This window comes from Marinospirillum insulare DSM 21763, from assembly GCF_000686905.1.
Taxonomy (GTDB): Bacteria; Pseudomonadota; Gammaproteobacteria; order Pseudomonadales; family Halomonadaceae; genus Marinospirillum; species Marinospirillum insulare.
The window spans coordinates 173015-288357 of record NZ_JMLW01000001.1; the positions used below are offsets into that span (position 1 = coordinate 173015).

Here is a 115343-nt window from a genome sequence, read left to right on the forward strand (position 1 = left end):
CGCAAAGATAGTACGGTAGCTCGTGAGTACATTGTAGCCCTACCAAGGGAGTTGGATCCGCTTAAACGACAAGCATTGGCAATTGAATTAGCTGAAGAAATATTTATCCGTTATGGCGTAGCAGTGGATCTTTGTCTTCATGGTGCTAAGAGTAAAAATCCTCATGCACACTTTCTAACAACAACGCGCGAAGCTTGTTCCACTTACTATGAGCTAGGTAATAAAAGTATAGTTGATATATCAAATACAGCCCGAAAAGAAAGGAGTCTCCTAGGCTATAAGCAGCAATTAGATTCACTTAAAAGTTACTGGTGTGAGCTAGTCAATAAAGCATTAGAGCTTAATGGTTTTGATGAAGAAATAACCCATCGAAGTTTTAAAGCTCGAGGTATTCTAAACCGAAAACCACAAATCAAAACTTATGGAAATCCTAAGCGAGTCGCTGTAAACAACATAATAAAAGAATATAACGAGGTAAAAGATGAGCTTGATAGCTTGTATCACGAAATCTATTTAGAAAAACTTGAGCGTGAGAAAGAATACCAGCGTTATTTAGAAGATGTTGAGCCACCAGATCCTGAACCTATAAATTTACCACAGTCCGAGCGCATTACGTTTGTAGATCAGAAGGATGATACCCTTAGTGCCAGTGACCGTTTGATGGCAGAATTTGAAGCTGAATGGGTGGTTGAAGATGCAGCAAATGAAGCAGCGGAAAATACACGAGTACATAACCTTAGCGGCCAAGCAAATAACAGAAATAATGAACCAGGTTTATGAGCTGTTAATGGGCTCTTCGTATTTAAGGGTGCTGTAATTAATTTCTTGGCATAAGCTTTTTACCTCGTCTGCGGTCTGGTTCGTTGTAGGCTGTCACAACTCAATTTAAAAAAACCAATTACATCTTATCTCCATTTTCTGGGTCAGCTTCCTTTCTTTGTTCTCCTTTCCTAAACAATTGCTATTTGATTATGTTTCTTAATCGCGTTAAGCTGCGATCCTTAAATTATTGCTAATCATTCTCATTGCAGTTGGTGGTTATGAAAGGTTTTTCTTTTCCTAGATACAAACTCTCACGCAGTCAGCGTTGGGTTCGTCCGTTACATGCATACAGCTCCATGCTAATGCTATTTATTCTGCTGTTTTTTACTTTAACTGGTATCACGTTAAATAACCGCCAATGGTTGCCTACACCGCAAGCCTCGCAAGAAATGGAATTAGCTTTGGCTGAAAAGTTTGCAGAAATACCCATTGAAACCATTAGTGCAGAAATGCAGGGAAAGGCCATTTGGCAGTGGTTAAAAAAAGATCAGGGTTTATCGGATGGTGAATTAAATGTGGAATGGTATGCCGATGAAGCTTTGCTTTTATTAGATGTAAAGCGCCCGGGTGGCTATACCGCTGTAGAAGTGTTCCCTGCAGAGCAGTTGGTTTGGTATGAAAATCAAAAACTGGGCTGGATGGCCGTAGTGAATGACTTACACATGGGGCGTTATAGCGGTAAGGCTTGGAGCTGGTTTATAGATTTGTCAGCAGTAGTGATGTTGTTTTTTACCTTAACAGGTTTTTGGTTGGTTTTATTTCATCCTAAACGTCGTAGCCGCACTTTATTGCTGAGTGGGTTCGGCACTTTATTAATGGTAGTTCTTTATTTTTGGATGCTGTCATGAGTCAAATAAAAAAAGTAAACAAGCTGGCTGCCTTGTTATTAGTAAGCACTTTAACCAGTGTGTCTTATGTGTCAGCTGCTGAAGTGAGTATCGAAGTTAATTTGCCAGCCAGTGAAGGTTCGATGAATTATCGCCCTTACGTTGCCGTGTGGGTAGAAGATGAAAATGACCAAACCGTAAAAACTGTAGCTGTATGGCGTAAGGAAGCCGATTGGTTAAAAGACATGCGCCGCTGGTGGCGTAAAGCAGGGCGTTATGACCAAGGTGAATTAGACAGCGTAACGGGTGCAACGCGCCGTCCGGGTAAACATCAAGTAATTTGGGATGCGACTAATCAACAAGGCGAGGCAGTGCCTGCAGGTGACTACACCTTAAATATTGAAGCCTCCAGAGAACACGGCAGCCGTAGTTGGGTTCGCCAAACGATTACGCTTGGTGGAAAAAGCCAAAATGATCAAGTTTATACCACTAAGGCTGCTGAAGAATTGGGCAGCATGACCATAAAAGTTACTCAATAAAAAGCATGAGTAGTTATTAATTAAGGAGTTTCACCATGAAAAAACGTCATTGGCTAGGCGCTGCAGCCTTGTCATTAGCTTTGTTAGCACCGAGTGTTCAAGCCCACCCTTTGTGGATGTTGCCCAGCGAATTTAACCTTTCCACTGAAGAATCTTTTTGGATAACGGTGGATGCCACCGCAGCGCATGGCGTGTTTACTTTTGATAAACCGTTGGGGTTAGATAGCGTTAGCATTTATAAACCAAATGGCGACCGTCAACGCATGGGACCTTATTTTAAAGGCAAGCGCCGTAGTGTATTTGATTTAGAAATTGATACTGACGGTACTTATAAAGTGGAATTAAGCACGCCCCAGCGTTATTTCACAACCTATGAAATAGGCTCACGCAATACTAAGCGCCGTATTTTTGCTAACAAGCAAGAAGCTGAAGTTCCTAAAGGCGCTAAAAATGTTAGGACCACCGCAGTGCAAACCCTATCTGCTTTTTATGTAACCCAAGGCGCACCCAGCAACAAGGTACTTGAAGCAACAGGCAAAGGTTTTGAATTGCACCCGTTAACCCACCCCAGCGATGTGGTAGCGAAAGAAAATACACGCTTTAAGTTTACTTTTGATGGTAAGCCCCTAGCTAATTTAGATGTGGAAATTACCCCCCACGGTACGGCATGGCGTGATTCACGTGACCAAATGAATTTAAAAACCGATAAAGAGGGTGTGGTTACTTTTAAACCAACAGTAGCAGGACCGCATTTGTTAATGACCAGTATGCGTAAAGCTATAGATAGCCCTTTGGCTGATACGGCAGGGGTTAATTACCACCTAACTTTTGAAGTTTTATCCCAGTAATCACTTTTGAGCTTATGTAATTAAATAAAGGATTCCCACTATGACTAAACAATTGATTCGTGCAGGCCTAGCGCTTTTGGCTATGGCTTCATTTTCAGCTTGGGCACATTATCCAGTAATGGACTGTAGCCGAGAGGGCGAAAAAATTGCATGTCAGGTGGGTTTTAGCGATGGGACTCTAGCGCAAGGGCAAGAGGTAGTTATCTACTCTTATGACGATGAGGAGCTGGCACGAAGTGCTGCGGACGGTAGCTCCGTAGCTCGCTTCAACTGGCCTAAAGGTGAGTTTTATATTCAATTTGATGCTGGCCACGAAGATCCAGCTGAGTTTGATTATGTCGAATTCTAGCCTTAAAGCTGAAAAGGTAATCATAGAAGTCGTTCGCCCCGATGACGGTCGCCTAGAAAGTGTTTGGGTAACCTTATTTATACTTGGAGTTTTATTGTTGGGTGCATTAGGTATTTGGGCAAGGCAAACGCCTGCCCTACAAGATAACCCGTCGGCCAGTTTAAATACCCTAGAGCGTCAGTTGCTTTTGGAGTTATCCATTGCTGCAGATGAAATTGAGTTTATGCAAAGCTTTTTAGACGGTGAATCATTAACTTTGGAGAGTTTAACTGAGCAGGCATTGTTGCCGGTATTTGCAGGACAAACTTTGCAGGCTTGGCAAGCGATTGATCAAAACTGCTTTTTTTTATTGCAACCTAAAACAACCGCTGCTTTTGCATTGAGCTTGCCAAGGAATGCACCTGCTAGAATTTTTTTTACACCTGAATTAATCGAGTTTCCAGATACTTGTAATCAACTAAGTAGCTGGCTACGAATGGATAATCTCCCATGAAACCTTTTTTTATACGCTTTATTAGCTGCTTAGCTTTAATAGTTTTACCTAGTTTAGTAGCTGCTAAGCCTTTAGTGGTGGGTATTACTTTACATCCTTATTATAGTTATGCCGCACAAGTGGTAGGTGATAGAGCTACAGTCTTGCCTTTAATTGAAAGTGGCTTTAACCCGCATAATTATGAATTGCAGCCAGCAGATATTAAGCGTTTAAGTAGCATGGATGCGCTGGTCTTAAATGCGATAGGGCACGATGAGTTTGCGGTTCATGCCTTAGAAGGTTTGGATTTACCTAACTTAACTGTCATTAATGCCAATAAGGACGTACCACTACTTTCTTCTGGTGGTGGTAATACTAATTATAATCCACACAGTTTTGTGTCGATTGATGCTGCTATACGTCAGGTTTACACCCTTGCTAAAGAGCTAGCAAAGCTAGACCCAGACAACGCCAGCTACTTCCAAAAAAATGCTTTGCGCTATGCCCGCGAATTACGCCAGTTAAAAAACACCTATCGTAACCAATTGCTAGATGTAGACCTAAGCAGGGTGCGCATTGCAAGCACACATAACGCTTATGGCTACTTGTTACAGGAATTTGGTATCGGTGTGGATACGGTGATTGAGCCAGCCCACGGTGTTGAACCTAGCGCTAGTCAATTACAAGCGACCATTCAGCGCATTAACAATGCCAACATTCAGGTTTTGTTTACTGAGTTAGATATGGATAACCGTTATGTTGATGTTATTGAAGAAGCTACCGGGATTCAGATTTACCATTTTTCGCACATGACTTATGGCGAATATGATGCTAACCAAGTGATGCGTGAAATGAAACATAACCTGTCTACACTGGTAGAAGCGCTAGCCCTTGCTGCTAAGGCCAATAGCTAATGGGGCCTGCCATTGAATTAAAAGATGCAAGCCTAACCCTTAATGGTGTTGAGTTACTACCTAAAATCAATGCTTACTTTAACCCTGGTCAGTTACATGCGATTACGGGTGCTAATGGTTCGGGCAAATCATCTTTAATAAAAATAATTTTAGGCTTGGCGGCTCACCAAGGCCAGGTTGAACGCCATTGGCAAGGAGCTGATCAAAGCGCTCAGGCTCAACAAATTGCTTATGTGCCGCAGCAAACGGCCTTTGAGGCTTCTTTACCTATAAGTGTGAAAGAGTTTTTGTTGGCTAGCCTAACTCGGCGACCCTTTTTTGCTTGGCAAAAAAAAGCTGATTTAAACCAAGTGCACGCTTTGCTACAAAGAGTCGGTATGCAAGATAAAGGACATTTACGCTTAGGCGAATTGTCGGGCGGTGAGCGTCAACGCTTATTGTTTGCTCAAGCCTTAGAGCGTAATGCTTTATTTTGGTGCTTAGATGAACCTATGACGGGTTTAGATCAGCAAGCTCAAGAGCTAATTAATAAGGAAATAATGGGTTTGCGTGAGCAGGGAGCAACTCTGTTAGTTATTCATCATGACCCAGACTGGGTTGCCCAATATGCCGACCAAGTTTGGTGTGTGGATAATGGCCTGTATATTCAAGGAGATCAGCCTTAATGGATGCTTTGCGTGAGCTGGTTTTTGGATTGCAGCAAGCAGGTTATCTGCCAGAAATGTTTCGCTATGGCTTTTTAACCAATGCGTTGGTTGCGTCTTTAATTGTAGGGCCGTTGTTGGGTGCTTTAGGGCCTTTAGTGGTAGTTAAGCGCTTAGCCTTTTTTTCTGAGGCAGTAGGGCATGGTGCTTTAACTGGTGTGGCTTTAGGGATTTTGCTAGGTGAACCTGCCACCCAACCTTTGGCAGCTTTGTTTGCTTTTTGTGTGGTATTTGCGGTTTTACTTCACTGGATTAAAAGCCGCACCCAAATTCCTTACGATGCTTTAGTTGGTGTTTTCTTGGCTTTTGCTATCGCTCTGGGTGCTTCCTTGCTTTTATATGTAGCAAAAAAAGTGAACGTACATATTTTAGAAAACGTGCTCTTTGGCTCAATTCTTACCGTAAAAGACCAAGACCTCTTGGTTATGTTTATTCTAGCGCTGGTGTGTATTGTACTGATGGCTTTCAGTGGTAATCGTGCTTTGATTAGCAGCCTAGTGCCTGATTTAGCTAAGGTTCGGGGTATTAAAGTACGTTTTTATGACTATGTTTTTGTATTGCTGATTGCTCTAATTACTGTTGCGTCGGTAAAAATAATTGGCTCTATTTTAGTGGGCGCGTTATTGCTTGTTCCTGCTGCTTCCGCTCGAATGATTAGCCGCACAGGGCGAGAGTTCTTCTGGATATCCATTCTTTTTGCCACGCTTAGCTGTTTACTAGGAATTATATTACCCATGGCAGGTGCGTTACCTATACCTTCAGGTGCAGCGATAGTGCTGGTGGCCTCTAGTGGGTTTGTTATTTCTTTAATTATACGTCGTTGGAGGTCGCTGGTATGAAGTTAAAGTCTAAACTATTGGTGGTTATTGCATCTTTATTGATTCTCACTGCCTGTTCAGTTAATCAGCAAACTGCCACTACCCAGCCCAGTGTTACTACAGCGACCCCTGTCACCCATTTAATTGCTAGCGCTTTATTGGCAGATACCCAGGTAGAAGTTAATTATTTACCACCTAAGCGTTTACCCATTAACCGTATTCCAGCTTGGTTGAATCGAGTAGGAGCTAACGAGTTAACTACTAGTGAGGCAGTATTAACTTTGGAGTCTGTATTACCTGACTTAGCGATTTTTCCCTTGTTGCGCCAAAAAAATATTCGCTTAGTGGCCATAGACTTAGCTAAAGAAATTGCTCCGGGTGGTGCAGGCATCAGCCAGCGTCAAGGAATTAGCGAACCTGAATATTTTTGGTTAGATAGTAACAATCTGCTGTTAATGATTAACATTGCAGCCAAAGATTTAACCCGTTTATGGCCCAACTATGCAGAACAAATAAGTCAAAATCGTCAGCAAACTCTACGCCAAGTACAGCAAATGGCTTTAGTGGTTGATGAGCTTTTATTCACTTACCAAATTAACTCGCTAGCTTTAACCGATGCAAAGCTAATGCCTTTAGCCCAAGCAACAGCCTTGCCTTTAGTTGAATTAGACAATGCAGATTTAGTTATAGCTAGCCGAGCTAACCCTAGCCAAAAAACTTGGGTGGTAGATCCTTTAACCCGCCCTAAAGTAGATAGTTTAGAAGCTTGGTTGGAAGCATTAAAAGTTAGTTTGCAATCCGCCTTAAAAGAATAACATCTTTGCTGAGGTAAACTTGTTCGAGTTGCCAATGCTTAGCTAGCCAGTTAAAACAAACTTCACTAAAAAAACTAATGTGGGTAGGGTCTACTAGGTAACGCCAGGTTTGAAAGGCTACCAAGCTAGTTGGGCGTTGAGTCATAATGCCCAAAACCCCTTGGGGCTTTAAGCAGCTAACTAACTGGCTTATTACTGCTGCGGGTTGGGCTAGGTGTTCAAATACTTCAGTGCTAACAATAAAATCATATTGCTCTTGCAGCTTGGTAGGGTGGTTAGCAAAATAAAGGTCATAGTTAGTGCAGCAAATCCCTGCCTCTTCAAACATCAGCGAGAGTGTTGGTCCAGGGCCGCAGCCAAAATCTAGGCCTTTGATCTTGTCTTTAGGTTTATTTAATAAAGCTAACTGCTGCAACATTGGTTGCTTCATGCGGTCTAAAAATTTCCGATAGCCAAGGTCATTAGGATTGTTTTCATGTTGCTGGTATATAGCTATTTCAGCAAGTTTATCCCAATGAAAGCTAGGTGGCACAAAAATCAGGTCGCAGACTTCGCAACAATGGTACTCACGCCCTAGCAAGGGTTTATGGGTTTGGGTGTGCCATAAGTGAGTTGAGTTTGAGTGGCACAAGGGGCAAGGCAGCACTAAATAATTTCCTGAATTAGATTAGACTGTTCAGTTTACAGGAATAAGCAGGCGTTAGAGGAAAATCCAGCATTATGGCGCGTTCAAAAAATAAGAAGTGGGTGGTTGTTAGTATAATTTTATTGCTGCTAGCCATACTTGCTGTTGCTTGGTGGTATTTGAATAGTAATGAAGACGAAAAGCGCTTGCCTACAGCTAAGGTGATGCGTGGTAATTTACAAGAATTAGTCACCGCAACGGGTACGCTCAATCCTAAAAATTATGTTGATGTGGGTGCGCAAATTTCTGGGCAGCTAGTTCATTTGCATGTGGAAGTTGGAACAGAAGTTGTAGCGGGTCAGTTATTAGCAGAAATTGATGCGCGTGTTTTAGAAGCCAATGTTGCCGCTAGTCGTGCACAATTACGAGCGCAGGCGGCGCAGCTTAAAGACCGTAAAGCTCAGTTAAAATTAGCAGGCCAGCATTTTCAGCGCCAAAAAATGTTGCGTAAAGATGAAGCTGTTACCGAAGAAACCCTGCAACAGGCTGAAGCTAGCTTTATTTCCTCTCAAGCCCAAGTCGAACAGTTAGAAGCACAAATAGAACAAAACCAATCTTCTTTAGCTGCCGATGAAGCTAACCTTGAATACGCACGTATTCTGGCTCCCATAAGCGGTACCGTGGTTTCTATTAATGCGCGTCAAGGGCAAACCTTAAATGCTAATCAGCAAGCTCCCGTTATTTTACAAATTGCCGACCTAACCAAAATGCGTGTAGAAACTCAGGTTTCTGAAGCGGACATTAGTCGTTTGAATGTAGGCATGTCAGCTTATTTTACAACCTTAGGTAGTCGTGGTCAGCGTTGGCAAGGCGAATTGTTGCGTATAGAGCCAACCCCCACAGTTGAAAACAATGTAGTGCTTTATAATGCACCTTTTGATGTAGACAACCCTAGCAATCAACTTTTGCCGCAGATGACTGCTCAGGTGTTTTTTGTAGTAGCAGAAGCAAAAGACACTTTGTTAGTGCCTAGCGCGGCTTTGCAGCCTTTAAATAACAAGCGTTATCAAGCTACCGTTTTACATGATGATGGCCACCAAGAAGTTAGGCAGGTAACCCTAGGGGTTAATGATCGGATTCAAGCTGAAGTAGTAGAAGGTTTAAATGAAGGTGAAACCCTTTTACTGCAAACGGGGGCAGCTTCTAAAAAACCGAGTGCTAGCTCTATGCGGGGAATGATGCGTTAATGGAAAAGCAGGAGCAAAAAGCTACACCTTTAATTCGGCTAGACAATATTACCCGCAGCTTTAGCAACGGCGATCAAACCTTGCAGGTGTTAAAGGGAATTGACCTAACCATTAATGAAGGTGAATTTGTTGCCATAATCGGCAGCTCTGGCTCGGGCAAAACTACCCTAATGAACCTCTTGGGTTGTTTAGATAGACCAAGTTCGGGTGACTATTATTTCCGTGGCCAGCTAGTTAACCAACTAACCAAAGATGAATTAGCCCACCTGCGCCGTGATGCTTTTGGTTTTGTTTTCCAAAGTTATAATTTATTGCCTGGCACGCCGGCTGTTAATAATGTGGAATTACCCGCGATTTATGCAGGGCAACCACCAGCCATACGCCGCACCCGAGCTTTAGAGCTACTAGCCAAATTAGGTTTAAGTGACCGAACCGACCATTTACCAGGGCAGTTATCGGGTGGTCAACAACAGCGGGTTTCTATTGCTAGGGCTTTAATGAATGGTGGGCAAATCATTCTAGCCGATGAACCCACCGGCGCGTTAGATAGTAAAAGTGGTATAGAAGTTATGCAGCTTTTAAAAGAGCTATCAGCTCAAGGGCATACTTTATTGCTGATTACCCATGACCCTGAAGTTGCTGCCCATGCTGACCGTATCATTGAAATTCGTGATGGCGAAATTGTTAGTGATCAAAAATCTGCAGCAGTAGACAATCCTAAAGCCCGTTTACCTTTACCCGAAGCAGCAAAAGAACAACCTCTTATTGATATTTGGGAATCCACTAAAGCCGCCTTTACAGCCCTGCATCGCAACCTATTCCGTACTCTTTTAACTCTATTAGGCATAGTGATAGGTGTAGCCTCGGTGATTGCTATGTTGGCCATTGGTGATGGTGCCAAAAACGAAATTGTTGAGCGTATTAGCTCTTTAGGTAGCAACTTATTATTAGTGCGCCCGGGTGCGCCTAACCAACGGGGCCGCTGGAGCATTGCCACGCTAGTGCCAGAAGATGTGCAAGCAATCAATTTAGAAGTACCTAATTTAATTGCTGCCATTCCAGAGTTAACGGGGACTAAAACTATTCGTTACGGTAACCGAGATAAAAGCACTGGCATGAATGCAACCTCGGCCTCTTTTCCTTTAGTTAGGCAATGGCCAGTTGCTGAAGGTGTGTTTTTTAGCCAAGAAGATGAAGACCTCTATGCCACGGTTGCGGTGCTAGGTAAAAGCGTAGCAGATGATTTATTTGGTAAGCAATCGCCCTTGGGTGAGTACGTTATGGCTGGCGGTACTTTGTTGCAGGTGATAGGGGTTATGAGTGAGCGCGGTGCTTCGCCTATGGGGCAGGACCAAGATGATGTGGTGTTTATACCCTATACCACTGGCAGCTTACGTATTTTTGGGCAGCGTTTTTTACGTAACGTAACCGTAGCGGTAGACGATGTTAGCCAAATGGACTTAACCCAAGATAAAATTTTTGAATTAATGTTAGCCCGCCACGGTGTTGAAGATTTTCAAATTCGTAATATGGCTTCTTTAATAGATAATGTCACCGCTACGCAAAATACCTTCACGCTTTTATTAGGCTCAGTTGCGGCTATTTCATTACTGGTGGGTGGTGTGGGGGTTATGAATATTATGCTGGTGTCGGTGAATGAACGCACCCGAGAAATAGGTATACGTTTGGCGACAGGTGCACGCACACGTAATATTTTGCAACAGTTCTTAATTGAAGCTTTAACCATTTCAGCTTTTGGTGGTGTGTTAGGTGTAGTTATAGGTTTAAGTACCGCTTGGTTAGTGGGTTATTTAGGTACGGCAGTTTACTTTTCAGTTTTTCCTGTGGTGTTAGCTTTTAGCTGTGCTTTTGCTACAGGGCTTATTTTTGGATTTCTACCCGCACGCAAAGCGGCGCATTTAGATCCTGTTAAAGCTTTGTCTTCGGAGTAGCGGTAATGCTGTTTTGGTTTATAAAAAAAATACGCATTCTATTTATCTTCAGCTTAAGTCTGGGGTTGTTAGTTGGCTGTGGATATAACCCCAAGCATGAAACCCTACCCGTAGAATTAAGTGAAGAATGGCAGGCGGCAGAAGAAGCAACCCTAGAATATACCGCAGCTAATAGTGATTGGTGGCGCTCGTTTCAATCCCCTGATCTCAATAAGTTAATTGCTAGAGCTTTAGAAAACAGCCCAGATTTACAAATGGCTCAACAGCGAATTTTGCAGGCAGAAGCCCAGTTGGGCGTTACCCGTGCCAATGCTTTGCCACATTTAGATGCTAGTTTGGGCGGGTCTTTAGGCTCTAGTAAAAAGAGTGGCGAATCTGCAAGCTCTAGCAAGTCATCTAACCTAGGTTTAAGCACCAGCTACGAAATAGACTTATGGGGTCGGGTTGCCGCTGAGCGTGCAGCCAGTGAAGCCACCCTAGCCAGTAAAGTGTATGACTGGCACGCCACCCGTTTAACCTTAACAGCAGCAGTAGCCAGTGGTTGGTTTAACTGGTTAGTCGCGGATGGCCAACAGCGCAATGCTGTTTGGTATTTGCAAGCGGCTGAGCAGCAATTAGCATTTATTGAAGCAGGTTATAAACGTGGCAGCGCTACACGGGTTGAACTTGCCAGACAGCGCAAGCAGGTGCTAACTAGACAAGCCAATTTAAAAAAGTTAACTCACCAAAAGCTACAAGCTAACCATGCTTTAGCCTTGCTCTTGGGTGAATCTCCGCAGCAATTTAAACCGCCTGAAGCTCAGCTAATGAGGTTAACTATTCCACGCCCCAACCCAGGCTTACCTACTGATATTTTAAGTCGTAGACCAGATTTAGCCCGCGAAGAAGCACAACTAAAAGCAGTAGAAGCTAATGTGGAAGTGGCTAGAAAAGCCATTTATCCCAGCCTTAATTTGAATGCCTCGGCTAGGTTAGCCAGTGACAATTTTAGCTTTAGCGACCCAACGCAAAACCTTAGTTTAGGTGCCAACCTGGTACAAAGTATTTTTGATTTTGGTAAACGTCGCCGCCAAATAGAATTAAGCGAAGCGAGGCAACAAGAAATGTTATTAAGCTATTATAAAACTGTTTTAACCGCTTTAGCTGAAGTGGAAGATGCTCTTAGTAATGAACAGCTAACCCGGGAACTAGAAATTCAGCAACAAAAACTGATAGAAGAAAACCGTTTAATTGCGACTAATACTGAACGCCTATACAAGGCAGGTGCAGAAAAGCTAACCAACCTGCTAGATGCCCAACTAGATGAATTAAAAGCTGAAGACCAGTTGCTAGAGCTTTATCAAAACCGCCTAAATGCCAGCTTAAGTTTGTATAAGGTGTTAGGTGGTGGTTGGAAAGCAGAAATAAACTAGCAGCGTTTTCAAATATCAATAAGAATAATTAGCGTTAAGCTGGACAAGCATTAGTGAGAAAGATTAGCATTACGCTAATGGGTCAGCCAGCCAAAAAAAGTTCCTTAATTTTTTAAAAATATGTGAATCTCTTATCTAGCCAGCCAGCCTAAAAATTTAATAAAGTTTTTGACTGGAGACTACAAAAAATGGCGCACCTTCCAAGAAGACCCAACTTCTTAATAATACCACTTAACGCAGCAATTGCTGTTTGCTTACTTGCCGGCTCTACTTCGCTTTATGCTGAAGAAGAACAAAAAATGGATACCCTGGTTGTAACCGCGGCAGGTTATGAACAAAAATTAACCGATGCACCGGCGAGTGTGACGGTTATTACCGCCGAAGAACTACGTTCACGTCCTTACACCAACCTGTTAGATGCCATGCGCGATGTAGAAGGCATTGACTTGGGTACGGGTCAAGATAAAAGTGGTCAAGGCAGTATCTCCATGCGAGGTTTAGGCAGTGACTACACCTTGGTATTAATTGACGGTAAGCGTCAAAATAACAATGGTGATATCTACCCAAATAATTTTGGTGGTTTCCAGTCAGCCCACATACCACCACTGGATATGATTGAGCGCATTGAAGTGGTGCGTGGTCCTATGTCTACCCTTTATGGGGCCGATGCTATGGGCGGTGTTATTAATATCATTACTAAACGAGTTTCTGATAAGTGGGTTGGCTCTATTACTCATGGCCGCACTTTTCAAGAAAATTCAGATTTAGGCAACGAAACCACCACCGATTTTGCAGTATCTGGCCCGCTTGTTAAAGGTTTATTAGGACTAACAGTGCGTGGTTCTATTTATGATAAAGAAGAATCAACACCCGAATACAAGGCAACCACCGACCCAGATGGTAAAGTTTATCAGCCTAGTACCGGTTTTGGTGGTGGGGGTAAAACTTCAGATAACACCAACTACACTTCAGGTTTTCGTTTAGCTTTTACACCCAATGCCCAGCATGAAGTGTTGTTTGATTACGATATTTCACGTCAAAAATACGATAATAGAGAAGCGCAATTTGGTACTACCGACTCAGCAGAAACTATTTTAGCTAGGTCAAGAGTAGGCTATTCAGAAACCCAGCGCACTTCGCGCGATCAAATGTCTTTAACACACATCGGTAAGTGGGACTTGGGTCGTAGTGAAGTAACTTTAACCCATCTTGAAACTGAAAATGATGGTCGTTCTTTGCCACTGAGTATAGAGCAGCGCATTGCAGTTAGGGATCTAACAGGTACTGAAGCAGCTAATTTAGCTTGGATTGAAGATAATTTATTGCCTCGCCCTAATCGTGACTTAGCTAGTAAAGGCTTAACCCTAGACGCCAAATTAGAAATGCCTTTGGGTGATCACTTTGTAGTGGTGGGTGGTCAGGTGATTGACCAAGAGATGACCGATAATGTATTTGGCATGGTAGGTGCTGGCTATACGGGTGGGGCAAAACAAGAACACAAGCAATTCTCGTTATTTGCTGAAGATAACTGGGCATTAACCAATGACTTCACTTTAACGGGCGGTTTGCGTTATGACGACCATAATGAGTTTGGTGGGCGTTTTTCTCCCAGAGTTTATGGTGTGTATAACATGACGAGTGCTTGGACAGTTAAAGGTGGCGTAAGCACGGGTTATAAAACACCTAAAACTTCAGATTTATATGCAGGTATTACCGGCTTTGGTGGGCAAGGTACTAGCCCTTGGGCAGGTAATCCAGACTTAAAACCAGAAACCAGTGTGAGTGGTGAGTTAGCTGCTTATTTTACTGCTGAAGATGGGCATACCTTTAACGCCACCCTATTTATGACCCAGTTTAAAGACAAGATTCAAAATATAGATAACTGCCAAGATACGCCTAATGGTAGTAAAGCCTGTGCCAATATTGATCCAAGATGGACTGCTAGCGTTGCTGATGGTGGTCTTAATAGAGCCATTAATTATAAAGGCAATGTTTCAGAAGCAGAAATTAAAGGTTTGGAACTAGCAGGGCGTTATTTGCTTCCTTACAACCTGTCTTTAAAAGCTAACTATACTTTTACAGATACAGAAGTAACCAAAGGGCCAGCTAAAGGCCGTCCGTTAACTGGCAACCCAACTAGTGCTTCAGCCAGTTCGGCAGACACACCAGCCAAACACATGGCCAATGTGACGCTAGATTGGCAGGCAAACCAAGATTTGAATATCTACATCGGCATGTATGCAGAATCGGATCGAGTACGGGGTTGGGATGAGGATGGTAAACACTTACCAGACTATAAGGCTTACCAAATTTTCCACCTAGGTGGTAGTTATGCTGTGTCTGAAATGCTAACGATTTCAGCTCGTGTGAACAACCTGCTTGATACTGATTTCTCAGATTATGAAGTGGACTGGGAAGATAATGCTGGAACTTGGGAAGCAACTAAGTTGAATGACTATAAGGTGATTGATAAATCACGTAACTTCTGGATTTCAGCTAATATGCGCTTCTAAAATTATTTGAAATCTTAATTAAACCAGCCCTGCAACAGCTCGGCTGGTTTTTTTACGACTAAAATTTGCAATTACATTTTAAAACTTGTGCTATAATTTCTGACATCTTAGTCACTAGCAGGAATTTATGTACAGTTGCAGCTTAGGCTTCAGCACCTCTCTAACACCCCATCTTTTTGAAATCACTTGGCGTAGTGAGCTCTAAAGCAATCTCCCGCTTTTCCTCATCTAGTTGTTTTTATAACCGTTTAATTGATTTAAAAAAGTACGGAAGGCTCTAAAAAAGCGCTGGCTCAACTTAGTTAACCACTAAGAGTGTTTTTTCAGAGACTCCCTCAAGGGGTTTCAAAATGTATTATTGGATAATGCTTGCTTTAGCCGTTGTTGCTGAAGTGGTTAGTACTATTGGCATGAAATTCGCTGCCACCAGCTCACCTTTATTTGGCTACCTATTAATGGTAGTGATGATTTCTTTCTCCTTTTATGCTTTTTCTCGTGCCGTTATTCGTATTCCGCTCGCAGTGTCTTATGCTATTTGGGAAGGCCTAGGCTTATTCCTTATAGCCCTTTCTGGTGTAGTATTTTTTGGCGAGTACCTTAGCCTAAATGAGCTGCTAGCCGTTGGCGTGATGATGTTTGGTTTAATGCTAGTAACTTTTGACAAAGGCCCTAAAGATGAACAAGTAGCCGAACAAAAAGTTGAACAGGAGTTAGCAGTATGATTATTCCAGTCTCTTTATTGTTAGGTTCGGTTTCTTTAGATTTAGTGTCTCTTTACTGCATAAAGCGCTCTAACGGTTTTAAGCGTGTGGCATGGGGCGTGGCAGGTTTGCTGGCTATTATGTTGGCTTTTGTTTTGCTTAGCTTTGTGGTTCGTTATCTACCCTTAGGTATCGCTTACTCTGTCTGGGGTAGTCTAGGCGTGTTAGGTACGGTGCTTATTGATCGCTACGTTTTTAACTCCCGTTTAGGCAAACAAGGGTTGGTTGGTGTAGGGTTTATTCTTGCCGGAATTATTGCCTTACAGCTTTAAGTTACCTAATAGGTTCAAGTAGATTAATATTTTTTGTTGGCTGTTATACTATTAAACAAAAGGTATTGGTTGAATTTTGAAAGTTTTGGGGTGATTTAAAGAGGGGTGGTTTTATGGAAAAAGAAGCTGAGAAGAATGCAGCCGCTCCTGCTGAGCTGCCCAGTCTTGAACAGCTAGGCATGGTTATTAGTGTTAAAGACGACAACAATGAACTCTGGGTAGAGTTTAACCCGTTAGAAACAACGCGTGAGCTGACTATCAATCAGTTTGCTATGTTGGTTTTTGAAGCTGGCTATCGGCCAGAAGACTACCCGCTTATCTCTGCTAATGTTGCTGTGTTGCTAGATGCTGTTAGGCGCAAGCAACCTCAGTTAGCTTGTATCAGTATTCCCCAAGATGCTCGAGTCGATGTTTTTCTTAGCTCCAATAAGCTTTTAGCTGGAGTGGTTCTTTATGGTGCCGAGGGTTTAGGGCAACCAATCTCTCGTGATGCTCTAGATCAAGCACTTAAAAAGGCAAAGGTGAGTCACGGCTTAATAGAAGAAGTCTTTGATGACCTTCTGAGCCAAGAGCGAGCTGAGGCGCTACGCAATACCAGTGATGTTTATTGCACAGTCATTGCTTATGGTGAAGGTCATGAACATGGTAAGGATGCAGTGTTAGAGGTGTTAGTCGATGACGCTTCTGATCGCCGTCCTATAGAAGATGATCAGGGTCGAGTGCATTACCTTGAAAAGGGCGACTTCCCCTACCTAGATGAAGGCGAGTCTTTACTGAGGCGTTACCCACCCACTAAGGGCAAGCCTGGTATGAGCGTACAGGGTAAAACGATTCGAGCAAAAGATGGTAAAGACCTACAATTTAGGCTTAAAGATGCCAGCGTTAAACCCTCTGATGATGATGAAAACCTGTTGGTTGCTGCTGTAGCAGGCATGCCGGTACTTTATGATAAGGGCGCGCAAATAGAGGATGTTCTAAAAATTGATAACGTCGACCTATCTACAGGTCATGTACGTTATAGGGGCAGCGTAGAGATTAAAGGTGATGTGCGTGATGGTATGCAGGTGGTTGCAACAGGCGATATAAAAATAGCGGGTGGTGTAGATGCTGCTTTTATTAAAGCAGGTGGCCATATAGAGGTGATTGGTGGGGCGATAGGTCACCAAGATGCTGAATACCTGACTGAAAAAGCAGCGCTTAAAGCAGGCTATAGTATTAAAGCGCGTTTTGCCCATGAAGCCATTATGGAAGCAGGCCATGAAATTATTATAAGTAATCAGGTGATGCATTCTCAGCTGACATCAGGCAGTTTTATACAAGTACAGGGTAAAGGCCAGGTGGTTGGCGGTAAAATGAAGGCAGTTGACTATGTTGAAGTGAGCACCAGTGGTGCGGTTGCTTATAGTGAAACTCTGTTTGAAGTGGGTGAGTGCGCAGACCTGCAAACTCAATACACAGCCTTGTTAGCTCTGCTCAATAAAATTGATGATAAAAAATACAATTTAATTGAATTAGCCCGGAAGGTACGAAAAAAAGGTCGAGAAGAAATTGCTAAAATGAAAGGTCAGCTGGTTGCAGCTAAAGAAAAAATTCAACTTGAAGCGCGTGAGCTAAACACTTCTTTAACAACTGTAGAAGATCAGCTCAAGCGGTTTTACGCTGCTAAAGTGGTGGTTAGCCGTCGAGCTTATCCAGGCACTAAAGTTGTTTTAGCGGGATCAGAATTTGAAGTTAGTCGCGAGCTAGATAAGGTAACTTTTTACCTGCAAGACGGGCAGGTACAAACCCGTCAGTAACCAGTAGGTCAGTAACCAGTAATAGGTGAGCTATTGCCCTTTTAAGGCAAGACTTTTTTGAAGGGCTTAATGCTAACCTGCTGATAAACACCTGCAGCAACATAAGGGTCTGCATCTGCCCAAGCTTTTGCATCTTCTAAACTAGCAAACTCAGCAACCACCAAACTACCCGTAAAACCGGCTTCGCCCGGGTTTTCGCTGTCTATTGCAGGGTGTGGCCCTGCTAGCATTAAACGCCCTTCATTTTGTAAAGCTTCTAAACGAGCAAGGTGTTCTGGCCTTGCCTGCATTCTTTTTTCTAGTGTGCCAGGCTTGTCGGTACAGATAAGAGCATAAAACATTCAACTTTTCTCCTTGCAAAAATGTTAATCTGATTGTTTTAAATATAACCAGTGGATCTTATGTCGCTAACTAGCCAACAGTGTGATTATCACATGCATTCTACCGCATCAGACGGGTCGTTAACCCCTACCGAGCTGATGGCTTTTGCTGCTGAGCAGGGGCTTAAAGAGTTGGCGCTGACTGATCATGATACCTTTGACGGACTAGCAGAAGCCAGTTTAGAAGCAGATAAACAGGGCATGCGTCTAGTGCCGGGTATGGAGTTTTCCTGCAGTTGGCTAGGAATAACAATTCACCTAGTGGCTTTATGGCCTCAGGGTTTAACCCAAGCAGCACACGATTTAGCTCTAGCCCAGCGAAAAGCACGCTGGAGCAGGGCAGAACAAATTATTCAACGCCTAGCAAAAACACCTGTACCTCTTGAGCTAGATGAGGTTCTAAAATATTCTGCAGGTGGGGTACCTGGTCGTCCTCACTTTGCAGAAGCTATGGTTGCAGCTGGTTATGTTACTAACCACAGTCAAGCTTTTCGTAAGTGGTTAGGTAGTGGTAAATTGGGGGATATTAAAAACCATTGGAAGCCTTTAAGTGAAGCGGTTCCTTGGTTGAGTGAAGCTGGCGCCTTTGTGAGTTTGGCGCACCCACAATATTATAAGTTAACTCGCAGTAAACGTAGGCGCTTGATTACTGCTTTTGCAGAAGCGGGTGGCCAAGCTATTGAAGTGGTTAGTGGGCAACAAGATCCACAACAAACTCAGAGTTTGTTAGGTTTAGCAGAAGAACTAGAACTTAAGTTAACTTGGGGAAGTGACTTTCACAGTCCAGGCATAATTTGCCCTGCCCCTGGTCGCTATGCAGCCTTGCCAGAAGCCTGCGTACCTGTCAGCCAAATATTTAACCTTTAGAGACATTTGTTATGAGCCAGTATTTTGAAATACACCCAGATAACCCACAGCAGCGACTTATTCAGCAGGCGGTCACTATTTTGCGTAAGGGTGGTGTAATTGCCTATCCAACAGACTCTGCTTATGCCTTAGGTTGTTGTGTGGGTGAAAAAAAAGCCGTTGAGCGTATTAAGCGTATTCGTAACCTAGACGATAAGCACAACTTTACCCTTATGTGTGCAGATTTATCAGACCTTTCAACCTACGCCAAAGTGGATAATACGGTTTTTCGTATGCTGAAAAATGCCACGCCTGGCCCTTACACCTTTATTTTAAATGCTACCAGTGAAGTGCCCCGTTTATTGTTGCACCCTAAGCGTCGCACCATAGGTTTGCGAGTTCCTGATCATGTGCTGACTCGTGCTTTATTAGATGAGCTGGGTACAGCCATGATGAGTGTTACGCTGATTATGCCTGATGAAGATTTACCCTTGTCAGATGCAGACGTTATTCGTGAGCGTTTAGGTAAGCTGGTAGACCTAGTGATAGACGGTGGTGCTTGCTCTATAGAGCCAACCTCCGTAATCAATCTTTGTACGGGTGTACCAGAAATAACCCGTGAAGGTCGTGGCGACCTTGCCGCTTTTGGTGGCTAGCTAATGCAGCAAACCACTGCCGACCCAGTTCAGCTAGAGCTTTTAGCGAAAGTCGAAGGCGAGCCTTATACTCAGCTGCCAGATGACTTATTTATTCCGCCAGAAGCTTTACAGGTTTTTTTAGAAACCTTTGAAGGGCCGTTAGATTTATTGCTCTATTTAATTCGCAAACATAACCTAGATATTTTAACCATTAATGTGGCAGAAATTACCCGCCAGTACATAGGTTATTTAGACTTGATGCAGGATTTGCAAATTGAGTTGGCTGCAGAATACTTGGTTATGGCAGCACTCTTAGCAGAAATTAAGTCTCGTAGTTTATTGCCTCGTAGTTCAGAGGTTGATGAAGACGACGAGGGTGACCCGCGTGCAGAGCTTATAAGGCGACTTTTAGAATATGAGCGTTACAAAACAGCAGCAGAACGTCTAGACGCACTACCAAGACAGGAAAGGGATACCTTTCTAGTGGGTTCAGAATTACCCAGTTTAGAAAGCCGCGTTGTTCATCCTGAAGTAGATTTACAAGAAGTGTTACTAGCTTTTGCTCGCCTTATGAGGCAGTCCGATAGGCTCGCTGATCACCAGATTAGCCGTGAACCCCTTTCAACCCGTGAGCGAATGTCGCAAGTGCTCGATGTTTTAAGTCAGGCAGATAACTACCTAGCTTTTGATGCATTATTTAATTTAAGCGAGGGTCGCCAAGGCCAAGTGGTTACTTTTATGGCGTTGCTGGAACTGGTTAAAGAGCAGTTAGTTGAATTGGTGCAGACACAACTTTTTGCCATGATCCATGTGCGCTTGAAAACACAATGAATGAATTTTCTTTAAAAGACTTAACGCGAGTTGTGCAAGCTTTGTTATTAGCAGCTAAAGAGCCTTTGTCTTTAGAGCGAATGGCAAGTGTATTTGAAGAATATCAGCGTCCCCAGCCTGCAAAACTAGCCGAAGCCTTGGCAGTTTTGCAGCAAGAAGCAGAAAATAGCAGCCAAGAATTGATCGAAGTGGCTGGTGGTTTTCGTTACCAAATAAAAGCAGATTATGCACCTTGGGTTAGTCGCTTATGGGAAGAGAAACCACCTCGCTATTCTCGCGCTTTATTAGAAACCTTGTCTTTAATTGCATATCGGCAACCCGTCACGCGAGGCGAGATTGAAGACGTGCGTGGAGTCAGTGTAAGCTCACAAATCATTCGTACTTTGGAAGATAGAGAGTGGGTAAGGGTTGTAGGTCATAGAGAAGTACCAGGCCGACCAGCGCTCTACGCTACAACTCGTCAGTTTTTAGATTACTTCAACCTTAAAAGCTTGAATGATCTGCCTGAACTAGATGCATTAAGAGAATTGGCAGCCAGTGAAGAAAAAGAATGGCAAGATGATTTAGACCAAGCACCCACTTCACCCTTATTGGATTTAACCGAAGATGAAGGTGAAGACTTAGATACACAAGATGACCCAGAAACTATGGGTGATTTGCTAGACGAAGATTTACCCGAGGTTAAAGAATTAACCTTTGCAGACTTAACTCAACGTTTTGAACCCGATGGAGAATAATTCTCCGCCCATTCCCTTACCGTGTGTGAACACCTATGAAAAATAAACAGTATTTTGATAAATCTAAGCAAGCCGCAGAAGTCACTTTAGAGAAAACAGAAAAGCTACAAAAAGTTTTAGCGCGTTCTGGTTTGGGTTCTCGTCGAGAGATGGAAACAGTGATAGATGCCGGTCTAGTCACCATTAATGGCCGTACTGCCCTACTGGGCGATCGTATTACTGGGCAGGAGCGAATTACCGTTAAAGGTCGGCCAGTGACTTTAAAGGCAGAAGATGACTTACCCCGCAGGGTTATCATGTATAACAAGCCAGAAGGCGAGCTAGTGACGCGTAAAGACCCAGAAGGTCGACGTACCGTCTTCGATCATCTGCCACGCTTGCGTGGTGAGCGATGGATAGCTATAGGCCGTTTAGATATAAACACTGCTGGTTTACTCTTGTTTACTAACGATGGCGAACTAGCTAATCGCCTAATGCATCCTTCACATCAGGTAGAGCGTGAATATGCAGTGCGTGTTATGGGTGAAGTAACTGATGAGATGTTAGCGGCCATGCAAGAAGGTGTCATGCTAGAAGATGGCTTAGGCCAGTTCTCTGCGATTGAGCTGGTGGGCGGTGAAGGGATTAACGTTTGGTACCATGTGGTTATTAATGAAGGTCGCAACCGTGAAGTTCGTCGCTTATGGGAATCTCAGGGAGTGACAGTCAGTCGCTTGAAGCGCGTTCGTTATGGCAATATTTATTTAGACAAGCGTACTAAAATGGGTGAATGGATAGAATTAACTCAAGCAGAAGTGGATGACCTTTCTTCTCTAGGTGGCTTAGCCAAAAAATCTGTTGAGGCTATACCAACAGGGCGTCCTGGGCAAAAAAATCGTGGTAATTTACGCAAGCCAGTGCACGCTATTGGACGTAGAAATAAATAAAAAACAGCTTTTTTCAATTTAGGGGGTTGCAAGAGACTCAAAAAAAGCTATTATATGCGCCGCGTTAAGGGGTCGTTAGCTCAGTGGTAGAGCAGTTGGCTTTTAACCAATTGGTCGAAGGTTCGAATCCCTCACGACCCACCAACGCAAAACCTCAGTACAGGTAAAAGTACACAAAATTTGGGTCGTTAGCTCAGTGGTAGAGCAGTTGGCTTTTAACCAATTGGTCGAAGGTTCGAATCCCTCACGACCCACCAAATTTAAAAAAAGGCTGCCTAGTTAGGGCAGCCTTTTTTGTATCTAGGTATAAATATTTCTTACTAGATATAAGCTTGAATTCGGTCATGACTTAGGCATTATGCTATCATCCAATATCAACCCATTATTAAGAACAACGATATTCGCCTACGATGAACAGTGTTTATGATCAGTTACTGGTGCGTGAGCACCTTTCCCGCGCCACCCCTTCTGCAAATCTATCTGAATTAGAAGAGACCGCACTGCGCGAGCAGGTGAAGCAACTGCTTGTCGACCATAATGCTGTATTGATTGCGCATTATTATACCAGTCCAGTCATTCAGGCTTTAGCTGAAGAAACGGGTGGATTTATTGGTGACTCCCTCGAAATGGCTCGCTTTGGTGCTCGTCACCCGGCACAAACTTTGGTTGTCGCTGGTGTACGCTTTATGGGTGAAACAGCTAAAATTTTATCACCAGAAAAGCGTGTGCTGATGCCGACTCTAGAAGCAACCTGCTCACTAGATATCGGTTGTGACGCTGATGAGTTTAGTCAATTCTGTGACGAGCATCCTGAACACACAGTGGTGGTTTACGCTAACACCTCGGCAGCGGTTAAAGCGCGTGCCGACTGGGTAGTAACCTCTAGCATTGCCCTGCAGGTGGTTTCATCCTTGCACGAACAGGGTAAAAAAATTCTTTGGGCTCCAGATAAGCATCTAGGTGACTATATTTGTCGTGAAACAGGCGCAGAAATGCTGCTCTGGGACGGTGCTTGTATAGTGCATGAAGAGTTTAAAGCTAAAGGGATTTTAGACTTAAAAAAGGTTCACCCAACGGCAGCGGTTTTAGTTCACCCTGAATCACCTGCCAGCGTTGTTGATGTTGCTGATGTAACAGGCTCAACTAGCCAGCTACTTAAAGCCGCTGGTGAGCTACCGAATGACACGCTTATAGTGGCAACCGATCGCGGCATTTTTTATAAAATGCAGCAAGAAAACCCTAATAAAATTTTTCTTGAAGCTCCTACAGCTGGTCAGGGCGCAAGCTGTCGTAGTTGTGCGCATTGCCCCTGGATGGGAATGAACAGCTTAGAGCGTATGGCTAGCTCTTTGAAAGAGGGTAGCGATGAAATTCATATTGCTCCTGAGTTAATTCAAAATGCACTCATTCCTCTGCAAAAAATGCTTGATTTTCCTAAAGACTAATTTAGCTAGTTAAAGCTAACAATCAAAAAAAGGGAGACTAAAAGCTCCCTTTTTTTGGTCATGATTAATCAAATTTAGACAGTTGAGCAGGAGGCTTTTTTGCTGGGTAAAAAGCAGTAGGCCAAGCATTAAAAATTGCTTTTAACATAGTGGCTAAAGGAATGGCAAAAAACACTCCCCAAAAACCCCACAAACCACCAAAGAAAAGCACAGCTAGAATAATCGAGACAGGGTGCAGGTTAACGGCTTCAGAAAATAGAAGCGGAACCAGCACATTGCCATCTAGCAGTTGAATGACACCATATACACCTATAACCCACATAAAGTCGCTACTAAGACCAAACTGAAAAAAAGCAACCAGTGCAATGGGTAGGGTCGCAACAGTTGCACCGATATAAGGCACTAAAACCGATAAGCCAACTAAGAGGGCGAGTAGCTCTGCATAATTAAGCCCTAAGAGTATAAAGCTTACCCAGCTGACGCTGGCTACAATAATAATTTCTAGTACTTTGCCTCGAATATAATTGGCTATCTGAGCATCTATCTCATGCCAAACTTTAGTCATTAAGGTTCTTTTCTTAGGCATTAAAGAAGTAATAAAGCCAACAAGCTGCTGTCGATCTTTAAGCATAAAAAATACTAAAATAGGTACTAAAATAAGGTAGATTAGCCAAGCAATTAGGTTAGGGATATTAGACAAAGAAAAAGAGACGAGGGTTTGTCCTAGCATGCGTATGTCGTTTACGACTTCATTTAAAATGCTGCTAGCTTGTTGTTGGGTAATAAGCTGTGGGTAGGCTTCGTAGAGATGATCTATCCACACTTGAGTGGCTCTTAGCATAACTGGCAGTTCTTTTAATAGGCTAAGTAGCTGGTTCCAAAGGAGTGGGAAAAGCCAGAAAATAAGGGTTAGTAAGATGCCTAAAAACACACTAAACGCAATTAAAACGGCGGGTAGCTGAGGAAGTCTTAAGCGCCTGAGTGACTTGACCAAGCCTTGTAGTAAATAGGCAAAAACAACGGCACTCAGAAAAGGTAGTAACATGGCACCAAAGAAAAACAGTGCGCTAAAAAAAATAACCAAGAGTAGAGCAAAGATAACCGCTTCTTCATCAGAGAAGTAGCGGTGTAACCAGTTGACTGTTACATCACGAAAAGACATTTTATTCTCCTTTTCGCAATAAGAAGTTGTAGGTGTTGCCTGATTGATCACGTAGCTCTAGTTGGTGTGAGCTTAGGTTGGCATAGCTTGCAAAATCATCCCAAGAACCAGGGTCAGTCGCTTGAATAAAGAGTAGCTGCCCCACTTTAAGTTTATTAAGGCACTGTTTTGCTTTAAGTAACGGTAAAGGACAGTTTAAATTACGTGCGTCTAGGTACTGGTCATAGCTGAGTGTTGGGTTATTATTATCTATAGCTGAAATGTTTTCTGAATTCATAAGGCCCTGCCTTGTCTTAATAGGAAGTGCTTAGACACTCAAGTCACCACCAAAAAAAGCTAACAATGTATCAAAATAAAATATTGATTTGCCTAGTGTTTGCTTTGTTTATTATTTTTCCGCTGCAAAGTATAACAGCTGATTCACCAGAATTGCCTAGTCTTGGTTTATCTAGCTCTTACGACATTAGCCTGAATCAAGAAAAACTCTTAGGGCAAGGCTGGCTGAGGCAGTTTCGTGCCCAGAGTAAACTCTATAATGACCCTTTAACACAAAATTATGTAGAGGGTTTAGTTAGGCGTTTAGCAACTTGGAATCGAAACCTTGATATGAATGACTTCGATATCTTGTTAGTAGATCAGCGCCAATTAAATGCTTTTGCAGTACCTGGGGGAGTTGTAGGTGTTAACACCGGTTTATTTACCTTTGCACCCTACGAGGATGAGTTTGTTTCTGTTTTAGCGCATGAATTAGCACACATTAGTCAGCGTCACTTTGCTCGCCGGGTGCAAGCATCTCAAGACATTCAATGGAAAACCATGGCGGGTTTATTGGCGGGTATTCTTGTAGCTAGCCAAGGCAATGCAGATGCTGGTATTGCTGCTATAGCAGGTACGCAAGCGGCGGCTATTCAAAGTCAGTTAGCTTGGAGTCGTAATTATGAACAAGAAGCTGACCGCATAGGTATGGAAACCCTCGTTGCAGCAGGTTACGCATCAGAAGCTATGCCAGCAATGTTTGCGCAAATGCAGCGCTTAACTAGCTTAAGTGGTAGACCACCAGAATTTTTATTAACTCACCCACTGACTGAGTCACGCATTGCGGATGCCCAATCAAGAGCTGACCAGCAAGCTAAGCAAGCCGTTAGGGTAAGGGGTAAAGATTATGAAATGCTTCGTGCTAGGGCTATTTTCCACCAATACTCTAATGCAGATGATGCTTTTAGCTTATTTTCTAGGCAGCAAGGCTCGGAAGCGTCTTTGCAATATGCCCATGCGTTAAAGGCTAAATCTAATCAAAATTTAAAAAAATACTTGGAGTTAATTACCGATTTAGCTAACCAAGATCCTGACTGGCTGTTAGTGCAGTTCCTGCAGGTTGAAGCTTTAACAGAGGTAGAAAGCTGGGATGAAGCTACTAGTAAACTGAATGATTTATTGCTATTCGCACCAGGTTATTACCCCGCTCAACAGTTGCAGGTAGAAATTTTTAGTCGCCAGCAAGCCTGGGGTGAAGCAAGGCGAAGCTTACAAAAGTTGAGCCAAACTAGGCCTAATGATCCGGTGGTATGGTTTCAGCTAGCAGAAGCAGCAGGAAAGGTTGATAGACAAATTCAACTGCATCAGGCTAGAGCAGAATACTTTCAATTAACTGGGCGTTTTCGACAAGCATTTGATCAGCTAGATTTAGCTTTGGAGCAGGCAAAACTGCAAAATCGACCTTGGGTGGTTCAGTCAGCTATACGAGAGCGGCGCAGGGATTTAGAAAACCTGCGCAGCTTAATGGAAATCTAGTGAGTGGTAAAAAAAAGCTAGGTTATGCCAAAGCTTGTGCTGCCTCTAGTACCTCTTGTACATGGCCGGGCACTTTAACTTTGCGCCATTCTTGAGCTAGCTTGCCTTCTTCATCTATTAAAAAGGTGCTGCGCTCAATACCTAAGTGTTCTTTACCAAACATTTTTTTTAGCTTTAAAACATCAAAGAGTTTACAAAGGGCTTCGTCTTTGTCGCTAATAAGCTCGAAAGGAAAGCTTTGTTTGGCTTTGAAGTTCTCATGGCTTCTAAGACCGTCACGTGAGATACCAAATACCAGTGTATTGGCGGCCTGAAAGTCTTTATATAGGTCGCGAAAATCACCACCTTGGTTAGTGCAGCCTGGGGTGCTATCTTTAGGGTAAAAATAAAGAACTACTTTTTTACCTTTTAAGGCAGACAAGCTAACCTGTTGGTCGCTAGTTGCTTCGGCAGTAAAGTCGGGTAGGGTTTGGCCTAGGGTTAAACTCATTTTTTAGCTCCAAAATCAGGTGAAATAACTGATGGGTTGGCGTTAGAGCTTTTTAATATAGCATAGACCCTAATTTCTGCTTGAGACTAACTGCTTGAGCAGTGACAATAGAGAACAAGTTTTATTTCTGAATTTTTGGAGAAATGGCATGATTAAAGGCAGCCTAGTAGCTTTAGTAACGCCAATGACAGTGCAGGGTGAAGTTGACTGGCCTGCACTAGATCGTTTGGTTGACTTTCATTTAGAAAATGGCACCGATGGTATAGTTGCCGCAGGCACTACAGGTGAGCCTTCTACTCTTAGCTTTGAGGAGCATTTTGAAGTTATACGTCGAGTGGTAGCGCGTGTTGAGGGTAAAATCCCTGTGGTTGCAGGTACTGGCTCTAACTCAACCAAAGAAGCGATTGCGCTAACCCGCTACGCAAACAAGGTCGGTGTAGACTACTGCTTAATCAGCACTCCTTATTACAACAAGCCAACTCAAGAAGGTTTGTATCTGCATTATAAAGCCATTGCAGAAGCCAGTGATTTACCTATCATTCTTTATAATGTGCCAGGTCGTACCGCTGTAGATATGCACAATGAAACTGTACTACGCTTAGCAGAGCTAGATAAAATTGTTGCGCTAAAAGATGCCACGGGTGATTTAGAACGCGGCAAGGTGCTGATTGATGCTGTAGCCGATACAGATTTTCAAATACTCTCTGGTGATGATGCTACTGCTTGTGAGCTTATTCTTATGGGGGGTAGCGGTAATATTTCTGTTACGGCTAATGTGGCTCCTAAGCAAATGCACGAAATGTGTGCAGCAGCTTTAGAGGGTGACACTAGTAAAGCACACCAAATAAACACGCGTTTAATGCCATTAAATACAGGTTTATTTGTAGAATCTAACCCTATTCCTGCCAAGTGGGCGCTTTACGATATGGGCTTAATTGATTTAGGCATACGCTTGCCACTAACGCCCTTATCAACTAAGTACCACACAACTATTCATGAAGCACTGCAGCTAGCTGGAGTTATACAAAAATGAATTTAGGTAAACTGTCGCTGCCCCTAGTGATGGTCGTTGGTTTAATTGCAGGGTGCAGCAGCAGTGAATACCGAGATCGCAATACTGATTACCATGAAGCTGAAGCGGTAAAGAATGATTTGCCCGCTAGTTATCCTGAGCAGGATGCGATGCCTATAAGTAAGGCTAATCGAAGTAGTGGAGCCGCCAAAGATAGCGTGCCAAGACCCGAGCCTTTAAGGGTAATGGAAGAAGGCGAGGGCTTGGTTATTGAGCGGGCTGACGATGAGGGTGCCTGGTTACTGGTAATGCGCAGTCCCAGTGAGGTTTGGACAAGTTTGCGTGCATTTGCAGAAACCAGAGATATACCCCTCGTTTCAGCTAGCCCACGTAGAGGAGAGTTAACCTTAGCCTCAGACCCAGAAAGTCGCCTGCCTGCACAAAACATTAACCTGCGTCAGGGTGTGCGTCGTGGTACTTCTGAGATACGCCTGCATTCCTATGAAGCAGGAAGAAACCTGCCTTGGAATGACTATGACCGTAGTCGGTTAAAGTCTATGGCTGAATTTCTAACCGCTAGCTTAAGTGAGTCGAGCACTAGCGTTTCTTTGCAGGCTCAGTCTTTGCAAGATAATCAATTAGTGCGTTTAATTGACCGTGATACACGGCAAGTACTGGTTTTGCAGTTGGAGTTTGATCGTGCTTGGGCAGAGCTGGTTAACTTATTAGATGAAGAATTTACTGATGATTACCAAAAGCTAGAAGACTTAAACCGTAGTGAAGGTCGTTTGTATATCCGATATGTACCTAAAGATCAGCGTCCGGCTGGCTTCTTTGCTCGCTTATTTAGCCGTGGGCCTAAGGCAAGTGAGCACCACTACCAGTTGTTTTTATCTGAGTATCATCAAGAGTTAGATTTGATTTTAGAAAATAAGCCGGGCAAGGCTGCTCCTCAAGATATAGAGCTAGAGTTGCTAACTTGGCTGGAGCGACAGCTGCGTTGATCAAAAGTTGTCATATTAGGTTTGCTTCACTAGGTAGTGGTAGTAAAGGTAATGCAACCCTAGTGAGCTATGGGCGTACGCACCTATTAATTGATTGTGGTTTTGCTATGAAAGAAACCACAAGGCGTTTAGGGCGCTTAGGCTTGGCACCAGAGCAATTAACGGCTGTACTAATTACGCACGAGCATGGTGACCATATTGGTGGAGCCGGCGCATTGGTTAGGCGTTATCAGTTACCACTTTATACAACCAATGGTACTAAGCTTTCGGGTCGATTAAATGGTGAAGTTCCTGATTGGCGACCCATAAACCCTGAGCATTCTTTTGCCATTAATGATTTAGAGGTTTGTCCAGTCACTGTGCCTCACGATGCACGAGAACCCGTACAGTTTGTAATAGGTGACGGTGCGAATCGTTTAGGTGTGCTAACAGACTTAGGTAGCATTACGCCCCACATAGTGCGCCATTTTAAAAACTGCCAAGCCCTAGTTTTAGAGGCTAATCATGATCCAGCTATGCTTGCAAAAGGGCCCTACCCAGCTTCATTGAAGCGTAGAGTAGGTGGTGATTTTGGGCATTTAAGCAACCAGCAGGCAGCAGACTTATTGGCACAAATAGAAACAGATAAGCTATCTCATTTGGTAGCATCGCACCTAAGTGAGCAGAACAATGATCCCTACTTAGCTTGCTCTACTATAGCTAAGGCGGTAAATACAACACCAGACTGGATAACCCTAGCTAACCAAGAAGAAGGTTTTGGCTGGCGAGACATTCAACCCTATAACTAATGACCAATCTTTCCGGAGACTTTTGTGGAAAAGCGCGAAGAACTTTATGCAGGCAAAGCCAAGTCAGTTTATAAAACTGATGATCCCGATTTACTTATCATGCACTTTCGTGATGATACCAGTGCTTTTGATGGTAAAAAGCTTGAGCAGCTGGAGCGTAAAGGAAAGGTTAACAATATCTTTAACGCTTTCATTATGGAAAAGCTAAAAGCTGCAGGTATTCCTACGCACTTTGAAAAGCGCTTAAGTGACCGTGAGTCTTTAGTTAAGTGTATGGATATGATGCCAGTTGAATGCGTTGTTCGTAATATCAGCGCTGGCAGTCTTGTGCGTCGTTTGGGTGTGGAAGAAGGCCTAGAGTTAAACCCACCTACCTATGAGCTTTTCTTAAAGAATGATGCTCAGGGTGATCCAATGATCAATGAATCCCTATGCCTTACCTTTGGTTGGGCAACGGAAGCACAGCTAGCTGAAATGAAAACACTAACCTACAAAGTGAACGGTGTTTTAAAACAGCTTTTTGATGAAGCAGGTATGTTGCTAGTTGATTACAAGCTAGAGTTTGGTGTGTTTAAAGGTGAAGTGGTACTAGGTGATGAGTTCTCACCCGATGGTTGCCGTTTGTGGGATAAGAGTACCCGCGAAAAATTAGACAAAGACCGTTTCCGCCAAGGTTTGGGTGGGGTGGTTGAAGCCTACGAAGAAGTAGGTCGCCGTTTAGGTATCCAGTTCGACTAAATTAGCTTGGCCTACAGGTAGTAGCAGATCAAGCTTAAAGGGCTATTACCTGTAAATGCTTAGCTTCTAAGTAGCAAAACTCAACATTTAAGTCTGCTAACTTCACACCATAAACTCTTTGAGTGTCTATTTTTTGATAGGCAGGTCTAGGGTTTTGTGACAAGACTTCAGCAATTAGTTGTTTTAATTGCCTGCCATTAGCTTGGTTAGCTAATTGTTGCTCAGCCTTAGGAGAAAAACTAACCGCTAGTTGCTCAGGTGGTTGGTCTGCCCAACTCGAGGTGGCTGTAGGTTGGCTATCTACCCAAGGAATATAAGGTTTAATATCTACTACAGGTGTGCCGTCTATTAAGTCAGCACCTGATAAATAAAGCTTTACCCCTGAGTTTAAATCTATTCCTTCTAATTTGACCACCGACAAGCCCAAACCATTAGGGCGGAAAGTAGAGCGGCTGGCAAACACTCCCACTTTTTTATTGCCGCCTAATCTGGGTGGCCTTACTTTAGGTTTCCAACCCTGCTCTAAATTCTGATGGAAAATAAAGCTTATCCATAGATGAGAGAAAGTGTCTAAGCCGTCTACAAAAGCAGCTTGATTATAAGGTGGTAGCAATTCAAGCGTGGCCAAAGCACTTGGAGCTAGTCCTGGTTGACGAGGTACAGCGAACTTTTCTTGATAACAAGAATGGATTCTACCTAGGGTTTCCAGTGACCAGCTCATATTATTAGCTACGCAGGCTGAGTATTGGCCAGCCTTCTTGGCTAGCACGTTGATGCAAGGTTTCATCTGGATCTACAGCTACTGGGTTATCAACTAGCTCTAATAAAGGCAGGTCATTATGCGAGTCGCTATAAAACCAGCTATTGGTTAAGTCTAAATTTTTACCTGCTAGCCATTGATTCAAGCGTGTTATCTTGCCTTCCCTAAAGCTTGGCGTGCCAACAATTTTGCCAGTATAGCTGCCGTTAATAAATTCAGGTTCAGCAGCTATTAGTTCATTAACACCCAATAAACGCGCAATGGGCTCAGTAATAAAACGGTTAGTGGCAGTAATAATAAGAAGCTCATCACCTGCTTCACGATGCTTGTTTAGTAGCTTAGTTGCTGCAGGAAGGAGTAACGGACGGATACACTCTTCAATAAAAACTTCACGCCAAGCGTGCATTTCTTGAGTAGAGTAAAGGGTTAAAGGTTTTAACGAAAAGGCTAGATAGTCATGAATATCTAAGGTGCCTTGTTGGTAATCTATAAAATAACGATCGTTAGCTTTTTTATATTCTTCTGCATCGACCAGTTGTTTACTTACCAAAAATTCACCCCAAGCATGGTCGCTATCACCCGCTATTAGGGTGTTGTCGAGGTCAAACAAGGCTAAACTCACTTTATTAAGCTCCAGGTTGCTAGTTGAGAAGGTTTAAACCATTTTACATCAGTGTTAAATTGAATACTTTTGATTCTTTATGGAAGATTAAGTTATAAATAATTTTTTGAGGGCGCAAGGGTGATTGATGAGGATGGGTACCGCCCGAATGTTGGAATTATAATCACAAATAGTGATGGTCAGCTGCTTTGGGCAAGGCGCTGTGGGCAGGATGCTTGGCAATTCCCTCAGGGTGGTATTAAACATGATGAAACCCCTGAGCAGGCACTCTATCGTGAGCTAAAAGAAGAGATAGGTTTGTGCCCTGATCAGGTAGAGCTCCTAGGCTCTACACGCGGTTGGCTACGCTACCGTTTACCTAAGCGTATGGTGCGCCGCAATAGTAAACCTTTATGTATTGGCCAAAAGCAAAAGTGGTTTTTGTTACAAATACGTTGTGCTGATTCACAAGTATGTTTTGATTGCTCTGTTAAGCCAGAGTTTGATAGCTGGCGCTGGGTTAGTTATTGGTATCCGCTAGGACAGGTGGTGCCGTTTAAGCGAGATGTTTATCGCCGAGCTCTTTTAGAGTTAGGCCCTAGAATTCATAGGATGCTACGTGAAAACTCATGATTGACACACCAACCACCCTAAATATGTTAGATGTACTGCGCAAAATTGTGCAGGAAGTTAGCACAGCTAGAGATTTACACACGGCACTTTCCATTGTTGTGCGTAGGGTGCGTAAGGCAATGAATACTGATGTTTGCTCAGTTTATTTAATGGACTCACGCCAAGAGCGTTATGTACTAATGAATACGTTGGGTTTAAATGCTGCTGCTGTAGGTGTTGCCAGCTTAGCACCTTCAGAAGGTTTGGTTGGTTATGTGGGGCAGCGAGAAGAACCTATAAATTTAGACGATGCACCCCTGCATCCACGTTTTCGATATTTGCCAGAAACAGGTGAAGAGCGCTACCACAGTTTTTTAGGTGTGCCCATTATTCATCAGCGCCGAGCGATGGGTGTTTTGGTAGTACAGCAAATAGAAAGACGAAAATTTGATGAAGGTGAAGAAGCTTTTTTAGTCACTATTGCTGCACAATTGGCCGCTGTGCTTGCTCATGCGCAGTTAATTGGTAGTTTAAAAATTACCCCTGGCCAGCACCAAGAAATGTTGCGCTTTGAAGGTTTGCCAGCTTCACCCGGTGCAGCTATAGGTAAAGCTCGCGTTATTATGCCGCCAGCCGACTTAGATAGTGTGCCTGATCGTGAGTGTGAAGATATAGACGAAGAAAAGGTCATTTTTTTAGCCGCGCTAAAAGCTGTAAGAGATGATATTCGCGCGGTAGGTTTAAAACTAGCCAATCGCGTTAGTGCGCAAGAACAAGCCCTGTTTGATGCCTATATTCAAATGCTAGATGAAGACTCACTGGGTGCTGAGGTTTTAAAGCATATAGAAGAAGGACAGTGGGCTCAGGGTGCTTTAGCCTTTGTTGTTAAGCGGCATGTTAAATACCTAGAAAAAGTTGAAGATTCCTATTTGCGAGAGCGAGCTGCCGATATACGTGATTTAGGTCGTCGCGTTTTATCTTACTTGCAGGCTGGTGGTGAAGCACCGCGTGAATATGAAGACAACACACTTTTAGTGGGTGAAGAGTTATCTCCTGCCCTGTTGGGTGAAGTACCCAAAGAAAAACTGGCGGGTTTAATTACTGTTAAAGGTTCAAGTAATTCACACTTGGCCATTCTTGCTCGTGCTATGGGTATTCCTGTAGTCATGGGTTTAACAGATCTGCCCTTTGCCCAACTAGAAGGCCAGCTGCTAGTTCTTGATGGTTATCGTGGGCAGGTAATAACCCACCCAGATGAATTGTTGCGCCGTCAGTATGAAGAATTTATAGAAGAAGATAGAGCCTTATCTGAAGCGCTAGAGGCTGAAGCAGGCCTACCCTGTATTACTCGAGATGGGCATCGAGTTCCTTTGCTTTTAAACACAGGCCTAGCAGCAGACCATGCTAGAGCCTTAGCTTATGGTGCTGAGGGTGTTGGCCTGTATCGTACTGAAGTGCAGTTTATGATGGCTGATCGCTTTCCTAGTGAGTTAGAACAGGTCAACTTATATAGGCAACAGTTATCAGCTTTTGCACCACGCGAAGTTATTATGCGAACTTTAGATATAGGAGGCGATAAACCTCTTCCCTATTTTCCTATTGAAGAAGATAACCCGTGTTTAGGTTGGCGTGGAATACGTTTTACTCTTGATCACCCAGAAATATTTTTAACCCAAGTTCGCGCTATGCTTAGGGCAAGTGAAGGATTAGATAATTTGCGTATTTTATTGCCGATGATTTCTTCAGTACGTGAAGTAGAAGAAGCGCGTGCTTTAATTCGTCGAGCTTGGGTGGAGTTGCGTCAAAATGAGGGATTGCGAATAGCTAAGCCATTAGTGGGTGCAATGATTGAAGTACCTGCGGCTATTTTTCAAATACGTGCGCTTTCTGAGCGGGTAGATTATCTATCAGTCGGTAGCAATGATTTAACCCAATACATGCTAGCGGTAGATAGGGATAATCCTAGGGTGGCAAGGTTGTATAGTGGCTATCACCCTTCTGTATTGCAAGTGTTAGCAAAAATTGCTGCAGACTCCCATGCTGCACGTTTACCCGTTAGTATCTGTGGTGAGTTAGCGGGTGATCCTGCTGGCGCTGTTTTACTCTTGGGTATGGGTTACCAAAACCTTTCGATGAACCTGGCTAGCTTGCCAAGGGTTAAAGCGGCGATTCGTCGTGTAACTATTAGTCAGGCAAGAGAGTTGTTAGCAAGGGTGTTAAAGTGCGCCAGTACCGACCAAGTAGTGGGGCACTTAAGCGTATTTATGGGTGAGCTAGGCTTAGGTTGGCTGTCAGGGCCTAAGAGCTAAAACACTACTAGCAATTAAGCTAGTAGTGTTTTAAACGATACAAAAGTTAGCTGAGCTGCTTAGAAAAATATTAAGTAGATAAGCAACGCATAAATTAGGTACTGGCTTGCATAGTAAAGAAAAGGACTAAACTTTTTAAGCTTTTTACCCAGCATACGTAGCTTCTGAACACTAGCAAACATCTTGTTTAGCAAGCCTACTTTATCCCCTTCCGTATTTTTAGTTGCCGAAGCTGCTAGCACAACACGTGAAAAAACAGTATTTAGCCAGTCTACAGGTAAAAAATTCACAGGGCGTTTCACATCTAGAAAGAAAATAATTCGGTTTTCCTCAGTGTTATTAGCTGCATAATGAATGTAAGTTTCGTCAAACATCACCGCCTCGCCATCACGCCAAGAATACTTTTCTCCATCTACATCAATGTAGCACTCATCTGAGTTAGGAGTAGCCAAACCTAGGTGGTAACGAATTGAACCAGCATAAGGGTCGCGGTGATTTACTAGCCTTCCACCAGGAGGTAGCATCGTAAACATAGCACCCTTGATTTCTGGTACTGAGTTAATGAGCTCTATAGTGCGCGGGCAAAGTCGTTGTGCAGAAGGCAGGTTGGCTCCATACCATTTTAGGTAAAAGCGTTTCCAACCTGCTTTAAAGAAAGAATTAAAACCTAAGTCATCTAGCTCATCCGATGCTTTAATGTGCGTTTCTTTATGCAGAGCTAAAGCCTCATCACGAATTTCTTCCCAGTGTTCTTCAAATATTTTTAATTGTGGAAATAGCTTGGTATCAAAATAAGGCTGATTACCTACTTTTGAAAAAGCGTAAAAAAGACAATTAATGGGTGCCAGCAGGTTAGAATGATCAGTTATTTTGCGTGACAGCTTATTATGGTGAACCTTGCCACGTTTTTGCACATAAATGGCGCATAGAATAAATATAAAAAGAATACAAAGACCCATAGTAGGGCGTTCTCCCATAAGGTTTAGGTGAGTAGGGTTAAATGCGGACTATCTTAACAAAACTAAATATTAGCTACTACTGTAATAAGAGTTAAGTTAAGGGTGGGAAGCTAAACGCTTATCAGCTTGAAAAGTATCTTTATTATAAATGTCGTCGCGCCAGTGCAAGCGGCCTGCTTTATCTGTCCAGGCTGTCCAATACATTAGGTAAACAGCTACTTTAGGCCTTACTTGTAAATAGCGTTCTTCACCTAGTTGATAAGCTTCATTAATTGCCTCTTCTGACCAGTTTTTACTGTGTTTAAGTAAAGCTAGAACGAGTTGATCCGCATCCTCTAAACGTACGCAGCCAGAACTAATATCGCGGTTATCCTGATTGAATGCTTGGCGGTAAGGAGTGTCATGTAGGTAAATTGCTTGTTGGTTCGAGAGGCGGAACTTAACCTTACCTAGCTGATTGTACCTCCCCGTTTTCTGCACTATGCGGTAACTAGATTTTTCATCTTGGAAGTCACTTTCTGAAACATCATCTAAAGATACGAAACGAGAGGGGGTATGCCAGCCATCCACTAGAGCGTAGTCTCGAGAGCTAAGGTAGTGAGGGTTTTGTAAGGCCCGTGGAAAAATACGCTGTTTGGCAATGCTGTCAGGCACATTCCAAAGCGGATTTAATACCAGCGAAGTGAGCCACTGGTTCATAATAGGAGTGCGCAAACCATCACGCCCTATAATAATTTTCATATCTAATTTAACCTGCTGATCTTCAATAAAAGCTAGGCGTTGATCAGCCATATTAATCATTAAATTACGTTTGTTGGGTGTTTTAGGTAGGTGGTGTAGGCGACGTAAATTATGGGCTAATACCCTCATTCTTTCTTGAGGGGTTAGGTTGAGCTTGTGGCGCGTAACCTTGTTGGTGGTACCAGTCACTTTTAGGTTATGCCTAAGCTGAAAATTCTTCAGTGCTTGTTCTAGTGGCAGATCAAACAAAGGCTGCTGGTCAGCTGTAGGAAAATAATTTTCTAGCTGGTTGAGGTCGCCCTGATGTTTAAGCTGTACAGCAAGCCTAGTTACTTCTGGCGAGCGTGAACCCTGTTTAAGGTAGTCATTTATCTGAGGCCAATCACCTAAGGCAGCCATTTTCTCTAACTGCGTAAAAGCTTTTCGCCAAGGTAGGTAATAATAACTAGCAGGTTGAGTTTCCTGGATACGTGCAACGGCCCATACGCTAGGTTGCTGTCCCTTTAGTTGCTGTAACCAATAAGGGAAAACATCAACTAAACGCTTTCTAACCACTTCGTCTGGCCAATTGTCCCAACGCTCATAAGCATTAGTTACACCATGATCTTGGTCTAAATCAAATTGAGTCCAGTAACCTTGCAGTAGGTCATCTTGGTAACTTAAGAAAAGGTCTGTAATAAGCAGGTCTGTAGCTTGGCGGTGTCTGGGTAAACCTGTATTAACAGGCTGTTTAAGCAGTTCGGCAAGTTGCTTGTAGAGCTTAAGCCTTGGGTGGGGGTCTAGTGCTAGCCAAGGCTTGAGGTCGCTAAGGAGTAAACGAGCAGCCGTATTGGGTTGGCCTGTTGTATCGAACCAAAAATTATTAAACTCAGACTGTTGGTAGAGTTTAGCAAGGTAATCAAGATGGGTTAATTCTTGTTGTGGATAGTAGGTTGCTAAGGTTGAATTAACCCAGTTAGTTAGGGTTGTATGGCTTGCCTGAGAACTAAGGGTTTTAGGTTGGCTAGGGGTTGATGATTTAGAAATAGAAGCACAAGCAGGTAAAAAACTTAAAAGTAACAGCAAACAACAGGCAAAAAAAACTTTCTGATAAAGTCCTTTTTTAAGTGGGTAGGCTAGTTGTCCAATTAAAATACTCTTCATTGCCTAGCTTCGTATGGGTTGAGTGGTTTCTTTCATGTAAATGCCAAGTGTTATCTGCTGTTAACCATAAAAGCGTTGAAGTCCGTGTTCCATAGTTTTCACCCTTAATAAAAATAGGCGATAAAAGACGCTCTAAATTTAAGCCAACCTGGGTATTAGGTAAATCTGCATCTGCGGCTTGAGTTTGATCTGCAAGTGTATCAAAAAGCTGACGAGGATGGCTATTATCTGTGGCTTGCCATGCTTCTATTGCTTGCTTTAAGCGCTGAGTTTTAGGCCAGTCGGTGTTTAGGGTGGCATTGCTAAGTAAATATAAGCCCGGATCTAGCTGCCTTGGCTTTTCTGCAAGTCGGTTAGAAAAGTACCAAGCCTGGTTTGCATCACCCCATAATAAGTTAAAACCTGCAAACTGATGCTGGTTTTCTTCTAACCAGTTGGGTAGCTCGTTTAAGGGTTGCTTTAGTGCTTCTAGTACAAGTTCACCACGCGACACTTTGCCAGCGGCTAGGTCTTTTCCATTTCTAAAGTTTGTTAAAGTAGCCCAGCGGCCTTGTTGACTTGCAAGTAACCAGCTACCACCTGCTTCTAAATCTTTGCCACCTAAAATATTGGGTTGTTCAGGCCAAAAACAAGCAGGGCGAGTTGGGCGCTGGTAGGCTTCATCACGGTTAGCAGCAATTAAAAAAGGGTAGCGTTGGTCTTGTTTCCAAGAAAGAGCAAGTAGGCACATAGTTGGTTCCAGCAGGACAAAGGGTTATTTTGAAGCTAGTGTTGCTATACTCGTGTTTTTCACTGTGCTAGACAAGGGGCTTTCTTTGCCTGCTCTTGAATTATCATCTAATACACATCAAAAGCTATCAAAAAGCCGCTGGCTAAGCTTGCTAGTGCCTATGGCAGCTATAGGTACGGTTTTGTTTGCACTAATAGGTTTGCTAATGAATCTTAGTTTTCATGCCATTGAAAACATGGCTGAAAAAGAGGTTGAAGAGCGAATGCTAGATTCAATAAGCCAAATGACTCAGCAGCTTACAAGTGAGCTAAAGCAGGTAGAGCGCTTAGGCGGTTTGTTAGCTGAGCAAAGCGTCAGGCTATTCAATCCTGTCAATAAAAGTAAGCAAGTGACACTGGGTGGTTCTCTAAAAAAGAGTGAGGCAGGTTTGGTTTATGATCAAGGCAGTCATCAGCCATTTATTTTTATAGCATCCAAAAATCAGCAAGATGAAAACTTGCTAGAAGAAAAGCTACACAAGCTGACTAGCATTTCCCCTTTACTAAAAAATATTTACTCTAGTCACAATATCATTAGTAGGGTTTATATTAGTAGTTCAGAAGCTGAAACCCTTATCTATCCTTACCCTACCCTAACTGGCTTGTTTCCTCTTTCAGCTAGCATCAGAGGATTGGAATATTATAAATTATCGAAAGAAGCGTATGTTTCTGAGTACCCTGCTATTTGGCAAGTTGATAAGAATAAAGACCTTAGAAAAAGTGGAACACTTACCTTTATTAATCCATTAGTTAACCAGGGTGAGTTGTCTGGGGTAGGTGGTATAGAGGTTTCATTCGAATTATTAGGGCAGTATCTAGCCAAGATGAATGTCCCTTGGGGTGGGTATAGTTTGCTGATGGACTCTGAAGGCAAGCTAATGGTGCTGCCTTATCAGGCAGTCAATGATTGGCAAAATATCAATGCTAGCGACCTAGTCAGCCAGCTTGACCCTTTACATTTAGATGCGTCGGGTCTGGTTGTTCTTAATGTTAATGAAAAAAAATTACTCTTAAGTTGGTCTAGTCTAACGCCCTTAGGCTGGAAGTTACTCAATGTTGCTGATTTAAATAAAGTGTACAAAGTAAAAAACCAGCTAACCAAAGACTATAGGCTAATGCTCTATCTAGTGGGCACTTTTTTGATTTTAATGTTTGTTTTGCTTCTCTATTTTGTAGTGCGCCGAGACAAGCAGTTTGAACTGCTTGATGTAAAGGAGCCAATAACAAAGGCTTCTACTCTTTCCCCCACTCATCCAGAGTTAAGTAAGAATACTAACGTAGTAACAGACTTGGTTTCGCTTATTAAAGGGCCTTTAATAATATGCCAGTTCGACCAAGCAGGTTTGATTTTAGCTTGTAACTCAGCATTTGAGCACCTTGCTGGTAGCACTCAAAATAATTTGAAGGGCCAGCATTTATTTAACTTGCTTGCTATAGAAGAAAGCACGCTTAGCGGGTCTAAAATGACAGAAGTAGAGCTGTCTGTAGCTCAGCAAGATAAAACTTGCTACTGGGGCAGCTTGCACTTAACACCTGATGGGCAAGGCTTGTTACTTTTGCTTGATATTAGTGAAAGCAAGCAAATGCAGCAGCAGCTAAAAGGTGATCGTCAAAGGGCTCGCTTAGCTGCGAAAATGAAGGCGGAGTTTTTTCAGGTTGCAGTAAGCGATGCTAATGAGCTGCTATTAGAGTTGCTACAAAATGCACGTGGTTTTGATGACAGTTTAACTAGCTATTGCCAAGCTAAATTAATTGAAATGCAGCATCTGCTAGACAGTATGCGCGATATGTCAGATGCAGGCGAGTTAAACCAGCAAGACTTGTCTGAAGACACTCTAGTTCTTAGCTCACTAGTGAATGACTGTTATACCGCTAGTGAAGGCGCTTTAGCTAATAGTGGTCGCCGCTTATTAATTGAGTATGGCAGTAATATACCTGAGCTTTTAATCGTTGATAGGCGACGTTTATTTCGCTTAATGCGTCACTTATTACGTCAGATGATTCAGCTTTCGGGAAAAGGAGATATTCATCTATGGATAGGTTGGAACACTTTAGGTCGATTGCAATTAAAAATTCAAGATCAAGGTGGCGGCCTAGCTGAAAGTGAGCGCTTGCAACGTTTTCAACTAGCTACACCTTTAAGTAGTGGCTATGAAGCAACTAGAAGTGCATTAGGGTTGGGTCAATTATTAACTCGTCAACTAGTGCATGAGATGCAAGGCAGCCTTGATGTAGAAGTGCTTAAAGCAGGTGGACTACAAATACAGGTTGAGTTGCCTGCCAAGCTAAGTGAAAAACCACCCGCTTCTTTAGGAAGCCGTATTCTTGTTGTCGATGATGGACCTGTAAACGCTATGCTGGCTTCAAGTGTTTTAGAAAAATCTGGCTACCAGGTTGATGTGGCAGCAAGCGGTGCTGAAGCGCTAGTTTTGGGTCTTAAGCATCAGTATGATTTGGTTCTGATGGATATTTTTATGCCGGAAATGGACGGCATAGAAACCACACGGCAATGGCGCTTACTCAGTGAAGTGCATGCCAGGGTACCAGTGATTGCTTTAACCGCTAATGCTAGGGAATTAGAATACAAGCGTTTTTTGACTCAAGGGATAGATGATTATCTGGCTAAGCCCTATCGTCCGAGTGAATTACGAGAGCTGGTTCAGCGTTGGATAGAAAAAAAGTGAGGTGATACTTGGTATATTTAACCTATTTAGTTTTAGGTGCGGCGGCTGGTTTTTTAGCCGGTTTATTTGGTATAGGCGGCGGACTCATTATAGTTGCTGTGCTGGTAATGGCTTTTACAGCCTTGGGGTTTTCTCCCGACGTACTGGTACACCTAGCGGTGGGAACCTCTTTAGCGACTATTATCCCTACCTCGCTTAGCTCAAGCCTTGCGCACCATAAAAAACAGGCTGTTAAATGGGGTTGGGTAAAATTTATTACCCTAGGTTTAGGTGTAGGTGCTCTGATTGGTGCCTGGACAGCTAGCCTACTGAGTGGCTTAGCCTTGCAAGCCATTATTGGTGTGTTTGTAATGCTGGTTTCTATACAAATGGTATTAAAGTTTCAGCCTAAGCCTAAAGAGGGTGAGCCTGCTTCACTTGTTTTAACTACTGCAGGTGGTGTTATAGGTTGGGCATCCACTATTTTTGGGATAGGGGGCGGCACTTTAAGCGTACCTTTTTTAATTTGGTGTAATGCACCTATGCGCCAAGCGGTTGGAACTTCTGCAGCCTTAGGCTTTCCTATTGCACTGTTTGGAACGCTTGGTTATTTGTGGGCTGGCTGGCAGCATTCAAGCTTGCCTGAGTTAGCAACGGGTTATATTTACTGGCCTGCATTGATAGGCATAAGTTTAGCTAGTGTTCCCTTTGCTCGGGTGGGTGCTAAATTAGCTCACTTTTTACCAGAGTTACTACTGAAACGTCTTTTTGCTTTGTTGTTATTTTTAGTGGGCTTAAAGCTTCTACTTTTTTAATTTTGCTCCTTTAGGAATTGATGAATTATGTTGACCTACCCAGCCATAAATCCAGTTGCCATAAGCCTTGGCCCACTTCAGGTGCATTGGTATGGGCTTACTTATTTAGTTGGCTTTGCTCTAGCTTGGTGGCTAGCTAGACAAAGAGCACATCGTATTGGCTTAACTAAAGAGCAAATAGGCGACCTACTTTTTTATACAGCGCTAGGTGTAATACTGGGTGGACGCTTTGGTTATGCCTTGTTTTATCATTTTGACCGTGTATTAGCCGACCCTCTTTGGTTGTTTAAGGTGTGGGAAGGTGGCATGGCTTTTCATGGTGGCTTTATAGGCGTTGCTCTAGCTGTTTGGTTCTTTGCACGTAAGCATAAAGTTAACTGGATAGAGTTGGGTGACTTTGTTGCGCCCTTTACCCCACTGGGCTTAGGTTTAGGTAGAATCGGTAATTTTATTAATGGTGAACTTTGGGGACGAGTGACTGATTCACCCTGGGGTATGGTTTTTCCAGGCGCAGGATTAGACCCACGTCATCCTTCGCAGCTGTATCAGTTTGCTTTAGAAGGCCTAGTGCTTTTTGCTTTACTTTGGTGGTTTTCAAAACAGCCACGCCCAGCAGGTAGCGTCAGTGGTTTATTCCTAATTGGTTATGGGTTGTTTAGATTCTTGGTTGAGTTTACCCGTGAGCCAGATGCCCATTTAGGTTTGCTCTTGGGTGGTTTGAGTATGGGGCAGCTGCTATCCCTGCCTATGATTATTCTAGGCCTAGGCTTGATGGTCTTCTCTTACCGTAGGGCTGCTAAAGCAAGTTAAATTAGGCATAATAAAAGAATTTTTTGATGGGTTAACTATGAAAGCTTATTTAGATTTAATGCGCCATGTACGTAATCAGGGCACCTATAAGTCTGACCGTACAGGAACAGGTACTTACAGCGTGTTTGGGTATCAAATGCGTTATGACTTAAAGCAGGGCTTTCCCTTAGTGACAACAAAAAAAGTTCACCTGCGCTCAATTATTCATGAGTTACTTTGGTTTTTAAAAGGTGACACCAACATTGCTTACTTAAAAGAAAATGGGGTTTCCATTTGGGATGAGTGGGCAGATGAAGAGGGTAACCTAGGGCCTGTTTATGGCTATCAATGGCGTTCTTGGCCAGATAATAAAGGTGGCTCGGTTGACCAAATAGCTAACCTAATTGAACAAATAAAAACCAACCCAGATTCACGCCGATTATTGGTTAGCGCTTGGAACCCAGCTTTGGTTGATGAAATGGCACTGCCACCTTGCCACTGTCTATTTCAGTTTTATGTGGCTGATGGTCATTTATCTTGTCAGCTTTACCAACGTAGTGCTGATACCTTCTTAGGTGTGCCTTTTAACATAGCCAGTTATGCTTTATTAACTCATCTAATTGCACAGGTTTGCGATTTGGAAGTAGGTGACTTTGTGCATACCTTAGGTGATGCACATCTGTATTCTAACCACCTAGAGCAAACTGATTTACAGTTGAGTCGCCAGCCATTTGCTTTACCACAGCTAAAGTTGAACCCAGACATTAAAGACTTATTTGCCTTCACTTTTGATGATATAAGTATTGAAAACTACCAACACCATGATCTTATTAAAGCACCGGTGGCTGTATGACTTTAGCTAATCCACCAACAGAAACACCCATTGCGATTATAGTTGCCGCAGCAAAAAACCGAGTGATAGGCTTTCAAAATGCTATGCCTTGGTACTTGCCAGAAGAGCTAGCCCACTTTAAGCGCACTACCATGGCAAAACCTTTGGTGATGGGTCGCAATACATTTGAATCCATCGGTCGTCCGCTACCAGGGCGAACCAATATAGTGATTAGCCGTAACCCAGAATTTAACCACCCGGGTGTTAAAGTTGCTGCTAGCCTGGCTGAAGCCCTTAAAATTGCAGATGCGCAAGCCATTCTAGATGGCGCTAAAGAAATTATGGTGATCGGTGGCGGACAAATTTATGAGCAGGCTTTTCCCTTAGCAGATATTGTGTATTTAACTGAAGTAGATGCCGAGCCAGAAGGTGATGCTTGGTTTCCAGAAATCAGTTTAGAAGAGTGGTTAGAAACGAGTCGTGATACCTACCCTGCACAGGAAGGTAATCGCTACGCTTATGCTATTCGCTGTTTGCAGCGCAAAACTAAGCTAGGTTGAGTTACTTATGTCAGAAGAGTTAGAACTGGATGTGGATAAACTGCTTGGGCAGTTAGAAAACTATGCAAGCAAGGGGCTAGATGCTCTAGGTAGCGCTAAACAAGAAATAGCAGAGTTAGAAGCGCGTAATGCACAACTGAATGAACGTGTTGCTCAGTTAGAGACAAACCTTGCTAGTCTAGGTGCTCGCTTAACTCAAGCTCTTGAAAATCCGCTAGAGGCAGACCTACTCAGCCGATCTGACTCTTTAATGGTGATGATTAAAGAAACCTTAGGTGTTTCTAAGCCGGGTGAAGCTCAAAAATCAATACCTTCTGCTGCTAGTGAGCTAGATAAACTTAACCCTCAACAACGCCTTCAGCATTGGATAAAAACTTACCCACGTGCCTTTATGCCAGGTCAGCCTCAGCCTTTAAAGATTGGTATACATGAAGAGCTTTTAGCCGTGGAAGGTGGCGATATGAAAAAAATACGCCGTGCCTTAGCTAGCTATGTAAAAGTACCCCGCTACCTGCGCTGCATGAAAACAGGTGCAGTTAGGCTCGACTTAAAAGGTAATAATGCGGGTTTTGTAACCCAGGAAGAAGCTGAGTTTGCATCTGAGCATTTGCAGAAACTGGAAGACAGCAAAAAACAGCGTGATCTACTTAAAAAACAACAAGATAAAGAACGCCAAGAAAACTTAAAGGCTAGCCGTCTGCAAAATAAACTCTCTGCACTTGTAGAAATGAACAAGCGCTAAAGACAATTAAAAGGGCTTAAAAGCATTTAGCTAGAGGCTAGGTCCAAACCTCTAGGTTTTGATTAGCTAGCCCAAGCATTAAGTCAGAACGTGTTACCAAACCCAGCAAAGTGCCTTCAGCATCAACCACAGGCATGGCTCTCACCTTTTGAGCAAGCATCACCCTAGCAATATCCCTAATATCTGTATCCTTACTTGCAGTAACTAGGGGGGCTTTAACTAGCTGAATGGCTTGGGTAGTAGCTAAATCAACACCTTCCTGCTTACTCAACTCACCCACACCTGCGGCTTCTTTTAGGAGTTCACGATCATCCAGTACACCAGCTAAATCACCTGTAGGGTCAATTAAAACCAAGTAGTGAATTTGCTCTTTGCTCATTAAACTCCAAGCCTCATTTAAGCTTGCTGTGGAGGGAAGAGTCAGTACTGGGCTACGCATAACCTGATGGGCGGGTATCGATGGAATTTGCTTCTTTTTACTTTGCTCTACCTCAGCATAGGCTTGCATGGCTCTATTATTCGCTGGCGGGTCTTGGCTAGCATCATCTTCTTGTTGGTCAGGGTAACCCTGAATCCAACTTTGGTCACTGATATCTTGACGGTGTTCTGCCTTGCCGTCTCTATCAACCATGCGACGACTTGCACTCACTGCTTGAGTTTGGCGAATAGCAGGTCGAGCTAGCAGTTGTTCCTTGGGTGTGTGAATGCGTAAACCCTGCTCATAAATAGCAAAAACCATACACTAACTTCCTTAATTGTTTGATAGCAGTTAGCTTTTTAGCATAACCCCAGTCTAAGAGCTAGGCTAGTAGCTGAAGTTGATGAAACAAGTCTATTTGTGCAGTTGCGAGATGAAATTGATTCTAAGTTAATGAATTACTTATAAAAAAATCTTATCGACTAAAACTGGATGACTGGCTAGTCACCTGCTATATTATAAATGGGTATTCACCCAAAGTAGTAGATAAACAGGCAGAGGGAGCCTAAATATGAATATTGAAACCTTACTGGCATTAGCAGAAGAACTGCGATTGCGCGATGCTTGGCAAGAGGCCTTGTATGTTGAGACCGAGCAAGCAGATATTAGGTTGGCCGCTTAGTTAAAGGCCAATTAAAAAATTAAGTTTCCATTAAGAGAAACAAACAAAAAGGCCAGAGTTTAATGCTCTGGCCTTTTCATTGATTGAAGCTTGTTAGCTTAAATACATAATCATAACACCTGCGGCTACTGCAGAACCTATAACACCTGCAACGTTGGGCCCCATAGCATGCATTAATAGGAAGTTTTGAGGATTAGCTTCTAAACCAACTTTATTGGATACACGTGCCGCCATAGGAACAGCAGAAACGCCAGCAGACCCAATTAAAGGGTTAATTGGCATTTTGCTCATTTTGTTCATTAGCTTAGCCATAAGCACACCTGTTGCAGTACCTATGCCAAAGGCAACAATACCTAGCGCTAAAATGCCCAGTGTTTCTACCGTTAAAAACAGATGAGCAACTAACTTAGAACCCACCGCTAAACCAAGGAAGATAGTAGTGATGTTAATTAGTGCATTTTGAGCGGTATCTGACAAACGGTCGACCACGCCGGATTCACGCATTAGGTTACCTAAGCAGAACATACCCAAAAGTGGTGCTGCTGAAGGTAAGAAAAGCGCAACCAATACCAGTACAGCAATCGGGAAAATGATTTTTTCACGCTTGGTTACTGGGCGTAGCTGACTCATCACTATGGCACGTTCAGCTTTAGTGGTTAGTGCACGCATAATGGGTGGCTGAATTAAAGGTACTAATGCCATATAAGAGTAAGCCGCAACGGCAATAGCGCCTAGTAGCTCAGGTGCTAGAATGCTGGCAACGTAAATAGCTGTTGGACCATCTGCACCACCAATAATACCGATAGCTGCTGCTTGATTGATATTGAAGTCAACAATACCTAAAGAAGACAAACCAACGGCACCCAGTACTGTAGCAAAAATGCCAAACTGAGCTGCAGCACCTAAGAAAAGTGTGCGAGGGTTAGCCAACAAGGGACCAAAGTCTGTCATGGCACCCACACCCATAAAGATAATGAGCGGTGCAGCACCTGAAGCGATGGTGACTTGATAAAAGGTGTTCAGCATACCATCGGTGTAACCAGCCACTGCTGCCATGGTTTTAAGCTCCTGCATTATTACAGGGTCTTCTAGGCTTTTAATGGCCGGCAGCAAAATTTCCTGATTAGCTACTTTGCTGGCACCGTCTAGGACTAGGCCTAGCTTGTCAGCATAAGACTGCATTAGGGCTGGCTCAAAAACCGCTAAGGACTGCTCAAAAGCAGAAAGCGCTAAGCCAGCTTCAGGAATGTTTGCTAATAAACCACCAAAGCCAATAGGCAAAAGTAGTAAAGGTTCAAACTTTTTGACTATCGCTAGGTAGAGTAGCGATAGACAAATAGCAATCATAATAAACTGGGGAAGGCTCAGATTATACAGCCCTGACCCTTCCCACAGGAGTAAAATTTTATCCATGAATCAGCTCCGCTTAGAGAGTCAGTAGGGTATCGCCAACTTGCACGGCATCACCTTCACGCACGGCGATATCTCCAACAGTACCCGCCTCAACAGCACGAATTTCTGTTTCCATCTTCATGGCTTCCATAATGATCACCACCTGGTTTGCTTCTACATCTTCACCTGGTTTAACTAAGATTTTGAAGATGTTACCTGCTAGGGGGGCGTCAATGGCTAGACCGGTACTTGTAGCGGGTGTAGCAGGTGCTGCGGCAGGCGCAGGCGCTGTAGCAGAGTCGGTGCTAGCTAGGGCAGTAACATCACCGCCTTCAGCTACTTCAACCACATAAGATTGACCATTAACTTTTACAGTATAAACGCCTGAGTCGTTAGCTGGTGTAGCTGCTTTAGGTGCTGGTGCGCTAGCAGCTTGAGCCGACTCAAGGGTAGGTGCAGGTTCAAAGGCAGAAGCATCGCCACGGTTCTGTAAGAATTTAAGGCCGATTTGAGGAAAGAGAGCGTAGGTTAGCACGTCGTCAATCTCTTGTTCGCCTTTGGCTAGCTGAATACCTTCTTCTTTTGCCTTAGCTTTTACTTCAGCAGCTAGCTTGTCCATTTCGTCTTCTAGCTGGTCAGCAGGACGACAAGTAATGGCTTCAGCACCATCTAAAACACGTGCTTGTAACTCAGCATTATAAGGAGCTGGTGCTGCACCATATTCACCTTTAAGAATGCCTTGAACTTCTTTAGAAATAGACTTGTAGCGCTCACCCATTAAAACGTTAATAACGGCTTGGGTGCCTACAATTTGTGAAGTAGGCGTTACTAAAGGAATAAAGCCTAGGTCTTCACGAACACGAGGGATTTCAGCTAATACTTCATCAAACTTATCGGCTGCACCCTGCTCTTTTAGCTGGCTTTCCATATTGGTCAGCATGCCACCAGGAACCTGAGCAACTAAGATGCGTGAGTCAGTACCTTTTAAAGAGCCTTCAAACTGTGCATATTTTTTACGCACTTCGCGGAAGTAAGCAGCTACCTCCTCTAAGGCTAGAAGGTCTAGGCCTGTATCACGCTCAGTACCGGCCAAAGCAGCTACCACTGTTTCAGTTGCTGAGTGACCATAGGTCATCGACATAGAAGAAATTGCTGTATCAACACGGTCAATGCCCGCTTCAGCAGCTTTCAGAATAGTCATATCTGATAGGCCAGCGGTAGCATGCGCTTGCATTTGAATTTCCAGACCCGTTTGTGCTTTTAAGCGACTCACTAGGTCGAAGGCATCGTAGGGCGTTAAAATACCCGCCATATCCTTAATACAAATAGAGTCTGCGCCTAGGTCTTCTAGTACCTTGGCATAGTCAACCCACATCTGAGTGGTATGTACTGGGCTGGTAGTATAAGAGAGGGTGCCCTGAGCGTGTTTACCACAAGCTTTAACAGCTTTAATGGCGCTCTCTAGGTTACGTGGGTCATTCATGGCATCAAAAATACGGAAAACATCAACACCATTGGTTGCAGCACGTTCAACAAATTTAGCTACCACATCGTCTGCATAGTGGCGGTAGCCTAAAAGATTCTGACCACGCAAAAGCATTTGTTGGGGTGTTTTAGGCATCACCTTTTTAAGTTCGCGAATACGCTCCCAAGGGTCTTCACCTAGGTAACGAATACAGGAATCAAAAGTTGCACCTCCCCAGCTTTCTAAAGACCAAAAGCCTATTTGGTCTAATTTTTCAGCTATAGGTAACATGTCATCTAAGCGCATCCGTGTGGCAAATAGAGATTGGTGAGCGTCACGGAGGACAACATCGGTTATACCGAGCTTTTTCTGGGGTGCAGTCATGGTGATTACCTGTGTAGTCTAAATTAAATTTTTAAGCGTTAAACAGTTTTGCTGCGTTACTTTTGTTGTCGGTGTAAATGAATTGCAGCGCTAATAGCAGCGATCAGTTCAGTATTTTTATCCTGAGTTAAGGTGCTAGCAGTAGGTTTGGCTGGCTTAGCTACTGGCTCGGGTTTCGAAAAATGTAAGATGATTTTCGACATTAAAGTGGTAGCGATTACCAGTAATGTCAGGAAGGTAAAAACAAAACCCATGCCCATAAGCATAAGGTTGAAACCTTCTGTCATTAGGTTGGTTGTATGCATAGCACACCCTCGTGTTTTAAAAATGCTCTAATTTTGCAGCCTTAACCTTGCACTAGGTTTTTTTTTGTAGCAACTACAAGAATCACTACATTTAGCGAACATTTTAGCTGAATGTAGCTAAAAGCCGTGTATTTACTGGAATTGGTCAGTAAAATGCAGCCTGAAAAAAATTACATTTATTTAGCTTTGAGAGCCAAATTTGCAAGAAAAATTACCCGCTTTAGTTGCTGTGGCACCCATGGAAGGCGTTATGGATGCTACAACTCGTGACCTAATTACTCGTCAAGGGGGTTGGGATTTTTGTGTGACCGAGTTTTTGCGAGTAACAACTGGCCGGCAGCCAGCGCGAGTCTTTCACAGGATTTGTCCAGAACTGCGACAAAATGCCCAAACTCCAACTGGAATTCCTGTGCATTTACAACTGTTAGGTAGTGATCCACAATCTTTGGCAGATAATGCCTGCATGGGTGTTAAAGCAGGTGCTCAAGTAATCGACTTAAACTATGGCTGCCCAGCTAAAATTGTTAACCGCCATTTGGGTGGTGCTAGTATGCTGCGCTACCCAGATCGCCTTTATGATGCAACCCACGCAGTTGCCCAAGCCTTAAAAACCTTAGATACCCCAGTTACAGCAAAGATGCGTCTTGGGTATGACGATACCGAGTTAACCCTAGACAATGCCCGAGCTTTAAATGCGGCGGGTATTAGTCAGTTGGTCGTTCATGCCAGAACTAGAGCGCAAGGCTATAAACCACCCGCACATTGGGAGTGGGTGGCACGGATTGAAGAAGTGGTGGATGTGCCTGTGTTTGCTAATGGAGATATCTGGACAGTGAACGACTATCAGCGTTGTGTTCAAGTTAGCGGTGTGCAGGATGTAATGCTAGGTCGTTCCTCTATGACAAACCCTTGGCTGGCTAAACAAATAAAACAGCACCTAGCGGGTAAAGAAGTAGAGCAGGTGGATTTTAAACGGATGCTTGGCTTCTTATTAGAATGGCTAAAACTCGATGCTTTAGTTTATGAAGAAATTGTACGAGTGATGCGTGTCAAACAATGGCTGGTTATGTTTCGTTTAAGGTGGGGCGAGGAAGCCCAAATAGTGTTTGATGCCTGCAAGCGGCTAACCAATGAGCGGGATTTAATTAACAATCTAGAAAGCTATATTCAGCATACCGTTAGTTAATTTCCTTATGCCTAGCTAAAGCCCAGGCAACATGCTCTTGAACGATAGGGTCAGGGTAATCCTGCTTAGCCGTTAAGGCTTCTATTATTGTGTTGCTAGCAGGTGCGTTGCCCAGTGCCACTGCTAGATTGCGTAGCCAACTAATATAACCTGTGCGGCGGATGGGCGAGCCTTGAGTATTCTTTAAAAAGGTAGCTTCATCCCAGTTAAATAAATCAATTAAGTCACTGCTATCTAACTGGTGGCGTGGGTGAAAATCAGTTTCTTTAGTGGTGGGTGAAAAGCGTGTCCAAGGACAAACTAATTGACAGTCATCGCAACCATAAATTCGATTTCCCATTAAGGGGCGCAACGCTTCAGGAATACTGCCTTTTAATTCAATGGTTAAATAGCTAATACAGCGCCGAGCATCTAGCACCCCATCAGCAACAAAAGCCTGAGTAGGGCAAGCAACATGGCAGGCAGTGCAAGCACCGCAATGGTCTTTAATAAAAGGCTGGTCGGCTGGTAGTGGCAAGCTAACGTAAAGCTCCCCCAAAAAGAACCAGCTGCCCGCTTTAGGAGTAATTAGCATGCAGTTTTTACCTATCCAGCCCAGTCCGGCTTGTTGGGCAATACCCCGCTCAAGTACCGGTGCTGAGTCAGTAAAGGCACGGCTAGTAAATTCAGGAAAAGCAGCTTTTAATTCAGGCGTTGCGGCTATTTTTTGATTAATTTGTTCGGCCAGCTTAGAAAGACGCTTACGAATTAATTTGTGGTAATCACGCCCTAGAGCATAGCGGCTAACATAGGCTTTATCAGCGGAACCTAGAATTTTAACGGCTTGAGTTTCTGGCGGTAAATAATCTAAACGTACACTAATAATGGCTTGCGTACCTGCTTCTAATAAGCTGGGATCACGGCGCTTATCTAGGTTATTTTCCATCCACTGCATATCACCATGCAAACCTGCTGCTAACCATTTTTCTAAATAAGCTGGGTGTTCACCTAAATCGATACCGCTAATGCCACAGGCAGAAAAACCCAGCTCACGGGCTAGGTGTTTAATATCTTTTGCGAGATGATTGAGTAAGGCTTGGGTAGGCATAGCGAAATTATATACCCAGCAAGCCTACACAGCTAATAAATGCTTAACTGTGCAGGCCTTTTTGGTAAAGCTTTATTTGGCAGAAGCTTTCTTGAACAGGGCTTACATGCCCAATAGGTTAGGTAACCCCATAGAAATGCTTGGTATGTAAGTAACTAGCGCTAAGAAACCTAGCAGTAGCATTAACCAAGGCAAGGCAGCGCGAATCACTTCAGCTAAAGACATGCCTGTAACGGCAGAGGTGACAAAGAGATTAAGCCCTACGGGTGGTGTTATCAGGCCTATTTCCATATTCACTACCATGATAATACCTAGGTGAATAGGGTCGACTCCAAGCTCTACAGCAATAGGGAATAGAATTGGTGCCAAAATTAAAATAATGGCTGAAGGCTCCATAAAGGCACCCGCTATCAGCAATACGATATTCACTACTAAGAGGAACATCCACGGCTGTAAGCCAGCTTCTAATACCATGGCGGTAATTTGTTGAGGTATTTGCTCAGTGGTTAAAACGTGAGCAAAAAGCATGGCGTTGGCAATAATAAACATCAGCATAATGCTGAGTTTGGCGGCCTCAAGAACCACCTTGGGTGCTTCTTTTAAAGTCATGTCTTTGTAAACAAACAAGGCAATAAAGGCTGAATAAACAGCAGCAACAGCAGCGGCTTCGGTAGGGGTGAACATGCCTGAGTAGATACCACCCAGAATTATCACCATTAGCAATAAGCCCCAAGCAGCTTTGCGAGCAGCGCTTAACCATTGACGAGGGGTAGCTCTAGGTAAAGCAGGTAGATTCTTTTTAACGGCTATAGCATAAATAGCGCCCATTAAAACCAACCCAAGTAGCAAACCAGGTACTACCCCGGCCATAAATAGTTTACCTACCGAGGTTTCAGTTGCTGCGGCATAAACAACCATAACCACCGAAGGTGGAATTAAAATACCTAACGTACCTGCATTAGTGACTATGCCGGCAGCAAAGGGTTGGGGATAACCTGAACGCACCATACCTGCTATGGCAATAGAGCCTACAGCAGCTACCGTTGCTGGGCTAGAGCCAGAAAGCGCAGCAAAGAGCATACAAGCCATAACCGCACCTATGGCTAGGCCACCACGTATATGCCCAACGCTGGCATTAGCAAAGTCGATTAAGCGCCTTGCAACTCCGCCAGTGGTCATAAAAGAACCTGCTAACAAGAAGAAAGGAATCGCTAAAAGGGTGTAGTGTTCACTGGTTTCAAACAACTTGATTGCCAGGGAGCGAACCGAGTCTGGGCTGAACAGCATAATGGTAACTGAGCCAGCCAAACCTAATGAGATAGCGACAGGCACACCAATAAACATGAGTGCAAAGAGCGCCACAAAGAGGAAAAGAATGGTCATTAGTGTTGTTCCTCTTGTTCACTTAGTTTCATTGCGTCGGCGGCTTCATCTGCCAAGCCTAAACCGATTTGTTGATTGCGGAGAACACGTACTAGAATTTCTGTATAGCGTATAAAAACCAAAGTGAAGCCGAGTGGCACAATTAAAGTAATGTGCCATTGTTTAATACCAAACTGGCCTAAATCATCGGCGCCAATATTGACCTCAAATAAAGCACTCATCCAAGCAAAGCTAGCCACAGTGATTAAACCTGCATAGCTTAGGCTAATAACGCAGGCAACTAAGGCGAAGTACTTTTGAGTTTTATTGGAGGCTAGCTTTACTAAGGCATCAATACCTATATGCCCACCAACCCTTACACCATAGGAAATACCAAAAAAGAGTAACCAAGCAAACAAAGCTTTGGTTAAGGCGTTACTCCAGGTCATGGCTTGAGCCATATCGAGAATAAAATCACCGATAACAAAAAAGAACTCAGAGATACCAGGTGAGCCTTCTTCAAAATAGTCTGCGAGGCTATAAAAAAAGGTATAAAAGTTATTTAAAATGACATAAACAAAGGTAACTAAGGTCATCGCTGTCAGTAAAAAGACAACAAACCCCTCTTCAAAGCGATCCCAAATAAGGCGCAATTTGTTCATGTGAAGTCTCCTGAAGAGGATGGCAGAATCTTAAATTGTTGCACGTTAATCTCGCTTAAAAAAATACCAGCAAGCCCTTCTATGGACTTGCTGGCACTTACTTTACTGCTGGTTAGCTGCTTCTGCGGCTTTAATGCGGTCTGCACCAATTTGTGCTTCAAACTTTTTCCATACTGGCTTCATAGCCTGACGCCATTTTTCGCGCTCTTCTTTGGTTAGGTAAAGAATTTCAGTTTTACCACTGGCTAGAATAGCTTTTTTATCACGTTCGTTAATGCTCTGAGCGTGCTTGTTAACCTCAAGAGTGACTTCCTCCATGATGACTTCTAGTTCAGCTCTAACATCGCTAGGTAGGCCATTCCAGAACTCAGTATTGGTAATAACCATATAGTCTAGCAAGCCGTGGTTAGACTCAGTAATGTGCGATTGGACTTCGTGCATTTTCTGAGAATAGATGTTTGAGTAGGGGTTTTCTGCACCATTAACTACGCCGGTTTGTAAACCTTGGTAAACTTCAGAAAAGCTCATTTTACGTGGGTTAGCGCGGAGTGCTTTAAACTGCTCATCCAGTACGGCAGAAGCCTGTACGCGGAATTTTAAACCACGAGCATCTCTTGGCTTACGCAGTTCTTTGTTAGCTGAAAGCTGCTTTAGACCATTGTGCCAATAGCCTAAACCTGTAATGCCTTTGCTTTCCATCGACTTTAAAAGCTCTTGACCAACCGGGCCTTTTTGGAAGCGGTCAACGGCATTGATGTCATCAAATAGGAAGGGTAGGTCAAAAATTTGGATAGGCTTAGAGTAATGCTCAAACTTAGCTAAAGATGGCGCAATTAACTGCACATCGCCTAATAGCAAAGCTTCCATTTCTTTACCGTCACCAAACAATGAAGAGTTAGAGTAAACCTCAACTTCTACCTTGCCGGGTAAGCGTTCTTCAGCCAGCTTTTTGAAAAGTAGCGCACCTTGGCCTTTAGGCGTGTGTTCTGCCACTACGTGAGAGAACTTAATAACAATAGGGTCAGCAGCTAGCGCCAAACCTGAAAGGGTGAGCGAAGCAGCACAAACGAGTGCTTTAGTGGTCAATTTAAACATTAAAGTTTCCTCTTGCTTTAAGGAGTGCCGCAATGCGGCGCTTTTATTCTTGTAGGACTTGTAGGTCCAAGTTGAAGCAGTTCTAGTCTATGCAGTTAGTATGCCTAAACTCCAAAGCTAAAACTAAAGTCTAATACGGGTCGTTGGGTAGCCTGTATTGCTGTTAATTGGCTGGCTAATTTAATTACACTGCTTAGATTTTGCTTTGATTCAGGCGGATTTTCGCCAAGGTTAACCTAGAGTTGGCGGATTTTCGCCAGTTAGTTTTGTACTTAAGCCATGTTTACGAAGCTTATCGTGGAGTGTTTTACGCGGTAGCTGTAAGGCTTCTGCTACTTCACGCAGAGAACTATGCTGCTTACTGAGTTCGGCCATCAATAAGTTTCGTTCAAAGTTTTCTACCTGTTGCGCTAGTGGCTGGTTGCTAACTTGGGTAGTTGGATTGGCTGTTAGTTGGCTAATGGCTAAGTCTAAACCTAATACCCAGCGTTCAGCTGCATTTTGAAGTTCACGTATATTCCCCGGCCAATCATGGCTTAAAAGCTGCGCACGTGTCGCTGAATCTAAGTTAAGTTCTTCAGTTTTATACCTTTGGCTTGCCTGGGTAGCAAAATGCTGGAAAAGCGGCAAGATATCTTCAGGACGTTGGCGTAAGGGTGGTAGGTTAATTTGTGCAACGTTAAGGCGATAAAATAAATCAGCACGAAAGCGCCCTTCATCTGCGGCAATTAATAAATCTTCTTTGGTGGCAGCAACTATGCGTATATCTAAAGGAATTAGCTGGTTAGAACCCACTCTTTCTACCACTCTTTCTTGAAGTAAGCGTAATAACTTGACTTGTACGTCTAGGCTCATGCTTTCTATTTCATCTAAAAAAACAGTGCCACCATTGGCATGTTCAAACTTGCCTATGCGGCGTTTATTGGCGCCGGTAAAGGCACCTGCTTCATGGCCAAAAAGTTCACTCTCAATCACTGACTCTGCCAAAGCACCGGTATTAATGGCTACAAAGGGTGCATTACTGCGAGACGATAAATCATGCAGTGCTCTGGCAACCACTTCTTTACCGCTACCTGTTTCACCAAGAATTAATACATCGGCTTGAATATTGGCTAAAGCTCTGACTTGTTCGCGTAAACGCTCTGCGCTAGCTGAGTGACCTAAGAGTCTTTCACCAAGCAATTTTTGTTCAGCAAGTGCAGAACGCAGTGCACGGTTTTCTATCACTAAACGCCTGACTTCTAAAGCACGGTGCACACTATCTAACAATAAGTCGTTAGCAAAGGGTTTTTGTAGAAAATCATAAGCACCTTGCCGCATGGCTTGGACTGCTAGGGGGACATCACCTTGACCAGTAATAAGTAATACGGGTAGTTGTTTGTCTAGCTGCTGTGCTTGCTCTAAAAGCTCTAAACCGCTGATACCTGGCATACGAATATCTGTCACCAAAACACCTAGCCAATCGGTTGGTAAGGCCGCTAAAACTCCTTCAGCATTAGCAAAGGCTTGAACTTTTAAACCGGCTAAATCGAAAGTTTGGCTAAGTGCTGTTCGTAAATGACTGTCATCATCTAAGAGCACTAGCTGGGTGTCAGGACTAATTTGTATCATTTAAAGCTATCCTCACTCGAGTTCAGCAGGTTTGCCTCAGGAATTTGGCGTAAATAAAGGGTGACTAGGGCGCCGCCTTCAGGGTGGTTAGCTAAGACTAGGCGACCTTTTAAGGCTTGAGTTAGGCTGTGGCAAATAGCCAAGCCTAAACCTAAACCTTTAGCGCTGGTTTTGGTGGTGTAAAAAGGTTCGTAGGCTTGTTCTAGTGCTTCTTGGGTAAACCCTGCAGCATTATCTCTAAGTGTTAAAACGACCCAACCATCAGCAACCTGAGTAGTTAACCACAGCTGGCGAGGCTGACTGCTTTCACTTAAAGCATCAAAAGCATTGCTAACTAGGTTGCTTAAAATTTGTCGTAAACGTGTTTCGCCTGCTTCTACCCAAAGGGTTGTCTCAGGTGTGGTGTTTATTATCTCTATGGATAGATTGGCTTGGCGTTTGGCAACTAGATTAAGCGTATCATCTATTGCTGGCTGTAGGGCAACATGCTCTGAGGCGTAGCGATCTCTACGTGCAAAGGCTCGCAGATGTTCAATAATGGATGCCATGCGTTCAGTGAGTGATGCAATAAGGTTAAGGTTGTTCTTGGTTTCTTCCAGCCTTTGTTTATCGAGTAAAACTTTTGCGTTGTCTGTATAGCTGCGTATGGCTGCTAACGGCTGGTTAAGTTCATGGCTAATACTGGCCGACATAATACCTAAAGCTGAGAGTTTGCTTGCTTGGACTAAATCATCTTGAGTTCTAACCAAGGCTTGTTGAGTTGATTCACGCTCTAAAACCTCTTGCTTTAAACGACTATTTAAAGTTTGCAGATCTTGGGTGCGAGTACGCACATTGTCTTCCAGCTCACGCTTGGCTTGGGTGTCTAGGGCAATACGTTCTAAGTAATGGCGTTTACGCTGCATAAGCAAACCAAAAATAAGCAGTATTGCTAACAAAGAAGCGCTAACCACTGCCATGGCTGTATTGACTGGCTCGCTGAGCAAGCGCCTGGGTGTGAAGATACTCACCTGCCAACCAATCTCAGGTAATAGATGATTAAGCTTTAACCAGTCTGGTGATTTAATTGTGATGCGCTCGGGATTGATTGAAGTATAGGGCTGATGCTCAGCAATGCTTAGCTGTTCTTCTGGGTCTAGTTCGCGAGTGGCTTTAAAGCGCCATTCAGGCTGGGAGGTTAAAATAATCACCCCATTTCTATCGGTGACTAGAAGTTGCTCGGGAGTTTGCCCCCATAGAGTTTCGGTAAAGTCTAGGTCAACCTTAACCACAATAACGCCCTGCACTTGGTTATTAGCATCAACAGCGCCGCCAAAATAATAACCGCGTTTAAAAGAAATATTACCTAAACCAAAAAACTCACCCTGACCATATTTCAGGGCGTTACTAAAATAGGGTCGAAAATCAAAACTATTATTTACAAAACTGCGTTCTTTATCCCAGTTAGAAGCAGCAAGGGTTAGGCCTTGGGTATTCATAAGGTAAATTACATCGGCACCGGTTTGCTGTTGAATATTTTTAAGCAGGGTATTGGCAGTTTTTAGGCTAGCCGGGTCGGTGGGGTTAAGCAAAGCTTGCTGCACACTGGGTAAGCGCCCTAAAATTTGTGGCAAAACCTCGTAACGCTGCAAAGTACCCTGTAGGTTAGCAACGAACAAGTCTAAAGTTTGTTCGTTTTTACGAGTGAGCCCTTCAAGGTAATAGCTTTCTACAAAACGATGAATAGGCCAAAGCAAAAGTATTAAAATGGCAGCTAGCCACAATAAATTGCGCCAAGGTGCTTTTGAAAATGCCATGTATTGTCCTATATAAAAACAAATATCTATTTAGGAGCCAGCCATGCTGATTGCCCCGCGCCAACCCAGCCAACAAGCGATTTTACCACTTTATTCTGCTGCTGCCTGTGCCCAATTAGATGGTTTAGTGATTGCTGCTGGCACGCCTGGCTTTAAGCTCATGCAAAAAGCAGCCCGTTCTGCTTGGCAATTACTAGAAAAGCGTTGGCCTAAAACTGAGCGTATCAATGTGTTTTGTGGCGGTGGCAATAATGGCGGTGATGGTTTGCTGCTGGCGCTTTATGCTGCTCAAGCAGGTTATCCAATACGCTTGTGGTTAGCTGTTGATCCTAACAGCTATACCAATGAAGCTGCACTTGCTTGGCAAGAAGTGGCTGCTTATGGTTTGCAGCCAGAAACCAGTGACCCTTGCCAAATTGAATTTACGGCTAATGAGCTTTTGGTGGATGCTTTATTAGGAATAGGCTTAAAAGGTGAGGTGCGTGGACAATTAAAGGCTTGGATAAAAGCCATTAATTCTGCACCTAGTCAAGTTTTTGCACTAGATACTCCTTCAGGTTTACTGGTTGATACAGGGCAATTGGCTGGTACCTCAGTAGAGGCAGATTTAACCCTGACCTTTATTGCTTTAAAGGCAGGGCTATTTACTGGCTTGGGTGTTGATGCTAGTGGTGAGGTGGTTTTAAGTGACTTAGGTATTAGTGCGAGTGATTGGTCAGTAGTACCCCTTGCTTATTTACAACAAAATAATCAAACCAGCCCTTTGCCTATGCGTAAAAAGAATAATCACAAAGGCAGTCATGGTCGTTTGTTAATTATTGGTGGGTTAAAGGGCATGGGTGGCGCAGCTTTAATAACTGCCCAAGCTGCTTTAAGAACAGGTGCGGGCATGGTGAAAGTATTAACTGCAACAGAGCACTTGGCAGCTTTTTTAGCGACCCAGCCAGAAATGATGGTAGAAGGCTTAATAACCAGCTCAGAAGCAAAGCTTAAGGAGCAGGTTAGCGCTGCTTTTCTATGGGCTGATGTTCTGGTTATTGGACCAGGTTTAGGGCAAGGTGATTTAGCTAAACAGCTTTGGCAATTAAGTTTTGAGTTTGCTGGGCCAACGCTGGTCGATGCTGATGCTTTAAACCTATGGGCTAAGGGTATAGTTCCACCCGCCAAGGCGCAGCGTGTCATTACTCCTCACCCGGGCGAAGCAGTAAGACTATTAAAACCCTTGCCCTCAGAAACACTTGATGACCGTTTAGCCCTTGTAAGCCATTTAGCAAATAAAACTCAGTCGGTTGCCTTGCTTAAAGGTGCCGGCTCCTTGGTTGTCGATTATTCATCTTCCGGCGCTAGGCAGCCAATCATTTGTCCTTTTGGTAACCCGGGTATGGGCGTGGCGGGTATGGGGGATTTATTAAGTGGTTGTATAGCCGCTTTAATGGCGCAAGGATTAACTGCCTATGAAGCAGCTCAAGAAGGAATGAGAATTCATGCTTTGGCGGGCGATAGAGCCGCCGCCGATCAGCCCAGAGGTTTGTTACCCACTGATTTACTACCCTTTTTAAGAGAATTAGTGAATTAAGGTAAGTTGGGCGTTTTTTAACTATAATGTGCCGCTAATAAACAAAAGGTAACAAGATGAAAGCGGAGTTTTATTTAGCCGATGAAGCTGCTCAAGTTGAACTAGCTAAAGAGCTTGGCCAGTTATTCATGCAGGGCGTGGTCTATTTAGAAGGTGATTTGGGTTCTGGAAAAACCACTTTTTCGCGTGGATGGATTCAAGGCCAAGGGCATCAAGGTGCAGTTAAAAGCCCAACCTATACACTGGTTGAGCCTTATTTCTTAAATGCACGACCTGTTTATCATTTTGACCTGTATCGCCTAGCTGACCCAGAAGAGCTTGAGTATATTGGCGTGCGAGATTATTTCGATCAGCAAGCCTTGTGCTTAATAGAGTGGCCACAAAAAGGTGTGGGTTTTTTACCTCAGCCAGATTTATACCTAACTTTTAGCTATCAAGATGTCGGACGCTACTTGCAGATTGAAGCTTTTACACCAGCAGCAAAGACGGCTTTACAAGAGCTAGTTAATGCATAAAACCTTGTAGACAATAATGACTTTAAACTTTATACGCTATTTTTTAGCACTTCTAATTTTAGTTTTTTTATCCTTAGAGACTCAGGCAAGCTCAAGCATCAACAGCCTGCGTATTTGGCCAGCGCCAGATCATACGCGCTTAGTTTTTGATTTGTCAGGGCCAGTACAACATAAGGTATTTAGTTTAGAAAATCCTAAACGCTTGGTTATAGATATTGGTCGTGTGCGTCTAAATACCCAGTTGGACACTAGTGACTTAACTAATACGCCTATTAGTCGTGTACGTTCTGCTGTGCGTAATAAAACAGATTTGCGAGTAGTGCTAGATTTATCTCAAGAGGTGCAGCCGCGTAGCTTTTTATTGCGCCCCAATGAGCAATATGGGCATCGCTTAGTGGTTGATTTGGTTTTAGAAGAAAAGCAAAAACAAGCAGCCAAAAAACCTAAAACCGTCAAGCAACAGCGTCAAATAGTGATTGCCATTGATCCAGGGCATGGAGGGGAGGATCCAGGCGCTATAGGTCCTGGAGGTACTCGTGAAAAGCATGTTGTTTGGGGGATTGCTAAAGAGCTAGCAAGAATTATAGAGAGGGATCCAGCATTTAAGCCAGTTATGACTCGTACTGGGGATTACTACATAGGTTTGCGAAAGCGTGTTGATGTTGCTCGTAAAGCTAGAGCAGACCTGTTTGTTTCTGTGCATGCCGATGCCTATCGCTTGCCTCAGCCTCAGGGTTCATCGGTTTATGTGCTTTCGCAACGAGGTGCTAGTTCGGAATCCGCTCGCTGGTTGGCAGATACCGAAAATCGTGCTGATTTAATTGGTGGGGTAGAAGGGGTTTTAACCCTAGGTGATAAAGATGAAACGCTGGCAGGTGTGCTGGTTGACTTGTCTATGACGGCTACCCTGTCAGAGAGTTTAAAGGTAGGGTCTAGGGTGTTGAAAAACTTAGGGCAGGTCAACCGCTTACATAAACGTGACGTTGAGCAAGCTGGTTTTTTAGTACTTAAATCACCAGACATGCCCTCTATGCTAATTGAAGCAGGGTTTATTTCTAATCCGCAAGAAGAAAGAAGACTAAAGGATTTGGCCTACCAGCGTAAATTAGCGCAACAAATAGCCAGTGCGATTAAAGACTATTTTAGGGAGAATCCACCACCTAATACCTCCTTGTCAGCTAAGGCTAGCCATTCTTCTTCTGCCTACACTATTCGTCGAGGTGACACCCTATCAGAAATTGCTCGACGCAAGGGTGTTGATATAGGTGAACTACGCAAAATGAATGACTTAAATAATGACGTTATTCGTGTGGGGCAAAGGTTAAGGATTCCATCAACATGATTTCAAGCACTAATGAAAATCCTGCTGCTCAATCCATACAGCTGCTTAGCCCACGTTTAGCTAACCAAATTGCCGCGGGAGAAGTGGTCGAGCGACCTGCTTCCGTTTTAAAAGAATTGGTTGAAAACTGTTTGGATGCTGGCGCAACACAAATTGATATAGAGTTAGAAGATGCAGGTGTTAAACTTTTAAAAATTCGTGATAACGGCAGTGGTATAGCCGTGGAAGATTTGCCTCTAGCGCTGGCGCGTCATGCCACCAGCAAAATTACTACCCTAGATGATTTAGAAGGGGTTGCCAGCCTAGGCTTTCGTGGTGAAGCTTTGGCCTCAATTAGTTCGGTATCACGTTTGGAATTAGTGACTAGCACCGACGAGTCGGGTAAAGGTTGGCGGGTTGTTGCTGAAGGGCGCGAAATGCAATCGCAAGTATCACCTGCTCCACATCCGCGTGGCACTAGTCTAACCATGCGTGACTTGTTTTTTAATACACCGGCTAGACGTAAGTTTTTGCGAACAGAACGTACTGAGTTTACGCACTTAGAAGAAGTTTTTCGGCGTTTAGCTTTATCGCGTCAAGATGTTGCCTTCTCGCTTAAGCATCAAGGCAAACTTATTCATCAGCTGCCTGCGATTCCTTTTGATACAGAAGATCAGCGTTTAAAATACCGAAGGGTTGCACAGCTACTAGGTAAAGATTTTATTGAGCAGTCGCTGCCTATCGAGTCAGTAGCAACTGGAATCCAGTTGCATGGCTGGGTTGGCTTACCTGTCTATGCTCGTGCGCAAGCCGACAGGCAGTACTTTTTTGTGAATGGTCGGGTTGTTAAAGATAAGCTAGTAGCCCATGCCATACGTCAAGCCTATCAAGATGTTCTCTACGGTGGGCGACACGCAGTTTTTGTACTTTATTTAGAAGTTGACCCAAAAATTGTTGATGTGAATGTACACCCCACCAAGCATGAGGTGCGCTTTAGGGATGGGCGTTGGGTGCATGACTTTATTTTCAGTAGCCTGCACAGGCGCTTGTCCGGCGCTTTAATCGGTTCTGAAAAACCTAACCTAGAGCCAGAAATAGCTAACAGGCAAAACTACACTTCAAGCAACCAGCTAGAGACTGCCTCTAATGAACCAGTTCGTCAGCTACAAGAGCAGGCTGCGTTAAACTGGTCTAGCCAAACAGATAAGCCCTTAGCAACTGCAGCTGGCAGCACCTTAGAGTTCTATCGCCAAATGGCAGATAACGCCCCAGTTAATGATGTAACAACCCAAACTGGGGTAGAAGGAGGTTCTCAAGTACCGCCCCTAGGTTATGCATTAGCACAAATGCAGGGAATCTATATTCTGTCGCAGAATACTCAAGGGCTGGTGGTAGTTGATATGCATGCTGCCCACGAGCGTATTACTTATGAGCGGTTAAAAAAAGATTGGTTAAAGCGTCCTTTAACAGCTCAACCCCTGCTGGTACCCGAAGCAGTTAGCCTAGATGAAGAAGCCACTGAGCTAGCAAGCCAACATGCTGAACTACTTAATGATTTGGGTGTGCAGCTAGATGTTTTAGGGCCGCAAGAGGTAGTAATACGCTCTATGCCAGTGCTTTTGCAAGGTGCCAAGGCTGCAGATTTGGTTTTCACGCTGCTCGATGAAATGAAGCGTTACGGTACGGCGCGAAGTTTAGAAAACTCCATTAATGAAGTGTTGGCTAATATAGCCTGCCATGCTTCTGTTAGGGCGGGTCGGCAGCTTTCTATACCTGAAATGAATGCTTTATTGCGCGATATGGAAATAACCGAGCGTAGCGATCAGTGTAATCACGGCCGGCCTACTTGGTTTCAATTAAGCATGCAGGACCTAGATAAAATGTTTTTGAGGGGGCGCTAGTGCTAGAAGAATTAGATGAGCGCCCGCCGGCTATTTTTTTACTAGGCCCCACCGCAGCAGGCAAGACTGATTTAGCCCTAACTTTAGTAGAGCAGCTTAACTGCGAGATTATTAGCGTTGATTCAGCCCAAGTTTATAAAGGTATGGATATAGGTTCAGCTAAGCCTGATGCAGCAACCTTAGCAAGAGCACCTCATCGTTTAATTAATTTACGCGACCCAGCTGAAAGTTATTCTGCAGGCGATTTTCGGCGTGATGCACTAGAAGCGATGCAGGAAATAACTGCGGCAGGAAAAATACCTTTATTGGTAGGTGGTACTTCACTTTATTATCAAAGCCTTTTAGGCGGTGCGACTAATTTGCCAGCATCTAACCCTAAAATACGCCAGCAATTAGAAGATGAATTATCACGTTTAGGCTGCCCAGCAATGCATGAGCGTTTAGCTGCAATAGACCCTGAATCAGCTGCTAAAATTGCCCCTACAGACCCACAGCGTACTTTAAGGGCTTTAGAGCTTTTTCAGCAAACAGGTAAAACACGCACCCAGCTTTGGCAAGCACAAAAAACTGAGCAGTTTGCTTGGCGGTTGCTACAATTAGGTTTGGCGCCTGCTGAACGTGCAACCCTGCATCAGCGTATAGAGCAAAGATTCTTACTTATGTTGGAACAAGGATTGCTAGAAGAGGTCAAAGCCTTGCGCTTGCGTGAAGATTTAAACCTTGGTTTGGCTTCGATGCGTGCAGTAGGCTACCGTCAAGTTTGGCAATACCTTGATGGTGACTTTGATTTAACAGAATTAAAAGCTAGGGGCATAGCAGCAACACGCCAATTAGCGAAACGACAATTGACTTGGATGAGATCTTGGCAGAATCTTAACTGGCTGCAGAGTGATCATCCGCAACTTTTACCACTGGTAGTTGCAGCTGTAGAAAAATTTATTGCCAGAAAAGCTTTTAGAGAAGATTTACTGGCATTAAAATCCACTTGAGTATAAGTTTTTTTTGTGGTGCAGCATAAATGACGGACAAAAGCCAAGAAGGTTGGTTATAATTATGCAAAAGCAGTGCATGAAGTTGAAAGATTAACAATAAACAAAAGATTTATATAAAATTCTAATGTTCAAGGGAGATACCACCATGTCCAAAGGGCAAACTTTACAAGACCCCTACTTAAACTTGCTACGCAAAGAGCGAGTTCCTGTGTCTATATTTTTAGTTAACGGCATTAAGCTGCAAGGCCAAATTGAATCTTTTGATCAATTTGTGATTTTGCTGCGTAATACCGTCAGCCAAATGGTTTATAAACATGCCATTTCAACAGTTGTACCTTCACGCAATGTGCGCTTACCTTCAGAAGAAGACGAAGCTTAAAGCACATCTTAGGAGCAATTGATTGTTTTTTGAACGCGAAGAGGGCGGCAATGCAGCCGTCCTTGTGCATTTAGACTTCCCAGAAGAATCTAAACGAGAAGACTCTGACGAGCTTTTAGAGCTAGTCAAGTCAGCAGGAGCAGAACCCCTAACACTTATTCGTGGAAGCCGTAACTCACCCTCGCCACGTTTCTTTGTAGGTGAGGGCAAGCTAGAAGAAATTCGTTTAGCAATAGACGAGCACCAAGCAGACCTAGTGCTTTTTAATCACAGCTTAAAGCCTTCTCAAGAGCGTAACCTAGAAAAAGAATTAAACTGCCGTGTACTTGATCGTACAGGGTTGATTTTAGATATCTTTGCTCAGCGTGCACGAACTTACGAAGGTAAGCTGCAGGTTGAGTTAGCACAGCTAGAGTTTTTAACGACCCGTTTAGTGCGTGGACGAACCTACCTACAAAGCCAAAAAGGTGGCATTGGTTTGCGTGGTCCAGGTGAAACGCAGTTAGAAACAGATAGGCGGTTAATACGTGCGCGTATTAACGCTATACAAAAGCGTTTAAAAAAAGTGCGTGTGCAACGTGAAACTAGTCGCCGAGCTAGAGTGCAGGCAGAAATACCAGCTGTTTCTTTAGTGGGTTATACCAATGCGGGTAAATCGACTTTATTTAACCGAATTACCCATGCAGAAGTTTATACAGCTGATCAGCTTTTTGCCACGCTTGATCCAACCTTAAGACGTATAGAGCTAGAAGATGTAGGTAAGTTAATTTTAGCTGATACGGTTGGGTTTATTCGTCACTTACCGCATAAACTAGTGGAAGCTTTTCAAGCAACTTTGCAGGAAGCAGTAGAGTCAACTTTGCTTTTGCACCTTGTAGATGCTGCAAGTGAAGAGCGAGACGACAATATTGCACAAGTGGAAGAAGTGCTTGAAGAAATTGGCGCAGCAAGTGTGCCTAGTTTAATGGTTTTTAATAAAATAGACCTGTTAGAACAAAAGCCTAGGATAGACCGTAATGCAGATGGTATAGCAGAAAGGGTTTGGTTGTCTGCCGCTACAGGTGAGGGTTGTGAGCTTCTGCTGCAAGCAATGAGTGAACGTTTGGCAACTAAAATTGTTAAAGGAACACTAGCGGTTGAGCCTGAGCAAGCACGATTGCGGGCGGGTCTATTTAACTTAGATGCAGTTGTTAACGAGCGCTATAATGATGAGGGCCAGTGTCAGTTACAGTTGCGCCTATCACAAAAAGATTTTAGACAGCTCTTGTCACAATTAAATATCCAAGAAGAGTCACTGGTTTGGATGACTAAACCATGACCTTGAGCGTAATTTAAGGTAGCATTGCGCAATATTTCTGACTGTAAAACCAAATAAAGATTACATTAATTTAGTGGAGAGTACTCTATGGCGTGGAATGAGCCAGGTGGTAACGGCAATCAGCACGACCCTTGGGGAAGCGGCGGGCGCAAACCTGATCGTAACTCTGGTAATGATGGTGGCCAGCGACCTAATCAGGGACCACCAGATTTAGACGAAGCCTTGAAAAAGCTACAAGATAAAGTCACCCATATTTTTGGTGGTGGCAAAGGTGGTAATACAGGCGGTACTAAGCCACCGAGTAAGTTTGGTGGTTATGGTTTAACGGCTTTGGTTGCTGTGCTAGTTATTGCAGTGTGGGTAGCGGGCGGTTTTTATTTGGTTGACCAAGCTGAGCGGGGTGTTGTACTTCGCTTAGGTAAGTACCATGAAACAGTAACACCTGGTTTGCACTGGAACCCTCCAATTATTGACTCAGTTAATAAAGTTAACGTCACTCGCATTCGCTCTTTTAACCAGCGTGCGATGATGCTAACCCGTGATGAAAATATTGTGCAGGTAAGTATTTCAGTTCAATACGTGGTGAATAATCCCAAAGACTTTCTCTTAAATGTGCGTGGTCCTAATCGAACGCTAGAGTATGCATTAGACTCTTCTTTACGCCACGAGGTAGGTACTACCGATCTAATTCAAATTTTGACTGAAGGTCGTGAGATTTTAGCTCAGGGTGTGAATAAGCGTTTACAGAGATTCTTAGATTATTACGGCGTAGGTTTAACCCTAGAAACTGTCAATATCGAAAGTACCTCCGCGCCAGACGAAGTTCAGTCAGCCTTTGATGATGTTATTCGTGCCCGTGAAGACCGCGAGCGTAGCATCAACCAAGCGCGTACGTATGAAAACTCTGTTCTACCTGATGCAGAAGGTCGTGCAGCACGTATTCGTGAAGAAGCCCAAGCCTATCGTGAAGCTGTTACAGCTCGCGCAGAAGGTGAGGCAAATCGCTTCTTAGCTTTATTAAAAGAATACCGTCAAGCACCTGAAGTGACCCGTGAGCGCCTCTATATAAACACTGTGCAAGAAGTACTTTCTAATTCAAGTAAGGTGTTGGTTGATACAGAAGAAGGCAGCAATAATATGATGTATCTACCGCTTGATCGTCTAGGTTCATCGGTACCTACTAACAGTGGGTCTCGAACTAGCTCTAGCAGCTCAGGAAGTGACTTCGATCTTGATCAACTCACCGATCAAGTCATTGAGCAGATTCGTGAAAGGCAAAGCTCCAACAACACTAGTAGTATTCGTAGGGAGGGTCGCTAATGAATGCTCGTTCAATAGTCGCGCTAGCTATACTTGCTGGTTTGGCGCTCTTAGCTAGTAGCAGCCTCTATATTGTTAATGAAACACAACGCGCCATACGCTTAAAGTTTGGTGAAGTGGTTGAAACCGATATTCAGCCAGGTATCCACATAAAAGTACCTGTATATAACACAGTGCGTTTATTTGATACGCGTCTACAAACCTTAGATGGCACACCTTCACGCTACTTAACGGGTGACCGTAAAGGCGTTATCGTCGACTCTTTTGTGCAGTGGAAAATTGTTGATGTTACTCGCTACTATGAAGCAACCGCAGGTGATGAACAGGTTTCTATGCGTTTGATAGCTCCTCGAGTGGACGAAAGTTTACGTAACGAATTTGGCCGTCGTACCCTAGGCGAAATTGTGAGTGAGCAGCGCGATGAATTAATGAGTCGCCCCATAGAAGAATTAAATGAAGCCATGCGCGAGTCTATGGGTGTTGCCATCTTAGATATTCGTGTAAAGCAAATTGACTTACCTTCAGAGGTTTCTAACTCGGTTTATGAGCGTATGCGTACTGAGCGTCAGCGTGAAGCGCGTGAATATAGAGCTCAGGGTAAAGAGCAGTCTGAGCGTATTCGTGCTGCAGTTGATCGTGGTCGTGAAGTTATTCTTGCAACCGCTGAGCGTGATGCCGATATCCTACGAGGTGAAGGCGATGCAGAAGCAACGGCTATTTATGCCAAAGCTTACAATCAAGACCGTGAGCTATATAGCTTCTTACGCAGTATGGAAGCCTACCGTAGTAGCTTCAATAACAAGCAAGATATCTTGGTAGTTAGCCCTAAAAGTGACTTCTTCCGTTACTTAGATAACTCCAAGGGTAGCAAGTAACACCTGTAAAATAAGTAACAAGGCCGGGAGCCGTGACTCCCGGTTTTTTGTGTAAAGTAGAAAAAGTATTAAGCTTGGAGAGGTTTATGAGTAGTGCAGACCGCTGGCTGTTACCCGACGGAATGGATGAGGTGTTACCGCCTCAGGCCCGTCAAATAGAAAATTTACGTCGTCAGCTGTTAGACCTTTTTCATGGTTGGGGTTATGAACTGGTTTTGCCGCCTAAATTGGAGTTTTTAGACTCGCTTTTAGTCGGTGCTGGACATGACCTAGGTTTGCAAACTTTCAAAGTAACCGATCAGCTAAGTGGCAGAATGATGGGTGTTAGCGCTGATGTTACACCTCAAGTTGCACGTATGGATGCCCACTCTATGCATTCAGAAGGTGCAGCAAGGTTCTGCTATTCGTCTGAAATTGTTCGTACCCAGCTAGATAACCTACTAGGCTCTCGTTCTCCTATTCAAATTGGAGCAGAGTTATTTGGTCAAAATGGCTTAGATAGCGACTTAGAAATTCTTTGTTTAATGCTAGATAGTCTTTTAGTGGCTGGTGCTGAAAACCTGTGTTTAGATTTAGGCCATGTAGGTATTTATCGAGCATTAATAACCGATAGTAATCTACCCAAAGAAATTGAAAATCAGCTATTTAGTATATTGCAGCAAAAGCGCCTAGATGAGCTTAACCAGCTACTAGCACCCTGGGAAGATCAGCCAGCAGTTAGGTTAATTATTGCTTTATCTAAACTCAATGGTGGTTTAGGGGTGCTTGAGGAAGCACAGCAAACTTTGGTGGGTGCGCCTAGTGAAGTTCAAGAAGCTTTGCAAGAGTTGCAGCAGCTAGTAGCGGCATTAACAGAGCAGTACCCTGACTTAAATATCTACCTAGATTTGTCAGAGTTACGTGGCTTCCACTATCATACTGGCATAGTGTTTGCTGCCTATGTACCCAAGCTAGGTCAAGCTTTGGCTAAGGGTGGTCGTTACGACGAAATAGGTAAAGTGTTTGGTCGTGCGCGTCCTGCAACGGGTTTTTCTACCGACTTAAAAATACTAGCTAGTTTGCAAGCGGCTAACCAAGTGAAGGCGCCGATTGCTGCTCCTGCAGCTATATTAAGAGATAAAGCAGGTCGTGAGGTATTAAAAGACCTAAGGTCTAAGGGTGAAAGGGTTATTTTACTAGCAGAAGAAGCTAGCTTACCTGAAGCCTGCAGTCAGCAAATTATTCGTAAAGAAGATCAGTGGGTGATCACAAGTGAACTAAGTGTTTGACAAGTCAGTGAAGCTTGTTAACCTTTCAAAGTTTGGCTTTTTAAATTCATTTAGGCTACAGAGATTAAAAAATGGGCAATAACGTTGTCATTTTAGGTACCCAATGGGGTGATGAAGGTAAGGGTAAGGTCGTTGATTTACTAACAGAAAATGCCCAAGCAGTGGTGCGTTTTCAAGGTGGACACAATGCTGGACATACCTTGGTTGTTAACGGCCAGAAAACTGCGCTTCACCTGGTTCCATCTGGAATCCTACGTGACAAGGTTACCTGCGTAATTGGCAATGGCGTGGTTGTTGCCCCCGATGCTTTGCTAAAAGAAATAAAAATGCTTGAAGATCGCGGTGTTGAAGTACGTAGCCGCCTTAAGCTATCTGCCGCCTGCCCTCTTATTTTAAGCTACCATGTGCGCTTAGATGTAGCGCGTGAAAAAGCGCGTGGCGAAGATAAAATTGGAACAACAGGTCGTGGTATTGGTCCTGCTTATGAAGACAAGGTAGCGCGTCGAGGCTTGCGTATTGGTGACCTACTTTGCCCTGAGCGTTTGCCAGAAAAGCTTAAAGAAGTGCTTACCTATCATAACTTTGTACTTGAGAACTTTTTCAAAGAAGAGCCCGTTGATTACCAAAGCCTGCTAGATGAGTGTATGGCTTATGCCGAACAACTTCGCCCTATGGTTGCTGACACCATTACTTATTTGCATAACTTACGTAAGCAGGGTGCCAAAATTATGTTTGAAGGTGCCCAGGGTTCTTTGCTGGACATAGATCATGGTACCTATCCTTTTGTTACTAGCTCAAATACAACCGCTGGCGGTGTAGCCACTGGCTCAGGTTTTGGACCTAAGTATTTAGATTATATTTTAGGTATCACCAAAGCCTACACCACAAGAGTTGGTTCTGGTCCCATGCCAACCGAGTTGCACGACTCAGTGGGTGAGCACTTGGCGACTAAAGGCCATGAGTTTGGTACGACTACAGGCCGTTCACGCCGTTGTGGGTGGTTTGATGCAGTAGCAGTTAATTACGCAGTACAAGTCAACTCAGTTACGGGTATCTGTTTAACTAAGCTCGATGTTTTAGATGGTTTGGAAACGCTTGAAGTCTGTGTTGCTTATGAAGATAAAGCAGGCCAACGTGTTGAATGCCCCATTGATGCAGAAGGTTTTGCAGCTGTTACACCCATTTATGAATCTTTACCAGGTTGGAGTGAATCAACTGTAGGTGCTAAAACGCTTGAAGAGCTACCTCTTAATGCACGTAACTACGTTAAGTTTTTAGAAGAAAAGCTGGGTGTGCCAATTGATATAGTATCGACTGGACCTGACCGAGTTGAAACAATCGTTTTACGTGACCCTTTCGCCAGTAACTAAGTTTAATGACACAGCTTATATTGATAAAGGTATAGGCTGTGTTTTTCCTTCCTCCTCTCTTTTTCTTAGTTACTAACTTTTATGCCTAGTCAGAAGCAAGACCGTCATTTCAGTGGTGGTATGGCTGAGAAGTTTGCCCATAATATTTATGCGACTACCAAAGGCCGCTTGCGTCTTAAAATTCTCCGTGAGCGAATGCTTGCAGAATTACCCTTAGATCAATCGAGCTTGCGTGTATTAGATGCAGGGGGTGGTTTAGGGCAAATCTCTTGTTGGCTTGCACGCAAGGGGCATCAAGTGCTGTTAGCTGAGCCAGCCATAGAAATGCTTGAGTATTCAGCCAAGCGATTAGAGCGTTACCAAGTAAAAACTTTAAATACATCCATTCAGCAGTTAAGTGAACAGCTTCCGGTCGAGCAACAGAGTTTTGACTTAATTGTTTGCCATGCAGTGCTAGAATGGTTAGAGCACCCTAAAGAAACCTTAGAACAGCTTCTAAAACATCTCGAGCCTAAGGGGCAGCTATCACTCATGTTCTTTAATGCTGATGCTTTACTGCTAGCGAATATATTGCGAGGTAACTGGCAGCGTGTTTTAGAAAAAGGCTTACAAGGTAAGGGCAAGCGCTTAACCCCCATTTCACCTTTACAGCCAACTGCAGTTATTGCATGGTTAGAGGCAGCAGGTTTTGAGATTAGTGCAACAACGGGTGTCCGAGTCTTTAATGATTACCTGCGTTTAAAGTTGCCGCCCGAGGCAACACCAGCAAGACTAGTTGAAATTGAGCGCCGTTATTGTCAACAAGAACCCTGGTGGCGAATGGGGCGTTATATTTTAATTCACGCAAAGAAGCTCTAACGAGTGCTTTTTTAAAAACAATAAAGGTGAAGAAAATGACAGATACTTGGTTAACCTCATTAATAACCGCAAATCCTCAAGAGGGTTTTGAATTAGCTATAACCCTAAGCCGACGTGGTGTTAAGTACACTCAGCCAGACCCAGAAATGTTGCATAAGCTGCGTCCAGACTATGCTGAGTCTGCTGACTCCTTAACAGCTGCATCACAAGTAATAGCGATCAATTTTCAAACGGTAGCAGCTGCAAATAATTATTGGCGTAACTAGCAAAGAGACTGACAGCAATAATGGATAATATTAATCGCATTTTCTTTCAAGCCATTAATCAATACGCAGGAAAAAGCGGTATATTAGATGCCTCAGCTATTTTTATAGCTGAGGCTATGCCTTATATCTTGATTGGAATAATGCTCTATCTGTGGTTTTTTTCTGATCAAAGCAAACAACGGATTAGCTTTTTTGCTGGTTATTCAGTGCTGATCGCATTATTGCTGAGTTATATTATTGGTGCTGCCTACTTCCATCCTAGGCCTTTTGTAGCCAATTTAGGAACTCAACTGGTTGAGCATGCAGCTGATGCTTCTTTTCCTTCAGACCATACCACATTTATTTTTGCTATTTCTTTGATGTATTGGCTCAACAAACCTACTAGAAGTCTAGGTGGCTGGCTAAGCTGTTTAAGTTTAATTGCTGGTTTAGCTAGGGTTTTTGTGGGTGTTCACTACCCCTTTGATATTGCTGGCGCAGTTTTGGTTGGTCTAGTGTCGTCTTTAATGGTTATTTATTTAGCAAAAAAAGTAAGCTATTTAGAAAAAGTTTTTAAGTTGTTTTGCTGTATTAAATTACCTAGCTCGATTAAAAACTGAAACCAAACAAAATTTAAACCTTATTTAGTTTGAGTTGTTTTTGCACTGGTGCAAAACTGCGTCGATGTTCTGCTAGTACACCAAAACTTGCCAAGGCTTCGAAATGTGCCTTAGTAGGGTAGCCTTTATGCTTGGCAAAGCCATAGTCAGGGTAAAGTTTATCTAGTTCTAACATTTGCGCGTCTCTGGTGACCTTAGCCAAAATAGAAGCTGCTGCAATAGCAGGATGGCGAGCGTCGCCTTTTACCACTGCTAGCCCAGGTAGTTGTAAGCTTTGTGGCAGGCGGTTGCCATCAACCAATACAAACTCAGCGGCGCTAGGTAAAGCATCTATTGCTCTTTGCATGGCTAAAAAACTGGCTTGTAAAATATTCAACTCATCAATTTCAGCGGCACTGGCTTCAGCTACAGCCCAAGCTAAACTTTTCTGCTTAATTTCTATGGCTAAAGCTTGACGCTTTTTTTCAGTCAGTTTTTTAGAGTCATCTAGCCCGGCTAGGGGTTGCTTAGGGTCAAGAATAACTGCACCGGCTACAACAGAGCCAATTAAAGGGCCACGCCCTGCTTCATCAACCCCTGCAAGAAACAAGCCTTGATAAGGGATTTCAGCGGCCGTTAATGGGGCTAGGTCTGTATTTTTCATTCGGGGATTTTAACTTAAGCGTTGAGTTGTTTGGCGATAGCTTGCGCAGCTTGCTTGCTGGCATCCCGCTTTAACTGCTGATGAAGAGCATAAAAGGCTTGGGTTTGCTCAGCTGCAACGGCTGGCTCATTCAGTAACTGGTGTAAATCTTGGGTTAATTGATCTACGTTGGCTTGGTCTTGTAAGCGCTCATGAACAAGTGTCTTTTGAGCTAATAAGTTAGGCAAGCTGACCCAGGGTGTTTTTAACATGAACTTAGATAGCCACCAGGTAAAAGGGGCAAGTTTATAACTAACCACCATCGGCGTTTTACAGAATAAGGCTTCAAGCGCCACAGTTCCAGAAGCGACTAAGCAAAGATCGGCTGCCTGTAATGCCTGGTCCGCCTTACCCTGAAGTAACTGCAGGTCTTTAACTGGATAGTCAGCTAATAGCTGCATAATTTCTTCATAGCGTTTAGTTGATGCTGCAGGTAATAAGAAAACTGCCTTGGGGTGCATTTTTTTTATTGCTTGTGCTGTTTGTAGAAATAAGGCACCCAGACGTGCTACTTCACCAGCTCGAGACCCAGGCAGCAAGGCAATAATAGGTTGTTCTTCTTCAACTAAGCCTAAGTTTAGGCGAGCGGCAGATTTATTAGGCTCCATGGGCAGCTTATCAGCTGTAGGGTGGCCAACAAAGGTAACTGGAACAGCATGATCTTTATAAATATTGGTTTCAAAAGGTAGTAAGGTAAGCATTAAATCGATGCTTTTTTTTATACCTTTAATGCGACCTTGTCGCCAAGCCCATACCGAAGGGCTAACATAATGAACTGTCTTTACTCCTCGAGTGCGCAGCTTTTTTTCTAAACCAAGAGTAAAATCTGGTGAGTCTATGCCTATCATTAAGTCTGCACCCCAGCTAAGAGCATCTTGGTAAAGGTGCTTTCTAACCTTAATAAGCTTAGGTAGGTGTTTAAGAATTTCTACCACACCCATAACAGACAGCGTTTCAAGAGGGTAAAGGCTAGTTAAGCCTTCAGCTTGCATAAGCTCACCACCTAAGCCACGAAACTCTGCCTTAGGAAATAGTAGTTTTAACTCAGCAATTAAACCTGAACCTAAAATATCGCCAGATATTTCTCCAGCAACCAGGTAAATCTTCAACGTGTAATACCGCGAGCGGAGTTTTTTATAGAGTTTAGGAAGATTTGAATAACCGGCGTTACTGGTTCAGCTTCAATTTGGTTAATGGCATCTTGTAAGTTTAACCCCTGACGAAAGATAACCTTATAGGCATGACGTAAGGCTTGCAGGGCTTCTTTTGAAAAGCCTCGGCGCTTTAAGCCTTCATAGTTAATACCGTGAGTTTCAGCTGGGTGGCCACTTACCATTACATAGGCGGGTATATCTTTTAAAATAATAGAACCGCCACCACACATGGCGTGAGCACCTACACGACTAAATTGGTGAACCGCTGACAAGCCACCGAGAATAGCAAAGTCACCTAAGGTAACATGACCAGCCAGGGTTGCTTGGTTAGCCATAATGCAGTTGTCACCTACCACGCAATCGTGAGCAACGTGTGAATAAGCCATAAATAGGTTACCGCTACCTATCTTGGTTAGGCCTAAATCTTGTGCTGTACCTCGATGGATAGTGACGCTTTCTCTAATAACATTATCATCACCCATTTCTAAACGGGTGGGTTCACCATTATATTTTTTGTCTTGGCAGTCTTCACCTACACTGGCAAATTGAAAAATACGATTACGTTTGCCTAAGCTACTAGGCCCTTTTATAACCACATGAGGGCCAATAACACTACCCTCGCCAATAGTTACCTGCGGGCCGATAATGGAGTAAGGGCCAACCTCAACATCATCTGCCAGTTGTGCTGAAGAGTCGATCAGCGCTGTTGGATGAATTAGGCTCAAACTTTTTTCTCCGCACAAGTGATGTGAGTTTCGCACACGGTTTCACCTTCAACGTGAGCCCTACATGCAAAAACCCAAATGCCACGTTTTTCACGCAATACTGTGGCTTCTAATGTTAAGCGATCGCCAGGAACAACTGGGCGCTTGAAACGGGTTTTTTCGCTACCTACAAAATAATACAGATGGCCATCAGCGGGTAGCTTGTTAACGGTTTTAAAGCCTAAAATACCAGCAGCCTGTGCCATAGCTTCAATAATTAGTACGCCTGGGAAAATAGGATGGTCTGGGAAGTGACCTAAAAAATAAGGCTCATTAACCGTTATATTTTTGTAAGCAACAATGGATTTACCTAACTCAAAGTCTGTTACCCTATCAACCAATAAAAAAGGATAGCGGTGGGGTAGGTATTTTCTTATTTCATTAATATCCATTACCATGGACTTTTACCTCTAAAAAACGCTAACAAATAAAGCGTTAAGTTATTAAGCAGCTGAAGAAGTCAGTGCAGTTTATTTATTCCGATTCAGCAAGCTGTCGGAGCTGGTTTTCAAGGCTTTTAACCTTTTGATTTAGATCTTCTAGTTGTCTAAAGCGTACGGCACTTTTGCGCCAATTAGCGCTAGGTAAGAGCCCAGTACCCGAGGAGTAAACCCCTGGCGTATTGACTGACCCAGTAATCATGCCCATTCCTGTTACCTGAACACCATCACAAATTTTGATATGCCCTGCTATACCGCTATTGCCACCAAACATACAGTTAGCGCCTATAGAGGTAGAGCCTGCAATACCAACTTGTGCAGTAATGGCAGTATGCTCGCCAACTTGAACGTTGTGGGCAATATGAACTAGGTTATCTATTTTCACGTCTTGTCTGATGAGCGTATCACCAAGCGCACCTCGGTCAATGGCGGTGTTTGCTCCTATTTCGACCTGGTCACCTATAATCAGCCTGCCTAGCTGGGCAATTTTTTCCCAGCCTGCGTTTGTGGGTGCGAAACCATAACCGTCGCAGCCTAAAACAGCACCCGAATGAATAATGCAGTTTTTACCAATTTCAACGCGGCGATAGAGAGTAACACGAGGGTGCAGCAAGGTGTTCTCACCCAGACTAGAGCCTTCTGAAAGTATTGTGTGAGCACCAAGGATGACACCAGCAGCTATTTTACAGCCAGACTCGATTACAACAAATGGCCCTATATGTGCAGATGGATGAACTTCAGCATCTTCTGAAATACTAGCCGTAGGATGAATAAATCCAGCAGCAGGCTTCTCATCGTCAAATAAGTGGCTTAGTTTGGCAAAACCTAAATAGGGGTTAGCGACTAGTAAGCTATTACCTACATATTCATTAGCTTGATTGGGTTTAAGTAGCACCGCACCTGCTTGGCAATCCTTTAAGAAAGGTAGGTATTTGGGGTTACTTAAAAAGCTAACTTGAGATGACGTAGCTTTTTCAAGGCTCGCCATCTCGGTTATCTTGTGTTCAGGATCACCGTGAACTTCTGCATCTAAATAAGTAGCTAGTTCACCTAAGGTAAAAGTTTTCATTAGGTTGATTATTTAGCCTTGTTAAGTTTGTCAGCCACAGCTTGAGTTAAATCGAATTGAGGTTTAGCAAAAGCAACGGCTTGTCTATCAAGCAACAAGTCAACCTTGTACTCTTCTATAACTTCATTAACAGCAGCTTCAAGACTGGGTCTATGGCGTTCAACTATCTCTTGGCGAACTTCTTGAAGTTGCTTTTGCAGTCTTGAAGCAACAAATTGGTATTCTTGTGCTTTTTGTTCTACCTGTTGACTAATTTTACGTCGCTCGTCTTCACTCATAATTGAGCTGTCACGCTGTAAACGCTCTTGTAAGCTGCGTGCTTCTTCAGCTAATTGGCGCGCCCTTGATTGTTCTGCGCTCATTTGCTGGTCAGCATTTTTAAACTCTTCCTTAACCTTGTTAGACTCCATTAATGCACCTTGCCAGTCTAAAACTGCAATGCGTGGTGACTTTAAGTCATCAGCAGTTACACCATAACTAAGGCTCAGTAGTAAAGTGAGTAATAATGTTTTTAAAAAGTTAAATTTCACTGTTGTATCCTTTGGGTTAGAAAGTTTGTCCAAGTGAGAATTGGAAGAACTCAGTTCTATCATCGGGTCCATCATTTAAAGGTTCAGCAATACTAAATGCCAAGGGGCCAATAGCAGTTAACCAAGTAAGACTAATACCAACTGAATAGCGTAGCTCGTCTAAATCTACTCCCTTAGTGCAGCTAGGGTTGTTGCTAAAGCATCTGCTGGTGTAAACACTGCCTCCATCAAGAAATAGGCTGGTTTGCATAGAGCGCTGATCTTCAATAAAAGGTAGAGGAAAGATAAGCTCTGCTGAACCTTCCATCAAAATATTACCACCCAGTGCATTACTTGTTTTACTTTGAACACCGTTAAATGTTTGAGTACTTCTCTGTCCTAGACTGTTCGAGCGATAACCCCTGACTGAGCTAAGACCACCTGAGAAATAGTTTTCATAAAAAGGTAGTTGCTTATATTCACTACCTAGACCGTCACCATAACCTAAATCAGTTCTAAATTTAAGCGACCAGTTATCAGCTAGCTTAAAATACTTTTGCCCACGGTAATTAGCTTTATAAAATTGATAATCAGAGCCGGGTGCTGCTAACTCTAAGCTAAAACTTTGGTAGCTACCATTAGTGGCTAGAATGCCTCGGTTAAGTAGGTTTCTTGTCCAGCGTCCAGTGACCCGATAGTTAAAAAACTCTAGACCGTGTTCTTCATTAAAGGCGCGAATATCATCTAAAAGAATGATGTTTTGGTATTTTTCTGCTTGCACAGTGGTGTTATCAAAGCCTAAAGATAGGCTTAAACGGCTGTTTCTGGAAATAGGATAGCCGTAGGTAACATTCGCACCATAGGCATCTGTTGCATAACTAGAAATCCCGTAATCTTCATCAAAGTCTGTTTCACGATAAAAAAGATTAAACCCACGAGAAACCCCATCAATAGTGTAATAGGGGTTTAAGTAAGAAAAGTTATAGCTGGTACGGAAGTCGCTACGGTTAGCACCAAAGCTAACAATATTACCTGTACCTAAAAAGTTATTTTGTGATAAGGCAGCACCATAAACCACACCACTAGACTGTGAGTAACCAACACTGGCAGAAATAGATCCAGAGGGTTGCTCTTCTACAGTGTAGTTAACATCGATTAAGTCTGGGTTAGTCGCGCTGGGTTGGTTTTCAACATTAACGCTACTAAAAAAGCCGAGCCTATCTAGTTGCTCTTTAGATTGTTTAATTAAATCTGTATTAGCTGAAGCGCCCTCTAGCTGTAACATTTCGCGTCTTAATACTTCATCTTTAGTGCTAATATTGCCCGCAAAATTTATTTTTCTTACATAACTGCGGCGACCGGGATCGACAAGAAAAATAAGCTTCACTTCTTTTTTATCGTCATCAATATCGGGTCGTCCATTCACTTCAGCAAAGGTGTAGCCTTCAATACCTAGGCGACGTCGAACTCCTTCGCTGGATGCTGTCATGGCACTGCGTGAGAAGGTATCTCCTGATTTTAAGAAAATATACGGGTTAAGCTGCTCTTCTTCTAAAATAAGCTCACCCGCTAGCTCGACATCGCTTACTTTGTATTGGTCACCCTCAAATACATTGATGGTGATAAAAATATCTTGGCGATTAGGGCTAATCGATACCTGAGTAGATTCAATATTAAAACGTAAGTAACCGTTATCTAGGTACCAAGACCTTAGACTTTCTAAATCACCTGCTAGTTTTTCCCGTGAATATTGGTCGGCTGAGTTGAAGAGGGTCCAACCTTTAGTTTCGTTCAGTTCAAAGTGCTTGAGTAGTTCTTGATTTGAATAGTTTTGATTACCTACTAGGTTAATGCGGCGAATTGCAGCAACACTTCCTTCGTTAATCTTTATTTTAATGGCAACTCGGTTACGAGGCAGCTCTTCTACTTCGCTGGTGATTTTTGCACTATAGCGCCCCTGTGCGTGGTACATACGCTCAAGCTCAAGCTTAATTTGATCTAAGGTTGAGCGCTGAAAAATTTGCCCTTCTTCTAAACCAGCTTGTGATAAACCCTTGGTTAAATCTTCAGAGCTGACCTTTTTGTTACCCTCAATTTCTAGCTTTTGTAGGGTAGGGCGTTCTTTAACACGTAAAATAAGTTGTTCTTTCTCTGTGTAAACGGCCACATCATCGAAAAGCCCAGTAGTAAAAAGCTGCTTACTAGCTTGAGTAATTTGCTCTAGGCTTATGGGTTCATCGGTTTGTAAAGGTAGTTGAGAAAAAACGGTACCTGGTGATACACGCTGCAAACCTTCAATACGAAGATCTTCTATTTGAAAAACCTCAGCAGCCTGAAGGCTAAAGCAGCTAACAAATGCTAAAGAAAAAACTAGGTATTTAATTAAAAAAAATGGATTACGAAATTTCACGCTGCTTTGTATCCGTGTTTGTATGGTGTAAAGACCTGCGTATAAACAAGTGCTCTGCTTAAAACAGCCAAATGTTTAGTGACTAAAGGCGCATTAAATCAAAATAAAAAGCTAGAAGCATTAGGCTTCCAAGCATCAGTATGCCTACTCGAGTAGCTGCTTCTTGCACCGCCTCTGTCACTGGCTTACGGCGTATGGCTTCAATAGCATAGAAAAACAGGTGGCCCCCATCTAATACAGGTATAGGTAGTAAATTAAGAATACCTAGACTAATACTGACGTAAGCTAAAAAGCTAATGAAACTTTCCCAACCGGAGCGTGCAGAATCGCTGGCAACCCTAGCAATAGTAATGGGGCCTGACAAGTTGCTAGGGCTAATTAATCCAGTCACCATTTTGCCAAGAGAGTTGAGTGTTAACCAGCTCATTTCTGCAGTTTTTTGTGATGCGCGCACTAAAGAATCTACCGGGCCAAAGCGTTGCTCGCGTAATAGCTCGGCAGGCCATTCAGGCACATCGACTCCTGCACCAATAAAGCCAACTTGACTACCGTCTTCTAGCACTCGAACACCGGGTGTAATAGCGACTTCTAAGCGCTGTGCGTCTCGTTGAATGGTTAAATAAATTTGCTGATTAGGGTTGGCTTGTAGTTGTTCTACTAGGCCATTCCAGCTAGTAATCGTTAGGTTATTAACACCTATAACCTTGTCTCCAGCTTGTAAGCCCGCAGCCTTGGCAGCGCCAGTTGATTGAATGCTGCCTAGCACGGGTGCTAGTTCTGGTCGCCAAGGGCTTATGCCTAAGTTTCCAAAAGGGTCGGGCTGTTCTTGGCCTGATAAAAAATTGGTTAGCTTAAGGTTGAGTTCCCGCTGGTAGCTATCTTGTTCATTACGAACATTTAATGTGAGGTTGGTTGTTTCACCCATTCGAGACAGTAAACCTAAGCCAACTTCTTGCCAGCTAGGTGTGTTACTACCATCAACGCTTAGAATTTCATCACCTTGTTTTAAACCAGCCAAGGCAGCAGGTGAGTCCGGCTCTACCTTGCCAACTAGGGGGGCTGGTACCTGAGTACCAATTATAAAAATAAGCCAATAAGCAAGTATAGCGAGTAAAAAGTTAGCGACAGGCCCTGCTGCAACTATCGCAAAGCGTTGCCCTACACTTTTTCGATTAAAAGACTGGTCAGCAAGGGCTTCTGGTACATCGCCCTCACGCTCATCCAGCATTTTGACATACCCGCCTAGCGGTAGTGCTGCAATCACATACTCAGTGCCTTGCTTGTCGTGCCAGGTAAATAATGGTTTTCCAAAGCCAACAGAGAAGCGCAAAACTTTTACACCACATAGACGTGCAACCCAGAAATGGCCAAACTCATGAAAGGTTATCAGTATGCCAAGGGTAATAATTAAAGCTAAAACTGTGTGTAAAAAATCCATAACTAGCTTTTAGTCCACAAAAGGTTAGTGAAAATTCTGAATAATGCTAGCGGCTAACTGATTCGCTCGCTGATCTTCTGACAGTAGAAATTCTAGATCGTTTGCTGCTTGAATAGTGCTAACTTCTAACACTTGGCTGATAACTTCAGGTATTTGCGTGAAGTTAATTTGTTGGGCTAGAAAAGCAGCGACGGCAACTTCATTGGCCGCATTAAGTAGGGCAGGTGCAGTGCCACCTGCTTCAAAAGCTTGGCGGGCCAGCTTTAAGCAAGGAAAGGCATCTTCATCTGGTTTTTCAAAAGTTAAAGCTGTTGAGGTTATTAGGTTGAGTGCTTCAACACCAGCGGGTATGCGCTCTGGCCAAGCTAGTGCATGAGCTATAGGGGTGCGCATGTCAGGATTGCCAAGTTGAGCTAAAACTGAGCCGTCTAGGTAGCTAACCATTGAGTGGATAATACTTTGTGGGTGAACCACGACTTCTATTTGTTGGGGTTGAACACTAAACAACCAGCAGGCTTCAATAAGCTCTAAACCCTTATTCATTAAGCTGGCTGAGTCGACAGAAATTTTTTGACCCATAGACCAGTTGGGGTGAGCTATGGCTTGAGCGGGAGTAACTGCTTGCAAAGACTCTTTTGACCAGCCACGAAAAGGCCCACCAGAAGCTGTTAGCAAAAGTTTCTCTATGCCTTGTTCAGCAAAGCTACGTTTTGCAAAATCGGCTGGTAGGCATTGAAAAATAGCATTGTGCTCTGAGTCGATAGGTAGCAAGACAGCTTGATGAGTTTTTACTGCATCCATAAAAAGAGCACCCGACATAACGAGTGCCTCTTTGTTGGCTAGAAGAATGCGTTTGCCTGCTTTAATGGCTGCTAACGTAGGAAGAAGACCTGCAGCACCAACTATGGCAGCAACAACAACCTCAACTTCAGGAGTGCTAGCTAAAGCCTGCAAGCCTTCCTTGCCAGCTACCACCTCTGTTGAACAGCCGGCTGCAAGCAGTTGTTCTTGAAAGTAAACTGCTTTTTCTTCAGGTACTGCTGCTAGCTGGGGTTGAAACTTTTTGCAGATGTCTAGTAGCTCGGCTAGGCGTTGATGCCCCGATACGGCGAAGACCTGATACTGATCTGGGTTACGAGCGATCACATCGAGGGTTGACTGACCTATAGACCCTGTTGCGCCTAAAATAGCAACTTGTATCATGTTAGGCCGCCAGCAAAGTTAAGTAGAAGCAAAGTAAATACGGGTACTGCTGAAGTTAAGCTATCAATACGATCCATTACGCCACCATGGCCAGGAAGCAGCTGGCTGGAATCTTTCATACCTGCCTCCCGCTTAACTAAGCTTTCGGTAAGGTCACCTAAGACAGAAACTGCGGTTACTAAGAGTGTTATGGCCCAGAGCAGGCCAAACTGACTTAAAGAAAACCCTTGGTAAACACTTGCAGTAACAGTGAGCAAGCTAGTACCTACTAAACCACCTAGAACACCTTCCCAAGACTTGCCTGGACTAACGGCTGGTGCCAGTTTGTGTTTGCCAAAAGCACGACCAGCAAAGTAAGCAAATATATCGGCAACCCAGGCAATCAATAAGACATAAAGCAACCAGAACCAGCCCTGTTCACGCAAAAGAATAAAGCCAGCCCAGGCAGGAATTAGAATAAAAATACCCATTACTAAGCGGCGTGGAGGGCAGCGCCAAATAGCTGTAGTGCGTGGGTAGGTTACAACAAAAAATAGAGCGACTAGCCACCAAACAAAGCCTAGCCATAGTGCTTCCTGTAAACGCTCAGGCTGCTGGTAAACGCCATAAAGCATTAACAATATAAAAATAGGAAAAAGTAGTTGGCCCCTAAGCTTAAAGCCAGAAAGCCTTGCCCACTCCCAAGCACCAATTCCAATCACTAGACCCGTAAAAATAGCAAAGGGCATAGCGTTAAGGCCAAACAACCCCCCAAGTGCCAGTGGCGCTAATATAAATGCAGTTAGCAGTCTTTGCTTTAACATGGCTAGGGGTATCCGTTTTAATTAACTTTGAGGCGTTACTTCACGTCCACCAAAACGTCTTTGGCGGTTAATGAAAGTTTTAAGAGTGTCGTAGAAAGCCTGTTGTCGAAAGTCAGGCCAAAAGGTTTCAACAAATACCAGTTCTGTATAAGCCAGTTGCCAGAGTAGAAAGTTACTTAAGCGCTTTTCACCGCTGGTGCGTATACATAAGTCTGGATCGGGAAGGTCATCAAAAGCTAGGTGTTTTTGCAAAAGGTCTTCGTTTATTTCATCGGCTGTTAACTCACCCTTGCTAACTTGTTGGGCTAGTTGACGAGCTGCAGAAGTAATATCTTGTCGCCCACCATAATTGGCTGCAATGACCAGGGTGGTTTTGGTATTTTGGGCGGTTAGCTCTTCAGCCTTTTGCATTAGCTGTTGAAGCTCTTCAGAAAAAGCAGAGCGATCACCGACAATTTTTAACTTTACCTGGTACTTGTGTAGGCGTTTGGTTTCACGGCGCAAAGCCCACCTGAAAAGCTCCATTAAGCCGCTCACTTCTTCTGCTGGCCTTCTCCAGTTTTCACTAGAAAAGGCAAACAGGGTAACGACCTGAATACCTTGCTGTAATGCAACTTCAAGTACAGCTCTAACTGAATCAACACCTGCTTTATGTCCAGCTAAACCAGGTAGTTTGCGTTGTTTTGCCCAGCGGTTATTGCCATCCATAATAATGGCGACATGCTTCGGCAAGACCTCGAGTTGAGGTAGATCGGTCGTTGATGACATAGGAGAAGCCTGTTGGTTAAATTTGCATCAAGTCTTCTTCTTTGGTGGCTAAGGCCTTGTCAATTTCAACTGTAAACTTATCGGTGATTTTTTGAATTTCATCTTGCGCACGACGCTCTTCATCTTCACTAATTTCTTTGTCTTTTAGTAAAGCTTTTAACTGGTTATTAGCATCACGACGAATATTGCGTATAGCTACACGCCCATTCTCAGCTTCAGTACGCGCTTGTTTAGTGTATCCTTTGCGCGTTTCTTCAGTTAAAGCAGGCATAGGAACGCGAATATTGGAACCGGCTGTGTTTGGGTTAAGCCCAAGGTCAGACTTCATTATGGCTTTTTCAACTTCTGGCACCATATTTTTTTCCCAGGGTACAACAACCAAAGTACGGTTATCTTCAATGTTGATATTGGCAACCTGACTAATAGGTACTTCGCTGCCATAGTAGTCAATACGAATTGAATCTAGAATGCTGGGGTGCGCACGACCAGTACGAATTTTATTAAAAGCGCCTTTAAGTGCTTCAAGGCTTTTATCCATACGTTCTTGGGTGTCTTTATTAATTTCGTTAATCACAGTATTTACCTCTATACAAAGTAGCTAAGCAAGAAATAGGGTTTAACCTTTTTCGATTAAAGTGCCTTCATGTATGCCCACTGCTAAATTAAGCAAAGCGCCAGACTTGTTCATGTTGAAAACCCTCACTGGCATGCATTGGTCTCTAACTAGGCAAATAGCAGTTAAGTCCATTACTTCAAGCTTTTTATCAAGTGCTTCGTCATAACTAAGACGTTCATATTTTACTGCATCTGAATGTTTTACTGGGTCTTTATTATAAACACCGTCAACTTTGGTTGCCTTAATAATAACATCGGCGTCTATTTCAATACCGCGTAAACAGGCAGCAGAGTCGGTAGTAAAGAAAGGGTTGCCTGTACCAGCAGAAAAGATTACAACATCACCTGAAGTGAGGTAGCGTATGGCGGTACGACGATCATAATGCTCTACCACACCGCTCATAGGAATAGCCGACACAACACGAGTACGTATGTTGGTACGCTCTAATGCATCACGCATGGCAAGGGCATTCATAACCGTTGCTAACATGCCCATGTGGTCGCCAGTCACTCTTTCCATACCTGCAGCACTTAAGGCTGCGCCACGAAAAAGGTTGCCACCACCAATAACAATACCTACCTGAACACCTATGCCAACGAGCTGACCTATTTCTAAGGCCATACGATCTAGCACTTTAGGATCAATACCAAACTCTTGATCTCCCATAAGGGCTTCGCCGCTCAGCTTAAGAAGAATACGCTTGTATTTAGCATTACGATCAGGTGTGGCCATGGCAAGTCTCCAAATAGGCAGAATAGAGGGTTCTTTAATTGCACAAAAACGTGCGGGGAAGACCCAGCACGTTTTTGAGGAGCTTCTAAGCTAGTAGTCTAACCCAGAATAGGTTGGTTTGGTTTTTAACGACCTGCAACCTGAGCTGCCACTTCTGCAGCAAAATCTTCTTCTTTCTTTTCGATGCCTTCGCCAACTTCAAAGCGCTCATAGCTTACAACTTCACCACCTGCTGCTTTAACATAAGCACCTACAGACTGATCTGGGTTCTTAATGAAAGGCTGTTCAGTTAGGCTGTTTTCAGATAAGAATTTTTTCAGACGGCCACCGATCATTTTTTCAGCAATGTCAGCAGGCTTATTAGCCATGTCTGGTTGTGCCAAAATAATGTCTTTCTCTTGTTGCAGTTCTGCTTCTGGCATATCAGCAGGCTTGCATACACGAGGGTTAACTGCGGCAACGTGCATGGCAACGTCTTTAGCTACTTCAGCATCGCCAGCTGAAAGAACGCTAATAACACCAATGCGGCCACCGTGAACGTATTCACCAATAACTGCACCTTCAACTAGTGTGGCGCGGCGTACGGTAATGTTTTCACCGATTTTTTGTACGAGCGCTTCACGTGCATTTTCTAAATCGCCTTCGGTTAGCTTGGCAATGTCAGTTTCACGAGTCGCTAGAAGCTTGTCTGCTACCTGGTCTACAAAGCCTAGGAAGTTGTCATCACGCGCAACAAAGTCGGTTTCAGAGTTAACTTCTACCATTACACCGTAGCTGCCATCAGCAGAAACGCGTGTAGCGATGGCGCCTTCAGCTGCAATACGACCTGCCTTTTTAGCAGCTTTTAAACCAGAGTTTTTGCGTAAGTCATCAATGGCTTGTTCTATGTCACCGTTGCTTTCTTCAAGTGCTTTTTTGCACTCCATCATTGCTAAGCCAGTACGGTCACGTAATTCTTTAACTTGTGCGGCAGTAATCTTCGCCATGAATAAATCCCCTTGATGAGAAGATGTTTAGAAGGTTTTAAATAACCAATAATAGAGGAAGCCTGCCTAAAATTATTAGGCAGGCTAGGCTGAAAACTAATTATTCAGCGGAGTTTTCTGCAACTTCAATTAGCTCTTCCACAACTTCGCCTTCGCTAGCTTTGCTGCAAGCAGCTGCTACAGCACGTACGTAAAGCTGTACGGCGCGAATGGCATCATCGTTACCAGGAATAACATAGTCAACACCGTCTGGGTTAGAGTTGGTATCTACTACACCAATAACTGGAATGCCAAGCTTGTTTGCTTCATTAATGGCCAAACGCTCATGGTCTACATCGATAACAAATAGTGCGTCGGGTAAGCCACCCATATTTTTAATACCGCCAATGGAGCGCTCTAGCTTTTCCATTTCACGGGTGCTCATTAGAGCTTCTTTCTTAGTTAACTTTTCAAAAGTACCGTCTTGTTGCTGTGTTTCTAGTTCACGTAAACGACGAATAGACTGACGGATAGTTTTGTAGTTAGTCAGCATACCACCTAACCAGCGGTGGTTAACGTAAGGCATGCTCACCTTGTCGGCTTCTTCACGAACTACTTTGCTTGCAGCGCGCTTAGTACCAACAAAAAGAATTTTGTTTTTACCGTTAGCTAGTTTTTCAACAAAGCTAAGAGCTTCGTTAAGAGCAGGTACGGTTTTTTCTAGGTTAATAATGTGAATTTTGTTACGCGCACCAAAAATGTATTTGCCCATTTTTGGGTTCCAGTAGCGCGTTTGGTGACCAAAGTGAGCGCCTGCTTGTAGTAGGTCACGCATAGAAACTTGTGCCATTATTGTCATACTCCAGTAGTTCGGGTTAAGCCTCCATACACCCCAAACATCAACCCTAGCTATCTTTGCTTAAGGCACCCAGATGAATGTGTCGGTGTATGTGTGACGTTAAATTGCACTTATAGTAAGTGCGGTTATTTGCTTAAAATCGACTTAAGATAAAGTCCTAGATAAGAGTAGGCGCTTGTTTGCCAAGAGTCTGCCCTTGTCGTATCCTTTCACAGTTGATTTTAAGCGCGCAATTTATAGCACAGTCCTGCGCGAACATAAAGCCTAAATTCGTTTTGGGCTAACTTTTTAAGTGAGTTGTTGAATGAATGTCTTGATAAAAACACCTGAAGAAATTGAAAAAATGCGTGTTGCAGGCCGCTTGGCTGCAGAAGTTTTAGAAATGATAGCCCCCTATGTTAAAGCAGGTGTTTCTACAGGTGAGCTAGACACCATTTGTCACAAGTATATAGTTGAAGAGCAGCAAGCAATACCAGCGCCACTCAATTACCATGGCTTTCCAAAATCCATTTGCACCTCAGTCAACCATGTTATTTGTCATGGTATTCCAGATGATCAGCAGCTACTGAAAGATGGTGACATTATTAATATTGATGTCACTGTTATTAAAGATGGCTACCACGGTGACACAAGTCAGATGTTCTATGTAGGAGAGCCCAGCATAGAAGCAAGACGCTTAACAGAATTTACTAAGCGTGCTCTTTACGCTTCTATTAAATTAGTGAAACCGGGTGCGCGTATTTCTGAAATTGGTAAGCTGATTCAAAACATGGTCAAAAAAAATACCAGTCGTTTTTCTATTGTTCGCGAGTATTGCGGCCATGGTATAGGTAAAGAGTTCCATGAAGACCCACAAATACTTCATTACGATGGGTACACCCCAAGAACTGACTTAATTTTAAAGCCAGGCATGTGTTTCACCATTGAACCTATGATTAATGCGGGTAAACGTCATAGTAAGCTGTTGGACGATGGCTGGACTGTTGAAACATCAGATGGAAAACTCACCGCTCAATGGGAGCACACCCTCTTAGTGACTCAAACTGGGGTAGAAGTGCTAACCCGTCGTAGTGAAGAAACCTTTTAACGCTTATTTCTTCAGCGAGGTCGATTATGAGTGTTAACTATCAGTTTAAACCTAACTTGGTACTCTTCGACTTTCAGCGCTTAGAAAAACAGCTAGAAGCTAGCCCTACTCAAGTTCCACTTCTTAAACAGGCGTTAGGTATTATTAACCAGCGCCTGGATCAAGCCTTTTATGATGGTGCTGATATTCGTGATCTGGTCTATGGTCGTGCTTGGGTTATGGATCAGTTATTAGCATTAATATGGCAGCTATTTGACTGGCCGGATAATAAGCTAGCCCTTTTTGCTGTTGGAGGTTACGGGCGGGGTGAGCTTCATCCTAAATCGGATTTAGATTTACTGGTATTGGTGGAAGACAATGACTCTACTCGTTACCACCAACCTCTAACGGAGTTTATCACCCTACTTTGGGATATTAAGTTAGAAGTCGGGCATAGCTTCCGCTCTTTAGAAAACTGCGAAAATGAAGCTAAAGCAGATATTACTGTTGCCACTAATCTTTTTGAAAACCGTCTTTTAGTTGGCAGTTTAGCCTTGCAAGAGGCGTTATCAGAGCGTTTAACACAAAATAAAATGTGGCCTTCTGCTAAGTTTTTTGATGCTAAGTGGCAAGAGCAGCGCATTAGACATAATAAGTACAACAATAGTGACCACAACCTAGAACCCAATATAAAAAGCTCGCCGGGTGGTTTGCGAGATATTCAAATGATCGGCTGGGTAGCCAAGCGGCATTTTAATGCCACTTCAATAAAAGACTTGTTGGTAGAAGGTTTTTTAACTGAAACCGAAGTGCGTTTGCTAGAACAAGGACAAAGTTTTTTATGGCAGGTGCGTTATGCTTTGCATTTAATTGCCGAAAGGTGTGAAGACCGCTTGCTGTTTGATTATCAGCGTGAATTGGCAGTGTTATTTGGTTATTTAGATACCGAAAAACGCTTAGCTGTTGAACAGTTTATGAAGCGCTATTACCGAGTGGTCACCACCCTAACCGAGTTAAATGATGTGCTACTGCAGCATTTTGAGCAGGCACTTTTAAAGCCAGATGAAGTGCATCAAGTCACCTACATTAACCAGCGTTTTCAAATACGCGATGGTTTAATTGAGCACTTAGGTGATGATGTTTTTGAGCGCGACCCCTTTGCACTGATTGAAGTGTTTTTGCTAATGGCCGAGCATGCAGAAATAAAAGGTGTTCGTGCTACAACGATACGTGCCTTACGTGATCACCGCTATTTAATTGATGAAGCTTTTCGTCAAGACAAGCGCGTTAACCAGCTATTTATGGCGCTACTTAACTCACAAGGCGATGTTCCTTTGCAGTTAAACTTAATGGGGCGTTATGGCATTTTAGGTCGTTATTTACCCGAGTTTGGTCATGCAGTTGGCCTTACTCAGCATGACTTATTTCATATCTATACTGTTGATGCCCACACTCTAAGGCTTTTACGTCTGTTGCAGAGCTTTCGTGACCCAGAGGAGAAAACAAACTTCCCTCTCGCTTCTAGCATTATGCCGCAGCTACCTAAGCTGGCAATTATTTGGTTAGCAGGGCTTTTTCATGATTTAGGCAAGGGCTACGGTGGTAATCATTCAGAAATAGGTGCGGTTAGCGCGTTAGATTTTTGTCTAAGCCAAGGCTTAAGTAGCAGTGATGCTAACCTAGTTAGCTGGCTAGTAAAAAACCATCTATTAATGTCAATGACAGCACAAAAACAAGATTTAACTGATCCAGAAGTGATACGCCGCTTTGCTGAGAAGGTTGGTAAGCAGGTTCATTTAGATTATTTGCATGTGCTAACCGTTGCGGACATTAATGCAACCAACCCTAAGCTATGGAATGGATGGCGTGCTGCACTATTAAATCAACTCTATACAGAAACAAAACGTGCCCTAAGTCGTGGCTTAGAAAACCCAATAGACTCAATGGACTGGATAGAAGAAACCCAGAGTAAAGCTTTTAAAGGTTTGCAAAGTGCAGGCGTAGATAAACAAAAAATTTTAAACCTCTGGTCTAGTTTAGGGAGTGATTACTTTCTACAAAATACAGCAGAAGAAGTGGTTTGGCACACCCTAGGTATTTTAAATCATGCACCGAGTAAACAGCCTCTTATTTTATTAATGGCTCCAAGCGAAAATATTAGAGAAGGCGGTACCAAGGTATTTATTCATTCCAAAGATGTTGCTTTTGGTTTTGCTGCAACAGCTGCTACTTTAGATAGGCTTGGGCTCTCAATTCATGATGCCCGCATTGCTTCAAGTGATGCAGGCTATACTCTAAACACCTTTATAGTATTAGAGCAGAATGGCAAAATACCACGCAGTAAAGCTCGATTGCTAGAGATAGAGCGTAAGCTAATTAGTTCACTGAATAATCCAGAGAACTTTCCTCAGCTAGTTAAACGACACACCCCAAGACAGCTAAAACATTTTACCCTACCCACGCAGGTTTACATTAGTAACGATCCTAGTAACCTACGCACCCTAATTGAAGTTATAACGCCAGATCGACCTGGTTTATTAGCAAGAATAGGGCGCATTTTTGTAGAGTTTGATTTGTGGCTTCAGAACGCCAAAATAGCCACCCTAGGCGAAAGAGTAGAAGATGTTTTCTTTGTTACTTTGCAAGATGGTAGCCCTTTGGCTGACCCAGAGCTTTGCCACCAATTAAAAACACGCTTATGTGATGAGTTAGACAAGCAAGCTAAAGAGCCAGGTTACCCCCTCTACGATTCAGGCTGGCAGCGTTAGCTTATTGATTTTTAATATTAATAGCAGCGAAAGACTAGGAAAAAAGATAAGATGTTGAAGCTTTATGGAATACCTAATTGTGACACCATGAAAAAAGCGCGCACTTGGCTAGATGAGCAGCAGCTCGCTTATGAGTTTCATAATTATAAAAAATCTGGAATAGATACCAGTCGCTTACAGGAATGGGTAAGCCAAGTGGGCTGGGAGGTTTTAGTTAATCGCCGTGGTACAACTTGGCGTAAACTAGCAGAAGAAGACCGAGAGGGTATAGATGAAGCTTCAGCTATTCGTTTAATGCAGGTCAACCCTAGTTTAATAAAACGCCCAGTGCTTGAGGCTGATCAGCGACTGCTTGTTGGGTTTAACCCAGACGATTGGCAGCAGCTGAATAAATAAACCAGTGGTTACAACTAAATACCTACCTATTATTAGCCCGGAGACCTACCATGAAGATGCTTAACCGCTCTGCTATCAGTATTCAATTAAAACAACCTTTTGTTGATTGGATTAACAGTCTAGATGGTGAAGATGACGAGCAGGTAACACTTGCAGAAGTTAACTTAGAAGCCACCACCTACCTAATGCCTGAGTTAGAAGATGAGGAGGCATTAGAAGATTTTGTCGATGAGCGGCATTTTGAACTCTTAGAAAACGAACTGCTTTCTTGGGAAGACGATGCAAGCTTATGGCCTGCAGATATGGATAGGGCTTTATTTGATGAATTTTTAGAGGTGAAGCTATCGTTTATGGTGTTTGATTTAGATGAACAAGCCCCTTTGTTAGCAACGGTTTTAGATGAAGCAGAGGCTATTGATTAGTCGCTGGGTTGTTATTGGTTGATAGGTCAGTAGGTAGTAGTAAAACCCCTCTACTTAAGATAAGTGCAGGGGTTTTGTTAGTTAAAGCTATTGATCAGTAGCTTGCATAGAGTGGGTTTCTACTTCTATATCTAACACGTTACAAGACCCTGGACGCAGCACCAGCACCCCGTACTCTTCTACCTGATGTTGGTCATCTTCCTCGCTGCCTACTTCAATAGAAAGACTATTGCCTTCTAAATAATCAGGGCTCACTAAGATAGTAGCTGGTATGCCCTCATCCCAAATAATCTCAATTTCAGCTAAGTCGGGTAAGTCTATGCGCTCACCTTCTGGGGTCACACCTTGCAAACGGGGTCTAGAATTCATTCATTGCTCCAGTAAAAATTAGCCTGCTAATAAATAAAGTTAATGACTACGAAGGTCATCTTGCACACTTTGGTAACTTCTAGCCCAAGGGCGCTGTTTTTGCAGACTCTTAGGTAGCTTTTGAATTCCTGCTAAGGCTTGGTCACGGTTGGAATAGTCACCATAAACTACGACATACCAAGGCTGACCCTTGTAACGCCCTTCAAAATAAGAAAAGTCTGAGCGGTTAGTTGTTTGAGATTGAATAAAGCTCTTAACACTCGCTTCATCTAGGCTACCCATCATTTGTAGGGTGTAATGGGTTGCTGGCTTAGCCATAAGGCTTGCCTCTCTTCTAGCACCCTTATCTACCCAAGTTGGTTTTTTGGCGGGTGCTTTTTCTGCTAGCTTTTTGGGTGCTGTAGGTTTCTTTGGCTCTACTGTTGGTTTAGTTGGCTTGGCAGGCTCTTCTACAGAGGGCTGAGTCGCTAAAGGAGTATCATCGGGTAAATCAAGCCCACTAGTGTTTTCTTCTAATACTGGGCTTTCTACACTAGCTTCAGCCTGGGCAGTAACTTCTGTTGGTTGCTGAGTTTCAGCCTGGTCTGTAGGCAAAGGTGTTTCTTCAGGCTGAGGCTCGTTAGTGACCTTGCTTTGTTCAGGTAAGGCGGGTGGCTGCCATGCCGCTTCACCTTGACGTATTTCTTGTGGGCGGCTTATTAAGCTGGTATCGGGTGTTGAGCTAGGCTGCAGCTGGTCTTTATACAAATAGCCCACTAGAAGAAGTGCCACTAAACTGGTTGCAGCCAATATAAAACCCAAGGGCAGCTTACCTTTTTTATTGGGTTTAGCTTTTTTGGGTTGAGTTGTGGTTTTGGTTTTTTTAGCCTTGGATTTTTTGGGAGATATTAGGCTAGGGGCAAGGCTAGCTGAGTCAGAGCCATTTCTTAGCTGTTCAACTAGCGCAGAGTTTAAGAGGCCTGGTAATCCCTTAGACGCTTTATAAGCTTTAGTAAACTGCTGGTCATCTAATGGGAAGGTGTCTATACCAACACTCTTGCAGCGATGATCTAAGTAGTTTCTAGCTTCTGCTTCATTAAAAGCTTCTAGTGGTAGGTGGTGGCCTACCGACTCAAAGCGGCTAAGATTTTCTTTTTGATGGAGTTTAGTGAAAAGCGCCTGGCTTCCAAACAAGGCTAGGTGCGGCCTATGATTGTCACTCGCTGTAGTGGCAAGTTCTAATATAAGGTTAATAGCATCTTGCTCTAGGTTTTCTGCGTTATCTATAACAATTAAGCAGCTACCACCTTCTTCGCTTAACTGGCTGCTAAAATTACGAATTTCAGCAATATAAAAGTCAAAGTCTGCTTTGGCAGGTATTTCTATATTTAAGTTTTGAGCTAAGGTGGGTAAAACCTGTGCAGCAGAAGCGGTTTGTTCTGCATCTAATAGGCTGACAACAACACCTGAATCGAGTTGTTGGAGCATACGGTTTTTAAGGTGAGTTTTACCGCTGCCTTGTTGACCAGTGACAGTCAGCAGCAGGTTGCTGTATCGACTTAAATGAAGCAAAAGGTCTAGGTGTTTACCGTGTTGCTTCCCCGAATAAAAAACAGCAGCATCATTTACATGCTCTAATAATAGCGCCTGTTCATTAAAGGGTGTTGAACTACTTAGTGATGGTTCCCTGGGTTGCATGCCAGCGACTCCGTGGACATTATGCGTTGGCTAAAAGATTAATTAGCATTTAATCATATCAGAAGGTTCAGAAGAACGCGTTACTGGTTAAAGCGAGTGCGTTTTTGTAAGCGCATCAGTAATGCACTCTTCTAGCAGGGGTAGTTTGTTAAACTCTACCAGCTCTGCTTGCCCTAATTGTTTTAAAAGAATAAGTCTCAGCTGACCATCGATATTTTTTTTATCCACAGCCATGTGCTTTAAAAAGCTAGCAAGAGTCATTTCTTCTGGTGGTTTTACAGGTAAATTAGCAGCAAGTAAGATTTTTTCGACTCTTTCTACTTCTGCTAAGGTTAACCAGCCTAAACGGCGTGATAAGTCTGCCGCTAGCCACATACCGCATGCGACGGCTTCACCGTGTAACCACTGCCCATAACCCATTTCAGTTTCTATGGCGTGGCCAAAGGTGTGACCTAGGTTTAATAAAGCACGCTTACCACCTTCACGCTCATCTTCAGCCACAATATCGGCTTTACTTTGGCAAGAGCGGGCTATGGCTTCGGCTAGTAATTGACTATCACCTTTTATAAGGCCGGCCATATTATTTTCGAGCCATTCTAAGAAGACTAGGTCGCCTAGTAAACCGTATTTTATAATTTCTGCAATACCTGCAGCTAGTTCTCGACTAGGCAGGGTTTTTAAAACCTGTGTATCGGCTAATACTAAGCTGGGCTGCCAAAAAGCACCCAGCATATTTTTGCCTAGTGGGTGATTAACCCCAGTTTTGCCACCGACAGATGAATCTACTTGAGATAAAAGCGTGGTAGGTATTTGAATGAAATTAATTCCACGTTGATAACAAGCAGCAGCAAAGCCTGTCATGTCGCCTACTACACCACCACCTAGGGCAATTAAAGTTGCTTTGCGGTTAAAACCTTCATTGAGTAGCTTGTCCCAAATTTTTTCAAGGGTTGCAAGGGTTTTGTAAGCTTCTCCATCGGGAAGAATGCAGGTTTGAACGTTTAGGTCAGGTTTAGCCTGACTTAGGCTAGAGCTCAGTTGCTCAAGGTAAAGAGGGGCAACTTGGGTATTGCTAACAATTAAAACCTGCTTGCCGGTGAGCAAAGGCAAAATTAAACTGGGTTGACTAAGTAAATTTGAGCCAATATGAATGGAGTAGCTGCGCTCTCCAAGGTCTAGATTAAGGCTTTGCATGAGATTTCCGATTCATTCTTTAATTATAAGTGGTGCAGTAATTGTTGTTTAATATCCCGCATGACTTGACGAGGTGGGCCGCTGGTCAGTATCAACAATTAAATGAGCTGTCGCTAGGTAAAGTGGGTCACGTTTTTCTTTAAGTTCTTCAAGTCGCGCACGCGGGTTTTCTGTTTGTAGTAGTGGGCGGCTACGGTCTTTACTGGTGCGTAGTAGCTGCTGATCAACTGTCGTACGCAAGAAAATGACCAGTCCTCGCTCTTTTAAGTATTGGCGGTTCTCTTCTTTTAATACGCTGCCACCACCTGTAGAAAGAACGATGCCCTGCTCTTGGGTTAGCTCGTCGATAACTTGCGTTTCACGCTGTCGAAAACCTGCTTCACCCTCTAGATCAAAAATCCATGGGATACTGGCTCCACACCTTTCTTCAATCACTCTATCTGAGTCATAAAAAGGGCGCTTTAAAGCACTAGCTAATAAGCGACCTAGGGTACTTTTACCCGCTCCCATAGAGCCAATTAAAAAAATATTGGTCAGCGAGTTACATTCTTGTTCATCTTGCATTAGTTTCTTGCCAGAGCATCGTCTATCATTCTTGGAGTTATAAAAACCAGTAATTCTACTTTTTCTTGGCTGCTATAGGAACTGCGGAATAGCCAGCCAATTAAAGGAATATCACCAAGAAAAGGAACTTTGCTTTCTCCCTCAAGTTTTTGTGAGGTGAATATACCACCTATTACAATAGTTTCACCGTTATTTACTAATACTTGAGTTTCTACTGCGTTGGTATTGATGGTTGGGCCAGAGTTTTTAGTTTCCTCGCCTTTACTATCGTTGTTAACCTGTAAGTTAAGGAAAATACGCCCATCACCTACAATTTGCGGGGTTACTTCAAGGCGAAGTTCAGCCTGACGAAATTCAGTTGTTCGCTCACCATCGCCATCCACAGAGGTATAAGGAATTTCTTCACCTGACCTAATAACGGCTTTATTGCGGTTAGAGGTAATCACTTTGGGTTGGGAAATGATTTCACTACGATTTTCAGATTCTAAGGCAGCTAGCTCTAAGTCGAGCAAGAGCTTGTTAGATACAAAACCAAAGTTAGCACCTGTTTCTGGGCTAAAGTCTATACTTGTGCCTCGGTTAGACTCTAAAAGGTTGTCATTGATTAAAGCGCCTCTCTCGGTCTCTCTTCTAGTGTTAAATTGCCCCAAGCCGGCTGTTGGGCTGCTTCTTACCCCCCAACTAACACCTAGCTCTTCTCCAACACCAGTACGAGCAACCACAATTCTGGCTTCAATCATAACCTGGTCTACAGGCACATCTAGGGTTTTGACTAGGTCTTGAATGCGGTTAACCTGCTCAGCTGTATCACGTACATACAGGGTGTTGGTGCGGTCATCCACTAACAGGTGGCCACGTTCAGACAAAAAACGTCTAGTTGACTGACGAGTATTTTGTTCTTGTTCAAGGCTAGGCATGGGTAGGCTACCCAGCAGGCCAGCGGCTAGGTTATTGGTTGGTGTGTTGTCTGCTTCTTGGTCACCTAAAATAAAAGCTTGTAAGGCCGTAGCGTCGGCATAACGAATTTTAATAAACGCATCTTCTAATGGGCTAACATTGGTAGCAGAAAGTTTGGCTTTTTGCTGTTGCTCTTCTAGTTGAATAAGGTCAGTTGCTGGAGCAACCAACAGAATTTTACCCTGTTGTCTGCTAGCTAACCCTTGAGAAATTAACACTATATCTAAGGCTTGGTCAGAAGGAATATCTTCTAATTGAAGCGTAATATTGCCTACAACATTTTCCCCAGCCACTAGGTTTAAATCTAAGAAGGCAGCCAGCTCTGCTAGCAGTTCGCGCACTGGAATATCGTGGTAACTAAGTGACACTAAGTCACCCGTATAGCGAAAAGCAGAGCTGCCAGGTGATCGTGCAGCGTCTTGGCTAAGGCTGTTTGCGGTAATTTCAATTTGCAGTTGCTTATCACGAGTGTTGAATAAGTAGTTGTACTCACCCTCTATGTTAATAATGAGTTCAGCTCTGTTACCTGTTTGAAAAAGCTCTAACTGGTTGACCTGGGTAGAAAAATCATTGGTGTCGTAGAGGTTGATTAAGTCGTAGTTAATATCAGTTGTAGGGAACTTTAGCTTTAAACCTTTAGGCAATTCTTCTGCTTCGGGCAAAAGGGGTTGGCTAGAAAAATCTAATAAAACTCTAGCGTTGCCTTGGTTGGTTCGCTGGAAATCTATGCCTGTAATCTGCGCCTTATTTGCCAAAGCAGTTAAAGGTAGCAAAAGACTAACAATGCATAAGAAAACAAGTGGCCAGGCTTTGGAGTGAAGATTAATAGTCATACAAAAATCCTACTTGGATATAAATAATGTTTGTTCGCGCTCATGCCACTCGGAGCCAGAAAAAATAAGTTCGCGTAGCAGTATTCTGTTTTTATCAATATGAATAATGGTGCCGTGATCCTTGCCCATGCGGTCTCCTTTTGCGACAGAAACAAGTTGGTTGTCTGGGGTAATAACTAAAGCCTTTATTATTTCGCCTCGTTTCATACTGCCACGCAATGAAAGCTGGCTTAAATCCCAAGCTTCTAAGGCTGTTGGCGGTCTATTTAAGTCAGGTGCGGCGAGCCTGCTATTCACAGAGTTTTTAGCCGGCAAGAAAGGATCCCTTTCTTGCTGTTGGTACTGAGCTTTTGTTGTTTCTGGAAACTCGGGTAAGGGTTCGATTTTTCCATGGGGCCGAGTACGTAAGTCATTTAACTGGTCTTCAATACTGGCTGTTGAATTAGAGTCACCACAAGCAGCTAAAAGCAAAAGTAGAGCTAGTAATAATAAAGCACGCATCAATTTCTACCCCCCTGACTTGCTGAATTGGTAGTTTGATCATAGCGATAGGTTTGAGCGTCTACATTGAGCCTTAGCTGGCTTGAGCCTTTATTTACAGGTTGGAGAGTAAAATTATGCAGGGTGATTATTCTATCTAGATTGCTTATGCCTACCATAAAATTAGCTAAACGATGAAAGTCTCCTCTCACCTCTATTTCAAAAGGTAGCTGGCTATAAAAGTTATTATCTTTGGGGTCTTTTAAGTTAAGGGTTAGTATTTCTATACGTTGTTCATCGGCAAGCTGTTGAATGTCATCGAGTAAGCGAGGTACTTCATTGCCTGATGGTAGAAAAGCTAACAAGCCTGAAAAAGTTTCTTCCATAATACGCATTTGCTGCTGGTAGGCAGCTAGGTTAGCAGCTTGAAAAGAGCGCAAACGGTAGCTCTCTAATAGCTCCTCTTGTTCTTGCTGCGCAAAAGCAAGTTCTTCTTTGTAGCTGCTAATGAGTAACCAGTGGCCTGCAAAAACAACGCTGGAAACCACTAGAATTAAAGAAAATATTTTAACTAAGTCAGGCCATTGCCCTGAGTTGGCTAGGTCTAAATCATCTCGCTCAAGTTTTTTTATAGCGCGTAACTGAGCTTTAAACCAGGGTTTAAGTGCCGCTAGTAACTGAGAAATCCAGCGAGTTTTTTCTTTAAGGTTGGCTAGCCATTTATTCATTGTTTTGAATCCCTTAAAGGTAACAGGAGATTAAAGTGAGTAAGGCTAGACTGATCATCAGTTGTTAAGCTGCGTAAAACTGGCTCACTAAAACGAGGTTGCTCTTTTAGGTTGCGCATCCAGGCTGCTACAGCCTGAGAAGGGCTAGCGGAGCCTTCGATCAAAATTTGGTTTTTGTCACGCTCTATTTCAGTAAGATAAACTCCGTTATTAATGCTGCTCGCTAATTGATCCATTATTTCAACAGTGACACTACGATTGTCCTGTAGTTTTTGAATAACACCTATACGATTAAGCAATTGCTGGCGCTTTTCGCGCAGATTGGCTACTTCTCTTATTTCAGCATCCAGTTTGGTCATACGATTTTTTATAAGCTGATTTTCATCTTGAATAACGGCTATAGAGGCGGTTGTGCTTTGCCAGAGTAAAACACTAATAAGTAGGCCAACCACCAGAGCTAAGAGACTTAGCTGTGTAAATGTTTGCTGTTGTTTTTGACGTCTTTCTTCACGCCAAGGCCTTAGGTTAATACCGGTATTTAAATTCATGACCAAACCCTCATAGCAAGGCCGCAAGCAATCATCATTGCAGGGGCGTCCTGGGCTAAGGCTTTAGCATCTACCTTGTCACTTAGCAGCATATCGACAAATGGATTCGCTATATAAGTAGGGCAGCCTAGTTGTTGCTGTGCTAGTGCTGGTAAACCTTCAATTGCAGAGGATCCTCCAGCCAGTATTAGGTAGTCTATGTCATGGTAAGAACTGGAAGAGTAAAAAAGCTGTAGTTGGCGCTCAACCTGCTGAACCAAAGCAGTTTTGAAAGGATCTAAAAGCTCGGTGATATAGTCAGCGGGTAGGTTGCCTTTTTTCTTGGCAAAGCCTGCTTCTTCGCGAGATAAACCATAGAAGCGTTGGATTTCATCAGTTAATTGTTTTCCACCAAACAACTGGTCTCGGCTATAAATGGTTTCACCATCTCTAAGGATATTTAAAGCAGTTGTTGTGGCGCCTACATCAGCTACAGCCACTATTTGATTTTCTTCCTGCTTAGGTAGCTTGTTTAACAGCAAACCTAAAGAGCGCTCCATGGCCAAGTTTTCAACGTCAGTTACTATAGGCTCTAGGCCTGCATCTTCTAATACATAGTCAAGTTGTTCAGTGACTTCTTTACGGCAAGCTACTAATAATACAGGTTGATTTTCATCTTCAGGGTTAAGGGGCGGCTGGCGTTGAAAATCGATAGCAACTTCATTAAGCGGATAGGGAATATGCTGCTCAGCTTCCTCGAGTATTAGCGCTTCCATTTCATCGTCATTTAATTCAACAGGTAAGCTTAATGTTCTAGTAATAACTGCTGCAGTGGGAACGGCAATGGCGGTACGGCGAGTGCTGGGTTGGGTACGCTCGATAACACGTTTAATGCTGCGTGCTACCGATTTGTAGTCTTTAATACGTCGGTCAGAGACGGCGCCGCTTTCTAGAGGAGCAACGCCATAACTGGCTACCTGTAACTTATCGCCATAAGGGTGAATCTCCAGCAGCTTGACTGCAGAGCTAGTAATATCTATACCAATTAACGGTAATTTTTTAGGGCGAAAAAAAGGTAAGCTAGGCATCCTGAACATAGTGTTGCATTCATCCTTAATCAACAAGCATAAGCACACAAGTAACTATAATATATTCTGGCTACAGTTTGTATCAGACCGTAAGCAAATGTGCAATTGTTAGTTGCTAAGATTTTGTGTCATTATCGGTGCTTAATTTTTAGTGTAAAAATATAGAGCAATAAGCGGCTAGGTAAACCATGCGTGTTTTCAAAGGTATTGTAAAGTATTTGTTTTGGCTTGGTGTTGTAGGAGCAGGGATAGGTGGAGCTTGGGCTTTTGCCCTAGTCTTATATTTTTTACCTAGTCTACACGAAGAAGTTGCTCAGTTGCAGGATATGGAAGTACTGCTAAGTGAGCAGCTAGAAGTTCCCATGCGTATTTACACCTCAGATAACTTGCTAATGGCTGAGTTTGGTGAGCATAGGCGCACCCGCATTAACTATGCTGATATTCCTAGGCGCTATGTCGATGCCTTATTAGCTGCGGAAGATGCTAGCTTTTATGAGCACCCAGGCGTAGATATAAAAGGTTTAGCTCGTGCAGCAGTACAGTTAATTAATTCTGGTCGAATTCAATCAGGTGGCTCTACCATTACTATGCAGGTGGCAAGAAACTACCTTTTAACCAGAGATCGTACCTTTGCGCGTAAAATTCGGGAAATTCTTTTATCGTTAAGAATTGAGCAGCAACTAACTAAGCAGAAAATTTTAGAGCTCTACGTTAATAAAATCTATTTAGGTAACCGAGCTTATGGCATAGCTGCTGCTGCAGAGGTTTACTATGGTAAGCCATTAGCAGAACTAAATTTAGCTCAGTTAGCTATGATTGCTGGCTTACCTAAAGCTCCTTCATCCTATAATCCTTTAGCTAATCCAAGGCGGGCTTTAATTCGTCGTAACTGGATACTGTCGCGCATGTATCGACTAGGAACTTTAGATGACAATAGCTATGAAGAAGCAATTCGAGCCCCTGTTACTGCTCGCTACTACCCGCCTGAACAAGACATTAATGCCCCCTATGTTGCAGAGTCTGCGCGTCAATTTACCCTAGAAAGCTTTGGTGACAGTGCTTATACCCAAGGTTTGAAAGTGTACACATCAATTCTTAGTAAACAGCAGAAGGCAGCAAATAAGTCTATTTTAGAAGGGCTACTCAATTATGATAAGCGTCGTGGCTGGCGAGGCGTTGAACAAGAAGCGATTCCTCTAGTTGAGCAACAAGAAGTGTTAGAGGGGGATGCCTTGGCAGAAATTGAGGCAACAGAATCAGGTTTAGAGCAGGTTCAAATAGCCTTACAAGACCCTAGAGCTAAACCGCTAGAAGAAGAGCTTAATTTAGATGTAAGTCATTGGTTAAGGGTTTTAGATAGCACACCTGTGTATGGAGAGTTACTACCAGCCATTGTTGTTGAAGCCGAGTCAGAGCGTCTTTTAGTGTTGAAAAAAGGAGGTGAGCTAGTCGAGCTAACTCCAGAAGATTGGGATTGGGCTGGTCGCTATCACTCACCTTTTTGGAAGGATAGGCAAGCATTAACAGGCAATCGCTTAGCTGGGCAGGGAGATTTAATTAGATTACAAAAAACAACCTCTAAAGAGCGCCCTTGGCAACTAGCACAACTACCTAAGTTGGAAGCAGCCTTGGTAGCGATGAAAACCGAGACGGGTGAAATTACAGCCTTGGTTGGTGGTTTTGATTTTAACCAAAGCCGCTTTAACCGAGCTGACCAAGCTGCACGACAAGCCGGTTCGGTTTTTAAACCCTTTGTTTATATGGCTGCTTTAGAGAAAGGCTATACGCCAGCAACTATTATTAATGATGCGCCTGTGGTGTTTGAGGACCAGCAACTAGAAGATGTTTGGCGACCTCAAAACTCTACGGGTACTTTTTATGGGCCAACTCGGTTACGTGAAGGGTTATATAAATCACGCAACCTTATATCGGTTAGGGTGCTTAACTATTTAGGTTTAAGTCGAGCCATAGAATATATTAGCCGTTTTGGTTTTCCTGCAGAGCGCATGCCGCGAGATTTATCTTTGTCTTTGGGAAGTGCCAACGTAACCCCGGTAGAAATGACTAGTGCCTATGCCATGCTAGCCAATGGTGGCTTTCCTGTAGAAGCGCATCTAGTAACGCGTATTGAAAATGCTGAAGGAGAAGTGCTTTATCAAGCAGCTAAACCTAGGGTTTGTCTAGATTGCCCAACAAAGCAGGAAACCCTTGAGCAGGCAGGCGTTAGCTATCCTCTCTCAAAAAGAGCAGTAGATGAACGCGCCGTTTATACCATGCACTCCATTTTGCGTGACGTTATTAATGATGGAACAGGTAAGCGTGCCAAGGCACTAGAAAGAAGTGATATTCGTGGTAAAACAGGGACAACCAATGAGCTGCATGATGCGTGGTTTTCTGGGTTTAACGGTGACGTTGTAGCAAGTGTCTGGGCAGGTTTTGATCAACCCTCCAGTACGGGTGAATACGGTGCCAACCTAGCCCTACCTATGTGGATACAATTTATGCAGGTAGCTCTTAGAAATCAGCCAGAAAAAGTAATGCAGCGTCCAGAAGGTTTGGTGACAGTTAGAATAGATCCTGCTAGCGGCTTACTTGCTAGTCCTGGGCAGCAAGATGCTATGTTTGAAATTTTCTATAAAGAGCGAGTCCCTCAAAACAGATCAGCCGAGCAGTCTTTCCAAAATGATCTACCAGAAAACCAAGGTGGCTCATCAGGTAACGCACCGCCTCCAGAAGCTTTATTTTAACTCTAGTTATTTATTGCGAACTTACATAAAAAAACCGGAGCTAGGCTCCGGTTTTTTTGGCTAACATTTATAAGCTAGTTGCCATAAGCATCATCAACGCTTTCTAGCGGGTAGTGGGCAGGGAAGGGTAGGCGAGCAACACCAGAATCAACCGCTGCTTGAGCTACTGCAGAAGAAATGCGCCCTAACAAACGTTTATCCGTTGCTTTAGGAATAATGTATTCAGGGCCAAACTCTAAAGAGTCTAGTTCATAAGCAGTTAAAACGTCTGCAGGAACTGGCTCTTTCGCTAACTCTTTAAGCGCGTGAACTGCAGCAATTTTCATTTCCTCATTAATTTTGCTGGCGCGTACATCAAGAGCACCACGGAAAATAAATGGGAAGGCTAAAACATTATTAACCTGGTTAGGGTAATCAGACCAGCCAGTTGCCATAATCACATCGTTACGCGTAGCGTGAGCTAGGTCAGGATTAATTTCAGGGTCTGGGTTAGAGCAGGCAAAAACAATGGGATTAGCAGCCATGAGTTTAAGCTGTTCAGGACTCATCAAGTTAGGGCCAGAAAGACCAACAAATACATCAGCACCCTCAAGAGCATCGTCTAGAGTACGCTTACTAGTATTGTTAGCAAACATAGCTTTGTACTGATTTAGGTCATCACGGTTGGTATGAATAACACCCTGGCGATCGAGCATATAGATGTTTTCACTTTTTGCACCGCAAGCCACTAGCAGTTTCATACCTGCAATAGCCGCCGCACCAGCGCCCAAACAAACAACTTTGGCTTCTTCAATTGTTTTTCCAGCTAGCTCTAGGGCATTCAGCATACCTGCAACTGTTACTATGGCGGTGCCATGTTGGTCATCATGGAAAACAGGGATACTGCACTGCTCAATAAGTACACGCTCAATTTCGAAGCACTCAGGTGCTTTGATATCTTCAAGGTTAATACCACCAAAAGTGTCTGCAATACGGGCAACCGTATCAATAAAAGCCTGAGGGCTTTCAGCATTCACTTCGATGTCCATAGAGTTAACACCAGCGAAGCACTTAAATAGAACACCCTTACCTTCCATAACAGGTTTGGAAGCCAGTGGACCTAAGTTTCCTAAACCTAAAATGGCTGTACCATCGGTGATAACACCCACCAAGTTACCTTTACCCGTGTATTGGTAAGCTAGTTCAGGGTCTCTAGCTATTTCTCGTACAGGCTCAGCAACGCCTGGACTGTAAGCCATAGCTAAGTCTTTAGCCGTGGCTGCAGGTTTAGTTAACTCGATACTGAGTTTGCCAGGGATTGGCTTAGAGTGATAATCAAGTGCTGCTTGCTTAATATCTTGAGGCATTAGAATTTATTCACTAGTTGAAGTGTAAAAAGAAAGATGTTTTAAGTTAACTTGTAACACTAAAAAGCTTGTGGCCTTTTGGTGCTCAAGCATTACTAAGGTCTAATAAGCATATAGAATTATTTGCATTCAAACAAGCGTTTTAAGCGCAGTGAACTTGTATAAAAGGTAGGTTTTGAGGTGAGGTTAGAGATTTATAGAATGAAAAGACATAAAAAAACCAGAGCCTAGATAAAAAAGCTCTGGTCTTTAAGCTAAGTAAAAAATTACTTAGTAGAGCGGGAACCAAAACGCTTAGAGAAGCGCTCAACACGACCGCCTGTAGCTGCTTGCTTCTGCTTACCAGTATAGAAAGGGTGGCAGTTAGAGCATACATCCAAGTCAATGGTTGCTTGACCTAGGGTAGAGTTAATAGTGAAAGTGTTGCCACAGGTGCAAGTTGCTGCAACAGCTGCATAGTTAGGATGAATGTCTTTTTTCATGGTAAGCCTCGTTAAGCTACGCCGCCGCCTGATCTCTTGCCAGGCACCGCATAGGGTGTCAATAGGAATTAAGGTGGCGTATTCTAACAGGCAAAAGGCTAAGCACCAAACACTTTTAGAGTAAATTTATGCCATTTATCCAAGTTGCCCTTCCCACGCCTCTGCGCCGCCTATTTGATTATAGGCCAGTAGCAGGTGAGCCCTTGCCTCAAACAGGTGTAAGAGTAAAAGTACCCTTTGGTCATCGGCAGCTAATCGGCTTAGTAATGGGGCTAACAGAAACCAGCGAGCTTTCTGCAAATCGCATTAAGGCAGCCCTCACTTATTTAGATTCTCAGGCTTTATTTTCGCAACAGCATTTAGACTTTATAAGCTGGGTTGCTAACTATTATCACCAACCTTTAGGAGAAGTGATGCAAGCAGCTTTACCTGCTTTGTTACGCCAGGGGCAAGCTTTGCATCCACCTCAAGAAGTGAGGTGGCAACTAACCGAAATCGGTCGCCAAACAGCTTTAGACGATTTAAAACGCGCTCCCCGCCAAGCAGCTTTAATTCGCACTTTGCAAGCCAGCGGCCTAGCCAAAACACAAAAGTCTTTGCAGGCTGAAGGTTTCACCCTAGCCATGCTAAAAGGTTTGCAAAGTAAAAACCTAATTGAAATTCAAACACTCGCTACAACAAAAAAAGGCATAGGCTTACCGCAACTAGCCACAAGAGAGCAGTTGCCAGCTAACGTGCTAGCAGAAGTGCCATTAAAACTAACCGAAGAACAGCGGCAGGTGGTTGAGCTACTAATTAAAGAAGTGGGAGGTTTTAACCCAACACTTTTACAAGGTGTAACGGGTAGCGGCAAAACAGAAGTTTATCTTCAGTTGATTCAACACCTATTAGAGCAAGGAAAGCAGGTATTAGTTTTAATACCCGAAATTGGCTTAACACCACAAACCTTAAAGCGCTTCGAAAAGCGCTTTAATCGTCGTGTTGTTGCTCTACATTCAGGAATGACAGACAAAGAGCGATTGACAGCCTGGCGAAGTGCATTAGAAGGCCGAGCAGCAGTTGTACTAGGGACACGGTCAGCTATTTATACCCCCCTGCCAAAGCTAGGTTTAATTATTGTAGATGAAGAGCACGACTCATCATTTAAACAGCAAGATGGGGTGCGTTATCAAGCTAGAGACTTAGCAGTACTTAGAGCTAAACAAGAAGCGATACCTGTTTTGTTAGGTTCAGCAACCCCCTCCTTAGAAAGCTTAGCTAAGGCTAAAGCAGGTGCCTACCGTTGGTTGTACTTAAAACAAAGGCCCGGCGCAGATGTGCAGGTTCCAGAACCTAAGTTGTTAGATATTCGTAATCGTCATCTAACCGGTGGTTTTTCCGAGCCTTTATTTCGGGCCATGGATAAGCACCTAAAAGAACAAAATCAGGTATTAGTCTTATTGAATAGGCGTGGCTTTGCGCCTGTTTTAATGTGTACCAGTTGCGGCTGGATAGCCGGCTGCCTGCAGTGTGATGCCCGCATGACTTGGCATAGGGAGCCGCCTAAACTGCATTGCCACCATTGTGATCAACAGCAACCTCTGCCGACCCACTGTCCGCAATGCCTAGAAGGAGAATTAAAGCCCCTAGGCGCAGGTACTGAAAGGGCAGAAGAAACCTTGCAAGAGCGCTACCCAGAGATTCCTGTGATTCGCCTAGATAGAGATAGCGTAAAAAATCGTAATGATCTAGCCAGCAAGTTAGAGCAGATAGCAAGTCAGCGACCAGCCATTTTATTAGGTACACAAATGTTAGCTAAGGGGCACCATTTTCCAGATGTAACCCTAGCCACCTTATTAAATGCAGATCATGGGCTTTATTCAAGTGACCCAAGAGCAATGGAGCGCACCGCCCAGTTAATTATTCAAGTAGCAGGACGTGCAGGACGTGCAGAAAAACCGGGCGAAGTGATTATTCAAACCCATCACAGTGATGACCCTAGGTTAGAAAAGCTCTGCGTTAAAGGTTATGAGGCGCTCGCTCTCGATTTGTTAGAAGAAAGACAGAAAATTAATTGGCCGCCCTATGCCTACCTAGCCATGCTAAGAGCCGAAGCACCTAAAAGTGAGCAAGTAGAACAGTTTATGAGCCAATTAGCAGAGCAGGCTAACTTGCTTAATCAAGAAGGAATTGCACTTTTAGGTCCAGTGCCAGCGCCTATGGAAAGACGGCAGGGACGTTACCACATGCAGTTTTTACTGCATGACAATAAGCGAGCGCCCCTGCACCGTTTAGCTGCTAACCTTTTGTTATGGTTAGAAACCAGCCCAGAGGCGCGCCGAGTACGCTGGTCTTTAGATATTGATCCAGAAGATTTGTTTTAAACTGTCTTGGCAAGACTCGCTTGCTTATCTAGTTGTGTGTGAATATAGTGTGTGTGAATATAGTGAATTATATTATTTTATGTAACTCTTGTTTTGTGTAACCTAGGATGGGGCTTACATGCTGATTCATCGAAATACTAACAACTCTTCACCACAACAAGGGTTTAACCTGCTAGAGCTTTTAGTTGTACTAGGTTTACTAGCGATAACCTTAGGTGTGTTACTGCCCTCTGGCAAAGCTATGTTAGAAAAAAGCCGGTTAGTTAGTGCAACTAATGATGTTTTTAGCGCTCTACTCTTTACGCGTAACGAAGCGGTGCGCTTAAAAGAAAATGCTTCCTTGTGTTTTATTTCTTCTCCCTCTGCTACAGCTTGTGGCACCCAAGAGACTGATTACTTAGGTGTCTTTGTTAATGATCAACTTAAACGCAACTACCCAACTGAAGACCAAGCAAAGTTAACGTTCAATGGTGCTTTGGATAACCAGATAAAATTTTTTGAGCTAGGAAACCGTGAGGCTAGTGATGCTGATGTTTTTATAGAGGTTGCTGTTGGTAATTTAAAAAAACAAATCGATGTTTGCTTTAATGGACGCATAGCTATACGCAAACAAAAAAATGAGTGTAAATAAATGCAGCCAGCTAAAAAGCAACAAGGTATTACATTGATAGAAGTAATGGTCGCTGCTTTAGTTATTACTTTGGGCTTGATGGGTATAGTCAACCTTCAGGTAAAAAACCAAGCTCAAGCTTTTGTTAACTATCAACGAACCTTGGCAGGGCTTTACGCTCAAGACCTACAAAATAGACTAAGAGCCGATACTTGTGTGCTCGATAAGGGTTTTAATGATCAATACGCTGCTTGGAAAAAAACTCACTTTAAAGGTGCTAGCGCAGGTTGGGGATCAAGCTTAACGGCAACGACTAAAACACAAGCTGAAAACAATGGCTATTGGACATTTGAGTTAACCATTGAACCTAGTAGTAATCAATACAAGGTTCAACAAACCTTGATAGTTCAGTATAAGGATGACTGTGTTGCAAATAATAAAAGCTAAAAGGCAAAAAGGTTTTACTTTAATTGAGCAGTTGATCACCCTTGCTTTAGGAGCACTGCTGTTAACCGGAGTTGCCTCAAGTGTAACGGCTATTTCCAGAGCACAGAATTTAATTAAAGATTATAGCCATATACAAGAAACATTGAATTTTTTTACCTCAAGTTTGACCAGAACAGCTAGAACAGCTAGAACAGCTAATGATATTGAGGACTATAAAGATATTGAGGACTATAAAGATATTGAGGACTATAAAGATATTGTAAGCAATACAAGTAGCTTGATGTTTTCTCAAGATTTAAAAATAGAAGAATTAGAACGAACAAATTGCTTAGCTAAAAAATCTACGGCTAGATATGTTGAAGCCTATGCAATTGAAAATAATAATTTAGTATGTGAAGTGAATGCTCTTGATGGTAGCACAAGCTATCTTTGGGAAGGCAAAGAAGTTTTAGTTTATGGTGTTGAAAGCTTTAGCTTTGAATGTGCTGAGTACCAGCCAGATAAAAAGATAGAGTTTGTAGCTTGTGACAGTTTAACTGATAATGAAATTATTGCAGTCAAAGTTGATCTAGTCCTGAGTAAAAATGAATTCTTGCAAGTAAAAGATAATTTAACACATAGCTTTACTGCTTACCTACGTTCCAATCATTTGGCTCAATTTAAAAAAAAGCAATACAAAGAATAGGAAGGGATTAAAAATGTTAGGTATTTATAAACCAAAACAAAGGCAGCAAGGCTATATTTTAGTCGTCGCCTTGTTAGTCATGCTATTTATTGGTGCTCTAGTGGTTTCTAATGTGTCTACCACTAGCACTGAAGAGCGGGTTGCTACTAGCAACTTACATTTACCTAGCCTAGATTCGGCTATCTATCAGGGAATGTACACAGTTGAAGCTCATGCCAAAAGAACCAACCTGAGTGATAAAAATAACCAAACTGCAGTATGCAATGATGTGTATGACGAGCTAAACACCAAACTTAAAGGTGTAGCTAATAACTTTCAGTCTAGTTCAGCTAAAAATGCAGATGTTTACTGGAAACTAGCTAACCTTAATCAAAAATGTGGAGATGATGAAATTGCAGTTGAATTAGTTGCTTGGCAGGGTAAAGAGACTGCTCCCATAATCAAGCTTATAGGTAAGGGCCGCCTAGAAATTAATCAAATAGGTGGTGGAGGTGGCACTGCAAGTGAACCAGGAGAAGAAGTTCAACAAAATGGTGTAACAAGTAACTTACAAAAAATTATGGGCAATAATGTTGCTACTAGCTCAGGAACCATTAAGGCCTCTTTAATTGGTGCAAGAATTGAGGGTAATGTTAAGGCTAAAAATAAAATTAGAACCAGCTGGTTTGGAAGGATTAGAGGTGACAAAAGAGAAATTGATAAAACAATTACCTCCGATCCTTTAGAACTAGCGAAGTTTATAGATGAGTCTGAGTTTTATATAGATGAAAATAAAATTGATTCAAAAAAAATAGCAAAATTAAATAAGACAAAATTTAAGTTTAAATCTTCAAGTCGTTTGTTTGATAGAAACATAGGTATTTATCCAATTACTCGTGGTGTAATAACACCTCAAGGTTTAACAGTTTATGATGCAAAAGAAAGAAAAGATATAGAGGTTGATTTCCCTTTTTATGAGCCTGTTGATGCAAGCTTTTTAGGAAGAGTTGCCTGCTGTGATGCCAAAAAGAATCCAGGTTGCAATGAAAGCTGCCCTGCAAAAAAACTAGCTGTTTTAGATCAGCTAACCATTAATCGTGGCGGGATATGGATTAATGGCGATAAACCTACTTTAAGAATATCAGGTGGCGATGTGATTCTTTATGTTAAAGGTGATGTTTGGTTAGGAGGTTTTTCCAAACTACATATAGATAATGACTCCAGCCTGACTTTAATCGTAGATGGCACTTTTACTCAGTCTGGTTTATTTGAGTTCACTAATCGAAATATAACCAATAATAGAGGTGCGCCTTTATTTACTCTCTTATCGAATGGCGGTAATCGAAATATATTAAAAGCCGTTAACATTATGGGTATTAGGCCTATCTATGGCATGATTTACGCTGTGTCAGATATAACCGTATCTGGTTCTGGAGATATTCAAGGTCAGGTCTTTGGTAATAATGTAACGGCTACACTTGGTGGTTCTATTCGTTATAAAGAGTTTGGTAAAGCATCTGATGACGCTACTGGTAATTTTGATGATCCGCCTGATGGTGGAAATAGTGAAGATGAAAGTGGTGAAGGTGGAAGTGGCTACACACCTCAACTAGACATTAACTTTGAAATTATTTATTAAGTGTGAAGCTAGGCAGCTTTTGAGCTGCCTAGCTGATTTATTTCTGTTAAAAATCAAGCTCTTTTCTTAGACTTTTGTTGCCTGCCTACGTTAGGCTTACCTCTGGGTGGTAGCCCTGTGTGCTGAGTTAATACCCTAGCTTTACCCTGAAAATCTTTTGCTCTTGCAGTACCTTTAATAGGGTCAGTCGGTGGTACTAGGTGTTTTTTACTGTAGCCAATTAAATCTGTTCTACCCATGCTTGTTAAAGCTTCGCGCAGCATTGGCCAGTTTTTTGGGTCATGGTAACGTAAAAAAGCTTTATGCAGCCTTCTTTGCCTTTCACCCTTAATAGGTTCTAGCTTGTCACTTTTATAGTCGACCTTGCTAAGTGGGTTACGCTCGGTGTGGTACATGGTGGTGGCAGTTGCCATGGGTGAAGGGTAAAAAGCTTGTACCTGGTCGGCTCGTAAACCTTTACCTTTTAACCAAAGTGCTAGGTTCATCATATCTTCATCGCTAGTGCCTGGGTGGGCAGCAATAAAGTAGGGAATCAAATACTGTTTTTTCCCAGCTTGCTTAGAAAATTTATTGAAAAGCTGTTCAAACCTATCATAACTATCAATGCCCGGTTTCATCATTTTTGAAAGCGGGCCATCTTCTGTATGTTCAGGGGCAATTTTTAAATAGCCGCCCACATGGTGAGTCACCAGCTCTTTTATGTATTCAGGCGACTCAACGGCTAGGTCATAACGTAGGCCAGATGCAATTAATACCTTCTTCACACCAGGTAAAGTGCGTGCTTCTTTGTAAAGTTCTATTAAAGCGCTGTGATCAGTATTTAAGTTAGAGCAGATGCCTGGAAAAACACAAGAAGGTCTACGGCAAGAAGCTTCTACTTTAGGGTCTTTGCAGGCTAGGCGATACATATTAGCGGTAGGGCCACCTAAGTCAGAAACAATACCAGTAAAGCCTTTTACCTTGTCTCGCATGGCTTCTATTTCACGCAAAATAGAGTCTTTAGAACGATTTTGAATAATGCGGCCTTCATGTTCGGTGATTGAGCAGAAGGTACAGCCACCAAAACAGCCACGCATTATATTCACAGAAAAACGAATCATATCCCAAGCGGGTATTTTAGCATCACCATAAACTGGGTGAGGCGCACGCGCATAGGGCTGATCAAACACTGCATCCATTTCTTCAGTAGTTAAAGGAAGTGGCGGTGGATTAATCCATAGGTCTTGATCGCCATGCTTTTGAACAAGCGCACGAGCATTGCCTGGGTTGGTTTCTAGGTGTAGTACTCGGTTGGCGTGGGCATAGAGTACGGGGTCTTTGCTAACCTTTTCAAAACTAGGTAGGCGAATAACACTTTTATCACGTTGCTTTCCAGTTACCAGTTTTTCTAGTTGTTTACGCTCTTTGGCTTGTTCAACTGTAAGCAATTCAAGTGCTTGTTCGGTTTGGTTGTCTAAACTAGCCTCTGTAAAAGGATTAGTGTTTTGCTGTTCAACCGCACAGGCTTCGGTATCTTGGGTATTAACATAGGGGTTAATAATTTTATCAATTCTACCGGGTCGGTCTACTCGAGTAGAATCAATTTCTAGCCAGTCTGCAGGGGTGTCTTTGCGTATAAAAGCTGTACCGCGCACATCGGTAATTTTGGCTAAGTCTTCACCTTGGGCGATACGGTGGGTAACTTCAACTAAAGCACGCTCAGCATTACCAAAGAGTAAAATATCGGCTTTAGAATCTAATACAATTGAGCGGCGTACCTTGTCTTGCCAGTAGTCATAATGAGCAATGCGCCGTAAAGAGCCTTCAATTCCTCCTAGAACAACGGGTACATCGCTCCAAGCTTCTTTACAGCGTTGGGTATAAACAAGGCTGGCGCGGTCTGGGCGCTTTCCTCCAATATCCCCTGGGGTGTAGGCATCGTCAGAGCGAACTTTACGTTCTGCTGTATACCGATTAATCATTGAGTCCATGTTGCCAGCGGTTACCCCAAAATAAAGCTCTGGTTTGCCTAGCTTCATAAAATCATCTTTAGACTGCCAATCTGGTTGAGCAATAATGCCTACCCTAAAGCCTTGTGCTTCAAGTGTGCGGCCTATAACTGCCATACCAAACGATGGGTGATCTACATAGGCATCGCCTGTGACCAGTATAATGTCGCATCTATCCCAGCCAAGAAGATCCATTTCTTCACGGCTCATGGGTAGGAAGGGGGCTGTGCCAAAGCATTCAGCCCAATATTTTGGGTAGTCAAAAATTTTACGAACAGACATGAAGGGGTACCGAGCGGAGCAGAAATAAAGTTGATATATGTCATTTTACCCTAAGCTAGATGAAGCGTCAGGTAAAAAGCGTTATCCTGCTTTAAAATTTAACAGGGTGGTCTTATGAGGTTTAAAAATTTAAGTTGTTTAAATAGTGGTTTGCTAATAACTAGCTTAATGGTTGGTCTGGTTACTAGCCAAGTAGCATTAGCCGAAACTCAGCCAATGTTTGGTTTAAGGTTAGCTATGGCAGATACTGATTTCTCTGGTGTTGCTAGCTCAGCTAGCTCTACAACCAGTGGTTTTGGTGTGGTATTAGGTGTTAAACAGCCAAGCTATAGAGTTTACGCAGACTTAAATTTTTATACTTGGGATGAAGTGAACACTCGTACCATTCATGCTAATTATGATTACCTATGGCGTGCAGATAAGTCTTGGCAGGTTTTTACAGGTATCTATGGTGGTTTGGTTGATTTAGAAGTTGAGGCGGCCAATAAATACCAGTCTGGACCTTCTGCTGGCGTACAGGCGGGCTTATTGCTTCCTTTAGGGTCTAGTGGGTGGAGTTTAGAAACAGGGCTTCGTTATGGTGGTTTTAGTGCAAAATTACTTAACCCCGAGACTAATCAAGAAGTAAAAATTAAAAGCCAAGCTGAAGGTTTTATTAGCTTAAGTTTTTCTTCTTAAAAACCGTATTTCATCTCTAAGCCTACCCAGCCAGGTTCAATCACCTGGCCTTCGCCTGGAATAAAGCCTGAACGAGGTGCTTGGATTACCCATCCGCCTTGTAAACCTGCAGCCTCTGATGAACCACCATTAAGAAGGCGATTAATACCAGCCGATGCTGTGCCAGCAGGATTTAAGAGGACTAGGGTTGTTTTACCTAGAAAAGTTGAGCCCATCACCTGGCTATGGTTGGCTTCTATGCGCTTTTCCCATATAAAGAAGGCTTCACCAATGACTGAACCAATTAAAGGAGTAATAATAAGGTCTTGCTTGGAAGGAACTTCTGCAAAGGCTTCAATACCCATTTCCCATAAAAAACTAGACATTAAAAAGGAGTAGGCTCCCGACTCTAAAGGTCCCAGCCCTTGGTTACGTGCGACCATATAGTAGGCAGCACCAAAATAGGGATGACCTATGTAGTTAATCCCCCACTCGTCTTGATCCCAAATAGGCCCATCACTGATATTTTCTTTCCATTTTTTGCCCAGTGTATTGAATTTCATTTCGTCTTTATCCCACTTAGAAACACTTTCTGGCATAACATAAAGCAAGCCCATAATACCTAAAGATAAAATACCCATATTGCGAGTTTCTTTTAGCATGCTGGTGTATTTTTCTGTGTTGGATCTAGCTGCAAGGTCTGGGGTTTCAGCTACCGACTGAACAGGGTTTGGGTTAGCTAACCAGTATTGGCAAGCAAGGCTATGGCAGTTAAGTAAAGGGGTGTGCTGATCGGTTAGCTGAGTGGACTGATAATTAGTATGGGCCATAACTGGTAAACAAATAAATGCCAGTAGAAGAGCCAGTATTCTTCTTGTTCGCATAGTGAAGGACTTTGCCGAAATGAGTAGTTTGTAAGGCGAAGGAGTATAACACGAAAAAATAAGGGCGGCCTAAGCCGCCCGGGGAACTTCCTTGTTAGTAAGCTTGCCTGCTTGTTCAGCCTTTCCTAGACTGCTCCGATGCTTTCCCGTTTGGTCTTCCTGACCTCCTTTAACGCTGCACCTTGCTTCCGTTTATCCTTGTTGTCTTTGCTTCCTAGCTCCTTGACGACAGTTATAGATTAACACTTTTATGTGAAGTAGAAAGGCCTAAAACTCTTATCCCTTACTTATGCTATTTTTATTTTTTCTATTAAAATCAAATAGTTATGTTTTATTTTTGACTTATGTCAGTTTAAGTTGAGGAAGATGCTGTAGTTAGCATTCAGCGATGTATGCAAATGCGTACATGGAACTAACCACTTATCACAGCTTCTAGGCTTATACCCTGCCTAGTTAGCAGTTTTTTTAAGCGCTTTAAGGACTCCATTTGTATTTGCCTTACTCTTTCGCGGGTTAAACCTATCTCTTGGCCTACTTCTTCTAAGGTTGCTGCTTCATGCCCCCTAAGGCCAAAGCGCCTTATAATAACTTCTGTTTGTTTTTCTGTAAGAGTGGTTAGCCAATTTTCAACATAAACACTTAAGTCTTGTTGTTGCACCTCATCTAAAGGGTCAGTATTTTCACCTTCCAAGGTTTCTAATAGTGGGCGGTCTGCATTAGGTCCAGCTGGATGATCAAAAGATGCGTTGCGCTCGTTTAATCCCATTAGGTTTTTAATGCTATCCAAGGGTTTTTCTAGGTGTTTGGCTAGGTCTTCTGCGGTAGGCTCTTGGTCTAATTGTTGGGATAGTTCACGAGCTGCTCTTAAGCAAACATTGAGCTCTTTAACAACATGAATGGGTAGGCGTACGGTACGAGTTTGGTTCATTAAAGCACGTTCAATGGTTTGCCTTATCCACCAGGTTGCATAGGTAGAAAAGCG

111 protein-coding genes and 2 tRNA genes (2 of these 113 running past the window's edge) are annotated in these 115343 nt (G+C 43.2%); 64 read left to right on the forward strand and 49 right to left on the reverse strand.

What is annotated here, in order from left to right:
• From BP27_RS16600 to BP27_RS0100915, 10 genes are all read left to right on the forward strand, one after another.
• Window positions 1-780 carry the 3' portion of a MobA/MobL family protein gene (locus tag BP27_RS16600; RefSeq protein ID WP_051610069.1) on the forward strand. The gene continues 216 nt to the left of window position 1, outside the view, so only the last 780 of its 996 coding nucleotides appear in the window; the start codon falls outside the window, past its left edge; its stop codon occupies window positions 778-780.
• A 260-nt stretch (window positions 781-1040) separates the two neighbouring features.
• Window positions 1041-1670, forward strand: a complete 630-nt coding sequence (locus BP27_RS0100875; protein WP_084324468.1) for a PepSY-associated TM helix domain-containing protein — start codon at window positions 1041-1043, stop codon at window positions 1668-1670.
• Window positions 1667-2188 (forward strand): DUF2271 domain-containing protein, encoded by a 522-nt coding sequence (locus BP27_RS0100880; protein WP_051610071.1) that lies wholly within the window; start codon window positions 1667-1669, stop codon window positions 2186-2188. Before BP27_RS0100875 ends, BP27_RS0100880 begins: the two co-directional genes overlap by 4 nt.
• Before the next feature lie 35 nt (window positions 2189-2223).
• Window positions 2224-3036, forward strand: coding sequence for a DUF4198 domain-containing protein (locus BP27_RS0100885; RefSeq protein WP_027849931.1), 813 nt, complete (start codon window positions 2224-2226; stop codon window positions 3034-3036).
• A gap of 40 nt (window positions 3037-3076) precedes the next feature.
• A complete protein-coding gene (locus tag BP27_RS0100890) occupies window positions 3077-3385 on the forward strand; it encodes a hypothetical protein (protein WP_027849932.1) in 309 nt (102 codons plus the stop codon).
• Window positions 3372-3878 carry a hypothetical protein gene (locus tag BP27_RS0100895; RefSeq protein ID WP_027849933.1) on the forward strand — a complete coding sequence of 169 codons (507 nt, stop codon included), beginning with the start codon at window positions 3372-3374 and terminating at the stop codon, window positions 3876-3878. Before BP27_RS0100890 ends, BP27_RS0100895 begins: the two co-directional genes overlap by 14 nt.
• On the forward strand, window positions 3875-4771 hold the full coding sequence (locus BP27_RS0100900; protein ID WP_027849934.1) for a metal ABC transporter solute-binding protein, Zn/Mn family: 897 nt from the start codon (window positions 3875-3877) through the stop codon (window positions 4769-4771). The genes BP27_RS0100895 and BP27_RS0100900 overlap by 4 nt, the downstream gene beginning before the upstream one ends.
• The gene (locus BP27_RS14760) at window positions 4771-5436 is read left to right on the forward strand and encodes a metal ABC transporter ATP-binding protein (RefSeq protein ID WP_051610073.1); all 666 of its coding nucleotides are present in this window, start codon (window positions 4771-4773) and stop codon (window positions 5434-5436) included. Before BP27_RS0100900 ends, BP27_RS14760 begins: the two co-directional genes overlap by 1 nt.
• Window positions 5436-6314, forward strand: coding sequence for a metal ABC transporter permease (locus BP27_RS0100910; protein WP_027849935.1), 879 nt, complete (start codon window positions 5436-5438; stop codon window positions 6312-6314). Before BP27_RS14760 ends, BP27_RS0100910 begins: the two co-directional genes overlap by 1 nt.
• Window positions 6311-7108 (forward strand): hypothetical protein, encoded by a 798-nt coding sequence (locus BP27_RS0100915; protein ID WP_027849936.1) that lies wholly within the window; start codon window positions 6311-6313, stop codon window positions 7106-7108. Before BP27_RS0100910 ends, BP27_RS0100915 begins: the two co-directional genes overlap by 4 nt.
• On the opposite strand, the gene BP27_RS0100920 is transcribed toward BP27_RS0100915, so the two are convergent.
• Complete coding sequence (locus tag BP27_RS0100920) at window positions 7080-7538, reverse strand: class I SAM-dependent methyltransferase (protein ID WP_245597794.1); 459 nt, start codon at window positions 7536-7538, stop codon at window positions 7080-7082. The genes BP27_RS0100915 and BP27_RS0100920 overlap by 29 nt on opposite strands.
• Before the next feature lie 290 nt (window positions 7539-7828).
• On the opposite strand from BP27_RS0100920, the gene BP27_RS0100925 reads away from it, so the two are divergent.
• The 7 genes from BP27_RS0100925 (at window position 7829) to BP27_RS0100955 (ending at window position 17686) form a co-directional block, all read left to right on the forward strand.
• Entirely contained in the window at window positions 7829-8980 is a 1152-nt protein-coding gene (locus tag BP27_RS0100925) for an efflux RND transporter periplasmic adaptor subunit (RefSeq protein WP_036238939.1), read from the forward strand.
• Entirely contained in the window at window positions 8980-10932 is a 1953-nt protein-coding gene (locus tag BP27_RS0100930; protein ID WP_027849939.1) for a MacB family efflux pump subunit, read from the forward strand. The genes BP27_RS0100925 and BP27_RS0100930 overlap by 1 nt, the downstream gene beginning before the upstream one ends.
• A 5-nt stretch (window positions 10933-10937) precedes the next feature.
• The gene (locus BP27_RS0100935) at window positions 10938-12344 is read left to right on the forward strand and encodes an efflux transporter outer membrane subunit (RefSeq protein ID WP_051610074.1); all 1407 of its coding nucleotides are present in this window, start codon (window positions 10938-10940) and stop codon (window positions 12342-12344) included.
• A 188-nt stretch (window positions 12345-12532) separates the two neighbouring features.
• Complete coding sequence (locus BP27_RS0100940) at window positions 12533-14857, forward strand: TonB-dependent receptor domain-containing protein (RefSeq protein ID WP_051610076.1); 2325 nt, start codon at window positions 12533-12535, stop codon at window positions 14855-14857.
• Window positions 14858-15207: 350 nt separating this feature from the next.
• On the forward strand, window positions 15208-15579 hold the full coding sequence (locus tag BP27_RS0100945; protein WP_027849942.1) for an SMR family transporter: 372 nt from the start codon (window positions 15208-15210) through the stop codon (window positions 15577-15579).
• Entirely contained in the window at window positions 15576-15890 is a 315-nt protein-coding gene (locus BP27_RS0100950) for a DMT family transporter (protein ID WP_036238941.1), read from the forward strand. The genes BP27_RS0100945 and BP27_RS0100950 overlap by 4 nt, the downstream gene beginning before the upstream one ends.
• Window positions 15891-16003: 113 nt before the next feature.
• Window positions 16004-17686 carry a flagellar assembly protein A gene (locus BP27_RS0100955; RefSeq protein ID WP_027849944.1) on the forward strand — a complete coding sequence of 561 codons (1683 nt, stop codon included), beginning with the start codon at window positions 16004-16006 and terminating at the stop codon, window positions 17684-17686.
• A 41-nt stretch (window positions 17687-17727) separates the two neighbouring features.
• Here the strand turns inward: BP27_RS0100955 and BP27_RS0100960 are convergent, their stop codons facing one another.
• Window positions 17728-18027 carry a YciI family protein gene (locus tag BP27_RS0100960; RefSeq protein ID WP_027849945.1) on the reverse strand — a complete coding sequence of 100 codons (300 nt, stop codon included), beginning with the start codon at window positions 18025-18027 and terminating at the stop codon, window positions 17728-17730.
• A 60-nt stretch (window positions 18028-18087) separates the two neighbouring features.
• On the opposite strand from BP27_RS0100960, the gene BP27_RS14765 reads away from it, so the two are divergent.
• The 8 genes from BP27_RS14765 (at window position 18088) to nadA (ending at window position 23489) form a co-directional block, all read left to right on the forward strand.
• Window positions 18088-18933, forward strand: coding sequence for a PHP domain-containing protein (locus tag BP27_RS14765; RefSeq protein ID WP_036238943.1), 846 nt, complete (start codon window positions 18088-18090; stop codon window positions 18931-18933).
• Between the two features lie 11 nt (window positions 18934-18944).
• Entirely contained in the window at window positions 18945-19568 is a 624-nt protein-coding gene (locus BP27_RS0100970; protein ID WP_027849946.1) for an L-threonylcarbamoyladenylate synthase, read from the forward strand.
• Between the two features lie 3 nt (window positions 19569-19571).
• Complete coding sequence (locus tag BP27_RS0100975; protein WP_027849947.1) at window positions 19572-20381, forward strand: segregation and condensation protein A; 810 nt, start codon at window positions 19572-19574, stop codon at window positions 20379-20381.
• Complete coding sequence (gene scpB / locus BP27_RS14770; RefSeq protein WP_036238945.1) at window positions 20378-21118, forward strand: SMC-Scp complex subunit ScpB; 741 nt, start codon at window positions 20378-20380, stop codon at window positions 21116-21118. The genes BP27_RS0100975 and scpB overlap by 4 nt, the downstream gene beginning before the upstream one ends.
• A 35-nt stretch (window positions 21119-21153) precedes the next feature.
• Window positions 21154-22044: a 23S rRNA pseudouridine(2605) synthase RluB gene (rluB, locus tag BP27_RS14775; RefSeq protein ID WP_051610078.1), complete on the forward strand. Its 891-nt coding sequence runs from the start codon at window positions 21154-21156 to the stop codon at window positions 22042-22044.
• A gap of 69 nt (window positions 22045-22113) precedes the next feature.
• A tRNA-Lys gene (locus BP27_RS0100990) sits at window positions 22114-22188 on the forward strand.
• Between the two features lie 38 nt (window positions 22189-22226).
• Window positions 22227-22301 (forward strand) — tRNA-Lys (locus BP27_RS0100995).
• A gap of 153 nt (window positions 22302-22454) precedes the next feature.
• Entirely contained in the window at window positions 22455-23489 is a 1035-nt protein-coding gene (gene nadA, locus BP27_RS0101000; protein ID WP_027849948.1) for a quinolinate synthase NadA, read from the forward strand.
• A gap of 64 nt (window positions 23490-23553) precedes the next feature.
• Here the strand turns inward: nadA and BP27_RS14780 are convergent, their stop codons facing one another.
• The gene (locus tag BP27_RS14780) at window positions 23554-24651 is read right to left on the reverse strand and encodes an AI-2E family transporter (RefSeq protein ID WP_051610080.1); all 1098 of its coding nucleotides are present in this window, start codon (window positions 24649-24651) and stop codon (window positions 23554-23556) included.
• 1 nt (window position 24652) lies between these two features.
• On the reverse strand, window positions 24653-24928 hold the full coding sequence (locus BP27_RS0101010) for a sulfurtransferase TusA family protein (protein WP_051610082.1): 276 nt from the start codon (window positions 24926-24928) through the stop codon (window positions 24653-24655).
• Between the two features lie 65 nt (window positions 24929-24993).
• On the opposite strand from BP27_RS0101010, the gene BP27_RS0101015 reads away from it, so the two are divergent.
• Entirely contained in the window at window positions 24994-26442 is a 1449-nt protein-coding gene (locus BP27_RS0101015; protein ID WP_051610084.1) for a M48 family metalloprotease, read from the forward strand.
• A 22-nt stretch (window positions 26443-26464) separates the two neighbouring features.
• Here the strand turns inward: BP27_RS0101015 and BP27_RS0101020 are convergent, their stop codons facing one another.
• Window positions 26465-26932, reverse strand: a complete 468-nt coding sequence (locus BP27_RS0101020) for a peroxiredoxin (protein WP_027849951.1) — start codon at window positions 26930-26932, stop codon at window positions 26465-26467.
• A 148-nt stretch (window positions 26933-27080) separates the two neighbouring features.
• Between BP27_RS0101020 and dapA the strand changes: the two genes are divergently transcribed.
• The 4 genes from dapA to purC are packed head-to-tail and all read left to right on the forward strand — an operon-like array spanning window position 27081 to window position 30474.
• Window positions 27081-27965, forward strand: a complete 885-nt coding sequence (dapA, locus tag BP27_RS0101025) for a 4-hydroxy-tetrahydrodipicolinate synthase (protein ID WP_027849952.1) — start codon at window positions 27081-27083, stop codon at window positions 27963-27965.
• Window positions 27962-28948: an outer membrane protein assembly factor BamC gene (bamC, locus tag BP27_RS0101030; protein WP_027849953.1), complete on the forward strand. Its 987-nt coding sequence runs from the start codon at window positions 27962-27964 to the stop codon at window positions 28946-28948. The genes dapA and bamC overlap by 4 nt, the downstream gene beginning before the upstream one ends.
• Window positions 28945-29736 carry an MBL fold metallo-hydrolase gene (locus BP27_RS0101035; RefSeq protein WP_342665779.1) on the forward strand — a complete coding sequence of 264 codons (792 nt, stop codon included), beginning with the start codon at window positions 28945-28947 and terminating at the stop codon, window positions 29734-29736. The genes bamC and BP27_RS0101035 overlap by 4 nt, the downstream gene beginning before the upstream one ends.
• Window positions 29737-29760: 24 nt before the next feature.
• A complete protein-coding gene (gene purC, locus BP27_RS0101040; protein WP_027849955.1) occupies window positions 29761-30474 on the forward strand; it encodes a phosphoribosylaminoimidazolesuccinocarboxamide synthase in 714 nt (237 codons plus the stop codon).
• Between the two features lie 34 nt (window positions 30475-30508).
• Here purC and tsaA read toward each other — a convergent pair whose 3' ends face one another.
• Entirely contained in the window at window positions 30509-31195 is a 687-nt protein-coding gene (tsaA, locus tag BP27_RS0101045; protein ID WP_027849956.1) for a tRNA (N6-threonylcarbamoyladenosine(37)-N6)-methyltransferase TrmO, read from the reverse strand.
• A gap of 4 nt (window positions 31196-31199) precedes the next feature.
• Window positions 31200-31856 (reverse strand): histidinol-phosphatase, encoded by a 657-nt coding sequence (locus tag BP27_RS0101050; protein WP_027849957.1) that lies wholly within the window; start codon window positions 31854-31856, stop codon window positions 31200-31202.
• Window positions 31857-31976: 120 nt separating this feature from the next.
• Here BP27_RS0101050 and BP27_RS0101055 point away from each other — a divergent pair, with 120 nt between their 5' ends.
• Together BP27_RS0101055 and ptsP are read left to right on the forward strand one after the other, a co-directional pair.
• Window positions 31977-32468, forward strand: coding sequence for an RNA pyrophosphohydrolase (locus tag BP27_RS0101055; protein WP_027849958.1), 492 nt, complete (start codon window positions 31977-31979; stop codon window positions 32466-32468).
• The gene (gene ptsP / locus BP27_RS0101060; RefSeq protein ID WP_245597795.1) at window positions 32465-34756 is read left to right on the forward strand and encodes a phosphoenolpyruvate--protein phosphotransferase; all 2292 of its coding nucleotides are present in this window, start codon (window positions 32465-32467) and stop codon (window positions 34754-34756) included. Before BP27_RS0101055 ends, ptsP begins: the two co-directional genes overlap by 4 nt.
• Window positions 34757-34815: 59 nt before the next feature.
• On the opposite strand, the gene BP27_RS0101065 is transcribed toward ptsP, so the two are convergent.
• From BP27_RS0101065 to BP27_RS14785, 3 genes are all read right to left on the reverse strand, one after another.
• A complete protein-coding gene (locus BP27_RS0101065) occupies window positions 34816-35715 on the reverse strand; it encodes an aspartyl/asparaginyl beta-hydroxylase domain-containing protein (RefSeq protein WP_027849960.1) in 900 nt (299 codons plus the stop codon).
• A 96-nt stretch (window positions 35716-35811) separates the two neighbouring features.
• The gene (locus tag BP27_RS0101070; protein WP_027849961.1) at window positions 35812-37599 is read right to left on the reverse strand and encodes a L,D-transpeptidase family protein; all 1788 of its coding nucleotides are present in this window, start codon (window positions 37597-37599) and stop codon (window positions 35812-35814) included.
• On the reverse strand, window positions 37559-38329 hold the full coding sequence (locus tag BP27_RS14785; RefSeq protein WP_051610086.1) for an NRDE family protein: 771 nt from the start codon (window positions 38327-38329) through the stop codon (window positions 37559-37561). The genes BP27_RS0101070 and BP27_RS14785 overlap by 41 nt, the downstream gene beginning before the upstream one ends.
• An 85-nt stretch (window positions 38330-38414) precedes the next feature.
• Between BP27_RS14785 and BP27_RS0101080 the strand changes: the two genes are divergently transcribed.
• The 6 genes from BP27_RS0101080 to BP27_RS16605 are packed head-to-tail and all read left to right on the forward strand — an operon-like array spanning window position 38415 to window position 44768.
• Window positions 38415-41051, forward strand: coding sequence for a response regulator (locus BP27_RS0101080; protein WP_027849962.1), 2637 nt, complete (start codon window positions 38415-38417; stop codon window positions 41049-41051).
• Window positions 41052-41059: 8 nt separating this feature from the next.
• Window positions 41060-41845 carry a sulfite exporter TauE/SafE family protein gene (locus BP27_RS0101085; protein WP_027849963.1) on the forward strand — a complete coding sequence of 262 codons (786 nt, stop codon included), beginning with the start codon at window positions 41060-41062 and terminating at the stop codon, window positions 41843-41845.
• A gap of 27 nt (window positions 41846-41872) precedes the next feature.
• Window positions 41873-42655: a prolipoprotein diacylglyceryl transferase gene (gene lgt, locus BP27_RS0101090; RefSeq protein ID WP_027849964.1), complete on the forward strand. Its 783-nt coding sequence runs from the start codon at window positions 41873-41875 to the stop codon at window positions 42653-42655.
• Window positions 42656-42692: 37 nt separating this feature from the next.
• On the forward strand, window positions 42693-43487 hold the full coding sequence (locus BP27_RS0101095; RefSeq protein ID WP_027849965.1) for a thymidylate synthase: 795 nt from the start codon (window positions 42693-42695) through the stop codon (window positions 43485-43487).
• Complete coding sequence (locus tag BP27_RS14790; RefSeq protein WP_051610088.1) at window positions 43484-44026, forward strand: dihydrofolate reductase; 543 nt, start codon at window positions 43484-43486, stop codon at window positions 44024-44026. The genes BP27_RS0101095 and BP27_RS14790 overlap by 4 nt, the downstream gene beginning before the upstream one ends.
• 7 nt (window positions 44027-44033) lie before the next feature.
• Window positions 44034-44768, forward strand: a complete 735-nt coding sequence (locus BP27_RS16605; protein ID WP_051610090.1) for a ProQ/FINO family protein — start codon at window positions 44034-44036, stop codon at window positions 44766-44768.
• 37 nt (window positions 44769-44805) lie between these two features.
• On the opposite strand, the gene BP27_RS0101110 is transcribed toward BP27_RS16605, so the two are convergent.
• From BP27_RS0101110 to BP27_RS0101130, 4 genes are all read right to left on the reverse strand, one after another.
• Window positions 44806-45507, reverse strand: coding sequence for a CBS domain-containing protein (locus tag BP27_RS0101110; protein WP_027849966.1), 702 nt, complete (start codon window positions 45505-45507; stop codon window positions 44806-44808).
• Between the two features lie 454 nt (window positions 45508-45961).
• Window positions 45962-47281 (reverse strand): sodium ion-translocating decarboxylase subunit beta, encoded by a 1320-nt coding sequence (locus tag BP27_RS0101120; RefSeq protein WP_027849967.1) that lies wholly within the window; start codon window positions 47279-47281, stop codon window positions 45962-45964.
• 13 nt (window positions 47282-47294) lie between these two features.
• The gene (oadA, locus tag BP27_RS0101125; protein ID WP_027849968.1) at window positions 47295-49109 is read right to left on the reverse strand and encodes a sodium-extruding oxaloacetate decarboxylase subunit alpha; all 1815 of its coding nucleotides are present in this window, start codon (window positions 49107-49109) and stop codon (window positions 47295-47297) included.
• Window positions 49110-49165: 56 nt separating this feature from the next.
• Window positions 49166-49414, reverse strand: a complete 249-nt coding sequence (locus tag BP27_RS0101130; RefSeq protein WP_027849969.1) for an OadG family protein — start codon at window positions 49412-49414, stop codon at window positions 49166-49168.
• A gap of 199 nt (window positions 49415-49613) precedes the next feature.
• On the opposite strand from BP27_RS0101130, the gene BP27_RS0101135 reads away from it, so the two are divergent.
• Window positions 49614-50600, forward strand: a complete 987-nt coding sequence (locus tag BP27_RS0101135; protein ID WP_245597796.1) for a tRNA dihydrouridine synthase — start codon at window positions 49614-49616, stop codon at window positions 50598-50600.
• Here BP27_RS0101135 and queG read toward each other — a convergent pair.
• The 6 genes from queG to BP27_RS0101165 form a co-directional block, all read right to left on the reverse strand.
• On the reverse strand, window positions 50593-51687 hold the full coding sequence (gene queG / locus BP27_RS0101140; protein ID WP_027849971.1) for a tRNA epoxyqueuosine(34) reductase QueG: 1095 nt from the start codon (window positions 51685-51687) through the stop codon (window positions 50593-50595). The two genes, BP27_RS0101135 and queG, sit on opposite strands and share 8 nt — an antisense overlap.
• A 102-nt stretch (window positions 51688-51789) precedes the next feature.
• Window positions 51790-53070 carry a C4-dicarboxylate TRAP transporter large permease protein DctM gene (gene dctM, locus BP27_RS0101145; protein WP_027849972.1) on the reverse strand — a complete coding sequence of 427 codons (1281 nt, stop codon included), beginning with the start codon at window positions 53068-53070 and terminating at the stop codon, window positions 51790-51792.
• Window positions 53070-53711, reverse strand: coding sequence for a TRAP transporter small permease (locus BP27_RS0101150; RefSeq protein ID WP_027849973.1), 642 nt, complete (start codon window positions 53709-53711; stop codon window positions 53070-53072). The genes dctM and BP27_RS0101150 overlap by 1 nt, the downstream gene beginning before the upstream one ends.
• A gap of 102 nt (window positions 53712-53813) precedes the next feature.
• Window positions 53814-54806: a TRAP transporter substrate-binding protein gene (locus BP27_RS0101155; protein WP_027849974.1), complete on the reverse strand. Its 993-nt coding sequence runs from the start codon at window positions 54804-54806 to the stop codon at window positions 53814-53816.
• A 231-nt stretch (window positions 54807-55037) separates the two neighbouring features.
• A complete protein-coding gene (locus BP27_RS0101160; protein ID WP_027849975.1) occupies window positions 55038-56417 on the reverse strand; it encodes a sigma-54-dependent transcriptional regulator in 1380 nt (459 codons plus the stop codon).
• The gene (locus tag BP27_RS0101165; protein WP_027849976.1) at window positions 56414-58213 is read right to left on the reverse strand and encodes a sensor histidine kinase; all 1800 of its coding nucleotides are present in this window, start codon (window positions 58211-58213) and stop codon (window positions 56414-56416) included. The genes BP27_RS0101160 and BP27_RS0101165 overlap by 4 nt, the downstream gene beginning before the upstream one ends.
• A gap of 43 nt (window positions 58214-58256) precedes the next feature.
• Between BP27_RS0101165 and BP27_RS0101170 the strand changes: the two genes are divergently transcribed.
• From BP27_RS0101170 to BP27_RS0101235, 14 genes are all read left to right on the forward strand, one after another.
• Window positions 58257-59789, forward strand: coding sequence for a bifunctional ADP-dependent NAD(P)H-hydrate dehydratase/NAD(P)H-hydrate epimerase (locus BP27_RS0101170; RefSeq protein WP_051610091.1), 1533 nt, complete (start codon window positions 58257-58259; stop codon window positions 59787-59789).
• Between the two features lie 56 nt (window positions 59790-59845).
• Window positions 59846-60304 carry a tRNA (adenosine(37)-N6)-threonylcarbamoyltransferase complex ATPase subunit type 1 TsaE gene (gene tsaE, locus BP27_RS0101175; protein ID WP_027849978.1) on the forward strand — a complete coding sequence of 153 codons (459 nt, stop codon included), beginning with the start codon at window positions 59846-59848 and terminating at the stop codon, window positions 60302-60304.
• Window positions 60305-60320: 16 nt separating this feature from the next.
• The gene (locus BP27_RS0101180; protein ID WP_036238947.1) at window positions 60321-61646 is read left to right on the forward strand and encodes an N-acetylmuramoyl-L-alanine amidase; all 1326 of its coding nucleotides are present in this window, start codon (window positions 60321-60323) and stop codon (window positions 61644-61646) included.
• Window positions 61643-63526, forward strand: a complete 1884-nt coding sequence (gene mutL, locus BP27_RS0101185) for a DNA mismatch repair endonuclease MutL (protein WP_051610093.1) — start codon at window positions 61643-61645, stop codon at window positions 63524-63526. The genes BP27_RS0101180 and mutL overlap by 4 nt, the downstream gene beginning before the upstream one ends.
• Window positions 63526-64515, forward strand: coding sequence for a tRNA (adenosine(37)-N6)-dimethylallyltransferase MiaA (gene miaA / locus BP27_RS14800; protein ID WP_051610095.1), 990 nt, complete (start codon window positions 63526-63528; stop codon window positions 64513-64515). Before mutL ends, miaA begins: the two co-directional genes overlap by 1 nt.
• A 148-nt stretch (window positions 64516-64663) precedes the next feature.
• On the forward strand, window positions 64664-64897 hold the full coding sequence (gene hfq / locus BP27_RS0101195; RefSeq protein ID WP_027847929.1) for an RNA chaperone Hfq: 234 nt from the start codon (window positions 64664-64666) through the stop codon (window positions 64895-64897).
• A 22-nt stretch (window positions 64898-64919) separates the two neighbouring features.
• On the forward strand, window positions 64920-66215 hold the full coding sequence (gene hflX / locus BP27_RS14805) for a ribosome rescue GTPase HflX (RefSeq protein ID WP_051610099.1): 1296 nt from the start codon (window positions 64920-64922) through the stop codon (window positions 66213-66215).
• Window positions 66216-66302: 87 nt separating this feature from the next.
• Window positions 66303-67535 carry an FtsH protease activity modulator HflK gene (gene hflK / locus BP27_RS0101205; protein ID WP_027849981.1) on the forward strand — a complete coding sequence of 411 codons (1233 nt, stop codon included), beginning with the start codon at window positions 66303-66305 and terminating at the stop codon, window positions 67533-67535.
• On the forward strand, window positions 67535-68410 hold the full coding sequence (hflC, locus tag BP27_RS0101210; RefSeq protein WP_027849982.1) for a protease modulator HflC: 876 nt from the start codon (window positions 67535-67537) through the stop codon (window positions 68408-68410). The genes hflK and hflC overlap by 1 nt, the downstream gene beginning before the upstream one ends.
• Before the next feature lie 86 nt (window positions 68411-68496).
• Window positions 68497-69678, forward strand: a complete 1182-nt coding sequence (locus BP27_RS0101215; protein WP_027849983.1) for an ATP phosphoribosyltransferase regulatory subunit — start codon at window positions 68497-68499, stop codon at window positions 69676-69678.
• Window positions 69679-69749: 71 nt separating this feature from the next.
• Window positions 69750-71048, forward strand: coding sequence for an adenylosuccinate synthase (locus BP27_RS0101220; RefSeq protein ID WP_027849984.1), 1299 nt, complete (start codon window positions 69750-69752; stop codon window positions 71046-71048).
• Window positions 71049-71129: 81 nt separating this feature from the next.
• Complete coding sequence (locus BP27_RS0101225; RefSeq protein WP_027849985.1) at window positions 71130-71906, forward strand: methyltransferase domain-containing protein; 777 nt, start codon at window positions 71130-71132, stop codon at window positions 71904-71906.
• 35 nt (window positions 71907-71941) lie between these two features.
• Window positions 71942-72172, forward strand: a complete 231-nt coding sequence (locus tag BP27_RS0101230; protein WP_027849986.1) for a hexameric tyrosine-coordinated heme protein — start codon at window positions 71942-71944, stop codon at window positions 72170-72172.
• 20 nt (window positions 72173-72192) lie between these two features.
• On the forward strand, window positions 72193-72771 hold the full coding sequence (locus BP27_RS0101235; protein ID WP_036238950.1) for an undecaprenyl-diphosphatase: 579 nt from the start codon (window positions 72193-72195) through the stop codon (window positions 72769-72771).
• 13 nt (window positions 72772-72784) lie between these two features.
• Here BP27_RS0101235 and rnhB read toward each other — a convergent pair whose 3' ends face one another.
• The 15 genes from rnhB to rpsB all read right to left on the reverse strand — a co-directional run bounded on the left by rnhB (window position 72785) and on the right by rpsB (window position 87174).
• The gene (gene rnhB, locus BP27_RS0101240; RefSeq protein ID WP_051610101.1) at window positions 72785-73414 is read right to left on the reverse strand and encodes a ribonuclease HII; all 630 of its coding nucleotides are present in this window, start codon (window positions 73412-73414) and stop codon (window positions 72785-72787) included.
• Window positions 73415-73428: 14 nt separating this feature from the next.
• Window positions 73429-74562, reverse strand: coding sequence for a lipid-A-disaccharide synthase (gene lpxB / locus BP27_RS0101245; RefSeq protein WP_027849989.1), 1134 nt, complete (start codon window positions 74560-74562; stop codon window positions 73429-73431).
• Window positions 74559-75332, reverse strand: a complete 774-nt coding sequence (lpxA, locus tag BP27_RS0101250; RefSeq protein WP_036238953.1) for an acyl-ACP--UDP-N-acetylglucosamine O-acyltransferase — start codon at window positions 75330-75332, stop codon at window positions 74559-74561. Before lpxA ends, lpxB begins: the two co-directional genes overlap by 4 nt.
• The gene (fabZ, locus tag BP27_RS0101255) at window positions 75329-75769 is read right to left on the reverse strand and encodes a 3-hydroxyacyl-ACP dehydratase FabZ (protein WP_027849991.1); all 441 of its coding nucleotides are present in this window, start codon (window positions 75767-75769) and stop codon (window positions 75329-75331) included. The genes lpxA and fabZ overlap by 4 nt, the downstream gene beginning before the upstream one ends.
• Before the next feature lie 76 nt (window positions 75770-75845).
• On the reverse strand, window positions 75846-76880 hold the full coding sequence (gene lpxD, locus BP27_RS0101260) for a UDP-3-O-(3-hydroxymyristoyl)glucosamine N-acyltransferase (RefSeq protein ID WP_036238956.1): 1035 nt from the start codon (window positions 76878-76880) through the stop codon (window positions 75846-75848).
• A gap of 8 nt (window positions 76881-76888) precedes the next feature.
• Window positions 76889-77410 (reverse strand): OmpH/Skp family outer membrane protein, encoded by a 522-nt coding sequence (locus BP27_RS0101265; RefSeq protein ID WP_027849993.1) that lies wholly within the window; start codon window positions 77408-77410, stop codon window positions 76889-76891.
• Window positions 77411-77426: 16 nt separating this feature from the next.
• Window positions 77427-79772 carry an outer membrane protein assembly factor BamA gene (gene bamA, locus BP27_RS0101270; RefSeq protein ID WP_027849994.1) on the reverse strand — a complete coding sequence of 782 codons (2346 nt, stop codon included), beginning with the start codon at window positions 79770-79772 and terminating at the stop codon, window positions 77427-77429.
• Window positions 79773-79881: 109 nt separating this feature from the next.
• Complete coding sequence (rseP, locus tag BP27_RS0101275; RefSeq protein ID WP_027849995.1) at window positions 79882-81237, reverse strand: RIP metalloprotease RseP; 1356 nt, start codon at window positions 81235-81237, stop codon at window positions 79882-79884.
• A gap of 24 nt (window positions 81238-81261) precedes the next feature.
• Window positions 81262-82440: a 1-deoxy-D-xylulose-5-phosphate reductoisomerase gene (gene ispC / locus BP27_RS0101280; RefSeq protein ID WP_027849996.1), complete on the reverse strand. Its 1179-nt coding sequence runs from the start codon at window positions 82438-82440 to the stop codon at window positions 81262-81264.
• Entirely contained in the window at window positions 82437-83243 is an 807-nt protein-coding gene (locus BP27_RS0101285; protein WP_027849997.1) for a phosphatidate cytidylyltransferase, read from the reverse strand. The genes ispC and BP27_RS0101285 overlap by 4 nt, the downstream gene beginning before the upstream one ends.
• A gap of 21 nt (window positions 83244-83264) precedes the next feature.
• Window positions 83265-84011, reverse strand: a complete 747-nt coding sequence (uppS, locus tag BP27_RS0101290; protein ID WP_027849998.1) for a polyprenyl diphosphate synthase — start codon at window positions 84009-84011, stop codon at window positions 83265-83267.
• 16 nt (window positions 84012-84027) lie between these two features.
• The gene (gene frr, locus BP27_RS0101295) at window positions 84028-84585 is read right to left on the reverse strand and encodes a ribosome recycling factor (RefSeq protein ID WP_027849999.1); all 558 of its coding nucleotides are present in this window, start codon (window positions 84583-84585) and stop codon (window positions 84028-84030) included.
• Window positions 84586-84627: 42 nt separating this feature from the next.
• Window positions 84628-85359: a UMP kinase gene (gene pyrH, locus BP27_RS0101300; RefSeq protein ID WP_027850000.1), complete on the reverse strand. Its 732-nt coding sequence runs from the start codon at window positions 85357-85359 to the stop codon at window positions 84628-84630.
• Between the two features lie 125 nt (window positions 85360-85484).
• Window positions 85485-86345 carry a translation elongation factor Ts gene (gene tsf, locus BP27_RS0101310; RefSeq protein ID WP_027850001.1) on the reverse strand — a complete coding sequence of 287 codons (861 nt, stop codon included), beginning with the start codon at window positions 86343-86345 and terminating at the stop codon, window positions 85485-85487.
• A gap of 100 nt (window positions 86346-86445) precedes the next feature.
• A complete protein-coding gene (rpsB, locus tag BP27_RS0101315; protein ID WP_027850002.1) occupies window positions 86446-87174 on the reverse strand; it encodes a 30S ribosomal protein S2 in 729 nt (242 codons plus the stop codon).
• A 313-nt stretch (window positions 87175-87487) separates the two neighbouring features.
• Between rpsB and map the strand changes: the two genes are divergently transcribed.
• The 4 genes from map to BP27_RS0101335 are packed head-to-tail and all read left to right on the forward strand — an operon-like array spanning window position 87488 to window position 91835.
• Complete coding sequence (gene map, locus BP27_RS0101320; protein ID WP_027850003.1) at window positions 87488-88270, forward strand: type I methionyl aminopeptidase; 783 nt, start codon at window positions 87488-87490, stop codon at window positions 88268-88270.
• Between the two features lie 26 nt (window positions 88271-88296).
• A complete protein-coding gene (locus BP27_RS14810; RefSeq protein ID WP_425411873.1) occupies window positions 88297-91017 on the forward strand; it encodes a [protein-PII] uridylyltransferase in 2721 nt (906 codons plus the stop codon).
• Window positions 91018-91068: 51 nt separating this feature from the next.
• A complete protein-coding gene (locus tag BP27_RS0101330; protein ID WP_027850004.1) occupies window positions 91069-91413 on the forward strand; it encodes an ArsC family reductase in 345 nt (114 codons plus the stop codon).
• Window positions 91414-91463: 50 nt separating this feature from the next.
• The gene (locus BP27_RS0101335) at window positions 91464-91835 is read left to right on the forward strand and encodes a hypothetical protein (RefSeq protein ID WP_027850005.1); all 372 of its coding nucleotides are present in this window, start codon (window positions 91464-91466) and stop codon (window positions 91833-91835) included.
• A gap of 87 nt (window positions 91836-91922) precedes the next feature.
• Here BP27_RS0101335 and BP27_RS0101340 read toward each other — a convergent pair whose 3' ends face one another.
• The 9 genes from BP27_RS0101340 to pilM form a co-directional block, all read right to left on the reverse strand.
• The gene (locus BP27_RS0101340; RefSeq protein WP_027850006.1) at window positions 91923-92204 is read right to left on the reverse strand and encodes a hypothetical protein; all 282 of its coding nucleotides are present in this window, start codon (window positions 92202-92204) and stop codon (window positions 91923-91925) included.
• A 39-nt stretch (window positions 92205-92243) separates the two neighbouring features.
• The gene (locus tag BP27_RS0101345; protein ID WP_027850007.1) at window positions 92244-93881 is read right to left on the reverse strand and encodes an AAA family ATPase; all 1638 of its coding nucleotides are present in this window, start codon (window positions 93879-93881) and stop codon (window positions 92244-92246) included.
• 87 nt (window positions 93882-93968) lie between these two features.
• The gene (gene aroB / locus BP27_RS0101350; RefSeq protein WP_027850008.1) at window positions 93969-95075 is read right to left on the reverse strand and encodes a 3-dehydroquinate synthase; all 1107 of its coding nucleotides are present in this window, start codon (window positions 95073-95075) and stop codon (window positions 93969-93971) included.
• Between the two features lie 48 nt (window positions 95076-95123).
• Window positions 95124-95639 carry a shikimate kinase AroK gene (gene aroK, locus BP27_RS14815; RefSeq protein WP_084324470.1) on the reverse strand — a complete coding sequence of 172 codons (516 nt, stop codon included), beginning with the start codon at window positions 95637-95639 and terminating at the stop codon, window positions 95124-95126.
• Window positions 95639-97429, reverse strand: coding sequence for a type IV pilus secretin PilQ (locus BP27_RS14820; protein ID WP_051610103.1), 1791 nt, complete (start codon window positions 97427-97429; stop codon window positions 95639-95641). The genes aroK and BP27_RS14820 overlap by 1 nt, the downstream gene beginning before the upstream one ends.
• Window positions 97430-97438: 9 nt before the next feature.
• Window positions 97439-97930, reverse strand: a complete 492-nt coding sequence (locus tag BP27_RS0101365) for a pilus assembly protein PilP (protein WP_027850009.1) — start codon at window positions 97928-97930, stop codon at window positions 97439-97441.
• On the reverse strand, window positions 97930-98637 hold the full coding sequence (locus BP27_RS0101370; RefSeq protein WP_051610106.1) for a type IV pilus inner membrane component PilO: 708 nt from the start codon (window positions 98635-98637) through the stop codon (window positions 97930-97932). The genes BP27_RS0101365 and BP27_RS0101370 overlap by 1 nt, the downstream gene beginning before the upstream one ends.
• Window positions 98634-99185: a PilN domain-containing protein gene (locus BP27_RS0101375; protein WP_027850011.1), complete on the reverse strand. Its 552-nt coding sequence runs from the start codon at window positions 99183-99185 to the stop codon at window positions 98634-98636. Before BP27_RS0101375 ends, BP27_RS0101370 begins: the two co-directional genes overlap by 4 nt.
• On the reverse strand, window positions 99182-100261 hold the full coding sequence (pilM, locus tag BP27_RS0101380; RefSeq protein ID WP_245597797.1) for a type IV pilus assembly protein PilM: 1080 nt from the start codon (window positions 100259-100261) through the stop codon (window positions 99182-99184). Before pilM ends, BP27_RS0101375 begins: the two co-directional genes overlap by 4 nt.
• A gap of 179 nt (window positions 100262-100440) precedes the next feature.
• Between pilM and BP27_RS0101385 the strand changes: the two genes are divergently transcribed.
• Complete coding sequence (locus BP27_RS0101385; protein ID WP_027850013.1) at window positions 100441-102999, forward strand: penicillin-binding protein 1A; 2559 nt, start codon at window positions 100441-100443, stop codon at window positions 102997-102999.
• Window positions 103000-103073: 74 nt separating this feature from the next.
• On the opposite strand, the gene BP27_RS0101390 is transcribed toward BP27_RS0101385, so the two are convergent.
• Window positions 103074-104345 carry a malic enzyme-like NAD(P)-binding protein gene (locus BP27_RS0101390; protein WP_027850014.1) on the reverse strand — a complete coding sequence of 424 codons (1272 nt, stop codon included), beginning with the start codon at window positions 104343-104345 and terminating at the stop codon, window positions 103074-103076.
• Window positions 104346-104611: 266 nt separating this feature from the next.
• A complete protein-coding gene (gene rpmE, locus BP27_RS0101395; protein WP_027850015.1) occupies window positions 104612-104827 on the reverse strand; it encodes a 50S ribosomal protein L31 in 216 nt (71 codons plus the stop codon).
• Window positions 104828-104955: 128 nt separating this feature from the next.
• Here rpmE and BP27_RS0101400 point away from each other — a divergent pair, with 128 nt between their 5' ends.
• From BP27_RS0101400 to BP27_RS0101420, 5 genes are all read left to right on the forward strand, one after another.
• Window positions 104956-107190 carry a primosomal protein N' gene (locus BP27_RS0101400; RefSeq protein WP_027850016.1) on the forward strand — a complete coding sequence of 745 codons (2235 nt, stop codon included), beginning with the start codon at window positions 104956-104958 and terminating at the stop codon, window positions 107188-107190.
• Window positions 107191-107308: 118 nt separating this feature from the next.
• Window positions 107309-107821: a prepilin-type N-terminal cleavage/methylation domain-containing protein gene (locus tag BP27_RS16610; RefSeq protein WP_027850017.1), complete on the forward strand. Its 513-nt coding sequence runs from the start codon at window positions 107309-107311 to the stop codon at window positions 107819-107821.
• The gene (gene pilV / locus BP27_RS16615) at window positions 107822-108247 is read left to right on the forward strand and encodes a type IV pilus modification protein PilV (RefSeq protein ID WP_027850018.1); all 426 of its coding nucleotides are present in this window, start codon (window positions 107822-107824) and stop codon (window positions 108245-108247) included.
• The gene (locus BP27_RS0101415) at window positions 108228-108932 is read left to right on the forward strand and encodes a prepilin-type N-terminal cleavage/methylation domain-containing protein (RefSeq protein ID WP_036238965.1); all 705 of its coding nucleotides are present in this window, start codon (window positions 108228-108230) and stop codon (window positions 108930-108932) included. The genes pilV and BP27_RS0101415 overlap by 20 nt, the downstream gene beginning before the upstream one ends.
• Window positions 108933-109125: 193 nt before the next feature.
• Window positions 109126-110550: a DUF7305 domain-containing protein gene (locus BP27_RS0101420; protein ID WP_150112002.1), complete on the forward strand. Its 1425-nt coding sequence runs from the start codon at window positions 109126-109128 to the stop codon at window positions 110548-110550.
• A gap of 53 nt (window positions 110551-110603) precedes the next feature.
• Here BP27_RS0101420 and BP27_RS14835 read toward each other — a convergent pair whose 3' ends face one another.
• Complete coding sequence (locus BP27_RS14835) at window positions 110604-112820, reverse strand: YgiQ family radical SAM protein (protein WP_051610108.1); 2217 nt, start codon at window positions 112818-112820, stop codon at window positions 110604-110606.
• 114 nt (window positions 112821-112934) lie between these two features.
• Between BP27_RS14835 and BP27_RS0101435 the strand changes: the two genes are divergently transcribed.
• Entirely contained in the window at window positions 112935-113498 is a 564-nt protein-coding gene (locus tag BP27_RS0101435) for a hypothetical protein (protein WP_027850021.1), read from the forward strand.
• On the opposite strand, the gene BP27_RS14840 is transcribed toward BP27_RS0101435, so the two are convergent.
• Together BP27_RS14840 and rpoS are read right to left on the reverse strand one after the other, a co-directional pair.
• Window positions 113495-114307: a DUF3943 domain-containing protein gene (locus BP27_RS14840; protein WP_051610110.1), complete on the reverse strand. Its 813-nt coding sequence runs from the start codon at window positions 114305-114307 to the stop codon at window positions 113495-113497. The genes BP27_RS0101435 and BP27_RS14840 overlap by 4 nt on opposite strands.
• A gap of 466 nt (window positions 114308-114773) precedes the next feature.
• Window positions 114774-115343, reverse strand: the 3' portion of a protein-coding gene (gene rpoS, locus BP27_RS14845) for an RNA polymerase sigma factor RpoS (RefSeq protein ID WP_084324473.1). It continues 423 nt past the right edge of the window; 570 of the gene's 993 nt are visible here — the last part of the coding sequence; the start codon falls outside the window, past its right edge — the gene reads right to left on this strand; it ends in the stop codon at window positions 114774-114776.

Bases quoted from the DNA above. Each gene is read 5' to 3' on its own strand.
- BP27_RS0100875 (WP_084324468.1), top strand. From the start codon at position 1,041: ATGAAAGGTTTTTCTTTTCCTAGATACAAACTCTCACGCAGTCAGCGT.
- BP27_RS0100880 (WP_051610071.1), top strand. From the start codon at position 1,667: ATGAGTCAAATAAAAAAAGTAAACAAGCTGGCTGCCTTGTTATTAGTA.
- BP27_RS0100885 (WP_027849931.1), top strand. From the start codon at position 2,224: ATGAAAAAACGTCATTGGCTAGGCGCTGCAGCCTTGTCATTAGCTTTG.
- BP27_RS0100890 (WP_027849932.1), top strand. From the start codon at position 3,077: ATGACTAAACAATTGATTCGTGCAGGCCTAGCGCTTTTGGCTATGGCT.
- BP27_RS0100895 (WP_027849933.1), top strand. From the start codon at position 3,372: ATGTCGAATTCTAGCCTTAAAGCTGAAAAGGTAATCATAGAAGTCGTT.
- BP27_RS0100900 (WP_027849934.1), top strand. From the start codon at position 3,875: ATGAAACCTTTTTTTATACGCTTTATTAGCTGCTTAGCTTTAATAGTT.
- BP27_RS14760 (WP_051610073.1), top strand. From the start codon at position 4,771: ATGGGGCCTGCCATTGAATTAAAAGATGCAAGCCTAACCCTTAATGGT.
- BP27_RS0100910 (WP_027849935.1), top strand. From the start codon at position 5,436: ATGGATGCTTTGCGTGAGCTGGTTTTTGGATTGCAGCAAGCAGGTTAT.
- BP27_RS0100915 (WP_027849936.1), top strand. From the start codon at position 6,311: ATGAAGTTAAAGTCTAAACTATTGGTGGTTATTGCATCTTTATTGATT.
- BP27_RS0100920 (WP_245597794.1), bottom strand. From the start codon at position 7,538: ATGAAGCAACCAATGTTGCAGCAGTTAGCTTTATTAAATAAACCTAAA.
- BP27_RS0100925 (WP_036238939.1), top strand. From the start codon at position 7,829: ATGGCGCGTTCAAAAAATAAGAAGTGGGTGGTTGTTAGTATAATTTTA.
- BP27_RS0100930 (WP_027849939.1), top strand. From the start codon at position 8,980: ATGGAAAAGCAGGAGCAAAAAGCTACACCTTTAATTCGGCTAGACAAT.
- BP27_RS0100935 (WP_051610074.1), top strand. From the start codon at position 10,938: ATGCTGTTTTGGTTTATAAAAAAAATACGCATTCTATTTATCTTCAGC.
- BP27_RS0100940 (WP_051610076.1), top strand. From the start codon at position 12,533: ATGGCGCACCTTCCAAGAAGACCCAACTTCTTAATAATACCACTTAAC.
- BP27_RS0100945 (WP_027849942.1), top strand. From the start codon at position 15,208: ATGTATTATTGGATAATGCTTGCTTTAGCCGTTGTTGCTGAAGTGGTT.
- BP27_RS0100950 (WP_036238941.1), top strand. From the start codon at position 15,576: ATGATTATTCCAGTCTCTTTATTGTTAGGTTCGGTTTCTTTAGATTTA.
- BP27_RS0100955 (WP_027849944.1), top strand. From the start codon at position 16,004: ATGGAAAAAGAAGCTGAGAAGAATGCAGCCGCTCCTGCTGAGCTGCCC.
- BP27_RS0100960 (WP_027849945.1), bottom strand. From the start codon at position 18,027: ATGTTTTATGCTCTTATCTGTACCGACAAGCCTGGCACACTAGAAAAA.
- BP27_RS14765 (WP_036238943.1), top strand. From the start codon at position 18,088: ATGTCGCTAACTAGCCAACAGTGTGATTATCACATGCATTCTACCGCA.
- BP27_RS0100970 (WP_027849946.1), top strand. From the start codon at position 18,945: ATGAGCCAGTATTTTGAAATACACCCAGATAACCCACAGCAGCGACTT.
- BP27_RS0100975 (WP_027849947.1), top strand. From the start codon at position 19,572: ATGCAGCAAACCACTGCCGACCCAGTTCAGCTAGAGCTTTTAGCGAAA.
- scpB (WP_036238945.1), top strand. From the start codon at position 20,378: ATGAATGAATTTTCTTTAAAAGACTTAACGCGAGTTGTGCAAGCTTTG.
- rluB (WP_051610078.1), top strand. From the start codon at position 21,154: ATGAAAAATAAACAGTATTTTGATAAATCTAAGCAAGCCGCAGAAGTC.
- nadA (WP_027849948.1), top strand. From the start codon at position 22,455: ATGAACAGTGTTTATGATCAGTTACTGGTGCGTGAGCACCTTTCCCGC.
- BP27_RS14780 (WP_051610080.1), bottom strand. From the start codon at position 24,651: ATGTCTTTTCGTGATGTAACAGTCAACTGGTTACACCGCTACTTCTCT.
- BP27_RS0101010 (WP_051610082.1), bottom strand. From the start codon at position 24,928: ATGAATTCAGAAAACATTTCAGCTATAGATAATAATAACCCAACACTC.
- BP27_RS0101015 (WP_051610084.1), top strand. From the start codon at position 24,994: ATGTATCAAAATAAAATATTGATTTGCCTAGTGTTTGCTTTGTTTATT.
- BP27_RS0101020 (WP_027849951.1), bottom strand. From the start codon at position 26,932: ATGAGTTTAACCCTAGGCCAAACCCTACCCGACTTTACTGCCGAAGCA.
- dapA (WP_027849952.1), top strand. From the start codon at position 27,081: ATGATTAAAGGCAGCCTAGTAGCTTTAGTAACGCCAATGACAGTGCAG.
- bamC (WP_027849953.1), top strand. From the start codon at position 27,962: ATGAATTTAGGTAAACTGTCGCTGCCCCTAGTGATGGTCGTTGGTTTA.
- tsaA (WP_027849956.1), bottom strand. From the start codon at position 31,195: ATGAGCTGGTCACTGGAAACCCTAGGTAGAATCCATTCTTGTTATCAA.
- ptsP (WP_245597795.1), top strand. From the start codon at position 32,465: ATGATTGACACACCAACCACCCTAAATATGTTAGATGTACTGCGCAAA.
- BP27_RS0101065 (WP_027849960.1), bottom strand. From the start codon at position 35,715: ATGGGTCTTTGTATTCTTTTTATATTTATTCTATGCGCCATTTATGTG.
- BP27_RS0101070 (WP_027849961.1), bottom strand. From the start codon at position 37,599: ATGAAGAGTATTTTAATTGGACAACTAGCCTACCCACTTAAAAAAGGA.
- BP27_RS14785 (WP_051610086.1), bottom strand. From the start codon at position 38,329: ATGTGCCTACTTGCTCTTTCTTGGAAACAAGACCAACGCTACCCTTTT.
- lgt (WP_027849964.1), top strand. From the start codon at position 41,873: ATGTTGACCTACCCAGCCATAAATCCAGTTGCCATAAGCCTTGGCCCA.
- BP27_RS0101095 (WP_027849965.1), top strand. From the start codon at position 42,693: ATGAAAGCTTATTTAGATTTAATGCGCCATGTACGTAATCAGGGCACC.
- BP27_RS14790 (WP_051610088.1), top strand. From the start codon at position 43,484: ATGACTTTAGCTAATCCACCAACAGAAACACCCATTGCGATTATAGTT.
- BP27_RS16605 (WP_051610090.1), top strand. From the start codon at position 44,034: ATGTCAGAAGAGTTAGAACTGGATGTGGATAAACTGCTTGGGCAGTTA.
- BP27_RS0101110 (WP_027849966.1), bottom strand. From the start codon at position 45,507: ATGGTTTTTGCTATTTATGAGCAGGGTTTACGCATTCACACACCCAAG.
- BP27_RS0101120 (WP_027849967.1), bottom strand. From the start codon at position 47,281: ATGGATAAAATTTTACTCCTGTGGGAAGGGTCAGGGCTGTATAATCTG.
- oadA (WP_027849968.1), bottom strand. From the start codon at position 49,109: ATGACTGCACCCCAGAAAAAGCTCGGTATAACCGATGTTGTCCTCCGT.
- BP27_RS0101130 (WP_027849969.1), bottom strand. From the start codon at position 49,414: ATGCATACAACCAACCTAATGACAGAAGGTTTCAACCTTATGCTTATG.
- queG (WP_027849971.1), bottom strand. From the start codon at position 51,687: ATGCCTACCCAAGCCTTACTCAATCATCTCGCAAAAGATATTAAACAC.
- dctM (WP_027849972.1), bottom strand. From the start codon at position 53,070: ATGACCATTCTTTTCCTCTTTGTGGCGCTCTTTGCACTCATGTTTATT.
- BP27_RS0101150 (WP_027849973.1), bottom strand. From the start codon at position 53,711: ATGAACAAATTGCGCCTTATTTGGGATCGCTTTGAAGAGGGGTTTGTT.
- BP27_RS0101155 (WP_027849974.1), bottom strand. From the start codon at position 54,806: ATGTTTAAATTGACCACTAAAGCACTCGTTTGTGCTGCTTCGCTCACC.
- BP27_RS0101160 (WP_027849975.1), bottom strand. From the start codon at position 56,417: ATGATACAAATTAGTCCTGACACCCAGCTAGTGCTCTTAGATGATGAC.
- BP27_RS0101165 (WP_027849976.1), bottom strand. From the start codon at position 58,213: ATGGCATTTTCAAAAGCACCTTGGCGCAATTTATTGTGGCTAGCTGCC.
- BP27_RS0101170 (WP_051610091.1), top strand. From the start codon at position 58,257: ATGCTGATTGCCCCGCGCCAACCCAGCCAACAAGCGATTTTACCACTT.
- tsaE (WP_027849978.1), top strand. From the start codon at position 59,846: ATGAAAGCGGAGTTTTATTTAGCCGATGAAGCTGCTCAAGTTGAACTA.
- BP27_RS0101180 (WP_036238947.1), top strand. From the start codon at position 60,321: ATGACTTTAAACTTTATACGCTATTTTTTAGCACTTCTAATTTTAGTT.
- mutL (WP_051610093.1), top strand. From the start codon at position 61,643: ATGATTTCAAGCACTAATGAAAATCCTGCTGCTCAATCCATACAGCTG.
- hfq (WP_027847929.1), top strand. From the start codon at position 64,664: ATGTCCAAAGGGCAAACTTTACAAGACCCCTACTTAAACTTGCTACGC.
- hflK (WP_027849981.1), top strand. From the start codon at position 66,303: ATGGCGTGGAATGAGCCAGGTGGTAACGGCAATCAGCACGACCCTTGG.
- hflC (WP_027849982.1), top strand. From the start codon at position 67,535: ATGAATGCTCGTTCAATAGTCGCGCTAGCTATACTTGCTGGTTTGGCG.
- BP27_RS0101215 (WP_027849983.1), top strand. From the start codon at position 68,497: ATGAGTAGTGCAGACCGCTGGCTGTTACCCGACGGAATGGATGAGGTG.
- BP27_RS0101220 (WP_027849984.1), top strand. From the start codon at position 69,750: ATGGGCAATAACGTTGTCATTTTAGGTACCCAATGGGGTGATGAAGGT.
- BP27_RS0101225 (WP_027849985.1), top strand. From the start codon at position 71,130: ATGCCTAGTCAGAAGCAAGACCGTCATTTCAGTGGTGGTATGGCTGAG.
- BP27_RS0101230 (WP_027849986.1), top strand. From the start codon at position 71,942: ATGACAGATACTTGGTTAACCTCATTAATAACCGCAAATCCTCAAGAG.
- BP27_RS0101235 (WP_036238950.1), top strand. From the start codon at position 72,193: ATGGATAATATTAATCGCATTTTCTTTCAAGCCATTAATCAATACGCA.
- rnhB (WP_051610101.1), bottom strand. From the start codon at position 73,414: ATGAAAAATACAGACCTAGCCCCATTAACGGCCGCTGAAATCCCTTAT.
- fabZ (WP_027849991.1), bottom strand. From the start codon at position 75,769: ATGGTAATGGATATTAATGAAATAAGAAAATACCTACCCCACCGCTAT.
- lpxD (WP_036238956.1), bottom strand. From the start codon at position 76,880: ATGAAAACTTTTACCTTAGGTGAACTAGCTACTTATTTAGATGCAGAA.
- rseP (WP_027849995.1), bottom strand. From the start codon at position 81,237: ATGGATTTTTTACACACAGTTTTAGCTTTAATTATTACCCTTGGCATA.
- ispC (WP_027849996.1), bottom strand. From the start codon at position 82,440: ATGATACAAGTTGCTATTTTAGGCGCAACAGGGTCTATAGGTCAGTCA.
- BP27_RS0101285 (WP_027849997.1), bottom strand. From the start codon at position 83,243: ATGTTAAAGCAAAGACTGCTAACTGCATTTATATTAGCGCCACTGGCA.
- uppS (WP_027849998.1), bottom strand. From the start codon at position 84,011: ATGTCATCAACGACCGATCTACCTCAACTCGAGGTCTTGCCGAAGCAT.
- pyrH (WP_027850000.1), bottom strand. From the start codon at position 85,359: ATGGCCACACCTGATCGTAATGCTAAATACAAGCGTATTCTTCTTAAG.
- tsf (WP_027850001.1), bottom strand. From the start codon at position 86,345: ATGGCGAAGATTACTGCCGCACAAGTTAAAGAATTACGTGACCGTACT.
- rpsB (WP_027850002.1), bottom strand. From the start codon at position 87,174: ATGGCACAAGTTTCTATGCGTGACCTACTACAAGCAGGCGCTCACTTT.
- map (WP_027850003.1), top strand. From the start codon at position 87,488: ATGAATGTCTTGATAAAAACACCTGAAGAAATTGAAAAAATGCGTGTT.
- BP27_RS14810 (WP_425411873.1), top strand. From the start codon at position 88,297: ATGAGTGTTAACTATCAGTTTAAACCTAACTTGGTACTCTTCGACTTT.
- BP27_RS0101330 (WP_027850004.1), top strand. From the start codon at position 91,069: ATGTTGAAGCTTTATGGAATACCTAATTGTGACACCATGAAAAAAGCG.
- BP27_RS0101335 (WP_027850005.1), top strand. From the start codon at position 91,464: ATGAAGATGCTTAACCGCTCTGCTATCAGTATTCAATTAAAACAACCT.
- BP27_RS0101340 (WP_027850006.1), bottom strand. From the start codon at position 92,204: ATGAATTCTAGACCCCGTTTGCAAGGTGTGACCCCAGAAGGTGAGCGC.
- BP27_RS0101345 (WP_027850007.1), bottom strand. From the start codon at position 93,881: ATGCAACCCAGGGAACCATCACTAAGTAGTTCAACACCCTTTAATGAA.
- aroB (WP_027850008.1), bottom strand. From the start codon at position 95,075: ATGCAAAGCCTTAATCTAGACCTTGGAGAGCGCAGCTACTCCATTCAT.
- aroK (WP_084324470.1), bottom strand. From the start codon at position 95,639: ATGCAAGATGAACAAGAATGTAACTCGCTGACCAATATTTTTTTAATT.
- BP27_RS14820 (WP_051610103.1), bottom strand. From the start codon at position 97,429: ATGACTATTAATCTTCACTCCAAAGCCTGGCCACTTGTTTTCTTATGC.
- BP27_RS0101365 (WP_027850009.1), bottom strand. From the start codon at position 97,930: ATGCGTGCTTTATTATTACTAGCTCTACTTTTGCTTTTAGCTGCTTGT.
- BP27_RS0101370 (WP_051610106.1), bottom strand. From the start codon at position 98,637: ATGAATAAATGGCTAGCCAACCTTAAAGAAAAAACTCGCTGGATTTCT.
- BP27_RS0101375 (WP_027850011.1), bottom strand. From the start codon at position 99,185: ATGAATTTAAATACCGGTATTAACCTAAGGCCTTGGCGTGAAGAAAGA.
- pilM (WP_245597797.1), bottom strand. From the start codon at position 100,261: ATGTTCAGGATGCCTAGCTTACCTTTTTTTCGCCCTAAAAAATTACCG.
- BP27_RS0101385 (WP_027850013.1), top strand. From the start codon at position 100,441: ATGCGTGTTTTCAAAGGTATTGTAAAGTATTTGTTTTGGCTTGGTGTT.
- BP27_RS0101390 (WP_027850014.1), bottom strand. From the start codon at position 104,345: ATGCCTCAAGATATTAAGCAAGCAGCACTTGATTATCACTCTAAGCCA.
- rpmE (WP_027850015.1), bottom strand. From the start codon at position 104,827: ATGAAAAAAGACATTCATCCTAACTATGCAGCTGTTGCAGCAACTTGC.
- BP27_RS0101400 (WP_027850016.1), top strand. From the start codon at position 104,956: ATGCCATTTATCCAAGTTGCCCTTCCCACGCCTCTGCGCCGCCTATTT.
- BP27_RS16610 (WP_027850017.1), top strand. From the start codon at position 107,309: ATGCTGATTCATCGAAATACTAACAACTCTTCACCACAACAAGGGTTT.
- pilV (WP_027850018.1), top strand. From the start codon at position 107,822: ATGCAGCCAGCTAAAAAGCAACAAGGTATTACATTGATAGAAGTAATG.
- BP27_RS0101420 (WP_150112002.1), top strand. From the start codon at position 109,126: ATGTACACAGTTGAAGCTCATGCCAAAAGAACCAACCTGAGTGATAAA.
- BP27_RS14835 (WP_051610108.1), bottom strand. From the start codon at position 112,820: ATGTCTGTTCGTAAAATTTTTGACTACCCAAAATATTGGGCTGAATGC.
- BP27_RS0101435 (WP_027850021.1), top strand. From the start codon at position 112,935: ATGAGGTTTAAAAATTTAAGTTGTTTAAATAGTGGTTTGCTAATAACT.
- BP27_RS14840 (WP_051610110.1), bottom strand. From the start codon at position 114,307: ATGGCCCATACTAATTATCAGTCCACTCAGCTAACCGATCAGCACACC.